The sequence below is a fragment of the Streptomyces cinnamoneus genome (assembly GCF_002939475.1).
Taxonomy (GTDB): domain Bacteria; phylum Actinomycetota; class Actinomycetes; order Streptomycetales; family Streptomycetaceae; genus Streptomyces; species Streptomyces cinnamoneus_A.
In genome coordinates this window covers 4867505-4981686 of sequence record NZ_PKFQ01000001.1, presented here as the reverse complement: position 1 = coordinate 4981686, position 114182 = coordinate 4867505, and the positions used below count along the sequence as shown (strand labels likewise).

Annotated in this window: 100 protein-coding genes and 1 riboswitch (2 of these 101 running past the window's edge); of the genes, 44 read left to right on the top strand and 56 right to left on the bottom strand. The window is 72.3% G+C overall.

All coding sequences use genetic code 11. The features are described from left to right. Both CYQ11_RS22405 and CYQ11_RS22400 read right to left on the bottom strand, forming a co-directional pair. Positions 1 to 610: the 5' portion of a cytochrome P450 gene (locus tag CYQ11_RS22405; RefSeq protein ID WP_099201642.1), read on the bottom strand. The gene continues 599 nt to the left of window position 1, outside the view; 610 of the gene's 1209 nt are visible here — the first part of the coding sequence; it begins with the start codon at positions 608 to 610; the stop codon falls past the left edge of the window. 107 nt (positions 611 to 717) lie between these two features. After that, positions 718 to 1314 carry a TetR/AcrR family transcriptional regulator gene (locus CYQ11_RS22400; RefSeq protein WP_099201049.1) on the bottom strand — a complete coding sequence of 199 codons (597 nt, stop codon included), beginning with the start codon at positions 1312 to 1314 and terminating at the stop codon, positions 718 to 720. Between the two features lie 95 nt (positions 1315 to 1409). On the opposite strand from CYQ11_RS22400, the gene CYQ11_RS22395 reads away from it, so the two are divergent. Next, positions 1410 to 2963 carry an MFS transporter gene (locus tag CYQ11_RS22395; RefSeq protein ID WP_099201050.1) on the top strand — a complete coding sequence of 518 codons (1554 nt, stop codon included), beginning with the start codon at positions 1410 to 1412 and terminating at the stop codon, positions 2961 to 2963. Positions 2964 to 3024: 61 nt separating this feature from the next. Here CYQ11_RS22395 and CYQ11_RS22390 read toward each other — a convergent pair whose 3' ends face one another. From CYQ11_RS22390 to CYQ11_RS22360, 7 genes are all read right to left on the bottom strand, one after another. Beyond that, positions 3025 to 3885: a GntR family transcriptional regulator gene (locus CYQ11_RS22390; protein WP_099201051.1), complete on the bottom strand. Its 861-nt coding sequence runs from the start codon at positions 3883 to 3885 to the stop codon at positions 3025 to 3027. Positions 3886 to 4126: 241 nt separating this feature from the next. After that, the gene (gene serA / locus CYQ11_RS22385) at positions 4127 to 5731 is read right to left on the bottom strand and encodes a phosphoglycerate dehydrogenase (protein WP_099201052.1); all 1605 of its coding nucleotides are present in this window, start codon (positions 5729 to 5731) and stop codon (positions 4127 to 4129) included. Between the two features lie 273 nt (positions 5732 to 6004). After that, positions 6005 to 7006 carry a ketol-acid reductoisomerase gene (gene ilvC, locus CYQ11_RS22380; RefSeq protein WP_099201053.1) on the bottom strand — a complete coding sequence of 334 codons (1002 nt, stop codon included), beginning with the start codon at positions 7004 to 7006 and terminating at the stop codon, positions 6005 to 6007. A gap of 113 nt (positions 7007 to 7119) precedes the next feature. After that, on the bottom strand, positions 7120 to 7644 hold the full coding sequence (ilvN, locus tag CYQ11_RS22375) for an acetolactate synthase small subunit (protein ID WP_099201054.1): 525 nt from the start codon (positions 7642 to 7644) through the stop codon (positions 7120 to 7122). A gap of 67 nt (positions 7645 to 7711) precedes the next feature. Beyond that, on the bottom strand, positions 7712 to 9571 hold the full coding sequence (locus CYQ11_RS22370) for an acetolactate synthase large subunit (RefSeq protein WP_099201055.1): 1860 nt from the start codon (positions 9569 to 9571) through the stop codon (positions 7712 to 7714). 253 nt (positions 9572 to 9824) lie between these two features. Beyond that, positions 9825 to 12713 carry a putative bifunctional diguanylate cyclase/phosphodiesterase gene (locus CYQ11_RS22365; protein ID WP_099201056.1) on the bottom strand — a complete coding sequence of 963 codons (2889 nt, stop codon included), beginning with the start codon at positions 12711 to 12713 and terminating at the stop codon, positions 9825 to 9827. A 360-nt stretch (positions 12714 to 13073) separates the two neighbouring features. Next, positions 13074 to 14036, bottom strand: a complete 963-nt coding sequence (locus CYQ11_RS22360; RefSeq protein ID WP_099201057.1) for a 2-hydroxyacid dehydrogenase — start codon at positions 14034 to 14036, stop codon at positions 13074 to 13076. Between the two features lie 73 nt (positions 14037 to 14109). Here CYQ11_RS22360 and CYQ11_RS22355 point away from each other — a divergent pair, with 73 nt between their 5' ends. The 3 genes from CYQ11_RS22355 (at position 14110) to CYQ11_RS29705 (ending at position 16508) form a co-directional block, all read left to right on the top strand. Further along, on the top strand, positions 14110 to 15120 hold the full coding sequence (locus CYQ11_RS22355) for an aldo/keto reductase (RefSeq protein ID WP_099201058.1): 1011 nt from the start codon (positions 14110 to 14112) through the stop codon (positions 15118 to 15120). 79 nt (positions 15121 to 15199) lie between these two features. Beyond that, positions 15200 to 16342, top strand: coding sequence for a PQQ-dependent sugar dehydrogenase (locus tag CYQ11_RS22350; RefSeq protein WP_099201059.1), 1143 nt, complete (start codon positions 15200 to 15202; stop codon positions 16340 to 16342). A gap of 1 nt (position 16343) precedes the next feature. Beyond that, positions 16344 to 16508 carry a DUF6191 domain-containing protein gene (locus CYQ11_RS29705; RefSeq protein WP_181143750.1) on the top strand — a complete coding sequence of 55 codons (165 nt, stop codon included), beginning with the start codon at positions 16344 to 16346 and terminating at the stop codon, positions 16506 to 16508. Positions 16509 to 16548: 40 nt separating this feature from the next. On the opposite strand, the gene CYQ11_RS22345 is transcribed toward CYQ11_RS29705, so the two are convergent. The 11 genes from CYQ11_RS22345 to CYQ11_RS22290 form a co-directional block, all read right to left on the bottom strand. Continuing rightward, positions 16549 to 18744, bottom strand: coding sequence for an MMPL family transporter (locus CYQ11_RS22345; RefSeq protein WP_099201060.1), 2196 nt, complete (start codon positions 18742 to 18744; stop codon positions 16549 to 16551). A 208-nt stretch (positions 18745 to 18952) separates the two neighbouring features. Beyond that, positions 18953 to 19549, bottom strand: a complete 597-nt coding sequence (locus CYQ11_RS22340; RefSeq protein ID WP_181143749.1) for an AMIN-like domain-containing (lipo)protein — start codon at positions 19547 to 19549, stop codon at positions 18953 to 18955. A 221-nt stretch (positions 19550 to 19770) separates the two neighbouring features. Further along, on the bottom strand, positions 19771 to 21279 hold the full coding sequence (gatB, locus tag CYQ11_RS22330; protein ID WP_099201062.1) for an Asp-tRNA(Asn)/Glu-tRNA(Gln) amidotransferase subunit GatB: 1509 nt from the start codon (positions 21277 to 21279) through the stop codon (positions 19771 to 19773). A 26-nt stretch (positions 21280 to 21305) separates the two neighbouring features. Next, positions 21306 to 21560 carry a hypothetical protein gene (locus CYQ11_RS22325; RefSeq protein ID WP_099201063.1) on the bottom strand — a complete coding sequence of 85 codons (255 nt, stop codon included), beginning with the start codon at positions 21558 to 21560 and terminating at the stop codon, positions 21306 to 21308. Then, the gene (gatA, locus tag CYQ11_RS22320; RefSeq protein WP_099201064.1) at positions 21557 to 23050 is read right to left on the bottom strand and encodes an Asp-tRNA(Asn)/Glu-tRNA(Gln) amidotransferase subunit GatA; all 1494 of its coding nucleotides are present in this window, start codon (positions 23048 to 23050) and stop codon (positions 21557 to 21559) included. Before gatA ends, CYQ11_RS22325 begins: the two co-directional genes overlap by 4 nt. 5 nt (positions 23051 to 23055) lie before the next feature. Continuing rightward, the gene (gene gatC, locus CYQ11_RS22315) at positions 23056 to 23352 is read right to left on the bottom strand and encodes an Asp-tRNA(Asn)/Glu-tRNA(Gln) amidotransferase subunit GatC (protein ID WP_099201065.1); all 297 of its coding nucleotides are present in this window, start codon (positions 23350 to 23352) and stop codon (positions 23056 to 23058) included. 178 nt (positions 23353 to 23530) lie between these two features. Further along, positions 23531 to 25648: a putative bifunctional diguanylate cyclase/phosphodiesterase gene (locus tag CYQ11_RS22310; protein ID WP_099201066.1), complete on the bottom strand. Its 2118-nt coding sequence runs from the start codon at positions 25646 to 25648 to the stop codon at positions 23531 to 23533. Between the two features lie 173 nt (positions 25649 to 25821). Further along, entirely contained in the window at positions 25822 to 28095 is a 2274-nt protein-coding gene (gene ligA, locus CYQ11_RS22305; protein WP_104651083.1) for an NAD-dependent DNA ligase LigA, read from the bottom strand. 8 nt (positions 28096 to 28103) lie between these two features. Continuing rightward, positions 28104 to 29129, bottom strand: coding sequence for a methionine synthase (locus CYQ11_RS22300; RefSeq protein ID WP_240003557.1), 1026 nt, complete (start codon positions 29127 to 29129; stop codon positions 28104 to 28106). Positions 29130 to 29191: 62 nt separating this feature from the next. Further along, positions 29192 to 29890, bottom strand: a complete 699-nt coding sequence (locus tag CYQ11_RS22295; protein WP_099201067.1) for an SDR family oxidoreductase — start codon at positions 29888 to 29890, stop codon at positions 29192 to 29194. Positions 29891 to 29904: 14 nt separating this feature from the next. Beyond that, positions 29905 to 30444, bottom strand: coding sequence for an LOG family protein (locus CYQ11_RS22290; RefSeq protein ID WP_099201068.1), 540 nt, complete (start codon positions 30442 to 30444; stop codon positions 29905 to 29907). A gap of 234 nt (positions 30445 to 30678) precedes the next feature. Here CYQ11_RS22290 and CYQ11_RS22285 point away from each other — a divergent pair, with 234 nt between their 5' ends. Then, positions 30679 to 31128, top strand: a complete 450-nt coding sequence (locus CYQ11_RS22285; RefSeq protein ID WP_099201069.1) for a hypothetical protein — start codon at positions 30679 to 30681, stop codon at positions 31126 to 31128. Positions 31129 to 31398: 270 nt separating this feature from the next. Here the strand turns inward: CYQ11_RS22285 and CYQ11_RS30430 are convergent, their stop codons facing one another. Beyond that, positions 31399 to 31665, bottom strand: a complete 267-nt coding sequence (locus tag CYQ11_RS30430) for a hypothetical protein (RefSeq protein WP_240003558.1) — start codon at positions 31663 to 31665, stop codon at positions 31399 to 31401. Here CYQ11_RS30430 and CYQ11_RS30425 point away from each other — a divergent pair. Beyond that, a complete protein-coding gene (locus tag CYQ11_RS30425; RefSeq protein WP_240003559.1) occupies positions 31655 to 31942 on the top strand; it encodes a hypothetical protein in 288 nt (95 codons plus the stop codon). The two genes, CYQ11_RS30430 and CYQ11_RS30425, sit on opposite strands and share 11 nt — an antisense overlap. A gap of 64 nt (positions 31943 to 32006) precedes the next feature. Here the strand turns inward: CYQ11_RS30425 and mnmA are convergent, their stop codons facing one another. Beyond that, positions 32007 to 33152, bottom strand: a complete 1146-nt coding sequence (gene mnmA / locus CYQ11_RS22275; protein WP_099201071.1) for a tRNA 2-thiouridine(34) synthase MnmA — start codon at positions 33150 to 33152, stop codon at positions 32007 to 32009. A gap of 86 nt (positions 33153 to 33238) precedes the next feature. Beyond that, positions 33239 to 34408, bottom strand: a complete 1170-nt coding sequence (locus CYQ11_RS22270; protein WP_099201072.1) for a cysteine desulfurase family protein — start codon at positions 34406 to 34408, stop codon at positions 33239 to 33241. A gap of 106 nt (positions 34409 to 34514) precedes the next feature. Between CYQ11_RS22270 and CYQ11_RS22265 the strand changes: the two genes are divergently transcribed. Then, positions 34515 to 34973, top strand: coding sequence for a carboxymuconolactone decarboxylase family protein (locus CYQ11_RS22265; protein WP_099201073.1), 459 nt, complete (start codon positions 34515 to 34517; stop codon positions 34971 to 34973). A gap of 21 nt (positions 34974 to 34994) precedes the next feature. On the opposite strand, the gene CYQ11_RS22260 is transcribed toward CYQ11_RS22265, so the two are convergent. Next, positions 34995 to 35969, bottom strand: a complete 975-nt coding sequence (locus CYQ11_RS22260) for a helix-turn-helix transcriptional regulator (RefSeq protein ID WP_099201074.1) — start codon at positions 35967 to 35969, stop codon at positions 34995 to 34997. 113 nt (positions 35970 to 36082) lie between these two features. Between CYQ11_RS22260 and CYQ11_RS22255 the strand changes: the two genes are divergently transcribed. Next, positions 36083 to 36685, top strand: a complete 603-nt coding sequence (locus CYQ11_RS22255; RefSeq protein ID WP_099201075.1) for a TIGR03086 family metal-binding protein — start codon at positions 36083 to 36085, stop codon at positions 36683 to 36685. A 12-nt stretch (positions 36686 to 36697) separates the two neighbouring features. On the opposite strand, the gene CYQ11_RS22250 is transcribed toward CYQ11_RS22255, so the two are convergent. The 10 genes from CYQ11_RS22250 to CYQ11_RS22205 all read right to left on the bottom strand — a co-directional run bounded on the left by CYQ11_RS22250 (position 36698) and on the right by CYQ11_RS22205 (position 48275). Continuing rightward, entirely contained in the window at positions 36698 to 37357 is a 660-nt protein-coding gene (locus CYQ11_RS22250; RefSeq protein WP_099201076.1) for a trimeric intracellular cation channel family protein, read from the bottom strand. Positions 37358 to 37424: 67 nt separating this feature from the next. Next, the gene (locus CYQ11_RS22245) at positions 37425 to 38918 is read right to left on the bottom strand and encodes a M1 family metallopeptidase (RefSeq protein ID WP_099201645.1); all 1494 of its coding nucleotides are present in this window, start codon (positions 38916 to 38918) and stop codon (positions 37425 to 37427) included. Between the two features lie 154 nt (positions 38919 to 39072). Further along, entirely contained in the window at positions 39073 to 40137 is a 1065-nt protein-coding gene (locus tag CYQ11_RS22240; RefSeq protein ID WP_099201647.1) for an ABC transporter ATP-binding protein, read from the bottom strand. Positions 40138 to 40148: 11 nt separating this feature from the next. Then, the gene (locus CYQ11_RS22235; protein WP_240003560.1) at positions 40149 to 41321 is read right to left on the bottom strand and encodes an ABC transporter ATP-binding protein; all 1173 of its coding nucleotides are present in this window, start codon (positions 41319 to 41321) and stop codon (positions 40149 to 40151) included. After that, positions 41318 to 42316 carry an ABC transporter permease gene (locus CYQ11_RS22230; RefSeq protein WP_099201077.1) on the bottom strand — a complete coding sequence of 333 codons (999 nt, stop codon included), beginning with the start codon at positions 42314 to 42316 and terminating at the stop codon, positions 41318 to 41320. Before CYQ11_RS22230 ends, CYQ11_RS22235 begins: the two co-directional genes overlap by 4 nt. 125 nt (positions 42317 to 42441) lie before the next feature. Then, positions 42442 to 44214, bottom strand: coding sequence for an ABC transporter substrate-binding protein (locus CYQ11_RS22225; protein ID WP_099201078.1), 1773 nt, complete (start codon positions 44212 to 44214; stop codon positions 42442 to 42444). Positions 44215 to 44402: 188 nt separating this feature from the next. Next, positions 44403 to 45401 (bottom strand): ABC transporter permease, encoded by a 999-nt coding sequence (locus tag CYQ11_RS22220; RefSeq protein ID WP_099201079.1) that lies wholly within the window; start codon positions 45399 to 45401, stop codon positions 44403 to 44405. A 377-nt stretch (positions 45402 to 45778) separates the two neighbouring features. Then, complete coding sequence (locus tag CYQ11_RS22215; protein ID WP_099201080.1) at positions 45779 to 46570, bottom strand: enhanced serine sensitivity protein SseB C-terminal domain-containing protein; 792 nt, start codon at positions 46568 to 46570, stop codon at positions 45779 to 45781. A 115-nt stretch (positions 46571 to 46685) separates the two neighbouring features. Then, positions 46686 to 47489 carry an enhanced serine sensitivity protein SseB gene (locus tag CYQ11_RS22210; RefSeq protein WP_099201648.1) on the bottom strand — a complete coding sequence of 268 codons (804 nt, stop codon included), beginning with the start codon at positions 47487 to 47489 and terminating at the stop codon, positions 46686 to 46688. 129 nt (positions 47490 to 47618) lie between these two features. Then, a complete protein-coding gene (locus tag CYQ11_RS22205; protein ID WP_240003561.1) occupies positions 47619 to 48275 on the bottom strand; it encodes an AAA family ATPase in 657 nt (218 codons plus the stop codon). A 174-nt stretch (positions 48276 to 48449) separates the two neighbouring features. Continuing rightward, positions 48450 to 48547, top strand: a riboswitch (glycine riboswitch). 160 nt (positions 48548 to 48707) lie between these two features. On the opposite strand from CYQ11_RS22205, the gene gcvT reads away from it, so the two are divergent. From gcvT to CYQ11_RS22185, 4 genes are all read left to right on the top strand, one after another. After that, on the top strand, positions 48708 to 49826 hold the full coding sequence (gene gcvT, locus CYQ11_RS22200; RefSeq protein WP_099201082.1) for a glycine cleavage system aminomethyltransferase GcvT: 1119 nt from the start codon (positions 48708 to 48710) through the stop codon (positions 49824 to 49826). Positions 49827 to 49913: 87 nt separating this feature from the next. Beyond that, on the top strand, positions 49914 to 50291 hold the full coding sequence (gene gcvH / locus CYQ11_RS22195; RefSeq protein ID WP_099201083.1) for a glycine cleavage system protein GcvH: 378 nt from the start codon (positions 49914 to 49916) through the stop codon (positions 50289 to 50291). Between the two features lie 42 nt (positions 50292 to 50333). After that, positions 50334 to 51596, top strand: a complete 1263-nt coding sequence (gene glyA / locus CYQ11_RS22190; RefSeq protein WP_099201084.1) for a serine hydroxymethyltransferase — start codon at positions 50334 to 50336, stop codon at positions 51594 to 51596. A gap of 128 nt (positions 51597 to 51724) precedes the next feature. Then, positions 51725 to 53107, top strand: coding sequence for an L-serine ammonia-lyase (locus CYQ11_RS22185; protein ID WP_099201085.1), 1383 nt, complete (start codon positions 51725 to 51727; stop codon positions 53105 to 53107). A gap of 91 nt (positions 53108 to 53198) precedes the next feature. On the opposite strand, the gene cutA is transcribed toward CYQ11_RS22185, so the two are convergent. Next, a complete protein-coding gene (cutA, locus tag CYQ11_RS22180) occupies positions 53199 to 53525 on the bottom strand; it encodes a divalent-cation tolerance protein CutA (protein ID WP_099197514.1) in 327 nt (108 codons plus the stop codon). A 61-nt stretch (positions 53526 to 53586) separates the two neighbouring features. Here cutA and CYQ11_RS22175 point away from each other — a divergent pair, with 61 nt between their 5' ends. Then, the gene (locus CYQ11_RS22175; protein WP_099197513.1) at positions 53587 to 53895 is read left to right on the top strand and encodes a hypothetical protein; all 309 of its coding nucleotides are present in this window, start codon (positions 53587 to 53589) and stop codon (positions 53893 to 53895) included. Positions 53896 to 53920: 25 nt separating this feature from the next. Here CYQ11_RS22175 and CYQ11_RS22170 read toward each other — a convergent pair whose 3' ends face one another. From CYQ11_RS22170 to CYQ11_RS22145, 6 genes are all read right to left on the bottom strand, one after another. Beyond that, positions 53921 to 54148, bottom strand: a complete 228-nt coding sequence (locus tag CYQ11_RS22170) for an EF-hand domain-containing protein (RefSeq protein WP_275666287.1) — start codon at positions 54146 to 54148, stop codon at positions 53921 to 53923. A 24-nt stretch (positions 54149 to 54172) separates the two neighbouring features. Beyond that, on the bottom strand, positions 54173 to 54667 hold the full coding sequence (locus tag CYQ11_RS22165; RefSeq protein WP_240003106.1) for an N-acetylmuramoyl-L-alanine amidase: 495 nt from the start codon (positions 54665 to 54667) through the stop codon (positions 54173 to 54175). Positions 54668 to 55013: 346 nt separating this feature from the next. Continuing rightward, positions 55014 to 55517, bottom strand: coding sequence for an ATP-binding protein (locus tag CYQ11_RS22160; protein ID WP_099197510.1), 504 nt, complete (start codon positions 55515 to 55517; stop codon positions 55014 to 55016). 278 nt (positions 55518 to 55795) lie between these two features. Next, positions 55796 to 56563, bottom strand: coding sequence for an enoyl-CoA hydratase/isomerase family protein (locus CYQ11_RS22155; protein WP_099201086.1), 768 nt, complete (start codon positions 56561 to 56563; stop codon positions 55796 to 55798). A 99-nt stretch (positions 56564 to 56662) separates the two neighbouring features. Continuing rightward, the gene (locus CYQ11_RS22150) at positions 56663 to 57913 is read right to left on the bottom strand and encodes a L,D-transpeptidase (protein ID WP_181143748.1); all 1251 of its coding nucleotides are present in this window, start codon (positions 57911 to 57913) and stop codon (positions 56663 to 56665) included. Positions 57914 to 58127: 214 nt separating this feature from the next. Continuing rightward, positions 58128 to 59339, bottom strand: coding sequence for a L,D-transpeptidase (locus CYQ11_RS22145; RefSeq protein ID WP_398779790.1), 1212 nt, complete (start codon positions 59337 to 59339; stop codon positions 58128 to 58130). Positions 59340 to 59522: 183 nt separating this feature from the next. Here CYQ11_RS22145 and glgX point away from each other — a divergent pair, with 183 nt between their 5' ends. Beyond that, complete coding sequence (glgX, locus tag CYQ11_RS22140) at positions 59523 to 61865, top strand: glycogen debranching protein GlgX (protein ID WP_181143747.1); 2343 nt, start codon at positions 59523 to 59525, stop codon at positions 61863 to 61865. 404 nt (positions 61866 to 62269) lie between these two features. Then, positions 62270 to 64546, top strand: coding sequence for a M4 family metallopeptidase (locus CYQ11_RS22135; RefSeq protein WP_099201089.1), 2277 nt, complete (start codon positions 62270 to 62272; stop codon positions 64544 to 64546). A gap of 117 nt (positions 64547 to 64663) precedes the next feature. On the opposite strand, the gene glgP is transcribed toward CYQ11_RS22135, so the two are convergent. Then, positions 64664 to 67291 carry an alpha-glucan family phosphorylase gene (glgP, locus tag CYQ11_RS22130; RefSeq protein WP_099201650.1) on the bottom strand — a complete coding sequence of 876 codons (2628 nt, stop codon included), beginning with the start codon at positions 67289 to 67291 and terminating at the stop codon, positions 64664 to 64666. A 168-nt stretch (positions 67292 to 67459) separates the two neighbouring features. Between glgP and CYQ11_RS22125 the strand changes: the two genes are divergently transcribed. From CYQ11_RS22125 to glgB, 5 genes are all read left to right on the top strand, one after another. After that, positions 67460 to 68362, top strand: a complete 903-nt coding sequence (locus CYQ11_RS22125; protein WP_099201090.1) for a helix-turn-helix domain-containing protein — start codon at positions 67460 to 67462, stop codon at positions 68360 to 68362. Between the two features lie 401 nt (positions 68363 to 68763). After that, on the top strand, positions 68764 to 70758 hold the full coding sequence (locus CYQ11_RS22120; protein WP_099201091.1) for an alpha-1,4-glucan--maltose-1-phosphate maltosyltransferase: 1995 nt from the start codon (positions 68764 to 68766) through the stop codon (positions 70756 to 70758). After that, a complete protein-coding gene (gene treS, locus CYQ11_RS22115; RefSeq protein WP_099201092.1) occupies positions 70755 to 72488 on the top strand; it encodes a maltose alpha-D-glucosyltransferase in 1734 nt (577 codons plus the stop codon). The genes CYQ11_RS22120 and treS overlap by 4 nt, the downstream gene beginning before the upstream one ends. A 369-nt stretch (positions 72489 to 72857) precedes the next feature. After that, positions 72858 to 74351, top strand: coding sequence for a maltokinase N-terminal cap-like domain-containing protein (locus tag CYQ11_RS22110; protein WP_104651082.1), 1494 nt, complete (start codon positions 72858 to 72860; stop codon positions 74349 to 74351). A gap of 388 nt (positions 74352 to 74739) precedes the next feature. Then, complete coding sequence (gene glgB / locus CYQ11_RS22105; RefSeq protein WP_240003562.1) at positions 74740 to 77193, top strand: 1,4-alpha-glucan branching enzyme; 2454 nt, start codon at positions 74740 to 74742, stop codon at positions 77191 to 77193. An 80-nt stretch (positions 77194 to 77273) separates the two neighbouring features. On the opposite strand, the gene CYQ11_RS22100 is transcribed toward glgB, so the two are convergent. Beyond that, positions 77274 to 78965 (bottom strand): MFS transporter, encoded by a 1692-nt coding sequence (locus CYQ11_RS22100; RefSeq protein ID WP_099201093.1) that lies wholly within the window; start codon positions 78963 to 78965, stop codon positions 77274 to 77276. A gap of 149 nt (positions 78966 to 79114) precedes the next feature. Between CYQ11_RS22100 and CYQ11_RS22095 the strand changes: the two genes are divergently transcribed. The 3 genes from CYQ11_RS22095 (at position 79115) to CYQ11_RS22085 (ending at position 80977) form a co-directional block, all read left to right on the top strand. Beyond that, entirely contained in the window at positions 79115 to 79729 is a 615-nt protein-coding gene (locus tag CYQ11_RS22095) for a TetR/AcrR family transcriptional regulator (protein WP_099201094.1), read from the top strand. A 106-nt stretch (positions 79730 to 79835) separates the two neighbouring features. Then, positions 79836 to 80414: a hypothetical protein gene (locus CYQ11_RS22090; RefSeq protein ID WP_099201095.1), complete on the top strand. Its 579-nt coding sequence runs from the start codon at positions 79836 to 79838 to the stop codon at positions 80412 to 80414. Positions 80415 to 80554: 140 nt separating this feature from the next. Continuing rightward, the gene (locus CYQ11_RS22085) at positions 80555 to 80977 is read left to right on the top strand and encodes a YjbQ family protein (RefSeq protein WP_099201096.1); all 423 of its coding nucleotides are present in this window, start codon (positions 80555 to 80557) and stop codon (positions 80975 to 80977) included. Positions 80978 to 81001: 24 nt separating this feature from the next. Here CYQ11_RS22085 and CYQ11_RS22080 read toward each other — a convergent pair whose 3' ends face one another. Next, complete coding sequence (locus CYQ11_RS22080; RefSeq protein WP_099201097.1) at positions 81002 to 81478, bottom strand: DUF5994 family protein; 477 nt, start codon at positions 81476 to 81478, stop codon at positions 81002 to 81004. Positions 81479 to 81783: 305 nt separating this feature from the next. Here CYQ11_RS22080 and CYQ11_RS22075 point away from each other — a divergent pair, with 305 nt between their 5' ends. The 4 genes from CYQ11_RS22075 to CYQ11_RS22060 all read left to right on the top strand — a co-directional run bounded on the left by CYQ11_RS22075 (position 81784) and on the right by CYQ11_RS22060 (position 83371). Then, positions 81784 to 82344: a DUF5994 family protein gene (locus CYQ11_RS22075; protein WP_099201098.1), complete on the top strand. Its 561-nt coding sequence runs from the start codon at positions 81784 to 81786 to the stop codon at positions 82342 to 82344. A 5-nt stretch (positions 82345 to 82349) separates the two neighbouring features. After that, the gene (locus tag CYQ11_RS22070) at positions 82350 to 82616 is read left to right on the top strand and encodes a hypothetical protein (RefSeq protein ID WP_099201099.1); all 267 of its coding nucleotides are present in this window, start codon (positions 82350 to 82352) and stop codon (positions 82614 to 82616) included. Beyond that, positions 82613 to 82903 (top strand): hypothetical protein, encoded by a 291-nt coding sequence (locus tag CYQ11_RS22065; RefSeq protein ID WP_099201100.1) that lies wholly within the window; start codon positions 82613 to 82615, stop codon positions 82901 to 82903. Before CYQ11_RS22070 ends, CYQ11_RS22065 begins: the two co-directional genes overlap by 4 nt. Before the next feature lie 219 nt (positions 82904 to 83122). Next, positions 83123 to 83371: a hypothetical protein gene (locus CYQ11_RS22060; RefSeq protein WP_099201101.1), complete on the top strand. Its 249-nt coding sequence runs from the start codon at positions 83123 to 83125 to the stop codon at positions 83369 to 83371. A gap of 338 nt (positions 83372 to 83709) precedes the next feature. Here CYQ11_RS22060 and CYQ11_RS22055 read toward each other — a convergent pair whose 3' ends face one another. Continuing rightward, entirely contained in the window at positions 83710 to 85086 is a 1377-nt protein-coding gene (locus tag CYQ11_RS22055; RefSeq protein ID WP_104651081.1) for a cation:dicarboxylate symporter family transporter, read from the bottom strand. Positions 85087 to 85239: 153 nt separating this feature from the next. Here CYQ11_RS22055 and CYQ11_RS22050 point away from each other — a divergent pair, with 153 nt between their 5' ends. The 4 genes from CYQ11_RS22050 (at position 85240) to CYQ11_RS22035 (ending at position 89937) form a co-directional block, all read left to right on the top strand. Next, positions 85240 to 86916, top strand: a complete 1677-nt coding sequence (locus tag CYQ11_RS22050; RefSeq protein ID WP_181143746.1) for a sensor histidine kinase — start codon at positions 85240 to 85242, stop codon at positions 86914 to 86916. Continuing rightward, complete coding sequence (locus CYQ11_RS22045) at positions 86913 to 87632, top strand: response regulator (protein ID WP_099201102.1); 720 nt, start codon at positions 86913 to 86915, stop codon at positions 87630 to 87632. The genes CYQ11_RS22050 and CYQ11_RS22045 overlap by 4 nt, the downstream gene beginning before the upstream one ends. A gap of 83 nt (positions 87633 to 87715) precedes the next feature. After that, positions 87716 to 89068 carry an extracellular solute-binding protein gene (locus CYQ11_RS22040; RefSeq protein WP_099201103.1) on the top strand — a complete coding sequence of 451 codons (1353 nt, stop codon included), beginning with the start codon at positions 87716 to 87718 and terminating at the stop codon, positions 89066 to 89068. Further along, on the top strand, positions 89065 to 89937 hold the full coding sequence (locus CYQ11_RS22035) for a carbohydrate ABC transporter permease (protein ID WP_099201104.1): 873 nt from the start codon (positions 89065 to 89067) through the stop codon (positions 89935 to 89937). The genes CYQ11_RS22040 and CYQ11_RS22035 overlap by 4 nt, the downstream gene beginning before the upstream one ends. Positions 89938 to 89970: 33 nt before the next feature. Here CYQ11_RS22035 and CYQ11_RS22030 read toward each other — a convergent pair whose 3' ends face one another. Further along, positions 89971 to 91215, bottom strand: a complete 1245-nt coding sequence (locus CYQ11_RS22030; RefSeq protein WP_240003563.1) for an alpha/beta hydrolase family protein — start codon at positions 91213 to 91215, stop codon at positions 89971 to 89973. An 85-nt stretch (positions 91216 to 91300) separates the two neighbouring features. Between CYQ11_RS22030 and CYQ11_RS22025 the strand changes: the two genes are divergently transcribed. Then, a complete protein-coding gene (locus tag CYQ11_RS22025) occupies positions 91301 to 92302 on the top strand; it encodes an ArsR/SmtB family transcription factor (protein WP_099201106.1) in 1002 nt (333 codons plus the stop codon). A 121-nt stretch (positions 92303 to 92423) separates the two neighbouring features. Here CYQ11_RS22025 and CYQ11_RS22020 read toward each other — a convergent pair whose 3' ends face one another. Continuing rightward, positions 92424 to 93902, bottom strand: a complete 1479-nt coding sequence (locus CYQ11_RS22020) for an MFS transporter (protein ID WP_240003564.1) — start codon at positions 93900 to 93902, stop codon at positions 92424 to 92426. Positions 93903 to 94078: 176 nt separating this feature from the next. Here CYQ11_RS22020 and CYQ11_RS30695 point away from each other — a divergent pair, with 176 nt between their 5' ends. Together CYQ11_RS30695 and CYQ11_RS22010 are read left to right on the top strand one after the other, a co-directional pair. Further along, positions 94079 to 94666, top strand: coding sequence for a TetR/AcrR family transcriptional regulator (locus tag CYQ11_RS30695; RefSeq protein WP_099201107.1), 588 nt, complete (start codon positions 94079 to 94081; stop codon positions 94664 to 94666). A gap of 250 nt (positions 94667 to 94916) precedes the next feature. Next, positions 94917 to 95504: a hypothetical protein gene (locus CYQ11_RS22010; RefSeq protein WP_099201109.1), complete on the top strand. Its 588-nt coding sequence runs from the start codon at positions 94917 to 94919 to the stop codon at positions 95502 to 95504. A 132-nt stretch (positions 95505 to 95636) separates the two neighbouring features. Here CYQ11_RS22010 and CYQ11_RS22005 read toward each other — a convergent pair whose 3' ends face one another. Continuing rightward, entirely contained in the window at positions 95637 to 96785 is a 1149-nt protein-coding gene (locus CYQ11_RS22005) for a GDSL-type esterase/lipase family protein (RefSeq protein ID WP_099201654.1), read from the bottom strand. A gap of 250 nt (positions 96786 to 97035) precedes the next feature. Between CYQ11_RS22005 and CYQ11_RS22000 the strand changes: the two genes are divergently transcribed. Further along, positions 97036 to 97431, top strand: coding sequence for a PPOX class F420-dependent oxidoreductase (locus CYQ11_RS22000; protein WP_099201110.1), 396 nt, complete (start codon positions 97036 to 97038; stop codon positions 97429 to 97431). Between the two features lie 83 nt (positions 97432 to 97514). Here the strand turns inward: CYQ11_RS22000 and CYQ11_RS21995 are convergent, their stop codons facing one another. Together CYQ11_RS21995 and CYQ11_RS21990 are read right to left on the bottom strand one after the other, a co-directional pair. Then, positions 97515 to 98579 carry a cobalamin-independent methionine synthase II family protein gene (locus CYQ11_RS21995; protein WP_099201655.1) on the bottom strand — a complete coding sequence of 355 codons (1065 nt, stop codon included), beginning with the start codon at positions 98577 to 98579 and terminating at the stop codon, positions 97515 to 97517. Between the two features lie 11 nt (positions 98580 to 98590). Next, on the bottom strand, positions 98591 to 99130 hold the full coding sequence (locus CYQ11_RS21990) for a hypothetical protein (protein ID WP_099201111.1): 540 nt from the start codon (positions 99128 to 99130) through the stop codon (positions 98591 to 98593). 204 nt (positions 99131 to 99334) lie between these two features. On the opposite strand from CYQ11_RS21990, the gene CYQ11_RS21985 reads away from it, so the two are divergent. Continuing rightward, the gene (locus CYQ11_RS21985) at positions 99335 to 99868 is read left to right on the top strand and encodes an EF-hand domain-containing protein (protein WP_240003567.1); all 534 of its coding nucleotides are present in this window, start codon (positions 99335 to 99337) and stop codon (positions 99866 to 99868) included. A 314-nt stretch (positions 99869 to 100182) separates the two neighbouring features. Beyond that, complete coding sequence (locus CYQ11_RS29700; protein WP_181143745.1) at positions 100183 to 100332, top strand: FDLD family class I lanthipeptide; 150 nt, start codon at positions 100183 to 100185, stop codon at positions 100330 to 100332. A 196-nt stretch (positions 100333 to 100528) separates the two neighbouring features. Here the strand turns inward: CYQ11_RS29700 and CYQ11_RS21980 are convergent, their stop codons facing one another. From CYQ11_RS21980 to CYQ11_RS21970, 3 genes are all read right to left on the bottom strand, one after another. Further along, positions 100529 to 100810, bottom strand: coding sequence for a hypothetical protein (locus CYQ11_RS21980; protein ID WP_099201113.1), 282 nt, complete (start codon positions 100808 to 100810; stop codon positions 100529 to 100531). Between the two features lie 185 nt (positions 100811 to 100995). Further along, positions 100996 to 102204: a serine hydrolase domain-containing protein gene (locus tag CYQ11_RS21975; protein ID WP_099201114.1), complete on the bottom strand. Its 1209-nt coding sequence runs from the start codon at positions 102202 to 102204 to the stop codon at positions 100996 to 100998. A 140-nt stretch (positions 102205 to 102344) separates the two neighbouring features. After that, complete coding sequence (locus CYQ11_RS21970; RefSeq protein ID WP_099201115.1) at positions 102345 to 103136, bottom strand: VOC family protein; 792 nt, start codon at positions 103134 to 103136, stop codon at positions 102345 to 102347. A gap of 254 nt (positions 103137 to 103390) precedes the next feature. Between CYQ11_RS21970 and CYQ11_RS21965 the strand changes: the two genes are divergently transcribed. The 3 genes from CYQ11_RS21965 to CYQ11_RS21955 all read left to right on the top strand — a co-directional run bounded on the left by CYQ11_RS21965 (position 103391) and on the right by CYQ11_RS21955 (position 105233). Next, positions 103391 to 103810, top strand: a complete 420-nt coding sequence (locus CYQ11_RS21965) for a CBS domain-containing protein (RefSeq protein ID WP_099201116.1) — start codon at positions 103391 to 103393, stop codon at positions 103808 to 103810. A gap of 44 nt (positions 103811 to 103854) precedes the next feature. Next, on the top strand, positions 103855 to 104283 hold the full coding sequence (locus CYQ11_RS21960; protein ID WP_099201117.1) for a CBS domain-containing protein: 429 nt from the start codon (positions 103855 to 103857) through the stop codon (positions 104281 to 104283). Between the two features lie 113 nt (positions 104284 to 104396). After that, positions 104397 to 105233: a carbohydrate ABC transporter permease gene (locus CYQ11_RS21955; protein WP_099201118.1), complete on the top strand. Its 837-nt coding sequence runs from the start codon at positions 104397 to 104399 to the stop codon at positions 105231 to 105233. Positions 105234 to 105239: 6 nt separating this feature from the next. Here CYQ11_RS21955 and CYQ11_RS21950 read toward each other — a convergent pair whose 3' ends face one another. Further along, positions 105240 to 105635, bottom strand: a complete 396-nt coding sequence (locus tag CYQ11_RS21950; RefSeq protein ID WP_099201119.1) for a PIN domain-containing protein — start codon at positions 105633 to 105635, stop codon at positions 105240 to 105242. After that, the gene (locus CYQ11_RS21945; protein WP_099201656.1) at positions 105632 to 105919 is read right to left on the bottom strand and encodes a hypothetical protein; all 288 of its coding nucleotides are present in this window, start codon (positions 105917 to 105919) and stop codon (positions 105632 to 105634) included. The genes CYQ11_RS21950 and CYQ11_RS21945 overlap by 4 nt, the downstream gene beginning before the upstream one ends. Positions 105920 to 106219: 300 nt before the next feature. Here CYQ11_RS21945 and CYQ11_RS21940 point away from each other — a divergent pair, with 300 nt between their 5' ends. Further along, positions 106220 to 108754, top strand: a complete 2535-nt coding sequence (locus tag CYQ11_RS21940; RefSeq protein WP_099201120.1) for an ABC transporter permease — start codon at positions 106220 to 106222, stop codon at positions 108752 to 108754. A gap of 180 nt (positions 108755 to 108934) precedes the next feature. Here CYQ11_RS21940 and CYQ11_RS21935 read toward each other — a convergent pair whose 3' ends face one another. Beyond that, complete coding sequence (locus CYQ11_RS21935) at positions 108935 to 109960, bottom strand: ATP-dependent 6-phosphofructokinase (protein ID WP_099201121.1); 1026 nt, start codon at positions 109958 to 109960, stop codon at positions 108935 to 108937. A gap of 200 nt (positions 109961 to 110160) precedes the next feature. Here CYQ11_RS21935 and pta point away from each other — a divergent pair, with 200 nt between their 5' ends. The 3 genes from pta to pyk form a co-directional block, all read left to right on the top strand. Next, positions 110161 to 112257 carry a phosphate acetyltransferase gene (gene pta / locus CYQ11_RS21930; protein ID WP_099201122.1) on the top strand — a complete coding sequence of 699 codons (2097 nt, stop codon included), beginning with the start codon at positions 110161 to 110163 and terminating at the stop codon, positions 112255 to 112257. 89 nt (positions 112258 to 112346) lie between these two features. Further along, positions 112347 to 113558: an acetate kinase gene (locus CYQ11_RS21925; RefSeq protein ID WP_099201123.1), complete on the top strand. Its 1212-nt coding sequence runs from the start codon at positions 112347 to 112349 to the stop codon at positions 113556 to 113558. 72 nt (positions 113559 to 113630) lie between these two features. Then, a protein-coding gene (gene pyk, locus CYQ11_RS21920) for a pyruvate kinase (RefSeq protein WP_099201124.1) crosses the window boundary here: on the top strand, positions 113631 to 114182 show its 5' portion. 876 nt of this gene lie beyond the right edge of the window; the window shows 552 of its 1428 coding nt (coding positions 1-552); its start codon is at positions 113631 to 113633; the stop codon falls past the right edge of the window.

Genomic DNA, 114182 nt, shown 5'->3' with positions numbered 1-114182 from the left:
TGGCGTCCACCAGGCGGTGGAGGTACGCCTTGAGGCTCTCCCTCGCCACGGCCGCCTCGTCCGCGGTCTCGGAGGCCAGCAGGGCGCGGGACTGCGCTTCGAAGAACTCGTGGTCGGCGTAGGGCACGCCCAGGAGCTGGCAGATGACCATCGACGGTACGGGCAGGGCGAAGGCGGAGACGAGTTCCGCTTCGGGGCCCTCGTCCAGCATGGCGTCGATGAGCCCGTCCACGGTCTCCTGGATCCGCGGGCGCATCGCGGCGACGCGCTTGAGGCTGAACCGCGGGATGAGCATCCGGCGCTGGCGGGCGTGCTCGGGGTCGTCGACGCCGAGGAGCGGGATGCCGACGGCGGCCTGGTCCTCCACGCGCGGCACGACGACGGGGAAGGAAGGATTCTGCCGGTCGGAGGACAGGCGGGGGTCGGCCAGCAGCGCACGGGCCTCCGCGTGCCCGGTCACCGCCCACACCTCGCGGCCGTCGTAGAGGGTCATGCGGCCGACCGGCCCGCGGGCCGCCAACTCGGGGTACTGGGCCGGGGGGTGGTAGGGGCAGCCGCGGTCCTGAGGGAAGGCGGGGGCGGACGGTGCGGTGGAGGGGGTATCGGTCATGGTCATGAGCAACCTCCCAGTCGGCGTACTGGTGTCCTCGGGCAACCAGTGCCCAGGATACCTCCGGTTACATCCAGTACGCCCGGTCAACCCCCTTGCCCGCAACGCTATTTGTCCGGTGCCTCCAGCACGTTTCCGGCCACCGCGCGGCGCAGACCCTCGACGACGTCCCGGCCGCTGGGCACCTGCTTCGGGTCGATCAGCCACTGCACCCACAGCCCCGTGAACAGCGCGTAGTACAGGAAGCCCGTGGTCCGTGCCGCTCCGGCCGGCACGGCACTGTCGTCCACCCCCTCGAAAACGGCCACCAGCCCCACGCGTCCCTCGGGCATCACCGCGGCGAACCGCCGGCGGAGTTCGGGGTGATTGTCCAACTGTCCGATCACCTCCAACTGGGCGGCCCAGAACTGGCGGTCGCCCGCGAAGCTGTCGACGATGCCGTCGACGACCGCGGCGAGCCGCTCGTCCCGGGGGACGCCGGCCTCGGCAGCGCGGGCCAGGGCCCCCGTGATCTGCTCCCCCCAGTCCTCGGTCAGCTTCAGGAACGCCTCCATCATCAGCACGTCCTTGGAGCCGTAGTGATAGCCGATCGAGGCGAGGTTGGCGCCCGAGGCCGCCACGATGTCGCGCGCGGTGGTGCGCACCCAGCCCTTGTCCAGCAGGCAGCGCTTGGCGCCGTCGAGCAGATCTTCCCGGTGTCCCATACCCGCACCCTAACCCGCCCTATACACATGTTCTAGACGGACGTCTTATACAAGCGTCCTAGACAACCGTTTAAGACATCCGTATATTCCTCGGCATGACGAACCCCAGCGCACCCCTCGCCGGGCGCAGGGAATGGACGGCCTTCGTCGTCCTCCTGCTGCCCCTCCTCCTGGTCTCCATGGACGTCTCGGTGCTCTTCTACGCCGTGCCCGTGATCAGCGAGGACCTCGGCGTCACCAGCACCCAGCAGTTGTGGATCTTCGATGTCTACGCCTTCGCGCTCGCCGGGCTGCTGATCACGATGGGGTCGCTGGGCGACCGGATAGGCCGCCGCAAGCTGCTGATGGCCGGCGCGGTGGCGTTCGGGGCGGCGTCCGTCGCGGCGGCCTACGCCCGGGACGCCGAGACGCTCATCGCGGCCCGCGCGGTGCTCGGCGTCGGCGGCGCGACGCTGATGCCCTCGACGATGGCGCTGGTGCGCAACATGTTCCGCGACGACAAGCAGCGCAGTAAGGCGGTCGGCATCTGGTCCGGCGCCATGGCCGGCGGCATCGCCCTGGGGTCCGTGGTGGGCGGCGTGCTGCTGGAGCACTTCTGGTGGGGCTCGGTCTTCCTGATCAACGTGCCGGCCATGGTGCTGCTGCTGGTCCTCACGCCCGTCCTCGTGCCCGAGTTCAAGGACCCCCGGCCCGGCCCCTTCGACCTGCTGAGCGTTCCGCTGTCCATGGGCGCGGTCCTGCCGGTGATCTACGGGCTGAAGCAGATCGCCGCCGACGGGTTCAGCCTGCCGATGGCCCTGTGCGTCGCCGCGGGCCTGGCCGTCGGCTGGCTCTTCGTGCGCCGCCAGCGCACCCGGCGCGACGCCATGATCAGCCGCGAGCTCTTCCGGCACCGCGCCTTCGGCCTCGGCGTCACCGTCAACACCCTCGCCTCGGTCGGCATGATGGGCTCGGCCTACTTCACCACGCAGTACCTCCAGAGCGTGCTCGGCAAGAGCCCGCTGGACGCCGCCCTGTGGGGCCTGCTGCCGTCGCTCGCCGTGGCCGCCGTCGCCCCGCTGGCGACCACCGCGGCCCAGAAGGCCGACAAGGCCCTCGTCATCGCCGCCGGCTTCCTCATGGGGGCCGCCGGCTACGGCCTGCTGGCCCTGTCGGACACCGACTCCCTGGCCCTGACCCTCGCCGCCGCGGCCCTCATCTCCTGCGGCATCGTCAGCGTCATGGCCCCCGCCTCGGACATGACCCTGGCCACCGCCCCGCCGGAGAAGGCCGGTTCGGCCGCGGCGGTCCTGGAGACCGGCCAGGAGTTCGGCAACGCCCTCGGCATGGCGGTCTTCGGTTCCGTCGGCACCGCGGTCTACCGCCGCGACGTGACGGACGCGCTGCCGGCGGACCTGCCGCAGGGCACGCTGGAGGCGGTGCGCGAGACGCTCGGCGGAGCGGTCGGCGTCGCGGCGCGACTGCCGGGCCGTACGGGCGGGGCGGTGCTGGGCGCGGCGCGTGAGGCGTTCACCCACGGCATGGTCGTCGCCTCCGTCGGCGGCGCGGTCCTCCTGGTCCTGGCCGCGCTCCTCTCGGTGACCGCCCTGCGGCGGGCCGGGGACACGAGCACGGCGGCCGCCCCGGAGCCCGCTCCGGCCCGCCTCTGAACCCCCGCCACGCGAGCGGCGCCCCGGCCCACCGGCCAGGGGCGCCGCTCGCTTTCCCTGCTCAGCCGCGGTACCAGGCGACCGTCCCCAGCCCGTCGAGCATCCGGGCCAGCCCGAACGCGAACAACGCGTCGAGGGCGAAACCCGCCGCGCGGCCGTCCCGCCCGGCCGGCGCCTCGTCCTCCATGCCCATCGCGAGGCCGCGCACATAGCCGGCCACGGTGACCGCCGCGTACCGCGCACGGCCCGCGTCCACACCCCGGTCGCGGGCCGGCGCCACAGACCACTCCATCAGGGCGGAGACGTTGCCCGGCAGCGGGGACCGGGTGAAGGACAGCGCCTTCACCAGCCACGGGTGCCGGCGGTAGAGCGCCCACTGCGCCCACGCCCACGCCTCCAGCCGGCCCCGCCAGTCCGCCGGCGCCGGTGCGGGGAGCGCGACGTCGCCGAAGACGGCGTCCGCCATCAGCTCCACCAGCTCGTCCTTGGCCGAGACGTGGCGGTACAGCACCGTGGTGGAGACGCCCAGGGCGGTGGCGACGGCACGCATGGACAGCGCCGCCGAGCCGTGGGCGTCGGCGACGGCCACGGCCGTGCGCACCACGCGCTCCCGCGTGAGCGGCGGCCCGGCGGTCCGCCGGCGCCCGCCGCGCCGGGACGCCCGCGTCCGCACGGCACCGGACTCCGTGCCGGGCGCGTCGACGACCGTGCCGACCCCGGGCACGGCCCGCACCAGCCCCTCTTGCCGCAGCACGGCCAGCGCCTTGCTGGCGGTGGCCATGGCGACTCCCCACTCCCGGGTGATGCCGCGGGTGGAGGGGATCCTATCGCCCGGCCGCAGCTCGCCGGAGGCGATGCGGTCGCGCAGCTCGGCGGCGATCCTCAGGTAGGGCGGACGCGCGGCCCGGCCCAGTGCGCCCATGTCAGGCAGCGTAGCCAGCGGGGAACGGCCGAACCAGCCTTCCGTCGCACGGGGCTCAAGGGGCGGCGCCGGTGGCACCGCCCGGACGGGACGTGCGGCGTCGCCGACGGGGCGGACGGACGAAGGGCCCCACCCGGCCGGGGCGGGGCCTGGCACCGGGGACCCCGGACAGGCCGCGGGCCCGGACCGCACCCGTGAGGGCGCGGCCGGGCCCGCGGACGTCCCGGGAGGCCGGAAGGCCTCAGTCCGTGAGGTCCACCGCACGGGCGAAGACCGCACCGATCTCGGCCGCGATCTCCCCCAGCACCGGCGCCGGGATCGACTCGTCGACGGTGAGCGCGACCAGCGCCTCGCCGCCCTCCGTCGCCCTCGACACCTGCATGCCGGCGATGTTGATGCCGGCCTCACCGAGGATGCGACCCACGGTGCCGACGACGCCCGGCCGGTCCTCGTACCGCAGGAAGGCCATGTGCTCGGCGAGGGCGAGGTCCACGTCGTGGTCACCGACTGCGACGATCTTCTGCAGGTTCTTCGGCCCGGCCAGCGTGCCGGAGATGGCGACTTCGTCGCCGCCCGACAGCGTGCCGCGCACGGTCACCACGTTGCGGTGGTCCGGCGACTCGGAGCCCGTCGTCAGCCGCACCTCGACACCGCGCTCCTGGGCGAACAGCGGGGCGTTCACATATGAGACCGTCTCGTCGACGACGTCCTCGAAGACGCCCTTGAGCGCGGAGAGTTCGAGCACCTTCACGTCGTGCTGCGTGATCTCGCCGTACACCTCGACGTCCAGCCGCACCGCGACCTCACCGGCCAGCGCGGTGAAGATGCGGCCGAGCTTCTCGGCCAGCGGCAGACCGGGCTTGACGTCCTCGGCGATGACACCGCCCTGGACGTTGACCGCGTCCGGCACCAGCTCGCCGGCGAGCGCCAGCCGCACCGACTTGGCGACGGCGATGCCCGCCTTCTCCTGGGCCTCGCCGGTGGAGGCGCCGAGGTGCGGGGTGGCGACCACGTTGTCGAACGCGAAGAGCGGGGAGTCGGTGCACGGCTCGGAGGCGTAGACGTCCAGGCCGGCGGCGGCCACCCGGCCCTCCTTGAGGGCGGCGGCCAGCGCCGCCTCGTCGACGATCCCGCCCCGCGCGGCGTTGACGATGCGCACCGACGGCTTGACCTTGTGCAGCGCCTCGTCGCCGATCAGCCCCAGCGTCTCGGGGGTCTTGGGCAGGTGCACGGTGATGAAGTCGGCGACCTCGAGCAGCTCGTCCAGCGTCAGCAGCTTCACGCCCATCTGGGCGGCGCGCGCGGGCTGGACATAGGGGTCGTAGGCGACGACCTTCATGCCGAAGGCGGACATCCGCTGGGCGACGAGGACACCGATGCGGCCCAGTCCCACCACGCCGAGGGTCTTCTCGGACAGCTCGACGCCGGTGTACTTCGACCGCTTCCACTCGCCGTTCTTCAGCGCGGAGTTGGCCTGGGGGATGTTGCGGGCGGTGGCGACGAGCAGGCCGCAGGCGAGCTCGGCGGCGGTGACGATGTTGGACGTCGGCGCGTTGACGACCATGACGCCGGCCTTGGTGGCGGCGGAGACGTCGACGTTGTCGAGGCCGACGCCGGCGCGGGCGATGACGCGCAGCCGCTTGGCGGCCGCGATGGCCTCCGCGTCGACCTTCGTCGCGGAGCGCACGAGGACGGCGTCGACGTCGGCGATGGCGGGCAGCAGCTCGGCCCGGTCCGCGCCGTTGCAGTGCCGGATGTCGAAGTCGGGGCCCAGGGCGTCGACGGTCGCGGGAGAGAGTTCCTCGGCGATGAGTACGACGGGTTTACGAGACGAGGCAGTGCTCACGTGGTCTCAGTCCTCACTAGTCCAGCGGGGGTCCCTCCCGTGCCGTCAAGGCTACGGGGGAGGACGGCCGTCCCGACGGCCGAAGCGGTGAAGGGGGCAGCCGCGTGGAAGACGCACGACGCTGTGAGCCTGACGCGTTGTGCTCCGCAGTGTATCGGGGCTGGAAGACCCGGCTCGCGCCGTTGCGGAAACGTCACCCGTGGGGGGCTGTACACGGCGGACAAGGCGGGCGGCGCCGGCCGGGAGGTCCCGCCCGGCGCCGCCCGGTATGCCCTACTCCTTGTCGTCCACCCAGCTCATGAGCTTGCGCAGCTTCTTGCCGGTGGTCTCCAGGAGGTGGTCCTCGTCGGCCTTCTTGTACTGGTTGTACTGGGGCAGGCCGGCCTGGTACTCCTTCATCCAGTTGTTGGCGAAGGTGCCGTCCTGGATCTCGCCCAGGACCTTCTTCATCTCGGCCTTGGTGGCGTCGGTGACGATGCGGGGGCCGGTGACGTAGTCGCCCCACTCGGCGGTCTCGGAGACCGACCAGCGCATCTTCTCCAGGCCGCCCTCGTACATCAGGTCGACGATGAGCTTCAGCTCGTGGAGGCACTCGAAGTAGGCGATCTCCGGCTGGTAGCCCGCCTCGACCAGCGTCTCGAAGCCGGCCTTCACCAGCGCGGAGGCACCGCCGCAGAGGACCGCCTGCTCGCCGAACAGGTCGGTCTCGGTCTCCTCGGTGAAGGTGGTCTTGATGACGCCGGCGCGGGTGCCGCCGATGGCCTTGGCGTAGGAGAGGGCGAGGGCGAAGGCGTTGCCCGAGGCGTCCTGCTCGACGGCCGCGATGCACGGGACGCCGCGGCCCTCCTCGTACTGACGGCGCACCAGGTGGCCGGGGCCCTTGGGGGCGACCATGCAGACGTCGACGCCGGCCGGCGGCTTGATGAAGCCGAAGCGGATGTTGAAGCCGTGGCCGAAGAACAGCGCGTCGCCGTCCTTGAGGTTGTCCTTGACGGACTCCTCGTAGACCTGGGCCTGGATCGGGTCCGGAACGAGGATCATGATGACGTCGGCCTCGGCCGCGGCCTCCGCCGGGGTGACGACGCGCAGGCCCTGCTCCTCGGCCTTCGCCTTGGACTTCGAGCCCTCGTGCAGGCCCACGCGGACGTCGACACCCGAGTCGCGCAGGGACAGCGCGTGGGCGTGGCCCTGGCTGCCGTAGCCGAGGACCGCGACCTTGCGGCCCTGGATGATGGACAGGTCGGCGTCGTTGTCGTAGAAGAGCTCGGCAGCCACTGTGGATATCTCCTTGTTTCCGGTGTGTCCGGTGGTACGTCCCACCGTATGACGGGCGGGGGCGGAAAGGTCTTCGGGTACCGCTATGCGGAACGGCTTCGGGCCACGGCCCGTCAGGCCGAGCGGTCCAGGGCCCGCAGGCTGCGGTCGGTGATCGAGCGGGCGCCGCGCCCTATGGCGATCGTGCCCGACTGCACCAGTTCCTTGATGCCGAACGGCTCCAGCATCTTCAGCATGGCGCCGAGCTTGTCGCTGCCGCCGGTGGCCTCGATGGTGACGGCCTCCGGGGAGACGTCGACGGTCTTGGCGCGGAACAGCTGGACGATCTCGACGATCTGGGACCGGCTCTCGTTGTCGGCGCGCACCTTCACGAGGACGAGCTCGCGCTGGATGGCCGCGCTGTCCTCCAGCTCGACGATCTTCAGCACGTTGACGAGCTTGTTGAGCTGCTTGGTCACCTGTTCCAGGGGCAGCGACTCGACGTTGACGACGATGGTGATGCGGGAGATGTCGGGGTGCTCGGTCACCCCGACCGCGAGGGAGTCGATGTTGAAGCCGCGGCGGGAGAACAGCGCGGCGACTCTGGCGAGGATGCCGGGGGTGTTCTCCACCAGGACGGAGAGCGTGTGCTTGGTCATGGGAGGGGGCCTCTCAGCCTCTCGTCTCGGAATGCGGTGACGGTCCGGTCGACGGGTCCGCCGGCGGTCAGTCGGCGTCGATGCCGTCGAAGTCCGGCCGCACGCCGCGTGCCGCGAGGATCTCGTCGTTGGAGGTGCCGGCGGCGACCATGGGCCAGACCATGGCGTCCTGGTGCACGATGAAGTCCACGACGACGGGGCGGTCGTTGATGGCGTTGGCCTCGGCGATGACCTTGTCGAGGTCCGCGGGGTCCTCGCAGCGCAGTCCCACGCAGCCCATGGCGTCGGCGAGCTTGACGAAGTCGGGCACGCGGGTGCCGGCGCAGGCCTCCGTGCCGTCGGACCCGGGGCCCGAGTGCAGGACGGTGTTGGAGTAGCGCTGGTTGTAGAAGAGGGTCTGCCACTGCCGGACCATGCCCAGGGCGCCGTTGTTGATGATGGCGACCTTGATGGGGATGCCGTTCAGCGCGCAGGTGACCAGTTCCTGATTGGTCATCTGGAAGCTGCCGTCGCCGTCGACGGCCCAGACCGTGTGGTCCGGCATGCCGGCCTTGGCGCCCATCGCCGCCGGGACCGCGTAGCCCATCGTCCCGGCGCCGCCGGAGTTGAGCCAGGTCCGCGGCTGCTCGTAGTCGATGAAGTGGGCGGCCCACATCTGGTGCTGGCCGACGCCGGCGGTGTAGACCGTGCCCTCCGGGGCGAGCTGTCCGAGCCGCCGGATGACCTGCTGCGGGGAGAGGCTGCCGTCCTCGGGCTGGTCGTAGCCGAGGGGGTAGGTCTCGCGCCAGCGGTTCAGGTCCTCCCACCACTCGGCGTAGTCGCCGGTGTGGCCCTCGGCGTGCTCGGCCCGGACCGCGACGATCAGGTCGGCGAGCACCTCGCGGGCGTCACCGACGATCGGCACGTCCGCGGCGCGGTTCTTGCCGATCTCCGCCGGGTCGATGTCCGCGTGCACGATCTTGGCCAGGGGCGCGAAGCTGTCGAGCTTGCCGGTGACGCGGTCGTCGAAGCGGGCGCCGAGCGCGACGATGAGGTCGGCCTTCTGCAGCGCCGTCACCGCGGCCACCGAGCCGTGCATGCCGGGCATGCCGACGTGCTGGGGGTGGCTGTCGGGGAAGGCGCCCAGCGCCATCAGCGTCGTGGTCACGGGCGCGCCGGTCAGCTCGGCGAACACCTTCAGTTCGGCCGTCGCCTCCGCCTTCAGCACACCGCCGCCGACGTACAGCACCGGCCGCTCGGCCTGGGCGAGCAGCTTGGCGGCCTCGCGGATCTGCTTGGCGTGCGGCTTGGTCACCGGGCGGTAGCCCGGCAGGTCGGTGTGGGGCGGCCACACGAACGTCGTACGGGCCTGGAGGGCGTCCTTGGCGATGTCGACGAGCACCGGGCCGGGGCGCCCGGTGGAGGCCACGTGGAAGGCCTCCGCGATGGTCCGCGGGATCTCGGCGGGGTCGGTGACCAGCCAGTTGTGCTTGGTGATCGGCATGGTGATGCCGCAGATGTCCGCCTCCTGGAAGGCGTCCGTACCGATCGACTTCGAGGAGACCTGGCCGGTGATCGCCACCAGCGGCACCGAGTCCATGTGCGCGTCGGCGATCGGGGTGACCAGGTTGGTCGCCCCCGGGCCCGAAGTCGCCATGCACACGCCCACCTTGCCGGTCGCCTGGGCGTATCCCGTCGCCGCGTGCCCGGCGCCCTGCTCGTGCCGCACGAGGACGTGGCGGACCTTCGAGGAGTCCATCATCGGGTCGTAGGCGGGCAGGATGGCGCCGCCGGGGATCCCGAAGACGATCTCGGCCCCCACCTCTTCCAGCGAGCGGATCAGGGACTGCGCACCCGTGAGGTGCTCGACGTGGGCGGGCTGCTGCTGCGCCCCGCCGCGGGCCCGCGGCTGAGGATGATGGTGGGCCCCGGTGGCCTGCTCTGTCATCGATTTTCTCTTCTCGAAGGATTCGGATTCGACGGTTTCGATGGGGTGGACAGATGACGGTCTGGGAGGGTTTGTGAGCACCGGCGCCGGTGCCGGTGCAACAAAAAACCCCTCGTGCCGTGAGGCAAGCGAGGGGAGCGCGCCGGTGTGGTCAGCAGGCTGTCGTGAGCGGCCTGCTTCAGCCGACGCGCTGTCCAAGTACGAGAATTCGGGTGCGCATGGCATCGACCCTCCCTCTGCTCCGTACGCAGTGTCAAGTGGGTGGGACGGGCGTCTCATTATTTGAGCGCAATGGAGCATGCGCGAGGGCTCCCGGGCCACCCACCGCTCCGGATCGTACGGGCAGCGCACCCCCGACGAGCACCCCGTTTCCCTCGTTCGAGGGATCGGTCGGGAGGGTGTACGGACCGCGGTCCAGGGCGTGCCGCAGGCGGTGCTCGTCGAGCGCGCCCGCGAAGGCCAGGCCCTGGCCGTGGGTGCAGCCCATGGTGCGCAGGACGCGGGCCTGCTCGGGCTCGTCGACACCCTCGGCCACGGAGTCCATGCCCAGGTCGGTGGCGATGCGCAGCAGCCCGGCGGTGATCTTGTGCAGCCTGGCCGACTCGGCGACGCCGTCGACCAGGCCCCGGTCGAGCTTGAGCACGTCGATGGGCAGCCGCCGCAGGGCGCTCATGGCGGCGTAGCCGCTGCCGAAGCCGTCGAGGGCGATGCGGACGCCGAAGCGGCGCAGGGAGGCCAGGCGGCGCTCCAGCTCGTCCAGGGGCAGCCGCGGGTCGCTGCCGGACAGCTCCAGGACGAGCGCGCCGGAGGGCAGGTCGTGGCGCAGCACGAGCGCCTCGATGTTCTTCGGCGGCAGGGACCTGTCCAGCAGCCGGGCGGCGGGCAGGCGTACGTACACGGGCACGCCGTGGCCGGCGCGGGCGCGCTGGGCGGCCTGCTCGACGGCCTTCTCCAGGGTCCAGCGGCCCAGCTCGGCGGTGCGGGCGCTCTCGTCGCCGCGGTCCATCTCGGCCACCCGGAGGAATTCTTCGGGGGTGAAGAGGATGCCCTGGGCCGAGCGCCAGCGGGCCTGGGCCGAGACGGCGGTGATCCGGCCGGTGGCCAGCTCCACGACCGGCTGGTGCAGCAGGGCGAACTCGCCCTCGTGCAGCGCGGTGCGCAGCCGGGTGGCCAGCTCGGTGCGGCGGACGACGTCGGCCTGCATCTGGGGGGCGTAGAGCTCGACGCGCCCCTTTCCGGCCTGCTTGGCGCGGTACATCGCGAGGTCGGCGTTGCGCATCAGGGTGCCGGGCGTGATGTCGGGCTCGGCGAAGGCGACGCCGATGCTGGCGGCGACGCGGACCTCGGTGCCGCCCTCGACCAGATAGGGCTGGGAGAGGGTCAGCCGCAGCCGGTCGGCGACCTCCAGGATGCGGTACTCGCGGGCGGCGGGGTCACGGGTGCCGTCGCCGATGATGAGCGCCGCGAACTCGTCGCCGCCGAAGCGGGCGGTGGAGTCGCCGGCGCGCACCGAGTCCTGGAGCCGCCGGGCGGCCTGGACCAGCAGTTCGTCGCCCGCCTGGTGGCCGACGGAGTCGTTGACGGCCTTGAAGCCGTCGAGGTCGATGAAGAGCACGGCGGTGCCGGCGTCGGTGACTCTGCGGCCGGCCAGCGCCTGCTGGACCCGCTTGGTGAACAGGGCCCGGTTGGGCAGGTCGGTGAGCGGGTCGTGCTCGGCGGTGTGCTGCAACTGCGCCTGGAGGCGGACCCGTTCGGTGACGTCGCGGCTGTTGAAGATCAGGCCGCCGTGGTGGCGGTTGACGGTGGACTCGACGTTGAGCCACTCGCCGCTGCCGGAGCGGAAGCGGCACTCGATGCGGGTGGTGGGCTCCTCGGCGGGCGGCGCGGCGAGGAAGCGGCGCACCTCGTGGACGACCCGGCCGAGGTCCTCGGGGTGGATGAGGGAGGCCAGTTCGGAGCCGACGAGCTCCTCGGCGTCGCGCCCGTAGACCCCCGCGGCGGCGGGGCTGACGTAGCGCAGTATGCCGGTGGGTGCGGCGATCATGATGACGTCGCTGGAGCCCTGGACCAGGGAGCGGAAGTGGTTCTCCTTCTGGGCCAGCTCCTGGGTGAGGGAGATGTTGTCGAGCAGCATGATGCCCTGGCGCACCACGAGCGCCAGGACGACCGTGCAGCCGGTGAAGAGCACGACCCGGTCGACGTGGTGGCCGTCCAGGACGTTGTAGAGGATCCCCAGGGTGCAGACGGCCGCGGCCAGGTACGGGGTGAGGGCCGCGAGCGAGCCCGCGATGGGGCGGCTGGGGTGCTGCAGGACGGGCCGCCCGCGCCGGGCGCCGCTCTCCTCGCCCTGCTCCCGGGCGACCCAGGGGGCGTAGGCCATGAGCATGTAGCCCGCGAACCAGCCGGCGTCGAGGATCTGGCCGGAGCGGTAGTTCGCCCGCAGCAGCGGTGAGGTGAACAGCGCGTCGCACAGCACCGTCAGGGCCAGGGCGGCGATCGCGGTGTTGATGGCGGAGCGGTTGGCGGACGAGCGCTTGAAGTGCAGGGCCAGCACCATGGACACCAGCACGATGTCCAGCAGCGGGTAGGCCAGGGACAGCGCGGCGTGGGCCACGGTCTCGCCGGCGAAGTGCGCGGTGTGGGCGAGGGCCAGGCTCCAGGAGAGCGTCAGCAGCGAGCCGCCGATGAGCCAGGAGTCGAGCCCGAGGCAGACCCAGCCGGCCCGGGTGACGGGGCGGCGGGCGAGCACCAGCAGGCCGATGATGGACGGCGGCGCGAACAGCAGGAAGCAGAAGTCGGCCGGGGACGTGCTCGGCACGGGCCGGCCGAGGACGACCTCGTACCAGCCCCAGACCGCGTTGCCGAAGCCGGCCATCGAGGAGGAGACGGCGAACAGCAGCCAGGCGGGCCGGAAGCGGGTGTTGTGTGCGCGCGCGTACCAGAAGCAGGACGCGGCGGCGAGGCCCGCGGCCCCGCTGAGGCCGAAGTCGCCCATGGTGGTCGCCATCTCGGCCGAACCCCAGCCGAAGACGGCGCCCGTGGCGTAGCCGCCGCAGACGAGGGCGAGGAGGAGCTGGGGCACCACCCCGGGGCCCCCGGCGGGGCCGGGCCGACGGGTCAGGGCCGCTCCGGAGGCGCTCACCGCGCCGCCGTCCGCAGCAGACCGAGCCAGGGGAGCCACAGGGCCAGGGGCGCCAGGCAGCGGGCGCCCGTCCGGCCGTGGAGCCGCAGGTCCCGCGGCCGGTGGAGCCTCGGACGCCGAAGCCGTGGTCGGCACCCCTGCCGCGTCGGGTAGATCGTCCAGTGGCCGTGCATCGCCCGTCGCCCCCCTCGAGTTCCGGTCCTTCGCCGCGCCGCCGTGGTGCGCCGCGCAGCCCCCGGTCGGGACGATACACCAGACTCGTCACTCAGGGACATAGCTCATATACATAGCGTAACTAGCTACGGGATTACGGATACTCAGCGCAGCCAAATGGTGCCTCTACGTGGTACCGCTCCGCTGTCAGTCCACAGTGGCTACGACATTCCGCAGAGGCTCGTCCAGTGCGAATCTGGCCAGTTGATCGCGCAGGAGGGCCTTCGCACGGGGGGTGAAGGCCGAAGAAGGGCCACCCACATGGGGGGTGACGAGTGCGCCGGGGGCGGTCCACAGCGGGTGCCCGGGCGGCAGCGGCTCGGGGTCGGTGACGTCGAGGGCGGCGCGCAGGCGGCCGCTCCCCAGCTCGGCCAGGAGCGCCTCGGTGTCGACGACCGGGCCGCGTGCGACGTTCACCAGCAGGGCCCCGTCCTTCATGCGGGCGAGGAACGCGGCGTCAACCAGGCCCCGGGTCTGCGGGGTGAGCGGGGTCGAGAGGATCACGACGTCGGCGTCGGGCAGCAGTTCGGGCAGGTCGGTCACCGGATGGACCGGGCCGCGTGCTGTGGTACGCGGGGAGCGCGCGACGCGCACCACCCGCGCGCACTCAAAGGGCACAAGCCGGTCCTCGATGGCGGCGCCGATCGAGCCGTAGCCCACGATCAGCACCGACTTGTCGGCCAGGGCGGGCCGGAACTCCTGCCGCCACTCCCCCGCGTCCTGCGCCCGGACGAACCCGGGGATGTCCCGCAGCGCGGCGAGGACCAGGGTCAGGGCCAGTTCCGCGGTGCTCGCGTCGTGCAGCCCGCGCGCGTTGCACAGCCGTGTGCCCGGCGGCAGCGAGGCGAGGGCGGGCAGGAAGTCGTCCACGCCCGCCATGAGGGACTGCACGACCTTGAGGCGCGGCATGAGCGGCAGGGGGCGCACGCTCACCTCGTGGCCCTTGAGGTACGGGACCGCGTAGAAGACGCAGCGGGCGGGATCCGTGGGGAACTCCGCCTCGCCGTTCCAGCAGGCGTACTCCAGTTGGCCGGGGAGCTCCCCGATCTCCTCGGGGGGCATCGGCAACCAGGCCAGGGGTCGGGCGGAACCGCTGTGATCTGCGCTCATGTCTGGAGGCTATGCGAAGACAGCCCAGGACCAGACGTTAGTTTGGGGGGCGAGGAACGGGAGGGTACGGCCGGTGGAGCGCAGGACAATCGGTGCGGCGGCGCTCGAAGTGGGGGCGATCGGTCTCGGGTGCATGCCGATGCACTGGGCGTACACCGCCTCCCAGCAGAGCGGCGAGGGCGCGCTGCGCACGGTCCACGCGGCCCTGGACGCGGGGGCGAGCCTGCTGGACACGGCCGACATGTACGGGCCGTTCACCAACGAACTCCTGGTGGGGCGGGTGTTGCGGGAGCGGCGCGCGGAGGCGTTCGTGTCGACCAAGTGCGGGCTGCTGGTGGGAGAGCAGCACGTCGTGGCCAACGGACGGCCCGGCTACGTCAAGCGCGCGTGCGACGCCTCGCTGCGCCGCTTGCAGACCGACGTGATCGACCTCTACCAGCTGCACCGGCCGGACCCCGAGGTGCCGGTCGAGGAGACGTGGGGGGCGATGGCGGAGCTGGTGTCGGCGGGCAAGGTCCGCGCGCTGGGGTGGTGCGCGATAGGCGCCCGCGCGCAGCGCAGGTTCGGCTCGTCGGCGGGGGCGGCGGCGGGCATGTACGACACGACGATCCGCCAGCTGGAGCGGGTCCAGCAGGTCTTCCCGGTCAGTTGCGTGCAGGCGGAGCTCTCGGTGTGGTCCCGGGAGGCGCTGGACCGGCTGGTGCCCTGGTGCGCCTCGCGGGGCGTGGGACTGCTGGCCGCCATGCCCCTGGGGAATGGTTTCCTCAGTGGCACGCTCACCCCGGGGCAGGGCTTCGAGCCGGAGGACGTCCGGGCCCGGCACCCGCGGTTCACCGCGGAGATGATGGCGGCCAACCAGCCGATAGTCGCCGGGCTGCGGCGGGTCGCCCGGCGCCACGACGCCACGGCGGCCCAGGTCGCGCTGGCGTGGGTGCTGGCGCAGGGGCGGCACGTGGTGCCCGTTCCGGGGACGAAGAAGGCCGCGTGGGCGGTGGAGAACGCCGCCGCCGCCGGACTGCGCCTCGGGGCCGGCGATTTGGCCGAGATCGCGGCGCTGCCCAAGGCCATGGGTTCCTGGGACTGAGGGGGTGTAGAAAGGGCGGGAGGCGACAGTTCGACCGTCCTGCCCCGCTCCGCCCGGCTTCCGGCGAGAGGACCGCACCGTGCGAGGAACCCCGAACGCCACCGTCAGGGCCGCGCTGGCGGCCGCCTCGGCGCTGCTGCTCCTGGCGGGCTGCTCGGACGACGGCTCGCCGTCCACCGGGGCCGGCACCGCGGGCACCGGCGGCCCGTCCGCCTCCGCCGCCCCCGCCAAGGGCTCGGCCGAGGTCGTCCGGACGATCGCCACGAGGCTCAACTCCCCCTGGGGCGTTGCCGTCCTGCCCGGCGGGGACCTGCTGGTCGGCTCGCGGGACACCGGGCGGATCGTCCGGGTCGGGGCCGGGGACGGCCGGCAGAGCGAGCTGGGCACGGTGCCCGGCGTCGCGGCGGCGGGCGAGGGCGGCCTGCTCGGCCTCGCCCTCTCGCCCGGCTACGGCGCCGACCACTGGCTGTACGCCTACTTCACCACCGAGTCCGACAACCGCGTCGTACGGATGCTCGTCGACGACGCGCGGCCCGAGGGGCAGCGGCTGGGCGCGCCGGACACGATCCTGCGCGGCATCCCCAAGGGGCCGGTCCACAACGGCGGCCGGATCGCCTTCGGCCCGGACGGCATGCTGTACGCGGGCACGGGCGAGAGCGGACGGCGCGGCCTGGCCCAGGACCTGGACTCCCTCGGCGGCAAGATCCTCCGCATGACCCCGGACGGCCGGCCCGCGCCCGGCAACCCCCGGGCGGACTCGGTCGTCTACAGCCACGGCCACCGCAACGTCCAGGGCCTGGCGTGGGACGCGGACGGACGGCTGTGGGCCTCGGAGTTCGGCCAGGACACGTGGGACGAGCTCAACCTGGTCCGGCCCGGCGGCGACTACGGCTGGCCGCTGGCCGAGGGCAGAGCCGGCAAGCCGGGGCTCGTGGACCCGGTGGAGCAGTGGAAGCCCGCGGCCGCCTCGCCGAGCGGCCTGGCGTACGCCGGAGGCGCGTTGTGGATGGCCGGCCTGCGGGGCCGGACCCTGTGGCGGATCCCGTTGCGGGGCGAGCGTCCGGCGGCGTCGCCCCAGGCGTTCTTCGAAGGGGAGTACGGGCGTCTGCGTACAGTGGTGGCGACAAGCGGCGACACTTTGGTGTTGACCACCAGCAACACGGACGGGCGGGGCAAGCCGGACGCCCAGGACGACCGGCTACTGCTGTTGAAGGTGAGCTGAGATGTTCAACGTGATCGAGGAACTGTTCGCACCGGGGCGGGAGCACACGGAGGAGGAGCGCAACCGGCTCGAACTCGTCCGTGACGACGTGGGGGACGGCGACCCCGGGGCGGGCCCCATCGACCTGGAGTCGGGACACGTGGTGATCCGGCCGCGGCGGAGCTGACGCCGCCGGGCCCGGCCCCGGGAAGGGACGGGGCGGGGGCTCACACCCGGGCGGGCACCGGCGGGACCGGCGCCGCGACGGGCGGCGGCAGCGGCGCGTGCTCCGCCGGCTCGATGCTGATCCGCGGCAGCCACCGCTCCAGCCAGCCCGGCAGCCACCAGTTCGCGCCGCCCAGCATGTGCATGAGCGCCGGCACCAGCAGCGTGCGCAGGACGAAGGCGTCGAGCGCCACCGCCGCGGCCAGCCCGATGCCGAACATCGCGATCACGCGGTCGCCGCTGAGCACGAACGCGAGGAACACCGAAATCATGATGATCGCAGCGGAGTTGATCACACGGCTGGTCTCGGCCAGGCCGACCCGGACGGCCCGCCGGTTGTCGCGCGTGGCCAGCCACTCCTCGTACATCCTGCTGACCAGGAAGACCTGGTAGTCCATCGACAGGCCGAAGAGCACCGCGACCATCACCACGGGCAGGAACGGCTCGACGGGTCCGGCCGCGCCCAGGCCGAGCGTCTCGCTGCCCCAGCCCCACTGGAAGACCGCGACGATCAGGCCGAAGGAGGAGGCGACGGCCGCGAGGTTCATCGCCGCCGCCTTCAGCGGTATGCCGATGCTCCGGAAGGCCAGGAGCAGCAGGACGCACCCGAGTCCGACGACCGTTCCGACGAACAGCGGCAGCTTGCCGAGGATGACGCCGGCGAAGTCGTCGTAGCCCGCGGTCATGCCGCCGACGTGGACGGTCGGGCCGGTGCCGCCGGTGGCCCTGGGCAGCACGCTGGTGCGGAGCCGTTCGACGAGCTCGCTGGTGGCGGCCGACTGCGGGGAGGTCATGGGGACGACGGTGATGACGCCGGCGTCGCCGCTCGCGTTCAGCGCGGAGGGGGTGACGGCGGCGACGCCCGGGATGTGCCGGAGCGTGTCGGGCAGCCGGTTGAAGGCGAGCCGGTCGGCGGCTCCGTCGAGCGGGGCCACGAGCGTGAGCGGCCCGTTGACGCCGGGGCCGAAGCCCTCGGCGAGCATGTCGTAGGCCTGGCGGGTGGTGCTGGAGGCCGGGCTGTTGCCCTGGTCGGACGTGCCGAGGTGGAGCGAGAGCGTCGGCAGGGCCAGGGTCAGCATGACGGTGGCGGCGGCCGCGCCCAGCAGCTTGGGGTGGCGCTCGACGAACGCGGCCCAGCGCGCGGCGAGGCCGGCCGGGGCCTCGGGGCGGGGACCGAGCGCGAGGCGGCGGCGTTCGCGGCGGCTGAGGGCCCGGTCGCCGATGACGCCGAGCAGCGCGGGCAGCAGGGTGACGGAGGCGGCGACGGTGAGGACGACGGTCAGCGAGGCGGCGATCGCGACCCCGTTGAGGAAGCCGAGCCGCAGGATGAGCATGCCGAGCAGGGCAACGCACACGGTGCCGCCGGCGAAGACCACGGCGCGGCCCGTCGTGGCCACGGCCCGCTCCGCCGCGATCGCCACGGGCAGCCCCTGGCGCAGGCCCTTGCGGTGCCGGGTGACGATGAACAGGGCGTAGTCGATGCCGACGCCGAGGCCGATGAGCGTGCCCAGCATGGGCGCGAACTCGGCGACGTTCATGACGTGGCCGAGCAGGACGGTGCCCATCGAGGCCGTGCCGACGCCGACGAGGGCGGTGGCGATGGGCAGGAGGCTGGCGGCGAGGGAGCCGAAGACGACGAGGAGGACCACGGCGGCCACGGCCACACCGATGATCTCGCTGAGGTGTCCGCCGGGGGCTTCGGCCGCGCCGACGCCGGTGCCGCCGAGGGCGACCGCGAGGTTGTCGTCCGAGGCCGCGCGGGCGGTGTCGACGACCCGCTTCACCTGGGCCTTGTCGGGGTCGCCGGTCGCGCTCGCGAAGGCCACGGAGGCGTAGGCGGTGTGCCGGTCCCGGCTGATCTGGTGGGCGCCCTCGCTGCCGTAGGGGCTGGTCACGGAGTCGACGCCGGGCAGGTGGGCGATCTCGCGCAGGGTGGCGGTCATGCGCTGCTCGACGACCGCGGCGCGCACGGTGCCCCGGTCGGTGTGCCAGACGATCTTGTCGTCGCCGCCCTCGCCGGGGAACGCCTTCTCCAGCAGGGCGGTGGCCCGGGTGGATTCGGTGCCGGGGACGGCGTAGTCGTCGGTGTAGGTCTTGCCGGCGCAGGTGGCGGCCGCTGCGGTGCCCGCGAGCGCGAGGAGCCAGAGAACGATGACGGCGAAACGGCGGCGCAGGCACCACCGGGCAAGTGAGGTCATGGGCCGCAATCCCGGGTATCGCGTCGTTCTCGCCGGGAGGACCCGTGGTTCGACCGCTGAGCAACTGGGCAGAAGAGGGCCCGTGCCGGGCCCCTGCCGACCTACTGTGGCAGCCGGAAAAGATCCTTTGTCCCCTTTGTGGGTTACGCCACAAAGGGGACGGGAAGAGGCGCCTCAGCCGGTCTCACGGTCGGTGCCGGACCGTCGCTCAGCGGAAGCCCCGCCAGCTGTGGGCGACGTCCACCACGAGGTGGTTGCCCCACTGGAACACCCGGAACGGCAGCCGGCCGCGGACGCCGAGAGCGACCTGGCTGACGCCCTCGAAGCTGCCGCCGAAGCGGGTGTCCTGGAAGGTGCGGTAGCCGGAGAGGTCGACGTCCGGCAGCGGCTGCCGGGCCCGGCCGTCGTAGGTGGCCTGGCCGGTGCGGGGGTCGTAGGCGGGCGCGGCCACCCGCACGTCGAGGATCGCGCCGCCGCCGACGGGGACGACGTCGCCTGAGCCGTCCTGGTGCATCGCCTCGACGTAGCCGACGCGGTAGCCGATGGGGCCGTGGGCGTCCGGGCCGAGGACGTCGAGGACCATGCGGTCGTAGCAGGCGTGCCGGCCCGTTCTGATGTCCCTGAGCGGCTTGTAGTCGGTCTCGGTGCTGACCTTGGGCAGGCTTCCCCAGCCCGCCGTGCAGCCCGCCGCGGCCGCGGTGGGGGAGCCGGCCGCCGAGGCCGTCCCCAGCGTCCCCGGCACCGCCAGCGTCAGCCCCGCGCCCGCCAGCAGGAGCGCGGCCACCTTCGTACCCAACCGTCGCATTGCTACCCCCAGCTCGACTGCGGGCGCGTGGACCGGGCCCGCTGCCGGGATCATGCCGGACCGTTTCGGGGCGTGGGGGGCGTACGGGGGAATTCAGGCCGACTCGGGCTAACCGGAACCGCGCGCGGCTGACCGGCCCGGGCCGGTCATACGACAGCCGGTGGTACGACAATGACCGCCCCCGCGAACAGGGGCGGCCACGACTGCCGGACGGCGGGGGATCAGCCCTCGACGCCGAGCTTCTCCAGGATCAGCTCACGCACGCGGGCCGCGTCGGCCTGGCCGCGCGTGGCCTTCATGACCGCGCCGACGAGCGCACCCGCCGCCGCGACCTTGCCGGAGCGGATCTTGTCGGCGATGGCGGCGTTGGCCGCGATGGCCTCGTCCACGGCCGTGCCCAGCGCGCCCTCGTCCGAGACGACCTTCAGGCCGCGCGCCTCGACGACCTGGTCCGGGCCGCCCTCACCCGCGAGCACGCCCTCGATGACCTGGCGGGCCAGCTTGTCGTTGAGGGAGCCCTCGGCGACGAGCGCGCACACCCGGGCGACCTGCTCCGGGGTGATCTCCAGGGCGGCGAGGTCGCTGCCGGCCTCGTTGGCCCGGCGCGCCAGCTCGCCCATCCACCACTTGCGGGCGGAGGCGGCGTCGGCGCCGGCCTCGATCGTGGCGACGATCAGGTCGACCGCGCCCGCGTTGAGGATCGACTGCATGTCGTGCTCGGAGACGCCCCACTGCTCGCGCAGCCGGTTGCGGCGCACGCGCGGCAGCTCGGGCAGGGTGCCCCGCAGCTCCTCGACCCACTCGCGGGAGGGGGCCACCGGCACCAGGTCCGGCTCGGGGAAGTAGCGGTAGTCCTCCGCCTCCTCCTTGATCCGGCCCGAGGTCGTGGAGCCGTCCTCCTCGTGGAAGTGACGGGTCTCCTGGACGATCGTGCCGCCGGAGGACAGCACGGCCGCGTGGCGCTGGATCTCGAAGCGCGCCGCCCGCTCGACCGAACGCAGCGAGTTGACGTTCTTCGTCTCGGAGCGCGTGCCGAACTTCTCGCTGCCCTTGGGCATCAGCGAGAGGTTGACGTCGCAGCGCATCTGGCCCATCTCCATGCGGGCCTCGGAGACGCCGAGCGCCTTGATGAGCTCGCGCAGCTCGGCGACGTACGCCTTGGCGACCTCGGGGGCGCGCTCGCCCGCACCGGTGATCGGCTTGGTGACGATCTCGATGAGGGGGATGCCGGCGCGGTTGTAGTCCAGCAGGGAGTGCCGGGCGCCGTGGATGCGGCCGGTGGCGCCGCCCACGTGCGTGGACTTGCCGGTGTCCTCCTCCATGTGGGCGCGCTCGATCTCCACGCGGAAGACCTCGCCGTCCTCCAGCTGGACGTCCAGGTAGCCGTTGAAGGCGATCGGCTCGTCGTACTGCGAGGTCTGGAAGTTCTTCGGCATGTCCGGATAGAAGTAGTTCTTCCGGGCGAAGCGGCACCACTCGGCGATCTCGCAGTGCAGCGCCAGGCCGATCTTCACGGCCGACTCGACGGCGGTGCCGTTGACGACCGGCAGGGAGCCGGGCAGGCCGAGGCAGGTGGGGCACGTCTGCGAGTTGGGCTCGGCGCCCAGCTCGGTGGCGCACCCGCAGAACATCTTGGTCTTGGTGCCGAGCTCGACGTGCACCTCGAGGCCCATGACGGGCTCGAAGGTGGCAAGCGCCTCCTCGTACGACACCAGTTCAGTGACGGTCACGGAAAACTAACCTCTCAAGTCCCGGCTCAGCCCGCGAGGACGTCGTCGCTGTTCATGCGGCGCAGCTCGCGGACGAGCAGGGCGACGCCGGTGGCGATGGCGGCGGCGGAGACGACGGCGTCGACGAGCTGGAGCGTGTCCTGCTCGCCGCGCGCCTTCTTGGCCTGCTTGACGACGCTGATCGCGCCGAACAGCGTCGTGCCGATGGACAGGTACGTACCGGCCTTGGACTTCTTGAAGCCCTTGGCCTTCTTCAGCGCACTCTGCTTGTCGTTGCTCACAGCGACGGTGCCTCCTCCAGCAGCGGGTGTCCCCACCGGGCGGTGAACGCGGCCTCGACCGCGGCACCGACCCGGTAGAGCCGGTCATCGGCCATGGCGGGGGCGATGATCTGCAGCCCCACCGGCAGCCCGTCCTCCGGGGCGAGGCCGCACGGCAGCGACATGGCCGCGTTGCCCGCCAGGTTGGTCGGGATGGTGCACAGGTCGGCGAGGTACATCGCCATCGGGTCGTCGGCGCGCTCGCCGATCGCGAAGGCGGTGGTCGGGGTGGTCGGCGAGACCAGCACGTCGACCTGCTCGAACGCCTTCTCGAAGTCCCGGGTGATCAGGGTGCGGACCTTCTGCGCCGAGCCGTAGTACGCGTCGTAGTAGCCGGAGCTGAGGGCGTAGGTGCCCAGCATGACGCGGCGCTTGACCTCGGGGCCGAAGCCGGCCTCACGGGTGAGGGCGGTGACGTCCTCGGCCGACCGCGTGCCGTCGTCGCCGACCCGCAGGCCGTAGCGCATGGCGTCGAAGCGGGCCAGGTTGGAGGAGCACTCGGACGGCGCGATCAGGTAGTACGCGGCGAGCGCCAGGTCGAAGGACGGGCAGTCCACCTCGACGACCTCGGCGCCGAGCTCCTTGAGGAGCTCCACGGACTCGTCGAAGCGCTGGAGCACGCCGGGCTGGTAGCCCTCGCCCCGGAACTGCTTGACGACGCCGACGCGCATGCCCTTGACGTCGCCGTTGCGCGCCGCCTCGACGACCGGCGGGACCGGGGCGTCGATGGAGGTCGAGTCGAGCGGGTCGTGACCGGCGATGACCTCGTGCAGCAGGGCGGCGTCCAGGACCGTGCGGGCGCAGGGACCGCCCTGGTCGAGGGAGGACGAGAAGGCGACCATGCCGTAGCGGGAGACCGCGCCGTAGGTCGGCTTGACGCCGACGGTGCCGGTGACGGCGGCGGGCTGGCGGATGGAGCCGCCGGTGTCCGTGCCGATGGCCAGCGGGGCCTCGTAGGAGGCGAGGGCGGCCGAGGAGCCGCCGCCGGAGCCGCCGGGGATCTTGGTGAGGTCCCAGGGGTTGCCGGTCGGGCCGAAGGCGCTGTTCTCGGTGGAGGACCCCATGGCGAACTCGTCCATGTTGGTCTTGCCGAGGATGACGACGTCCGCGTCCTTCAGGCGCTTGGTGAGCGTCGCGTCGTACGGCGGGATCCAGCCCTCGAGGATCTTGGAGCCGACGGTGGTCGGGATCCCCTTGGTGGTGAAGATGTCCTTCAGCGCGAGCGGGACGCCGGCCAGCGGGCCGAGCTTCTCGCCGCGCTCCCGCTTGGCGTCGACCTCGCGGGCCTGCGCGAGCGCGCCCTCGCGGTCGACGTGCAGGAAGGCGTGCACCTTCTCGTCGACGGCCTCGATGCGGGCCAGGTGGGCCTCGGTGACCTCGACGGCCGTGAGCTCGCCGGAGGCGACCTTCTCGGCGATCTCGGCGGCGGTGAGCTTGATGATCTCAGTCATCGGGATCAGTCCTCCCCCAGGATCTGCGGCACCTTGAAACGCTGCTGCTCCTGTGCGGGGGCGCCGGAGAGCGCCTGCTGGGGGGTCAGCGACGGGCGGATCTCGTCCGCCCGCATGACGTTGGTCAGGGGCAGCGGGTGGGAGGTCGGCGGTACGTCCTCGTCGGCCACATCGGAAACGCGGGCGACCGCGCCGATGATCACGTCGAGCTGTTCGGCGAAGTGGTCGAGCTCTTCCGCCTTCAGCTCCAGACGTGACAGCCGGGCGAGGTGAGCGACCTCCTCGCGCGTGATGCCAGGCATGCAGCGATCCTCAAGGGTGGGTGTATAGGTTCGCCCCAATCCTATGGCTCAGGGCCGTGTGCCCGCGCAACGGTTTCCGCAGGGCCGCCGCGCGGGCCCTTTCCGGGGGCGCGGCGGCCCGGCCGGCGCCGCCCCGCCGGGCCCCGGAGCGGGACACGGCCCGGGCCGGGCACCCCGGCTACGTCACCGGCTGGTCCGCTTCCTCCGTCGCCGGGGCGGGGGCCGCCGCGGGGGCCGGGGCCACCGGGACGGGCGGGCCCTCCCGGTGCCAGCCGGACTCGCGCAGGCGCAGCCAGGCCGTGGTCTCGTCGGGCGGCATCGCCGCGGCGACGAGCCAGCCCTGGACCGCGTCGCAGCCCAGGTCGCGCAGGCGCTCCCAGGTCTCGTCGTCCTCGACGCCCTCCGCGACGACGACCAGGCCCAGGGAATGGGCGAGGTCGAGCGTGCAGCGGACGATCTCCGCGTCCTCGTTGTCGATGGCCAGCCGGGCGACGAAGGAGCGGTCGATCTTGAGTTCGCTGACCGGGAGGCGGCGCAGGTGGACCAGGGAGGAGTAGCCGGTGCCGAAGTCGTCGAGGGACATCTTCACGCCGTGGCCGGTGAGGCCGGCGAGGGTGTCGGCCGCCCGCTGGGGGTCCTCCAGCAGGACGTGCTCGGTTATCTCCAGCTGGAGCGCCCCGGCGGGGACGCCGTGCCGGGCGAGCCGCGCGGCGACCGAGCCGGCGAAGCCGGGGGTGTGGACGTCGCGGGGCGAGACGTTGACCGCCACCGGCACCTCCAGGCCCATGGCGCGCCACTTGGCCACCTGGCACAGGGCGGTCTCCAGGACGTACTCGGTCAGCCGGGGCATCAGGCCGGAGGACTCGGCGATGGCGATGAACTCGTCCGGCGAGACCCGGCCCCGCTCCGGGTGGACCCAGCGGACCAGGGCCTCCAGGCCCTCGACGTGGCCGTCGAAGGCGACCTTGGGCTGGTAGTGCAGCTCGACCTCGCCGGCGTCCAGCGCCCGGCGCAGATCGCCCAACAGGCCGAGCCGGTCGGGGGTGTTGCCGTCGCGGCGGGCCTCGTAGACCTCGACGCCGCTGCGGTCCCGCTTGGCCTGGTACATCGCCACGTCCGCGCGGCGCAGCAGGCCCTCGGCGTCGAGCGCGTGGTCGGGGTAGACGGCGACGCCAGCGCTGGCCTCCAGGACGAGGGTGAGCCCGTCGAGGTCGAGCGGCGAGCCGAGGTCGGCGACGAGTGCGCGGGCCACGCGCTGGGCGCTGGTGAGGGAGTCCGCGACGGGCAGCAGCACGGCGAACTCGTCCCCGCCGAGCCGGGCGGCCTCCGCGTCGCGCGGGAGGGCGAGCCGCAGCCGTTCCGCTATTTGCAGGAGCAGCCGGTCGCCGGCGAGGTGCCCGAGGGTGTCGTTGACGGACCGGAAGCGGTCGAGGTCGATCAGGACGAGCGCGGCCCGCACGCCGGCCTGCTCGGCCTCGTCCAGGGCGGTCCAGGTGCGCTCCAGCAGCCACTGACGGTTGGGCAGCCCGGTGAGGGGGTCGCGCAGCTGTTCCTCGGCGCGGGCGCGCGCTATCCAGAGGGTGGAGTCCAGGGCGACGAGGGGGACCGCGAAGAGGGGCAGGAGCAGCGGCGCGTGGTCCGCGACGACGGCGATGAGCGGGGCGATGCCCAGCAGGGCCCCGCCGACGAGGGCCTGCCGCATGAGGGCGGTGCGGGCGATGCTGGTGAGGGCGGCGCGCGGGGCCACGGAGTACCAGAGCAGGGCGCGGGTGACGGCGAGGTAGAGGAAGGCGGCGAGGGCGATCTTCGGGGCGGCCGACAGCCGCCACGTGTCGGGCAGCCAGGGGTTCTCGACGCTGGCGTGGATCCCCCAGCCGGCCAGGGCGAGGCCGGCGGCGGCGATGCCGAGGATGTCGACCGCGCCGTGGAGTAACGCCTGCCGCCAGCGGTGCCGGCGGGCGGTGGCCACGAGGGCCACCACCGCGATGCTGATCAGCACGGACGGGAGCCAGCCGTAGAGCAGCAGGACGGCCAGGGTGAGGGCGGCGCCGGAGCCGGTGCCGCCCCACCAGCGGTCGCGTCCGAGGGCGACGAGATGGGCGACGATGAGCGCGGTGAGCGTCGCGAGGGCCCAGCCGGCGGCCTGGCCGGGGAAGAGCGCCCGGCCCGTGCCGACGGCGCGGAAGGTCCCGGCGGCGAGTGCCAGTACGGCCAGGGCCACGCAGACCGTCGGCAGCGCGGGCGGGGATAGCCGGCGCAACCGCGATGCCGGTTCGGCGCTGTCGGTGGGTTTCATGCCCGTCCCTCTCACAGCCGGCGGTGCCCGCGCCACGGCAGGCGCACATCTCAACAGTAGGCCGCAGAAGGCTACGGCGGGCAGCGATCGGCAGCGGTTGCCCGAATGCGATCCGGCCTTCTGCAGCCATCTGGTACGCGCTGTAGGGGTAATGCCCACTGACTATGCGGGCATTACTCCGCTGGGGTGGCCTCCTGGGGCACGGCCTTCTCGCGCGCCGCCTCCGGGCCTTCGTTCAGGAGTGCGGTGAAGCCCTCCTCCTCCAGCACCGGGACCTTCAGCTGCATCGCCTTGTCGTACTTCGAACCGGGGTTGTCACCCACCACCACGAAGTCCGTCTTCTTCGACACCGAACCGGTCACCTTCGCTCCCCGGCTCTGCAGCGCGTCCTTGGCGGCGTCACGGGTGTAGCCGGTGAGCGTACCGGTGACGACGACGGTGAGTCCGGCCAGCGGTCGCGGGCCTTCGTCCTCGCCGGCCTCCTCCTCCATCCGGACGCCGGCGGCCTTCCACTTCGCCACGATCTCACGGTGCCAGTCCTCCGCGAACCACTCCTTGACGGAGGCGGCGATGGTCGCGGCGACGCCCTCGACGGCGGCCAGCTCCTCCTCGCCCGCCTCGGCGATCCGCTCGATCGAGCGGAACTCACGGGCCAGCGCGACCGCGGCGACGGGACCGACGTGACGGATGGAAAGGCCGGTCAGGACGCGGGAGAGCGGCTTCTCCTTGGCCTTCTCCAGCTCGGCGATCAGCTTGTTGGTGTTCTCCTTGGGCTGCGCCTCCAGGGTCCGCTTCTCCTCGCCCCGGCCCACCGTCTTGGGCTGGCCGTAGAAGTAGGGCGCGAGGACGCGGTCGTCCTCGGAGGCACCCTTTCGGGTGTCACGGCGCCACATCTTGACGTCGCGCAGGTCCTCGACCTTGATGTCGAACAGGTCGGCCTCGCTCGTCAGCACCCGGGGCCCCTCGTCCGGCGCGGTCAGCGCCCGGACCGTCTCCTCGCCGAGGGCCTCGATGTCCAGCGCCTTGCGGCCGGCCAGGTAGAAGATTCGCTCACGCAACTGTGCCGGACAGGACCGGGCGTTGGGGCACCGGAGGTCGATGTCCCCCTCCTTCATCGGGCGCAGCCCGGCCCCGCACTCGGGGCACTCCGCGGGCATGACGAACTCCCGTTCGGTGCCGTCGCGGAGGTCCACGACCGGCCCGAGGATCTCGGGGATGACGTCACCGGCCTTGCGCAGCACGACCGTGTCACCGATGAGGACGCCCTTGGCCTTGACGACCTCCTGGTTGTGCAGGGTGGCGAACTCCACCTCCGAGCCCGCGACCGTGACCGGCTCGACCACGGCGTAGGGCGTCACCCGGCCCGTGCGGCCGACGCCGACGCGGATGTCCACCAGCTTGGTGTTGACCTCCTCGGGGGGGTACTTCCAGGCGATGGCCCAGCGGGGGGCGCGCGAGGTGGAGCCGAGGCGGCCCTGGAGGGGGATCTCGTCGAGCTTGACGACGACGCCGTCGATCTCGTGCTCCATCGAGTGGCGGACGTCCGGGTCGCCGTGGTGGGCGATGAAGGCGCGGACGTCGTCCAGGCTGTCGACGACCCGGGCGTGCGCGGCGGTCGGCAGACCCCATTCGCGCAGCAGTTCGTACGCCTGCGACTGGCGGTCGATGTCGAAGCCCTCGCGGGCGCCGACGCCGTGCACCACCATGCACAGCGGGCGGGAGCGGGTGACCTTGGGGTCCTTCTGGCGCAGCGAACCGGCCGCCGCGTTGCGCGGGTTGGCGAAGGGCGGCTTGCCGGCCTCGACCAGACGGGCGTTCAGCTCCTCGAACTTCTCCGTGGGGAAGTAGACCTCGCCGCGGACCTCGACGAACGCGGGGACGCGCTCGCCCTTGAGCCGCTCGGGCACCCCGGAGATGGTGCGCACGTTGGGCGTGATGTCCTCGCCGGTGCGCCCGTCGCCGCGGGTGGCGGCGCGGACGAGGCGGCCGTTCTCATAGGTGAGGTTGACGGCGAGGCCGTCGACCTTCAGCTCGCACAGGTAGTGGTACGGCGTGCCGCCGACCTCCTTGACCAGCCGGTCGGCCCAGGCGGCCAGCTCCTCGTCGTCGAAGGCGTTGTCGAGGGAGAGCATGCGCTCGCGGTGCTCGACGGCCGTGAACTCCGTCTCGTAGGCCCCCGCGACCTTCTGGGTGGGCGAGTCCGGGGTGCGCAGCGGCGGATACGTCTCCTCCAGGGCCTCCAGCGAGCGCAGCAGCTTGTCGAACTCCGCGTCGCTGATGACGGGACGGTCCTTGACGTAGTACCGGAAGCGGTGCTCCTCGACCTGCTCGGCCAGCAGAGCGTGCTTCTCCCGCGCCTCGGCGGGCACCGCCGCCTGGGCCGCGAGCCCTTCGAGCTCGTCGCCTCGCTGTTCGACAGCCACCGTCTCGTCCTCCCGTTGATCCATGAGCGCCGTCACTCAGGGTTGTCTGCGAGTGATTTCGCCGCCCGGACGCAGTGCGCGAGGGCCGCACGGGCATAGGCGGGCGAAGCGCCCGCGAGCCCGCACGAAGGAGTGATCACCACGGACTCCGCGAGGGTCCCCGGCGACAGCCCCAGCCTGCGCCACAGCGTCCTGACACCCATGACGCTACCGGCAGGGTCTGACAACGGGCCGTCCGTGCCGGGCACCACGCCAGCGAACAGCTTGGTGCCCGCCTCGACGGTCTCACCGATCGCGTCGTCCTCACGCTCGGTGAGCAGCGAGAAATCGAACGACACCCCGGCGACCCCCGCGTGCCGCAGCAGCGCGAACGGCACTCCGGGGGCGCACGAGTGAACGACCAGCGCCCCGCCCGGGGTCTCCCCCGCCACCGCGGCCAGGTCCCTGAGCGCGCCCTCGACCACGGCCCGGTCCACCGCCCGGTGGGTGCGGTAACCGCTGGCCGTACGGACCTGGCCGCGCAGCACCGCGGGCAGCGACGGCTCGTCCAGCTGGAGCACGATCCGCGCGCCCGGCACCCGGCGCCGCACCTCGGCGAGGTGGGCGCGGAGCCCCTCGGCCAGCGAGGCGGTCAGGTCCCGGCACGCCCCGGCGTCGCTCAGCGCGGCCTCACCGCCGCGCAGTTCCAGCGCGGCCGCGAGCGTCCACGGCCCGACGGCCGAGACCTTCAGCGGGCCCCCGTACCCCTGCGTGAACTCCTCGAGCGCGTCGAGGTCCTCGCCGAGCCAGGACCGGGCGCGACGCGTGTCGCGCCCCGGCCGGTCGCTGATGCGCCAGCCGCTGGGCTCCACGTGCGCGAAGACCTCCACCAGCAGCCCGGCGGTCCGGCCGATCATGTCCGCGCCGGGACCGCGGGCGGGCAGCTCCGGTAGGTACGGCAGTGACTCCAGTGACCCGGTGACGGTCTTCGCGGCCTCCCGGGCGTCTCCCCCGGGCATCGACCCGATGCCCGTGGCGACCCCGGCGTCCCAGTCCTTGAACGTGTTCGTCTCGCTCACTCAGGAAGGGTACGAGACCGCGGGCGCCGCGGGCCCCGGGGCGTGCGCCGCAGGTGGTGCCCTCAGCCGCCCGAATGCCCCGGGCGCACCGACAGGTCGTGGATCTCGGCGTCGCGCGGCAGGTCCACCGCCAGCAGCACGGTCGCCGCGACGGACTGCGGGTCGATCCACTTGCCCGGCTCGTAGTCCTTGCGCTCGTGCTGGTGCACCTTCGCCTGCATGGGCGTGGCCACCCGGCCCGGGTAGACGCTGGTGACCCGGACGCCGTTGGTGTGCTCCTCGGCGCGCAGGGAGTCGGCGAGCGCCTTGAGCCCGTGCTTGCTGGCCGCGTACGCCCCCCACTCGGCGTTGGCGCGCAGCCCGGCACCGGAGTTGACGAAGACCACGTGGCCGTTCGACACCCGGAGCTGGGGCAGGAGCAGGCGGGTCAGCTCGGCGGGCGCGACCAGGTTGACGGCGAGCGTGCGGTTCCAGGTCTTCGGGGTCAGCTCGCCGACCGGGCCGAGGTCCGCGACGCCCGCGACGTGCAGCAGCGAGTCGACGCGGTCCGGCAGCGTCTGGTGGCCCAGCGCCCAGGAGAGCCGGTCGGGGTTCTCCAGGTCGGCGACGAGCGTGCGGGCGCCGGGGAACCGCCCGGCCAGCTCCTTGGCCCGGCCGGCGTCGCGCGCGACGAGCCACAGCTCGTCGCCCCGTGCGTGCAGTCGCTCGGCGACGGCCTCGCCGATGCCGGATCCGGAGCCGGTGATCACATGTGTTGCCATGCCCCCAGCTTGCCCTAGGAGGTGCCCGCGGACTCCTCGAGGTAGGCCATGGCCCCGACGGCGTCCTCGGCGAAGAACACCAGTGCGGTCAGGGGCAGCGGAAGGAAGCCCTCGTCCTCCATGCGCTGGAACTGCTGCTTGAGCCCGTCGTAGAAGCCGGCGGCGTTCAGCAGCACCACGGGTTTGTCGTGCAGACCGTGCTTCTTGAGCTCCAGGATCTCGGTCGCCTCGTCCAGCGTCCCCGTCCCGCCGACCATCACGACGACGGCGTCACCGCGCGCCAGCAGCTGCGCCTTGCGCTCGGCGAGGTCCTTGGCCACCACCATCTCGTCGGCGTTCTTGCGGGCCTTGGCGGCGAGGAACTCCACGGAGACGCCCACCAGCCGTCCCCCGTTCTCCTGCACGCCGTCGGCCATCACCTTCATCAGCCCCGACTCCGAGCCGCCCCACACCAGGGTGTGCCCGCCCTTGCCGATGAGCGCGGCGAACTCGCGGGCGGGTCCGGTGTAGCGCTCGTCGAGGTCGGCGGCGGAGCAGAAGACGGTGACGTTCATGGGCGCCACGGTACGCCGCGGCGGCGCGACCCGGACACTATGCGCTGGTTTAGACCAGTCCTGATCAGGGTTCGGGATCTGTTGGGTCGCGACTACGTCACGGTGTTACCGGCGGTATGGCCACGGCCGCGAGCACTGTCTAGCGTGGCCGGGCCGCCCCCCAGCGGACCCGTCGGCTAGACACCGAAAGTCCAAAACGGTCCGATTCCCAGCCATTTCACCGAGAGTGCCACAGTGAAGCTTCGCCACATCCGCACCGCCGCCATATCCGGAATCGCCCTCGTCGCCCTCGCCGGAACAAGCGGTTGCGGCGGGCAGTCGGCCGAACAGGACTCCGGCTCCGCCGCCACGCCCGCCGCCGACACCGCGACCAGCGCGGACGCCGCCCGCGAGGCGCTGCGGGAGGTCAAGGTCTCCGACTGCGCCTACGCCGGCAAGCAGGGCGTCACGGCCCAGCTGAGCGCCACCAACAGCAGCGCGACGGCGACCTACAGCTACAAGGTCACCGTGAAGTTCACGGCGCCGGACGGCACCGCCCTGGCCACCCAGACGCCGTCCATGCCGTTCGTCCGCCCCGGCCGCACCGACACGCTCGACATCGCGACCCCGTACGCCCCCAAGGCGGGCGCCTCCACGGGCGGCGTCAAGTGCGAGGTCGCCGGCGTGGAGCGCACGACGGGCTGAGGTCACGGGGCCCGCTCCTCGCGGAGTCGGGCTCTATGCCCTGTTTTCGGCCAGCACGGGTCCCGGTTCGGAACCCGTTCCGTCGCGACCGCGTTACAGAAAGCTCCTCGATTTGGCGCCGTGTAAGGGCGTTGTTAGCGTGACGTGCGCTCGTCAATCCACGGCGAAAACAAGCCACTTCATCGGGGGAGTCATCAGCGTGAAGCTTCGTCATGTCCGCGCGGCCGCCATCTTCGGTATCTGCGTCGTCGCCCTGACCGGAGCCCGCGGTCACCACGGCGGCAGCTGCGGCGGGTCCAGCCACAGCAGCAGCCACTCCTCCTCGGGCGGCTCCACCTCGGGCGGCAGCACCACTGGAGGGGACTCCTCCAGCGGCACGTTCGGCGGTACGACGAGCGGTGGCTCGACCACCGGCGGCACCACCGGCAGCGGCACGTCGTCCGGCACCACGTCCGGCACGACGGGCGACTCCTCGTCGGGGAGCTCCTCCGTGCTGGGTTCGAGCGGCGGCGGCAGCGGCAGCGCCATGAGCGACATCAAGATCCTCAGCTGCTCGTACAGCGACCGCCTCGGCATCACGGCCAAGGTGCAGGCGACCAACAGCAGCGCCACGCGGTACGACTACCGTCTGACGGTGAAGTTCTACGGTCCCGACCGCGCGCTGCTGGCCACCCGCAACCCGTCGATCCCGTCGGTGGGTCCGGGCAAGACCGACACCCTCGACGTCTCCACTCCGTACGTCCCCAAGCCGGGCACGTCGGGCACGGTGCGCTGCGAGATCCCGACCGTGACGCGGACGGCCGCCTCGTTCTGAGGCGGAGGGTCCGGCATGGGAGAGCGGGGGCGCGCGACGCGCCCCCGCTCTCCCATGTTCGGTCCTAGCGGACGGCCGCGGCCCGCTCCGTCGCCGCGATCGTCGCCGAGCCGACCACACGCGTGTCGTCGTAGAGGACGATCGCCTGGCCCGGGGCCACGCCGCGCACCGGCTCGGTGAAGCGGACGTGGAGTTCGTCGCCGACGAGCTCGGCCGTCACCTCGGTCTCGCCGCCGTGGGCGCGCAGCTGGGCCGTGTACGTGCCGGGGCCCTCGGGGGCCACGCCGCACCAGCGGGGCTTGATCGCCGTCAGGGCCGTCACGTCCAGCGCCTCCACCGGGCCCACCGTCACCGTGTTGTTCACCGGGGAGATGTCCAGGACGTAGCGCGGCTTGCCGTCCGCGGCCGGGTGACCGATGCGCAGGCCCTTGCGCTGGCCGATGGTGAAGCCGTAGGCCCCCTCGTGGGTGCCGAGCTTGGTGCCGGACTCGTCGACGATGTCGCCCTCCGCCTTGCCGAGGCGCTTGGCCAGGAAGCCCTGGGTGTCGCCGTCGGCGATGAAGCAGATGTCGTGGCTGTCGGGCTTCTTCGCCACGGCCAGGCCGCGTCGCTCCGCCTCCGCGCGGATCTGGTCCTTGGTGGTGATCGTGTCGCCCAGCGGGAACATCGCGTGGGCCAGCTGCCGCTCGTCCAGCACGCCCAGCACGTAGGACTGGTCCTTGGCCATGTCCGAGGCGCGGTGCAGCTCGCGCGTGCCGTCGTCGTTCACCACGACCGTGGCGTAGTGACCGGTGCAGACCGCGTCGAAGCCGAGCGCGAGGGCCTTGTCCAGCAGCGCCGCGAACTTGATCTTCTCGTTGCAGCGCAGGCAGGGGTTGGGGGTGCGGCCGGCCTCGTACTCCGCGACGAAGTCCTCGACGACGTCCTCACGGAAGCGCTCGGCGAGGTCCCAGCAGTAGAAGGGGATGCCGATGACGTCCGCGGCGCGGCGGGCGTCCCGGGAGTCCTCGATGGTGCAGCAGCCGCGGGCGCCGGTGCGGAAGGACTGGGGGTTCGCGGACAGCGCGAGGTGCACGCCGGTCACGTCGTGGCCGGCTTCGACGGCGCGGGCCGCGGCGACGGCGGAGTCGACGCCGCCGGACATGGCGGCGAGCACGCGGAGGCGACGGCCGTCGCGGGGACCGGAAGGTGCACCAGGGAAGTCAGTCATAGCCCTACCAGGGTACGGGTCCGCTGCGGCGGGGCCTTTCCTTCCCCTGCCACCGCCGGGAGGCGCCCCCGTCCGGGGCGGTGCCCCTAGCTCAGGCCCGCCGTCCGCGCCCGTTCCACCACCGGGCCGATCGCCTCGACGACCGCGGCGACGTCGTCGCGCGTCGACGTGTGCCCCAGGGAGAAGCGCAGCGTCCCCCGGGCCAGCTCCGGGTCCGTGCCCGTCGCCAGCACCACGTGGCTGGGCTGGGCGACGCCGGCCGTGCAGGCCGAGCCCGTGGAGCACTCGATGCCCCGGGCGTCCAGCAGCAGCAGCAGGGAGTCGCCCTCGCAGCCAGGGAAGGAGAAGTGGGCGTTGGCGGGCAGCCGGCCCGCGGGGTCGGGGTCGCCGCCGAGCACCGCGTCCGGCACGGCCGCGCGGACGCCCGCGATCAGCTCGTCGCGCAGGGCGCCCACCTCGCGCGCGAACGCCTCGCGCCGCTCGGCGGCCAGCGTCCCCGCGACCGCGAAGGCGGCTATGGCGGGCACGTCCAGCGTCCCGGAGCGCACGTGCCGCTCCTGGCCGCCGCCGTGCAGCAGCGGCACGGGCGCGTACTGGCGGCCCAGCAGCAGGGCGCCCACGCCGTACGGGCCGCCGATCTTGTGGCTGCTGACGGTCATCGCGGCGAGCCCGGACGCGGCGAAGCCGACGTCCAGCTGACCGACGGCCTGCACCGCGTCGGAGTGCAGCGGCACCCCGGACTCGGCGGCGACGTCGGCCAGTTCGCGCACCGGCATGACCGTGCCGATCTCGTTGTTCGCCCACATCACGGTGGCCAGGGCGACGTCGTCGGGGTTGCGGGCGATGGCCTCGCGCAGCGCGTCGGCGTGCACCCGCCCGTAGGAGTCGACCGGCAGGTACTCGACGGTCGCCCCCTCATGGGTGGCGAGCCAATCGACGGCGTCGAGCACGGCGTGGTGCTCCACGGGGCTGGCCAGCACGCGCGTGCGGGCCGGGTCGGCGGCCCGGCGGGCCCAGAAGAGGCCCTTGACGGCGAGGTTGTCGGCTTCGGTGCCGCCCGCGGTGAAGACCACCTCGCTGGGGCGCGCGCCGAGCGACGCGGCGAGCGACTCGCGCGCCTCCTCGACGGTGCGGCGCGCGCGCCGCCCGGCGGCGTGCAGCGAGGAGGCGTTTCCGGCGAGGGGCAGCTGGGCGGTCATCGCCTGCACCGCCTCCGGAAGCATCGGGGTGGTGGCGGCGTGGTCGAGGTAGGCCATGGTGGGCACGATTCTACGAGGCCGGGTGCGGGACCGTACGGGGCGTTCCCAGCCGTGGACGCGCGGTCCTTGCCTTGGAGCGCACTCCAGCTCGTACGGTCGGGTCATGAGCGACACGAACGACGAGAACACGACGGCCGGCCCGTCCGGCCGGACCTCCTTCGACCGGGGCATGGAGATGCTCCGGCAGGTCGTCGGCGAGGGCGGCCAGAAGGCGGTGGACTCCCTGGCCGACGTCTCCCCCGAGCTGGGCCGGCAGGTGGTGTCCTGGGGCTTCGGCGAGATCTACGCCCGGCCCCAGCTGGCGCCGCGCGACCGCCAGCTGGTCACCCTCGGCATGCTGACCGCGCTGGGCGGCTGCGAGCCGCAGCTGGAGGTGCACGTCAACGCCGCGCTCAACGTCGGGCTGAGCCCGGAGCAGGTGGTGGAGGCCCTGCTGCACTCCGCCGCCTACTGCGGCTTCCCGAAGGCGCTCAACGCGACGTACGTCGCGAAGAAGGTCTTCGCCGAGCGCGGCCTGCTGCCGCTGCCGGACGGGAGCGCGCCGCGGGCGGACGCCGGCTGACCCGGGCGTGACCGCCGCCGCTCAGGCCGGCGGCCCGCCCGCCCCCTCCGTCGCGTACCGCTCGACGATCGCCGCCGCCACCTGCGCCAGGTCCTCGCGGACCTCCTGGGGACAGACCACCTCCACGTCCGCCCCGAAGGCCAGCAGCGGCCGGGCCGAGCGGATCTCGGGCACCGCGAGCTCCACGACGGCCGGATCTCCGGCGGAGGGCGGTCCGGTGAGCTGGGAGCCGTGGAGGCGGACGAACAGGTCGAGGCGCGAGCGCCGCACCCGGGCGGTGACCCGCACGTCCGCCGGCCGCTCCTCGACCTCCCGGCGCAGCTCGTCCCACACGTCCGCGAGTTCCACGCCCGGCCGGCGGCGCACCGGCTCGTCGGTGAGCTCCGCGGCGGCCACCCGGTCGGCGCGGAAGAGCCGCGGCCGGCCGCTGCGGTCGGCGACCAGGTACCAGACGCCCGCCTTGGCCACGAGGCCGTAGGGGTCGACGGTGTACGCGCGGGGTTCCGTCGTCCCGCCGTGGCGGTAGCGCAGCCGCAGCCGGCGGTCGGTGAAGACGGCGGTGTGCAACTCGCCGAGGCCGGCCGCGGGGGCGGGGCCGCCCATCCAGCGGACCGGGTCGACGAGGATGCGGCGGCTGGTCGCCTCGGCGGCGGGCCGGTGGGCGGCGGGCAGGGCGGCCATCACCTTGCGCAGCGCGGAGCCGAAGGCGCCGTCCAGGCCGAGGGCGGAGTGCGTGCCCTGGGCGGCGAGCACGAAGAGGGCACGGGCCTCGTCCGCGGTGAGCCCGGTGACGTCCGTACGGAAGCCGGGCAGCAGCCGGATGCCGCCGTGGCGGCCGCGCTCGGCGTAGACGGGCACGCCGGCGGCGGAGAGCGCTTCGACGTCGCGGTAGACGGTGCGCACGGACACTTCGAGGCGCTTGGCCAGGTCGGCGGCGGGCACCCGGTCCCGGGTCTGGAGCAGCAGCAGTATCGACAGCAGGCGGTCGGACTTCACGGCCGTGGACCCTCCGATGGACGTGCCGGGGAAAACCTGACGGCAGGTGTCAGGTTATCCACGCATGATCAGCCGCGTCGGACCACGGAGACCACTGACCGGAGGACCTTTCCATGGACGCGAAGACGACCCGCCCGCTGGACGCCGCGAGCGACCCGCGCCCCCTGTACGCCCGCGCCGCCGACCAGGTGGCCGCGCTCGTCGCGGCCGTTCCCGCCGGCGGCCTGGACGCCCCGACCCCGTGCGAGGGCTTCGACGTGCGCGCCCTGCTCGCGCACCTCGTCAGCGGTGTCCGGGCCGGTGCCGCGCTCGGCGAGACGGGGCGGGACACGGATCTGGCCCCGGTCACGGGCGTGCCGGACGACGGCTGGGCGAAGGCCTACGACGAGGCCCGCGCCCGGCTGGTGGCCGCCTGGGCGGACGACGCGAAGCTGGACGTGCCGGTGGTCGTGCCGTGGGGCACGATGCCGGGCCGGGCCTTCCTCGCGTCGGGGGGCGTGCTGGAGACGGTCGCGCACACCTGGGACCTGTCCCGGGCCCTCGGCGACCCGCTCCCGCTGGACCAGGACCTGGCGGAGTACGCGCTGGAGTGGGCGCACCGGGCGCTGCCCGCGGAGCGGCGTGGCGAGGGGGTGCCGTTCGAGCCGGTCCGGCAGGCGCCCGAGGGTGCGGACGCGTACACGCGGCTGGCCGCGTGGCTGGGCCGCGAGGTCTGAGGCCGGGAGGGCTCAGGCCTCTTCGCTGGCCGCGCTGCGCCGGTGCCAGGCGCGCGGGGCGCGCCAGTTGTAGCGCATGGCCAGCAGCCGCAGGACGAACGCGGTCGCCGCGGACAGCATGCTGGTGGTGATGTTGAGCGAGTCGTAGCGGATGAGCAGCGCGGCCATGGTGGCGCCGACCATGGCCGGGACCGCGTAGAGGTCCCGGTCCCAGCGCAGCAGCGAGGGCACCTCGTGGGCGAGTATGTCGCGCAGCACGCCGCCGCCGACCGCCGTGGCGAGGCCGAGGGTGGCGGCGAAGGTGAGGCCGAGCCCGTGTCCGTAGGCCTTGACGGTGCCGGCGACGCAGAAGAGGCCGAGGCCGGCGGCGTCGAAGACGCCGACGGCCTTGGTGATGCGCTCGACCTCGGGGTGGAGGAAGAAGACGATCGCGGTCGCGACCAGCGGCGTGACGAAGTAGCCGAGGTCGGTGAAGGCCGCGGGCGGCACGGCCCCGATGATCAGGTCCCGGAACAGGCCGCCGCCCAGTGCCGTGACCTCCGCGAGCACCGCCATGCCGAAGACGTCGAAGTTCTTGCGGACGGCGAGCAGGGCACCGGAGATCGCGAAGACGAAGATCCCTGCGATGTCCAGCGAGTGCTGGACGGTGGGGCTGAACAGATCGGTGAGCACGCGACATTCTTACTCGTCGCGGGCGGTGTCCCTGACAATCCGTCTCGCTCCCCGGACAGGGTCCCGCTCAGCGCCCGGGCAGCGCGGGCTTGCCGGGGGTGTGGAGCCAGGTCGTGAAGAGGTCCCCGAGGTCCTTGTGGGACACGGCCTCGGCGAGGGCGGTGAACTGGGCGGTGCGGGCGTTGCCGTGCCGGTGGAGCTTCGTCCACCGGGGCAGCAGCCGGAAGAACGCCCGGTCGCCGATCCGCTCGCGCAGCATCTGGAGGGTCATGGCGCCCCGGTAGTAGACGGCCCGGGAGAGCATGGTCTCCCGCTGCGGGTCGGCGACGACGACCTTCCAGAAGGGGTCGTCGGCGTGATGCAGGTCGTAGGCCTCCAGGAAGGACTGGTGGGCGCTCTTGCGGCCCTTGTGCTCGTCCCACAGCCATTCGGCGTAGGTGGCGAAGCCCTCGTTGAGCCAGATGTCCTTCCACCGCTCGACCGACACGGAGTCGCCGAACCACTGGTGGGCCAGCTCGTGGACGACGGTCGACTCGTCCCGCACGGCCGAGAAGAGGGGCTTGGTCTGGGCCTCCAGCGAGAAGTCCGCCTGGGGCACGTCGTCGATGATCGCGCCGGTCTCCTCGAAGGGGTACGGGCCGAAGACCCGCGACCAGTGGTCGGTGGCCTCGGCGGTCAGCGCGTACATGTCGAGCTTGCCGGCGGCCAGCGTGGGGTCGGTGGCCACGTAGAGGGGGGTGCCGCCGGGGGTGGTGCCCCTTTTGACGTCGAACTTCCCGATGGTCGCGGTGGCCAGGTAGGGGGCCATGGGCTTGTTCTCCCGCCAGTGGGTGACGGTGGTGGCGCCGTGGGCGGAGGTGGCGAGCAGCCGGCCGTTGGAGATGGCGGTGAGGCCCTTGGGAGCCCTGATGCGGATGTCGAAGGTGGCCTTGTCGGAGGGGTGGTCGCTGGAGGGGAACCAGGTGGAGGCCGCGTTCGGCTCGCACGCCACGAAGGCGCCGTCCTTGGTCTTCATCCAGCCGTACCGGGAGCCGAAGACGACGGGGCCGCCGAGCGGCTCGGGCACGCCGCCGTAGGTCACGGTCGTGGTGAAGGTGCGGCCCTTCGGCAGCGGGATGACGGGGTGCACGCGCAGTTCGTCGCCGTCGCGGCGGAAGCCCGCCGGTATGCCGTTCACCTCGACCGAGGCGACGTCCAGGCGCTGGAGGTCGAGGTCGAAGGAGGAGAGCGGGCGGGTGGCCCGCGCGGTGATGGTGGTGCGTCCGTCGAGCCGGCCGCTGTCGGGGGCGTAGCGGACGTCGAGGTCGTAGTGGCGGACGTCGAAGCCGCCGTTGCCGAGGCCGGGGAAGTAGGAGTCGCCGACGCCCGGCAGGCCGGCCTCGGGGAGGGCGGCGAGGGAGGGGGCGGGCGCGGGGGACATCACCCAGGTGGAGGCGGCCGCCGTGAGGAGGGCGAGGAGCCGGACGGATATCCGCCGCGGGAGCGGGGTGCGTATCGCCCCGCTCCGTCGCGCCCGGCCGTCGCGGGTCCCGTGCTTCCGTATCGAACGGGGGAATGCCATGAGCCGTCCCTTCGAACGCGCGAGCGCCGTGCGGCGGCAGACGCGCCGGCTCTGCACCCTCCCCCTTCTTCCGTGCTCACGTCCCTACGAGGTGGTCGTCGTTCCGGCCGGCCGTCGGTGGCCGCGAACGACGGCATCCAGCCTGGCACGACTCTCAGGTGGCCGCACCTCGCGCCGCGGGTGCGGGGGCGTTCTCCGGGTGGTGGCAGGCCACCTGATGGCCGGTCCGCAGCGCCAGCAGCGGCGGCTCCTGCTGCTTGCACACATCGGTGGCCTTCCAGCACCGCGTGTGGAAGCGGCATCCGGCCGGCGGGGAGATCGGTGAGGGCACGTCGCCCTTGAGCAGGATCCTCCCTCCGCCGCCGGGAGCGGCCCCCGGCCTCGCGCGCCGCCTGGGGTCGGGCACGGGCACGGCCGAGAGCAGCGCCTTGGTGTAGGGGTGCATGGGCGTGGTGTAGAGGGACGTGCGGTCCGTCAGCTCCACCAGCTTGCCGAGGTACATGACCGCGATCCGGTCCGAGACGTGCCGGATGACGGACAGGTCGTGGGCGATGATGACGTAGGTCAGGCCCATCTCCTGCTGGAGGTCGTCCAGCAGGTTGACCACCTGGGCCTGGATCGACACGTCCAGCGCGGACACCGGCTCGTCGGCGACCACCAGCTTCGGCTTGAGGGCGAGGGCCCGGGCGATGCCGATGCGCTGGCGCTGACCGCCGGAGAATTCGTGCGGATAGCGGTTGAAGTGCTCGGGGCTCAGGCCCACCAGCCCCAGCAGCCGCTGGACCTCCTTCTTCACCCCGCCCTCGGGGGTGATGCCCTGGAGCCGGAAGGGCGCGCCGACGATCGTGCCGACGGTGTGCCGGGGGTTCAGCGAGGAGTACGGGTCCTGGAAGATCATCTGTACGTCGCGGCGCAGGGGCCGCATGCCGGCCACGCCGAGGTGGGTGATGTCCTTGCCCTCGAACTCCACCTTCCCGGCGGTGGGTTCGAGCAGCCGGGTGATCAGCCGGCCCATGGTGGACTTGCCGCAGCCGGACTCCCCCACCACGCCCAGGGTCTCCCCGGCGCGCACGTCGAAGGTGAGGCCGTCGACGGCCTGGACGGCGCCCACCTGGCGGCGCAGCAGCCCCTTGGTGATCGGGAAGTGCTTGACCAGGCCCTCGACCGTGAGGAGGGGCGCCGCCCCCTCGGGTGCCGCCTGCTGCTCGGGGATCGTCATCTCGTGGTCCTTCACAGCTTCGGTGCGATCTCTTCGGTCCAGATCCGGGTGCGCTCCTGTGGCGCCATGTGGCACGCGGACAGGTGCCGTTCCCGGCCGGGCACCAGGCGCAGCTCGGGCCGCTCGGTGCGGGTGACGCCGCCCGGGGGTACGTCGGCGTAGGGGCAGCGCGGGTTGAAGGCGCAGCCGGCCGGCAGGTTGATCAGGCTGGGCGGGGAGCCCTTCACCGGGATCAGCCGCTCGGTCTGCTCGCGGTCGATGCGCGGCATGGAGCCCAGCAGGCCCCAGGTGTAGGGGTGCTGGGGCTCGTGGAAGACCTGCTCGGCCGGCCCCTGCTCGACGCAGCGCCCCCCGTACATCACCAGGATGTCGTCGGCCAGCTCGGCGACGACGCCGAGGTCGTGGGTGATGATGATGACCGCGGAGCCGAACTCCGTCTGGAGGTCGCGGATCAGGTCGAGGATCTGTGCCTGGACGGTGACGTCCAGCGCGGTGGTCGGCTCGTCGGCGATGAGCAGGTCGGGGTTGTTGACCAGCGCCATGGCGATCATCGCGCGCTGGCGCATGCCGCCGGAGAACTGGTGGGGGTAGTCGTCCACCCGCCGGTCGGGCTGGGGGATGCCGACGCGGTCCAGCAGCTCGACGGCCCGTCTGCGGGCGGTCTTCTTGTCCACGTCGTGGTGGACGCGGTAGGCCTCGACGATCTGGGCGCCGACGGTGAAGTACGGGTGCATGGCCGACAGCGGGTCCTGGAAGATCATCGCCATCTCGCGGCCGCGCAGCCGCCGCACCCGCTCGGGGTCGGCACCCATCAGCTCGGTGCCGTCCAGCCAGATCTCGCCGCTGATCCTGGCCTTGCGGCGGCCGTACTGGCCGACGGTGTGGAGGCCCATGATGCCCAGCGAGGTCACCGACTTGCCGGAGCCGGACTCCCCCACGATGCCGAGGGTCCGGCCCTTCTCCAGCTGGAAGGAGAGGCCGTCGACGGACTTGACCAGGCCGTCGTCGGTGGGGAAGTGGACGCGCAGGTCGCGCACGTCGAGGAACGCGGTGGGCGCCCCGCCGCCGCTCACGGGCTCGCCCACGGCGCCCCCCTGGGCCGGGACGTCGCGGGACTTCGCGAGGCGCGGCGTCTTCTTCGCCGGGGGGCCGGAGGTGCCGGCCGGGTCGGGAACGGTCGTCATGAGAGCCTCACTCGGGGGTCGATCACGGCGTACAGGAGGTCCACGACGAGGTTGGCGACGACCACCGCGGTCGCCGTGATGAGCGTGACGCCGAGGATCAGCGGCAGGTCGCGGTCGCCGATGGCCCGTACCGCGGCCTGGCCGAGGCCGGGGAGGTTGAACGCGGTCTCGGTGAGGATCGCACCGCCGACGAGGGCCCCGAGGTCCATGCCCAGGATGGTGATGATGGGCGTCATCGTGGAGCGCATGGCGTGCTTGCCGATGACGACCCGCTCGCTCAGGCCCTTGGCGCGGGCGGTGCGGATGTAGTCCTCGCCCAGGATCTCCAGCATGGTGGCCCGGGTGAGCCGGGCGTACATGGCCGCGTAGAGGAACGCCAGGGTGACCCATGGCAGGATCAGGTTGGCGAACCACTCCCCCGGGTCGTCGGAGAAGTCGACGTAGTCGGCGCTCAGCCAGCCGAGCCCGTAGTGGAAGGCCGCCAGCGACAGCAGCGCCGTGAAGTAGATCGGCAGCGAGACACCGGCCAGGGCCGTCGTCATCGCGGTGCGGTCGAGGGCGGTGCCCCGCTTGAGGGCGGAGACGACGCCGGTGGTGACGCCCGCCAGCAGCCACACCACGCACGCTCCGCCGGCGAGCGAGAGCGTGACGGGCAGCCGGTCCTGGAGCACCGGCCAGATGGCCTGCTCGGTGCGGAAGGAGTAGCCGAAGCAGGGGACGTCACAGTGGAAGCTGGTGCCGCCTCCCGTGTAGTCGCGGCCGGCGAAGATGCCGGAGACGAAGTGCCAGAACTGCACGAGGATCGGGTCGGAGAGGCCGAGTTTCTGCCGGATGCCCTCGATGGCGGCGGGATCCGCCTGCTTCCCGACGTAGAGCGCGGCGGGGTCGGACCCCGTGAGCTTGGGGATCGCGAAGAAGATGCAGAAGGTCACCAGGGTGACCACGAGCATCATCAGGATGACGGCGAACAGCCGCCTGACGAGATAAGCGAACACTGCGGTCGGCCCGGCGGCGGCCCGGGGCCCCTTCCTTCGCGGAGGGGGCTCCCGGGCCGTCACCCGCGGCCCTCACCTGCCCTTCGGGCCTAGCGGCGGGTCGCCGGCGAAAGCGGACGGACGTGTCACTTGACGACGCCGAGCGAGGCGTAGTCGTAGCGGCCGTTGTACGCGTCGGACGTGTAGACGTTGGTCAGCCGGGAGCTGCGCCAGATGATGTTCTTCTCGTAGGTGAAGGGCAGGTACCAGGCGCCCTCGGTGACCTTCTTGTTGGCCTCCTGGTAGATCTTGGCGGCCTTGTCGGGGTCGATCTCGGCGATGGCGTCGTCGAAGAGCTTGTTGATCGCCGGCTCGTCGACCTCGGCGAAGTTCTGGTTGCCGCTCTCGGTGATGAAGCGGCCGTCCGCGATGGGCTGGAGGTAGCCCTGGCCGCTGGGGAAGTCCGCGCCCCAGCCCATGATGATGATGCCGTAGTTCTTGGCCTTCACGTTCTTCGGTGCGCCGATGATGCTGGAGTACTGGGCGCCGTCGTACTGGTCGATCTGGGCGTTGATGCCGATCTTCTTCAGGGACGCCTGGAGCGATTCGGCGGTGGCGACCTCGATCGGCTTGTTGTTGCGGACGGCGATGGTGGTGCTGAAGCCCTCCGGCTTGCCGCAGGCCTTCAGCTCCTCCTTCGCCTTGGCCTCGTCGGGCTTGCCCTGCTTCATCTGGAACGGGTCGTAGTTGCCGTCGTGGCCCTTCACGGCCGGCGGCAGCATGTTGACGCCGATGTCACCGCCCGCCTGGGGGCCGCCGCGCGCGGTCTGCAGCGAGGTGTGGTCGGCGCCGTACATGACCGCCTTGCGGCAGTGCTCGTTGTTGAACGGCTCCACGGACTTGGGCATCGCGGCGTAGCGGATGAATCCCGTCAGCGGGTTGTCGACGTTGGCCTTGTGGGAGCCGAGGGCGTTCTGCCGGCCGGCGGAGCCCATGCCCGTGGCGTTGAGGTCGATGTCGTACTCGCCGGCGATGAGCTTGTTGTCCATGTCGTCGGCGTTGGTGGTGATCTTGACCGTGATCTTGTCCGGCAGGGCCTTGCGGACCGGGTCGGAGTCCTTCTTCCACTTGTCGTTGCGGGTCAGCTCAAGGCCCTTGTTCGGGCTATAGGACACCCACTTGTAGGGGCCGTTGGAGAACACCCGCAGGCCGTACTTCTCGCCGGTGTCCTTGTCCGCCCGCACCGGCGCCGCCGCGGGGATCGCCAGCATCTGCAGGAAGTCGCCGTTGGGCTTGGGGAGGTGGAAGACGACGGTCTTGTCGTCCGGCGTCTCGATCGCCTTCAGGCCCAGCTTGTCCGGGCTCTCGTCCCGGTAGGGGCCCTTGTAGGTCTGGTCGGGGTCGAGCGTCTTCATCAGCCACAGCGGGCCGCCGGAGATCTTGTCCTGGGCCCAGGTGCGCTCGATGCCGTACTTGACGTCCCGGCTGGTGACCGGCTTTCCGTCCTCCCAGGTCACACCGTCGCGCAGGGTGAAGGTGTAGGTCTTCTTGTCGGCGGACACCTGGCCGGTGTCCGTGGCCAGGTCCGGTACGACCGCGACGCTCTCCTCGCCGGGAGCCGGCTTGGGGGTGACGAGCGTCCGGGTGAAGTAGCGCGCGAAGTCCCAGCCGAAGCCGTAGTAGCCGCGCTGCGGGTCCCAGCTGTCGGCGTCCTGGGTGGCGATGAACTTCAGCTCGCCGCCCTTCTTGTCGGAGGCGTTGGCCACCTTGTTGACGGCGGCGTTGAAGCCGGGGGCCTTGCCGTCGCCCTTGCCGTCCTTGCTCCCTCCGCCGCCGCAGGCGGTGGTGGAGACCAGGGCCGCGACCACGAGGGCCGCCCCCGCGGCCAGTCTGCGCCTCGAAGTTCGTTGGGTAGTCAAGATGTCGCGACCTCCGTGATGAGCCGCCGCCCCGGCCGGGCCGGCGGGCTTTCGGAACGGGCCTCCTGACGGATCGACAGGGGCGGGGTGAACAAAGTGCAGCAAAAGGTGCGTTCGACCGGTAGGAGCGTCCAGGGTGTGACGGATGCGATGTGGCGGATGGGGTCGGTGGGGGCGCGCCGGGAGCGTCAGCGGGCGCCCTTGGGGTCCAGCGCGTCCCGTACGCCGTCGCCGAAGAGGTTGAAGGCCAGCACGGTGACGAAGATGGCGAGACCTGGGATGATCATGAAGAGCGGGTCGTTCTCGTAGGTCGCCACGGCCTTGGAGAGCATCTGCCCCCAGGACGAGGTCGGCGGCTTCACGCCGGCGCCCAGGAAGCTCAGCGCCGCCTCGGTGAGCACGTTGGTCGGGATCATCAGCGTGGCGTAGACGGTGATCGGCGCGACCAGGTTCGGCAGCAGCTCCCGGAAGAGGATGTAGAACCGGCCCGCGCCCAGGCTGCGCGCCGCCTCCACGTACTCGCGCTCTCTGAGCGAGAGCGTCTGGCCCCGCACGATGCGCCCCACGTACGGCCAGCCGAAGAAGCCGATGACCGCGATCAGCACGGCCATGCGTACGCCCGAACCGCTGAGGCCCCACAGCGAGTTGGGCACCACCGAGATCAGCGCGAGGATGAACAGCAGCTGGGGGAAGGCGAGCAGCAGGTCCATCACCCGGCTGACGACCGCGTCGATCCAGCCGCCGAAGTAGCCGGCGACGATGCCGACCGCCGTGCCGATCACCACGGCGACGACGGCCGAGAGGAAGGCCACGAGCAGCGAGACCCGGGCCCCGTAGACGACGCGGCTGAAGACGTCACGCCCGTTGACCGGCTCGACTCCGAAGAGGAAGTCCGAGTTGATGCCGCCCCAGGAGCCCTTCGGGGTGCCGAAGAGGGCGTCGATCTGGTCCTCGTGGTAATCGTTCGGCGGATGACCCAGCAGTCCCACGATCACCGGTGCGAACACCGCGACCAGGACCAGCAGCAGGACGACGACCCCGCCGCCGAGGGCCACCTTGTCGCGCCTCAGCCGGACCCAGGCGATGCGCCAGGGGGAGCGGCCCTCGATGGCCTTCGCCGGGACGCCGGCGGCGACGTCGACCGCCGCGGTCTCGGCCGCGCCCGTATCGTGCAGTGGTGCCGTCATCGTCTGGTGGACCCCTCTCGGCCGGCGGGGACCGGCCCAACGCCCGCCGCCACGAGAAGGCGGCCGGTTCACATCACTGGTGCGCTTGGTGCGTGGAGTGGTGCGTCGTGCGTGGTGCGGGAAGTGCACACGGAGCGGGTGTTGCGGATTGTGCAGGCGGGGCATTCGTACACGTGGAGCAGGGATGTCGTACACGTGGAGCTGGCCGTACACAGGACCGAGAGTCCTTGTGGGCGGGAGTCTTCATCGCCTCCGCGATCACCCGCCAGACCCCACCGGCAATGTATGCGCAACCGTGATGTACGGAGAGGGATTCCGTTATACGGACAGTCGCGATCCGTGAACGGACCGGTGGCCGGTGGGAAGGTATGCCCGGCTCAGTACGCCCCGGCCTGCCAGCCCTGCTGGGGCGGATAGCCGTAGCCCCCGGTCGGCGCGGGCGCGGAGCCGCCGTAGGCGTCGCGGTCGAAGAACGGACGCGCGTTGGCCCGCATCCACATCGCCACGGGGTCGTACTCGTCGGCCATCGAGACCGTGGACACCGGCAGCCCCTCCGGCACCACACCGACCGACTGCTGCATCATCAGCCGCACGGCTTCCACGGCCGCCGGGGAGGTGTCGTACAGGTCGAGCCCGACCGCCAGGTAGGGGCTGCCCAGCGTGGGCTGCACCCAGGCCCGGCGCAACGACCGGACCACGGACGTGCGGTGGGCGTTCTGCCCGAGGAGGGCGTAGAACTGCGGAATGTCCACGGCCGGTTCGCTCAGGCGCAGCGGCCCGGCGGGCAGCCGGTCCAGGCCGGCGGTGATGCGGCGCAGGTCGAGCCAGGGGATGCCGACGCCGCCGCCGGGCGCGTGCGGGTTGAGCCACAGGCCCCAGCGGTCCGGGTAGAGCGAGGCGGCGACGGAACGACCGGAAACCACCTCGTGGGCGCGGTTCCAGCCGCTGGCGGCCAGCTCCTGGGCGGAGGTCACACAGGGGGCGTAGCCCAGCCCGTCGACCTCCATGTTCCCGTACTGGGCATCGGGGGAGCCCGCCTGACCGTGCCACAGCAGCATCCAGACCCGGCCCTCGGCCAGGGCGCGCAGCAGCGCCTCGTAGCTGTCGTACCGGCCGGGCGCCACTTGGCGCAGCACTTGCTCCAGGCCGCTCTCCGCGCCCGCGCTCACCTGGGTCCGCCTTTTCTCTCGGCCGTCTCGACGTCGTCCGCACCGGGGCGGGCCCGCTCACCCCGTACGGTCATCCAACCAGCTTACGAGCCCGCGGCGGCGGGCACCGGGGCAGTCACAGGTCACGGTCGTAGAACGGCCGCACCCGGTCGCGGATCCAGTCACCGACGGGGTCCTGCGCGACGTCGAGGAAGACCAGTTGGACGGGCCAGGGCACGGGCACCGCGCCCAGCGCCCGGCCGACGGCCTCCACGGCGGCGGTCCGGGCGGCCGGATCGGGCAGGTCCAGCTCCACGCCGACGAACAGCGCCGGATCGGCGCCCTCCACGCTGGCGAGCGCGCGGCGCCCGGTGCGGACGCCGGGCAGGGCCGCGAACTCCAGGCCGGCGGCGGCCAGGAAGGCGGTCGGCTCCTGCTGCCAGTCCGGCTCGAAGAGCCGCACCCGGCCGCCCGTCGCGTCCCCGTCCAGGGCCGTGCGGCCGGCGCGGCACAGCTCGGCCACAGCGGGCGGCGGCAGCGGCACGGCGACCGTTCCGTCCGGGTTGACCGCGATGCCCACCTGCGGGGGCAGGCCGCGGGCGAACTCGACGGCGGGGGCGACGGCGAAGGGCATCCGGTCGCCCACGACGCGCAGGAACTCCGCCTCGGAGCTGAACACCGGTACGTACGCGGCGCCGTCCAGCTCGACGGTGGGCAGGTCGAGGTCAGGGCTGTCGGGGCCGCCGCCGGCCGGCAGCGGGATCCACAGGCTGCTGCGGCCGAGGACCTCGACGATGCGGGCTCCGGCGCCGGGGACGCCCAGGGAGGCCGCGAGCACGCCTTCGAGTTCGTTGGCGGGCCACGTGGACGGAAGGGTGGGGGCCGCCACGTCCGTGGCCTGGGGTGCGCCGTAGTGCCCTGGGTGCTCGGGGATGCTCATCTCGTCCAACCGCCGTCTCGTCAAAGCCGCACCCGCACCTTAACGGCTGCGCACGCGCGTTGTCGGGGGTGGGCCCCGTCGGATCCCTCCCGCGGACCCGCCGCCCGGCGGCGGACCGGGGAGCCGGGCCTACCCGAAGGCGATCACCCGCACCGCCCGCGCCGAGGCGCGGTCGAGCAGGGCGGCCGAGCTGACCCCCGGCGGGACACGCCCGGCCGTCACCCGTCCGACGAGCGCGCCCATCGCCCGGCGGTGGCGCGCGAAGACCCGCGGCGGGACGGTCCGGCCGCGCGCCGCCTGCCCGGCGAGCGCCGTGCCCGCGTCCACCGCGAGGAGCAGGACGTGCACCGCGGCGCCCCGGCGCCGCGCGTCGCGCACGAGCCAGCGGCGGACCCAGCCGCGCTGCCCGCAGTCGTGGACGACGACGCTGGCGCCCGAGCGCAGCGCCCGGCGCAGGGCCGCGAAGTGGACGAGGCGGACCAGCGGGCGGTAGAGGCCGTACGGCAGCCACGGGGGCGTGCGGCGCTCGAAGCGGTCGCGGGAGTCCTGGGAGTCGACGCACACGATCGGGGTGCCCCGGCCGTCCAGGGCGGCCACCGCCCGGCGGATCAGCGTGGACTTGCCGCTGCCGGGCAGGCCCGAGACGACCAGCAGGTCGCCGAGGGCGTACCGCAGCTCCACCGGCGCCGCCCGCTCGCCCCGGAGGTCGATCACGCGCCCGGGTGCCGCGGGCCCGGCCGGGCCCCGCCATGGGTCCGCCGCCTGCCCCTCCACGTCTGTAGGCACCGTACCCACCTGATCGCCTCACTCCCCCGTCCGTCCACTGCCCCTTACCCACGAGACGTAAAGGAAAGGTAATCCAATTGATGGGGCGGTGGGCGGTCCGTCGCACGCCCGTACGTGCAATGATGTCCGCGCCAACGGCATTGGCACCGCACGACCAACTGCATACCGGCCGCTCGAATCCGCGCGGGAGAGTCCCGGCGCCGTCGTGCGCAGGGCGCCGAAGGAGCAAGTTCCTCCCTTGAATCTCTCAGGCCCCGTACCGCGCGGGTGAGGCAGATCTGAAAAGCGGACCGCCGTGCGGTCCCACCCAAGGTGCAAGCCGGGCCCTCGTCACCGTCGAGGACTCCCGGTGAACCTCTCAGGTTCCGATGACAGATGGGGAGGCCGCCTGTCCAGGTAGTCCTCCGCGACTCATTGCCCGGGAGCCTGACCATGACCGAAGCCCCCCGCCGTACCGCCCTCGACGCCACGCACCGCGCGCTGGGCGCCACCATGACCGACTTCGCGGGCTGGGACATGCCCCTGCGCTACGGCAGCGAGCGCGACGAACACCTCGCGGTGCGCACCCGCGCGGGCCTGTTCGACCTGTCCCACATGGGCGAGATCACCCTGACGGGCCCCGGGGCCGGCCGGGCGCTCGACCACGCCCTCGTGGGCGACCTGTCCGCGCTGGCCGTCGGCCGCGCCCGCTACACCATGATCTGCGAGGCCGGCGGCGGCATCCTGGACGACCTGATCGTCTACCGCCTCGGCGAGCAGGAGTACATGGTCGTGGCCAACGCCTCCAACGCCCAGGTGGTGCTGGACGCGCTCACCGAGCGCGCGGCGGGCTTCGACGCGGTGGTCCGGGACGACCGCGAGAACTACGCGCTGATCGCCGTGCAGGGCCCGGCCTCCCCCGGCATCCTGAAGTCCGTCACGGACGCCGACCTGGACGGCCTGAAGTACTACGCGGGCCTGCCGGGCACCGTCGCCGGCGTGTCCGCGCTGATCGCCCGCACCGGCTACACCGGCGAGGACGGCTTCGAGCTCTTTGTCGCGCCCTCGGACGCGGAGAAGCTGTGGCAGGCGCTGACCGAGGCGGGCGCCGACGCCGGTCTCGTCCCCTGCGGGCTCTCCTGCCGCGACACGCTGCGCCTGGAGGCGGGCATGCCGCTGTACGGGCACGAGCTGACCACGGCCACCACGCCGTTCGACGCGGGTCTGGGCCGGGTCGTGAAGTTCGACAAGGCGGGCGACTTCGTCGGCCGCGAGGCACTGACGGCCGCGGCCGAGCGGGCCGCGAGCGCCCCGCCGCGCAAGCTCGTCGGGCTGATCGCGGCCGGCCGCCGGGTGCCGCGCGCCGGCTACCCCGTGGTGACCGCCGACGGAACGGTCGTGGGCGAGGTCACCTCCGGCGCCCCCTCCCCCACACTCGGTAAGCCGATCGCGATCGCCTACGTCGACGCGGCGCACGCCACGGCGGGGACGGAAGGGGTATGCGTGGACATCCGCGGCACCCACGAGCCGTACGAGGTCGTCGCGCTGCCCTTCTACAAGCGGGAACGCTGATCCACCGACAGGATCACTGAGTCCCCCTCATCCCACCTGTCAAGACCCGTTGCACAAGCACCCTCGCGCGTACAGGAGAATCTAGCCATGAGCAACCCCCAGCAGCTGCGCTACACCAAGGAGCACGAGTGGCTGTCGGCCACCGACGAGAACGGTGTGGCGACGGTCGGCATCACCGAGTTCGCGGCGAACGCGCTCGGTGACGTCGTCTACGCCCAGCTCCCGGCCGTCGGTGACACGGTCACCGCGGGCGAGACCTGTGGCGAGCTGGAGTCCACCAAGTCGGTCAGCGACCTGTACGCCCCGGTGACCGGCGAGGTCGTCGAGGCCAACCAGGACGTCGTGGACGACCCGGCGCTGGTGAACACCGCCCCCTTCGAGGGCGGCTGGCTGTTCAAGGTGAAGATCACGGACGAGCCGGCGGAGCTGCTGACCGCCGACGAGTACACCGCCTTCGCCGGCTGACCCCGCCCGCTTCCCTCCCGTCAGGAAGTCCAGGAAGAACTCATGTCGCTTCTGAACAGCTCCCTCCATGAGCTCGACCCCGACGTCGCCGCCGCCGTCGACGCCGAACTCCACCGCCAGCAGTCCACCCTCGAGATGATCGCGTCGGAGAACTTCGCTCCGGTCGCCGTCATGGAGGCCCAGGGCTCGGTCCTCACCAACAAGTACGCCGAGGGCTACCCGGGCCGCCGCTACTACGGCGGCTGCGAGCACGTCGACGTCGTCGAGCAGATCGCGATCGACCGCATCAAGGCGCTCTTCGGCGCCGAGGCCGCGAACGTCCAGCCGCACTCCGGCGCGCAGGCCAACGCCGCCGCCATGTTCGCCCTGCTCAACCCGGGCGACACCATCCTGGGCCTGAACCTCGCGCACGGCGGGCACCTGACCCACGGCATGAAGATCAACTTCTCGGGCAAGCTCTACAACGTGGTCGCCTACCACGTCGACGAGCAGACCAACCGGGTGGACATGGAGGAGGTCGAGCGCCTCGCCAAGGAGCACCGCCCGAAGCTGATCGTGGCCGGCTGGTCCGCCTACCCGCGCCAGCTGGACTTCGCGGCCTTCCGCCGGATCGCCGACGAGGTCGGCGCGTACCTGATGGTCGACATGGCCCACTTCGCGGGCCTGGTCGCCGCCGGGCTGCACCCCTCCCCGGTGCCGCACGCGCACGTCGTCACCACCACCACGCACAAGACCCTGGGCGGTCCGCGCGGCGGTGTGATCCTCTCCACCGCCGACCTGGCCAAGAAGATCAACTCCGCCGTCTTCCCCGGTCAGCAGGGTGGCCCGCTGGAGCACGTGATCGCCGCCAAGGCCGTCAGCTTCAAGGTCGCGGCGAGCGAGGAGTTCAAGGAGCGCCAGCAGCGTACGCTGGAGGGCGCGAAGATCCTGGCCGAGCGCCTGGTGCAGCCGGACGTGGCCGAGGCGGGCGTCTCCGTCCTCTCCGGCGGCACGGACGTGCACCTGGTCCTCGTGGACCTGCGCAACTCCGAGCTGGACGGCCAGCAGGCCGAGGACCGCCTCCACGAGGTCGGGATCACGGTCAACCGCAACGCCATCCCCAACGACCCGCGGCCCCCGATGATCACCTCGGGTCTGCGGATCGGCACGCCGGCGCTGGCGACGCGGGGCTTCCAGACGGAGGACTTCCGCGAGGTCGCCGACATCATCGCCGAGGCCCTCAAGCCGGGCTTCGACGCCGAGGCGCTGCGCGGCCGCGTCACCGCCCTGGCGGCGAAGCACCCGCTGTACCCCGGTCTGAAGTAGCACCGCAGCACCGGATTCATCCCGCGGTACGGGGCGCCCTGCACACTGGAAGGTGAGCCGGGCGCCCCGTACCGCGTCAGAGCACCCCCCGTAAGACCCGTAATACCGACAAGTAGGGAGCAGCCACCGTGGCCATCTCCGTTTTCGATCTCTTCTCGATCGGCATAGGCCCGTCCAGCTCCCACACGGTCGGCCCGATGCGCGCCGCCCGCATGTTCGTGGGCCGGCTCAAGAACGAGGGCCTGCTGGCCCACACCGCCTCCGTGCGCGCCGAGCTCTTCGGCTCGCTGGGCGCCACCGGCCACGGCCACGGCACGCCGAAGGCCGTGCTGCTGGGCCTGGAGGGCCACTCGCCCCGCACCGTCGACGTCGAGGTCGCCGACGACGAGGTGGAGCGCATCCGCACCACCAAGCGGCTGCGGCTGCTCGGCGCCGAGATCGGCTCCGCCCACGAGATCGACTTCGACGACTCGACCCAGCTGATCCTGCACCGACGCCGTTCCCTGCCGTACCACGCCAACGGCATGACCCTCTTCGCCTACGACGAGGCCGGCGCCCCGCTCCTGGAGAAGACCTACTACTCGGTCGGCGGCGGCTTCGTCGTCGACGAGGACGCCGTCGGCGCGGACCGGATCGTCCTGGACGACACCGTTCTGAAGTACCCCTTCCGCACGGGCGACGAGCTGCTGCGCATGGCCCGCGAGTCCGGCCTGTCGATCTCCGCGATGATGATGGAGAACGAGAAGGCCTGGCGCACGGAGACGGAGATCCGCGAGGGCCTGCTGGAGATCTGGCGCGTCATGCAGGCGTGCGTCACGCGCGGCATGTCCCGCGAGGGCATCCTCCCCGGCGGCCTGAAGGTCCGCCGTCGCGCCGCGAACTCCGCCCGCCAGCTCCGCGCCGAGGGCGACGCGCAGGCCCGCGCGATGGAGTGGATCACGATCTACGCCATGGCCGTCAACGAGGAGAACGCGGCCGGCGGCCGGGTCGTCACCGCCCCCACCAACGGCGCCGCGGGCATCATCCCCGCCGTCCTGCACTACTACATGAACTTCGTCCCGGGCGCGGACGAGGAGGGCATCGTCCGCTTCCTCCTCGCCGCGGGCGCGATCGGCATGCTCTTCAAGGAGAACGCCTCGATCTCCGGCGCCGAGGTCGGCTGCCAGGGCGAGGTCGGCTCGGCCTGCTCGATGGCCTCCGGCGGCCTGGCCGAGGTGCTCGGCGGCACCCCGGAGCAGGTCGAGAACGCCGCCGAGATCGGCATGGAGCACAACCTGGGCCTGACCTGCGACCCGGTCGGCGGCCTGGTCCAGATCCCCTGCATCGAGCGCAACGGCATGGCGGCCGCCAAGGCCGTCACCGCGGCCCGCATGGCCCTGCGGGGCGACGGGCGGCACCACGTGTCCCTGGACAAGGTCATCAAGACCATGAAGGAGACGGGCGCCGACATGAAGGTCAAGTACAAGGAGACGGCGCGGGGCGGACTCGCGGTCAACGTCATCGAGTGCTGACCGGCGTCCCCCGCGGCGACGACGGCCTCTCCACCTCGCGGTGGGGAGGCCGTTCCGCGTCCGCCAGGGGGGCGCCGGCGCCCCGGTGGTGCTACTGCGCCGTCTCCTGGCGCAGCCACGCGAGGTAGGCGTCGCTGCCCGCCACCACCGGCAGGGCGATGATCTCGGGGACGTCGTAGGGGTGCTCGCGCGTGACGTGCGCTTCCAGGACGGCGTAGCACGCCGCGGTGGCCTTGAAGAGCACCCGCCACTCCGCCGCCGTCTCGATCCGGCCCTCCCAGCGGTAGACGCTGGTCACGGGCCCGTCGATCTGCGCGCACGCGGCGACGCGGCGCTCGACGGCGCTCTGCGCGAGGTGCCGTGCGGCGGCCTCGCTGTCCGTGGTGGTCATCACGGTCACGTACTCGGGCTCCGGCATGGGCCGACCGTATCCCAGGCCACCACCCGCGATGTCAGTGGTGCCGCGTACGCTCGCGAGCATGAGTTACGCAGACCTGCGCGAGCTGCAGAGCGCGCTCAGCACCGCCTCGGACATCGCCTTCTCGCTGGGCGCCGAGCCCGCGCCCCATGAGGCCGACCAGCTCGTGGACGCCCTGCGCCGGGCCCTGAGCGCGGCCAGCGCCCTGGGTGCCGGGGGCGGGGCCACGGGGTGTGCCGAGCACCCGAAGGGGCCGGTGGACCCGCTCTTCGGGGACAAGGCCGACCCGCTGCCGCCCGGGTGGGGGCGGTGCCTGTTGTGCAACGACCGGCGGCGGCGGGCCAGCGCCCAGCGGCGTGGCTGGCGCTGACCCGGACGCCGGCCGGTGACCGGGGTCAGCGGTTCATGGAAGCCCAGAACTCCTCGAAGGAGAGCACGCCGTCGCCGTTGCCGTCCTTCTTGTTGATGATGGCCTGGGCCACGGTCTCGGTGACCTGGTGGTCGCCGAGCTGAGCCATCACGCTCTTGTACTCGGCCGCCGTGATGAACCCGTCGCCGTCGATGTCGAAACGGTCGAAAGCGGTACGGGCTTCTTCGATGCTCGCCATGTTCTGCCTCCCCAGGAGTGCTTGGTGGACCGGCACAGATTAGCCGCCGGTCACCAGCCTGATGTAACGGTCCCAGTCCCAGTGCGGACCGGGGTCGGTGTGGGTGGCTCCCGGCACCTCGTTGTGGCCGATGATGTGGGCGCGGGTCGGGGGGATGCCGTAGCGGTCGCAGACCGCGCGGGCGAGCCTCGCGGAGGAGCGGTAGAGGGCGTCGGTGAAGTACTCGGGGCGGTCGGTCCAGCCCTCGTGCTCGATGCCGACGCTCCGGGTGTTGTAGTCCCAGTTCCCCGCGTGCCAGGCGATGTCCTTCTCGCGCACGAACTGACCGATGTAGCCGTCCTTCGACGCGACCATGTAGTGCGCCGAGACCTTCGAGGTGGGGTCCTGGAAGATCCGCCGGGCGTCCTGGAACGTCTCCTCGGTCACGTGGATCACGAGGAAGCCGACCGGATGGGCCTCCGGCCGCGCCGAGGGCGTGTAGTTGGCGCTGTTCGCCGGTATCCAGTGTGTGGGCGGGTAGGCGGGCTGACTCATGGGCGGCCTCCGGGTCGGGCTTGCCCGGTCCATGAGACCGGTGCAGGGCACACTCCGCAAGGACCGCGACAGCTCCGCATAGAAATAAGACGTACGCCGAGTTAATTCATGGAATGCAAGGCGAGTGTCGCAGGTCACCTTTGATTGCAGCATTCTCACTTTGGTTTTCGGCCATCCCCCATGCCATAGTCATGGCCAGCGACCCCCATTGACCCGGGCCAGGTTGCGACTCCCGCCGCGGAACACACCCCATTTCTCCGCGGCGCACACGAAGAGGCCCCCTCGCCGGTACGGCGGACGGGGGCCTCTTCGTCTTCGTCGCCGTCGCGTCCGACGGGGGCCCGCGTCAGCGGTCCACGACGCGCATCTCGAACCACGTGGTCTTGCCCCGCGCCAGCAGGTCCACACCCCAGCGGTCCGCCAGCTTGTCGACCAGGAAGAGCCCCCGCCCGCTGGTGTCCAGCTCGCGCACCGGCAGCAGACAGGGCAGCCCCCGCGAGGGGTCGCGCACCTCTATGCGCAGCCAGCCCCGCCGCCGCAGCATCCGCAGGCCGAAGCAGCGGGCGCCCGTGTGCCGGACGGCGTTGCCCACCAGCTCGGAGACCAGCAGCACGGCGTGCTCCGTGACTTGGGTCGACAGGCCCCAGTGGCGCAGGACGACCGACTGGGTGAGCCGGCGGGCGGCGACGGCGGACTCGGGGCGGGAGGGCAGCCGGACCTCCCCTTGTGTGGGGTCGCCGAACAGATCGAGCGCCTTGAGCGCCAACTCATCCTCAACGGACGGGCTCCACCGCACAGGGGCCGTGCCGACCCGTTGCCGCGGCTGCTCCGTCCCCTCCAGGCCCGCCATGTCCCCCATCATGGCCGTCGCAAAGGCGCCACGGAGTGGAACGACGGGATTCGATTCAGCGGAGCGTGACGTTCCGGTGTGGCCGCATGACATATGCCAGTGGCCCCGGACGCCCTGGCGGAGGCCGACTGACCTGCGGCTACCTCATGCGAAGAAAAGATCACCAACGCCGAGGAACAAGGTCGGTCAGAGGGTGTCACACCGCTGACAGAATTCCCCCACAAGAGGCAACGCCCGGAGGGCTTCCCTCCGGGCTGAACCCCTCAACCTCCGGCAGTTCAGACGAACTTGGCCTTGCCCGGACCGTCCTCGACAAAGCTGCGCATACCGATCTCCCGGTCCTGGGTGGCGAACAGCCCCGCGAACCAGTTGCGCTCGATGGCCAGCCCGGTGTCGATGTCGGTCTCCAGGCCGGTGTCCACGGCCTCCTTCGCCGCCCGCAGCGCGATGGCCGGGCCGGCGGCGAGCCGGGCGGCCCAGGCGTGCGCCCGCTCGTAGACCTCCGCGGCCGGCACGACCCGGTCCACGAGGCCGATGGCCAGCGCCTCGTCCGCCTTGACCTGACGGCCGGTGAAGATGAGGTCCTTGGCCTTGGACGGGCCGACGAGCCGCGCGAGGCGCTGGGTGCCGCCCGCGCCCGGGATGAGGCCCAGGAGGATCTCGGGCTGGCCGAGCTTGGCGGTGTCGGCGGCGATGCGGAAGTCGGCGCAGAGCGCCAGCTCGCAGCCGCCGCCGAGGGCGTAGCCGGTGACGGCGGCGACCACGGGCTTGGGGATGCGGGCCACGGCCGTGAAGGAGTCCTGCAGGCCCCGGGACCGCGCCACCATGGCGGCGTGGTCCATGTGCTGCATCTCCTTGATGTCCGCGCCGGCGGCGAACACCTTCTCCCCGCCCCAGATGACCACGGACCGGATGTCCGCGCGGTGGGTGATCTCGTCGGCCAGCTCGCGGAGCCGGTCCTGGGTGGCGATGTCCAGGGCGTTCATGGGGGGACGGTCCAGCCGGACGGTTCCGACGCCCTCGGCGACCTCAAGATGCACAGTCATGACAGCAGGTTAGCGTTCGCTAACGCACCGCGGCCCGGTGCACTTGGTCACAGTGCGCCGGGCCGCGGGGTGTTCGTCACGCGGGGTGCCGCGGGAGCGTCAGCTGTCCTTGCCGCCGCTGTCCTTGGTCCACTCCGCCCAGGAGAGGTTCCAGCCGTTGAGGCCGTTGTCCGGCTTAATCGTTTTGTCATCGGAGTTCTTCACGATGACGACGTCGCCGACGAGCGAGTTGTCGTAGAACCAGGCGGCCGGGGTGGACGGGTCGCCGCCGCCCCGCTGGTCGTACAGGCCGACGCAGCCGTGGCTGACGTTCTCGGAGCCGAAGGTGGACTCGCCCGACCAGTAGTTGCCGTGCAGGAAGGTGCCCGAGGTGGACAGGCGCATCGCGTGCGGCACGTCCGAGATGTCGTACTCGCCGCCGAAGCCGACCGTGCGGCCGTCCATGCGCGTGACTTCGTACTTCTCGCTGATGACCATCTGACCGTTGTAGGTCGAGTGGCCGGGGGCGCCGGCGGAGATCGGGACGGTCTTGAGGACCTTGCCGTCCCGCTCGACGGTCATCGTGTGGGAGGCGGCGTCGACCGTGCTCACCTGGCTGCGGCCGACGGTGAACTTCACGGTCTTCGTCTGGGTGCCGTAGACGCCCTCACGGCCCTGGACGCCGTTGAGGTTCATCGCCATCGTCACCTTGGTGCCGGGCGCCCAGTACTTCTCGGGCCGGAAGTCCAGGCGGTCGTTGCCGAACCAGTGGGGCTTGACGTCCACGGCGGGCTCGGCGGTCACCTTGATGGCCCGCTCGACGGCCTTGGGGTCGGTGATACCGCGGCTGAAATTGATCGAAACGGGCATCCCCACGCCGACGGTGCTGCCGTCCTCCGGCGTGAAGTAGCCGACGAAGGTGTTCGTCGGGGTGAGGGTCGTGAACGCCGCGTGCTTGGCGGAGGTGCGGCCCTCCTCGTCCTTGGCGATCGCGTCCACCGAGTACTTGGTGGAGGCGCCGAGGTGGCTCGCGGGCTCCCAGGCGGCACCGTCGTTGACGATCTTGCCTTCGACCGCATGGCCCTTGTCGTCGACGACCTTGACGGACGTGAGGCTGCCCTTCTGGGCCGTGATCTTGAGAGCGCCGCTGGTGGCGACGTCGGTGGCACCGTCCTTGGGGGCGATGTCCACGACGGCCTGCGAGGGGCCGTCGGCGACCTTGCCGCTGCCCTTGGCGCCGCCCTTGCCGCCGCCGTCGTCACCGCCGCACGCGCTCACCAGGGTCAGCACCGACCCGAGGAGGAGGGCCGGAAGCACCCTGTGGCGCCGCCGCCTCGGACTCCCGGATATGGATATCGGCTGCACGTTCACAACGGTTTGACTCCCCTCGCACGGCCCGCGGCCACGCGGCGCCCCCTGAGCGCGGCAGACGCGCTTGTCGTTAGAAAACCACACGCCACCGGCGGCGCCGGCTCCTGGATGTCACCGTTCGGTTCCAATGGGGAACGGTGGTGCGAACCATGCGCCTGAGGTGAAGGCGGTGACCGAAGTGAAGCGGCAGATTTCAGCCAGGTCAAACTGGCGTTCAATCAAGCGCCGAACCGGCCCGCCAGTCCCGCCACGACATGTTCCAGCCGCTCAGCCCGTTGTCCGGCGCGACCTGCCGGTCTCCGGAGTGGACGACCTCCACGACGTCGCCGACGAGCGAGCCGGAGAAGAACCAGCCGGCCGGGCTCGAGAGGCTGCCGCCCTGGGTGTCGCGCAGGCCGATGCAGCCGTGACTGGTGTTCGTCGCGCCGAAGGCGTCGGCCGGCGCCCAGTAGTTGCCGTGCAGGAACGTCCCGGTGGCGGTCAGTCGCATCGCATGCGGCACGTCCGAGATGTCGTACTCGCCGCCGAAGCCGACTGTGTCACCGTTCATCCGGGTCATATCGAACTTCTCGCTGATGACCATCTTGCCGTTGTACGTCTCGTTGCCCGGCCCGCCGGCCGTGACCGGCAGCGTCACCGGCGCCTTGCCGTCCCGCACGACCCGCATGGTGTGCGTGGCGGCGTCGACGGTGCTGAACTGGCGGCGGCCCACCACGAACCGCACGGTCTTCTGCTGGAGGCCGTAGACGCCCTCGGCGCCCCGGACGTCCCGCAGCTTCAGGTCGAGCGTGACGACGGTGCCCGGCTTCCAGTACGTGCGCGGCCGGAAGTCCAGGCGCGCGGGGCCGAACCAGTGGGCGGCGACCTCGGTGGGCGGCTGGGCGGTGACCCGGATGGCGCGCTCGACGGCGGCACGGTCGGTGATCGGGCGGCTGAAGCCGAAAGAAACGATCATGCCCGTGCCGACGACGCTCTGCGGCTCGGGGGTGAAGTATCCGATGAAACGATGCTGCGGGACATACGTGGTGAAACCGCTGTGCCGGGCCGTGCGCCGGCCCGAGGAGTCCACGGCGACGACGTCCACCGCGTAGCGGGCCCCGAGCCTCAGGTGCCCCCGGTCGGCGGGAAGCCAGCGGTGCCGGTCGGCGGAGATGCGTCCCGGGACCGTCAGCTGGATACCATCGCGGAAGGCGGAGACCCGCACCCGCTCCAGCCGGCCCCGCGGGGCCCGCACCTCGAACCGCTCGGCCGCCGAGACGTTCCGGGCGCCGTCGTGCGGAACCACGTGGACCAGCTGGGCCGGCGGGCGGGCGTCGTCCGTCAGGGCGGTCTTCGGCGGGCCGACGGTGGCACACCCGGCGAGCATGGCCAGGGACGCCAGCAGGGCCAGTCCCCGTGCCGCGCGTTGGAGGGCAGGTGTCGTCACACCGGGCCCAACGACGCGCGCGGCTCGGGGAAACGTGACTGCACTCGCTTGCTGCACCCGATCACACGTGTGAGCGCATGCGTGGATCTGGGAAGAAAGGGAGGAAGGACGAAATCGCCAGACACCCGGTCCCGGGAAGCCGGGTGCCCGGCGCGCTACCCGAGAGCCGCCGGAGGCGAAGACGTGTCGAGCACAGCCGACCAAGGGTCCGAGCAGGGTGCCCAGTTCACGACCGGCCCGGCGCCGCGGCCGCCGTCCCCGGCGGCCGGCGCCGGCGCCCTGACGTCCGGTGTCAACGGCACGTCCCGGACCACCGGGCCGCCGGGGCCCGTGGCGGGCGTGTGGCCCGGCAGCCCCGACCCGCTCGGGGCGCGGTTCCGCCCGCGGGGCCCGGAGGGGGTGGAGGGGACGAACTTCGCCCTGTGGGCGGGCGGCGCGGAGGCCGTGGAGCTGTGCCTCTTCGACGAGCACGGCGGCGAAAGCCGTCACCTGCTGACCGAGTTGACGCACGAGACATGGCACGGCTTCGTCCCCGGCGTGCTGCCCGGCCGCCGCTACGGCTACCGCGTCCACGGCCGCTGGGACCCCTGGACGGGCGCCCGCTGGAACCCCGCCAAACTCCTGCTGGACCCCTACGCCCGGGCGGTCGACGGGGACTTCACGGGCCCCGGGGGCGGCGGCGCGCTGCCGGCCCCGGTGTACGGACACGTGCGCGACTGGCCGCAGCAACACGTCGCCGACACGGTGCGCGACGAGCGGGACTCGGCTCCCCACGTGCCCAAGGGCGTGGTGGTCGCCGACGACGACGACTGGTCGGACGACCGCCGCCCGGCCACGCCCTGGCCCGACTCGGTCATCTACGAGCTGCACGTGCGCGGCTTCACCATGCGCCACCCCGGCGTACCCGCCCCCCTGCGCGGCACCTACGCCGGGCTCGGCCACCCCGCCGCCGTCGAACACCTGGTCCGGCTGGGGGTGAGCGCCGTGGAGCTGCTGCCGGTGCATCAGTTCGCCCACGAGGACCACCTGCTGCGCCGCGGCCTGCGCAACTACTGGGGCTACAACTCCATCGGCTACTTCGCCCCGCACGCCACCTACGCCTCCGGCGGGACGCGCGGCGAGCAGGTCGGGGAGTTCAAGCGGATGGTGCGGGCCCTGCACGCGGCCGGCATCGAGGTCATCCTCGACGTGGTCTACAACCACACCGCCGAGAGCGGCGAGCTGGGTCCGACCCTCTCCCTGCGCGGCATCGACAACCGCCGCTACTACCGCCTCCAGGCCGACCCCCGCCGCTACGCCGACTACACCGGATGCGGCAACACCCTGCACGTCGTCCAGCCGAACGTCCTCCGGCTGATAACCGACTCGCTGCGCTACTGGGTGACGGAGATGGGTGTCGACGGCTTCCGCTTCGACCTGGCGGCCGCGCTGGCGCGCTCCATGCACGACGTCGACATGCTCTCCCCCTTCCTCGCCGTCATCGCCCAGGACCCGGTGCTGCGGCAGGTGAAGCTGATAGCCGAGCCCTGGGACGTGGGCTCGGGCGGCTACCAGGTCGGCGCCTTCCCTCCCCTGTGGACGGAGTGGAACGACCGCTACCGCGACGCCGTGCGCGACTTCTGGCGCGGCGCGCTGCCGGACGTACGGGACCTCGGCTACCGCCTGTCGGGCTCCAGCGATCTCTACGCCTGGGGCGGCCGCCGCCCCTACGCCTCCGTCAACTTCGTCACCGCGCACGACGGCTTCACCCTCCGCGACCTGGTGAGCTACGAGCGCAAGCACAACGAGGCCAACGGCGAGGGCAACCGCGACGGCACCGGCGACAACCGCTCGTGGAACTGCGGCGTCGAGGGCGAGACCCCCGACCCGCGGGTGACGGCGCTGCGCCGGCGGCAGATCCGCAACCTGCTGACCACGCTGCTGCTGTCGACGGGCGTGCCCATGCTGGTGGCGGGCGACGAGATGGGCCGCACCCAGGGTGGCAACAACAACGCCTACTGCCAGGACAACGAGACCGGCTGGGTCGACTGGTCCCTCCTGGAGGACCCCGGCTGGCGGGCGCTGGCCGACCTGTGCGCGCGGCTGCTCGCCCTGCGCCGCGCCCACCCCGTGCTGCGCAGCCGCTCGTTCTTCTCCGGCCGGCCGCGCGGCGCGGACGGCCTGCGGGACCTGGCCTGGTTCACGCCGGGCGGCACGGAGATGACCGAGGCCGACTGGTACGCGCCCACCACGGCCCTGGGCATGTACCTCTCCGGCCGGGACATCCCCCAGCGCGGGCCGCAGGGCGCGCCGGTGACCGACGACAGCTTCCTCGCCGTCCTGCACGCGGGCCCGCGGCCCCTGCGCTTCACCCTGCCGGGTCCGCCGTGGGCCCGGTCCTACGACCTCCTCGTGAACACCGCGCTGGAGGAACAGCACGTCGCGCCGAGGCTGCGCCGGGAGGCGGGCAGCCGGATCTCGGTGCGGGCGCGGTCGGTCCTGCTGTGGCGGGTGGTGCGGTACGACGAGGAGCCGGGCCCGGTCTGACGCCGCACCCGGGCGCCGGCGCCGGATTGGCCGAGGGCCGTGCGGTGGCGCGCGCCACGGGGTCGAACCGGCCACGGCGGGGGGCACGTTGGCTGACCTGCGGGGGGCCGGGCGCGGCGGCCCGGACCGCGCGCCCGTTATACGGACAGCGATCTTTGGGCAACGGACAGTTTCCGGCCAACTTGTTGACGCGCCCCTGACACCTGCTGGGCGGCGGTGGCACTCTTCACCTCAACTGGCGCGCGGGGCACCCCCACATCCCCACCTCCCCGCGGAGCTCCACCGAGGTATCCCCCCTTTCTCCACTGTGTTCTGCCGCGTTCCGCCCGGACGGCCCACCTCGGCCCGTCCGGTCGCCCATCGGCCGCGCCCACCTGATCGCGGCCACCGCAGAAGGAGTCAGCGTGAGACCCACCCCCCATCACCGCGCCGTCGCCGGCGGCGCGCTCGTCGCCGTCACCGCCCTGATAGCCGTCGGAATGCAGTCCGGCGCGGCCTCCGCCCGCACGGACGACGCGAAGGCGGCCCCCGGCACGCTCGTCGCCAAGGCCGACCCCGGCGCGATGCCCGCCAAGCTCTCCCCGTCCCAGCGCGCGGAGCTGATCCGCGAGGCCAACGCCACCAAGGCGGAGACCGCGAAGACCCTCGGCCTCGGCACGAGCGAGCAGCTCGTCGTCAAGGACGTCGTCAAGGACGTCAACGGCACCGTGCACACCCGCTACGAGCGCACCTACGAGGGCCTGCCGGTGCTCGGCGGCGACCTCGTGGTCGACGCCACCAAGGGCGGCCAGGTCAAGACGGTGGCCAAGGCGAACAAGGCCCGGCTGGCCGTCGCCACGAGCGCCCCGTCCTTCGCCGCGGCCACCGCCGAGCGGGACGCGGTCAAGGCCGCTCAGGCCAAGGGCTCCCAGGCCACCAAGGCCGAGCGGGCACCCCGCAAGGTCGTCTGGGCCGCCCAGGGCACGCCGGTCCTGGCCTACGAGACCGTGGTCGGCGGCCTCCAGGAGGACGGCACCCCGAACGAGCTGCACGTCATCACGGACGCGAAGACCGGTCAGAAGCTCTTCGAGTTCCAGGGCGTCAAGCAGGGCACCGGCAACAGCCAGTACTCCGGCACGGTCACGATCGGTACGACCCCGTCGTACACGATGACCGACGGGACGCGCGGCGGCCACAAGACGTACAACCTCAACCACGGCTCCTCCGGGACCGGCACGCTCTTCACCGACTCCGACGACGTCTGGGGCAACGGGACCAACAGCGACCCGGCCACGGCCGGCGTGGACGCCCACTACGGTGCCCAGCTGACCTGGGACTACTACAAGAACGTGCACGGGCGCACGGGCATCAAGGGCGACGGCAAGGGCGCCTACAGCCGGGTCCACTACGGCAACAGCTACGTCAACGCCTTCTGGTCCGACGACTGCTTCTGCATGACCTACGGCGACGGATCGAACAACGCCAAGCCGCTGACGTCCATCGACGTGGCCGCGCACGAGATGACGCACGGCGTCACCTCGGCCACCGCGAACCTCACCTACAGCGGCGAGTCCGGCGGCCTGAACGAGGCGACGTCCGACATCTTCGCGGCCGCGGTGGAGTTCTGGGCCAACAACCCCACCGACCTGGGCGACTACCTGGTGGGCGAGAAGATCGACATCAACGGCAACGGCACCCCGCTGCGCTACATGGACAAGCCGAGCAAGGACGGCCGGTCCAAGGACGCCTGGTACTCCGGCCTCGGCGGCATCGACGTGCACTACTCCTCGGGCCCGGCGAACCACTGGTTCTACCTGGCCTCCGAGGGCAGCGGACAGAAGGAGATCAACGGGGTCAAGTACGACTCCCCGACCTCCGACGGGCTCCCGGTCACCGGCATCGGCCGGGACAACGCCGCGAAGGTCTGGTTCAAGGCCCTGTCCCAGCGCATGCAGTCCAACACCAACTACGCGGGCGCCCGTGACGCGACGCTGTGGGCCGCCGGCGAGCTGTTCGGCGTGGGCAGCGAGACGTACAACAACGTGGCCAACGCGTGGGCGGGCATCGGCGTCGGCAGCCGTGCCTCCACCGGCGTCTCGGTCACCAGCCCCGGCGACCAGACCTCGATCGTGAACACCGCGGTCTCGCTCCAGATCAAGGCGAGCAGCTCCACCACCGGCTCCCTGACGTACTCGGCCACCGGCCTGCCCGCGGGCCTGTCGATCAACTCCTCGACCGGCCTGATCTCCGGCACCCCGACCGCCACCGGCACCAGCACCGTGACCGTGACGGTCAAGGACTCCTCGGGCAAGACCGGCACCGCCACCTTCAAGTGGACCGTGAACACCACGGGCGGCGGCAGCGTCTTCGAGAACACCACCCCCGTGGCGATCCCGGACGCCGGCGCGGCCGTCACCTCGCCCGTCGTCGTGACCCGCAGCGGAAACGGTTCCTCGGCCCTCAAGGTGGACGTGAACATCACCCACACCTACCGCGGTGACCTCCAGATCGACCTCGTCGCCCCGAGCGGCAAGACGTGGCGGCTGAAGGACTCCGACTCCTGGGACTCCGCCGAGGACGTCAAGGAGTCGTACACGGTCGACGCCTCCGCCGAGTCCGCGACCGGCACCTGGAAGCTCAAGGTCCAGGACCTCTACTCCGCCGACAGCGGCACGATCAACAGCTGGAAGCTCTCCTTCTGAGCCGCTCCCGTGAGCCGGTCTCCGGCTGACGACCCGTGGACCGGGCGCCGTCCGGGGTGAGTCCTCCTCCCCCGGACGGCGCCCTTCACGTGCGCGGCGGGCGCCGGCGGCGGCCCGTCAGCGCATCAGCACCCCGGCGGCCTCGCCCGTCGCCTCCGGCGGCGTCGCGACCAGACCCAGTTCCGTGCCGCCGGCCAGCAGCCGGTGGGAGGGCAGGATGCGCACGGTGTAGCCGAAGGGGCCCGTGCGGTCGAGGGTCAGCGGGCCCTCGTAGAGCCGCCGTCCGTCGAGGCCGGGCGCGCCGGTGGGCTTGAGCGGGAAGGCCACCGTGCGGGTCAGCCGGTCGGAGTGGTCCACCCGGCCCGCGACGGCCTGCACCTCCACGTCGGAGGGGTCCAGCTCGCCGAGCCGCACGCTCACCCGCAGCGAGACCGTCGAGCCCAGCTCGGCCGTGCCGTTCAGCGGCCCGTCCGAGACGGCCTCCACGTGGTCGACGGCCACCTGGTGCCAGGCCCCGCGCACCCGGGCCTTCCACGCGGCCAGCTCCCGCGCGGCCAGCGGCTCCAGGGCCCGCTGGGCCTCGGCGGCGGGGCCGTACAGCCGCTCGACGTACTCACGGACCATGCGGCCCGCGAGCACCTTGGGCCCCAGGGTGGTCAGGGTCCGCCGCACCATCTCGATCCAGCGGCCGGGCAGGCCGCCCGTGCCCCGGTCGTAGAAGCGCGGCGCAACGCGCTGCGCCAGCAGGTCGTAGAGCGCCGCCGCCTCCAGGTCGTCGCGGCGGTCCTCGTCCATGGCCGCGCCGTCGGCCGTGGGGATGGCCCAGCCGAAGTCGGGCTCGTACCATTCGTCCCACCAGCCGTCCAGGACGGAGAGGTTGAGGCAGCCGTTGAGGGCGGCCTTCATCCCCGAGGTGCCACAGGCCTCCAGGGGCCGCAGGGGGTTGTTGAGCCACACGTCACAGCCGGGGTAGAGCTTCTGGGCCATCGCCATGCCGTAGTCCGGGAGGAAGACGATGCGGTGGCGCACCCGGGGGTCGTCGGTGAAGCGCACGAGCTCCTGCACGAGCCGCTTGCCGCTGTCGTCCGCCGGGTGGGCCTTGCCCGCCACCACGATCTGGACGGGGCCCTCGGGGTGCAGCAGCAGCTCGGTGAGGCGCTCGCGGTCGCGCAGCATCAGGGTGAGGCGCTTGTACGAGGGGACGCGCCGGGCGAAGCCGATGGTGAGGACCTCGGGGTCGAGCACCCCGTCGATCCAGCCGAGCTCGGCGGTGCCGGCCCCGCGCTCGCGCCAGGAGGCGCGCAGCCGCTCCCGCACCTCCTCCACCAGCTGCTCGCGCAGGGTGCGGCGCAGCTCCCAGATGTCGGCGTCGGGGATGTCGGCGACGGTGTCCCAGCGCTGCTTGCCGCCGACGGCCAGGGCGTCCTCGGTGCGCCCGGCGCCGATCTGCCGGGCGCCGAGCCGGAAGACCTCGGGGGCCACCCAGGTGGGGGCGTGGACGCCGTTGGTGACGGAGGTGATGGGCACCTCCTCGGCGTCGAAGCCCGGCCAGAGCCCGGCGAACATCTCCCGGCTGACCTGCCCGTGGAGGGTGGAGACGCCGTTGGCGCGCTGGGCCAGCCGCAGCCCCATGACGGCCATGTTGAACAGGCCGGGCTCGCCGCCGGGGTAGTCCTCGCGGCCGAGGGCCAGGACGCGGTCGACGTCGATGCCGGGCAGCTCGCCGCCCTCGCCGAAGTGCCGGGCGACCAGCGCCCCGTCGAAGCGGTCGATGCCGGCGGGCACGGGGGTGTGGGTGGTGAAGACGGCGCCGGCCCGGACGCACTCCAGGGCCGCGTCGAAGTCGGCCCCCTGTTCGACGAGTTCGCGGATGCGTTCAAGGCCGAGGAAACCCGCGTGGCCCTCGTTGGTGTGGAAGACCTCGGGCTCGGGATGGCCGGTGAGCCGGCAGTAGGCGCGGACGGCCCGGACGCCGCCGATGCCCAGCAGCATCTCCTGGAGCAGCCGGTGCTCGCTGCCCCCGCCGTAGAGCCGGTCGGTGACGTCGCGCTCGCCGGCGCCGTTGTCCTCGACGTCGGAGTCGAGCAGCAGCAGGGGCACCCGGCCCACCTGGGCCTTCCAGACGTACGCCCGCAGGGAGCGGCCGCCGGGCAGGGCGAGGGTGACGCCGACGGGTGTGCCGTCGCTCTCGCGGAGCAGGGTCAGGGGCAGCTCGTTGGGATCGAGCAGGGGGTAGTGCTCCTGCTGCCAGCCCTCGCGGGAGAGGGACTGCCGGAAGTATCCGTGCCGGTAGAGCAGCCCGACGCCGACGAGGGGCACGCCGAGGTCGCTGGCGGACTTGAGGTGGTCGCCGGCGAGGATGCCCAGGCCCCCGCTGTACTGCGGAAGGGCCGCGGTGATGCCGAACTCGGGGGAGAAGTAGGCGACGGCGGCGGGCAGCCCCTCGGGCTGTTCCTGGTACCACCGGCGGCCGGTCAGGTAGTCCTGCAGGTCGTCGGCGGCCGCCGCGAGCCGCCGCCGGAAGCGGCGGTCCTCGGCCAGGGCGGCCAGCCGGCCGGCGGAGACGGACCCCAGCAGCCGCAGCGGGTCGCCGCCGGCGGCCCGCCACTCCTCGGGGTCCACGCACTGGAACAACTCACGGGTCTCGGGATGCCAGGACCAGCGCAGATTGCGCGCCAGCTCCTGAAGAGGTCGTAGGGGCTCCGGAAGGACGGGACGCACGCTGAATCGACGAATGGCCTTCACGGTCACGACGGTAGCGGTGCACCCACCGCCGACGCGGCGCAAGCGGACAAGTGCGCCCGTCTGCCGGACGGGACGGGCCCCGAAGGGGTCCCGGCGCGGGGGCCGCCGGTTTCGGCGGGGGGCCCGGCGGGGGAAGAATCCTCGCCTCCGCCGTGGTTGACCGTACACATGAACACCCCTGCCGATCTGGGCCACTTCCTCCGCACCCGGCGCGCCGCCCTCCGCCCCGAGGACGTCGGGCTCGTCGCCTACGGCCGCACCCGCCGCGTCCCCGGCCTGCGCCGCGAGGAGCTGGCCCAGCTGGCCGGCGTCAGCGTCGCGTACTACACCCGCCTCGAACAGGGTCAGTCGCACAACGCCTCGGACGAGGTGCTGGACGCCCTCGCGCGGGCGCTGCGCCTGACCCGCGACGAGCACGCGCACCTGCGCAACCTGGCCCGCCCGGCGCGGGCCGGGCGGCTGCCGGCGGTGCGGCCGGCGACGGCGGCACCGGGCGTGCGGCAGCTCGTCGCCGCCCTGGCGGTGCCCGCCGTGATCGTCGACCACCGCTTCGACGTCCTCGGCTGGAACCCCCTGGGGCACGCGCTGCTGGCGGGCCATCTGGACGCCGGGAGCCCGGAGCGGCCCGGGGAGCGGCCCAACCTCCAGCGGCTGTTCTTCCTGGACCCGCACGCCCGCGAGCTGTACCCCCGGTGGGAGGCGGAGGCCCGGCGCGCGGCGTCGTCGCTGCGGCTGGCGGCCGGGGAGCATCCGGACGACCGGCGCCTCGCCGAGCTGGTCGGCGAGCTGACCATGAAGAGTCCCGAGTTCGCGGCGCTGTGGTCGCGGCATCCGGTGCGCGGCTGCGCCTCGGGCAGCAAGTGCTTCCACCATCCGGTGGTGGGCGCGATGGAGCTCTCGTTCGAGATGCTGCGGCTGCCGGACACCGGCGGTCAGGGCGTCCTGGCCTTCAGCGCCGAGGCGGGCTCCGCCGACGAGGCGGCGCTGCGGCTGCTGGCGACGGCCGCGGCGACGGACGGCGACCGCGCGGGCAGAGCGTCTGATGCCATCGCTATAGGCGGAAAGTACTAGGCAGAATTACGCCGCGCGTACAACAGCACTGTCAAAGGCCAGAAGCCGCTACGACCTTCGAAGGCGGTGCCCAGCACCCCGTCACCCGTCCGGCCGTTGACGGCACCCATTCGCCACATTGCACGAGATCCGCCCGGCGAGGAGACTCCGTACGGGTGACGGAGGAACAGCCGCCCTCCCCGGGCGGGGCCACCGGTCCTACGCACGAGTAGTTCATTCGTTCCGGGCATGCCCGGGCGGACCCGGTGGGAAGGCTCCCCCGGTGTGCCGACTCCCACCCACCCGAGTGAACGCGGACAGGAGCAGTCATGCCCGCACCCTCCCGACCGCCGGCGGAGCAGATAGAAAGTACGGAAGCCTCCAGAACCGTCCACGGTACCGTCGCATCTCCAGGTGATCCCATGATCGGTCGCATTCCCGTCCTGGACCTCGGCCCGCTCGTCGACTGTGGCCGAAGGCCCGTCAAGGCCGTGGTGGGCGAGGCCTTCGAGGTCACCGCCACGGTGTTCCGCGAGGGCCACGACGCGGTCGGCGCGAACGTGGTGCTGCGCGGCCCGTCCGGCCAGGCCGGCCCCTGGATCCCGATGCGGGAGCTGGCCCCCGGCACCGACCGCTGGGGCGCGGAGGTCGTGCCCGACGCCGAGGGGCGCTGGTCCTTCACGGTGGAGGCCTGGGGCGACCCCGTCGCCACCTGGCGCGCGCACGCGCGGATCAAGATCCCGGCGGGCATCGACACCGAGCTGGTCCTGGAGGAGGGCGCCCGGCTGTTCGAGCGGGCGGCCGCCGGGGTGCCCAAGAGCGACGGCCGCGAGGCCGTGCTCGACGCGGCCGACGCGCTGCGCGACACCGCCCGGCACCCCGACGACCGGCTGGAGGCGGCGCTCGTCCCGGAGGTCACCGCCGCCCTGACCGACCATCCGCTGCGCGAGCTCGTCAGCAGCTCCCGGCCGGTGCCGGTGCTCGTCGAACGCGAGCGGGCGCTCTACGGCTCCTGGTACGAGCTGTTCCCGCGCTCGGAGGGGGCGCGGCTGCGCGAGGGGCGGCGGCCCGTCAGCGGGACGTTCCGCACGGCGGCCCAGCGGTTGCCGGGCGTCGCGGCCATGGGCTTCGACGTGGTCTACCTCCCGCCCGTCCATCCCATCGGCACCGCCTACCGCAAGGGGCCCAACAACGCGCTGACCGCGGGATCCTTCGACGTCGGCAGCCCCTGGGCGATCGGCTCCGCCGACGGCGGGCACGACGCCGTCCACCCCGACCTCGGCACGCTCGACGACTTCGACCACTTCGTGGCCCGCGCCCGCGAGCTGCGCATGGAGGTCGCACTGGACTTCGCCCTGCAGTGCTCCCCCGACCACCCGTGGGTGGCCGAGCACCCCGAGTGGTTCCACCACCGCGCCGACGGCTCGATCGCCCACGCCGAGAACCCGCCGAAGAAGTACCAGGACATCTACCCCCTGGCCTTCGACGCGGACTTCGACGGGCTCGTGGCGGAGACGCTGCGGGTGCTGCGCTTCTGGATGGACCACGGTGTGCGGATCTTCCGGGTCGACAATCCGCACACCAAGCCCGTGATGTTCTGGGAGCGGGTCATCGCCGAGATCGGCCGCACGGATCCGGACGTGGTGTTCCTCGCCGAGGCGTTCACCCGGCCCGCGATGATGCGGACGCTGGGCGCGATCGGGTTCCAGCAGTCCTACACCTACTTCACCTGGCGCAACTCCAAGCAGGAGATCACCGAGTATCTGACGGAGCTCTCGCGCGAGACGGCCGCCTGCATGCGTCCCAATCTCTTCGTGAACACCCCCGACATCCTGCACGCCTATCTCCAGGACGGCGGCCGGGCGGCCTTCGAGGTACGGGCCGTGCTCGCCGCGACGTTGTCTCCGTCCTGGGGGGTATACGCGGGTTATGAACTGTGCGAGAACACCCCGGTGCGTCCCGGCAGCGAGGAGTACCTGGACTCGGAGAAGTATCAACTCCGGCCCCGGGACTGGGAGTCCGCGGAACGCGAGGGCCGGAGCCTGGCACCTCTGATCACCGTGCTCAACAGGCTGAGGCGGCGTCAGCCGGCCCTTCGCCGGCTGCGGAATCTGCGTTTCCATGACGCCGACAACGACTCCGTCATCGCCTATTCGAAACGCTCGGGATCCTCGTGCGTCCTCACGGTCGTGAACCTCGACCCCCACCACACCCAGGAGGCGACGGTCTCGTTGAACATGCCGGCACTCGGCCTCGGCTGGCACGAGTCCGTCCCGGTGCGCGACGAGCTCACCGGAGAGACCTATCACTGGGGCAGGGACAACTATGTGCGCCTTGAGCCGGGCCGTTCCCTCGCGCCCGCGCACGTGTTCTCGCTGCGACCGTCCTCACAGATCGGAGGGTCACCCACACCATGATCGTCAATGAGCCCGTCCAGGACACCTTCGAGGACACGCCCGCCAAGGACCTGGATCCCGACTGGTTCAAGCGCGCCGTCTTCTACGAGGTCCTCGTACGGTCCTTCCAGGACAGCGACGGCGACGGCATCGGCGACCTCAAGGGACTGACGGCCAAGCTGGACTATCTGCAGTGGCTGGGCGTCGACTGCCTGTGGCTGCCGCCGTTCTTCCAGTCCCCGCTGCGGGACGGCGGCTATGACGTCTCCGACTACACCTCGGTGCTGCCGGAGTTCGGTGACCTCGCGGATTTCGTGGAGTTCGTGGACGCTGCGCACACGCGCGGGATGCGCGTCATCATCGACTTTGTCATGAACCATACGAGCGACCAGCACGAGTGGTTCCAGCAGTCCCGCACCGACCCCGACGGGCCCTACGGCGACTACTACGTCTGGGCCGACGACGACAAGCAGTACCAGGACGCGCGCATCATCTTCGTCGACACGGAGACCTCGAACTGGACCTTCGACCCGGTGCGCAAGCAGTACTACTGGCACCGCTTCTTCTCCCACCAGCCGGACCTCAACTACGAGAACCCGGCCGTACAGGAGGAGATCCTCGCGGCCCTGCGGTTCTGGCTGGACCTGGGCATCGACGGATTCCGGCTGGACGCCGTGCCGTACCTGTTCGCCGAAGAGGGCACCAACTGCGAGAACCTGCCGCGCAGCCACGAGTTCCTCAAGCGGGTCCGGGCGGAGATCGACTCCCACTACCCGGACAAGGTGCTGCTCGCCGAGGCCAACCAGTGGCCCGAGGACGTCGTCGACTACTTCGGCGACTACGAAAAGGGCGGCGACGAATGCCACATGGCGTTCCACTTCCCCGTCATGCCCCGGATCTTCATGGCCGTGCGCCGGGAGTCGCGCTACCCGGTCTCGGAGATCCTCGCCAAGACCCCGGCCATTCCCTCCCGCTGCCAGTGGGGCGTCTTCCTGCGCAACCACGACGAGCTCACGCTCGAGATGGTGACGGACGAAGAGCGGGACTACATGTGGGCCGAATACGCCAAGGACCCCCGGATGCGGGCCAACATCGGCATCCGGCGGCGACTCGCGCCCCTGCTCGACAACGACCGCAACCAGATCGAGCTCTTCACCGCGCTGCTGCTCTCCCTGCCCGGCTCGCCGATCCTCTACTACGGCGACGAGATCGGCATGGGCGACAACATCTGGCTCGGCGACCGCGACGCGGTGCGCACCCCCATGCAGTGGACACCCGACCGGAACGCGGGCTTCTCCTCCTGCGACCCCGGGCGGCTGTACCTGCCGACCATCATGGACCCGGTCTACGGCTACCAGGTCACCAACGTGGAGGCGGCCATGAGCAGCCCCTCCTCGCTGCTGCACTGGACCCGCCGGATGATCGAGATCCGCAAGCAGAACCCCGCCTTCGGCCTCGGCTCGTACACCGAACTGCCGTCGAGCAACCCCGCCGTGCTGGCGTTCCTGCGGGAGGCTCCGGCGCGGGACGGAGGCGACGACCTCGTCCTGTGCGTGAACAACTTCTCGCGCTTCGCACAGCCGACCGAGCTGGACCTGCGGGCGTTCAACGGCCGTCATCCGGTCGAGCTGATCGGCGGCGTCCGCTTCCCCGCCATCGGCGAGCTGCCCTATCTGCTGACCCTGGCCGGCCACGGCTTCTACTGGTTCCGGCTGCGCCGCAACGTCCCCGCTCCCGTTCCCGTCCAGTGAGCGGCGCCCGTGCGCCGCGGGCCGCCCGGGCCTGCCGCGCACGGGGCGGTTTTCCGGCCCGTCCCCTGGGCACCGGTACTACTACGCACGGCCACAAGCGAAGACCGGCACCGGCCCGCTCGCCTCGCGGGCCCGGGCCCGCGGGGCCTCCCCGGCCCCGCTCCCCCGCACGGATTGCACGTACTGCGCAACGAAGCACGGGCCGCAGGACCGTCTGCGGCAGTCGCACGACATCGCACACCGGGGCCGCAGGCGCTGACCGTACGGACGATCCTCGCCCGACACGTCCCGCACCGCGCACCGCCGAAAGCCGCAATCCGGGACACTTTTCCCAAACTGTCGTGTGCCCCGGGGAAAGGACGCGACGCCATGCCGGACGCTGCACCGTCCCGTCGTCAGGCCACGACCCACCGGGGGGCCGACCCCGGCCCCCTGCTGTCCTCGGCCGCCCCCGCGCGGCCGCCGGACGCGGGCGGCGCCGGCGCCGGCTCCGCTCTGCTCACCTCGCTCGCGCCCCTGCTCCTGGAGTGGCTCCCACGGCAGCGCTGGTTCGCCGGCAAGGGCCGGCCCGTCACCGGCTTCACCCTCGTCGCCGCCACCGAACTGCTGCCGCCGCCCGACGGCGGCACGGCGCCGGGCCTGCTCCACCTCCTGCTGCGCGCCCAGCAGGCGGGCGACCCCGGTGACTGCTACCAGTTGCTCCTCGGCGTCCAGGACGTGCTCCCGCCCCAACTGGCCCCCGCGCTCGTGGGCCGGCCGGCCGACGGTCCGCTGCGCGGCCGCACCGTCTACGAGGGCCTCGCGGACCCCCGGCTGGCCGCGCTGCTGCTGGAACGGCTGCGGATGCCGGGACGGCTCGGCCCGCTGCGTTTCAGCCGCGAACCGGACATCGACATTCCGGCGAACGCGGCCCCCCGGCTGCTGGGTGCCGAACAGTCCAACTCCTCGGTCGTCTACGGCGAAACGTATATCCTCAAGCTCTTCCGCCGGGTCGGCCCCGGCGTCAATCCCGATCTCGAACTGCCGCGCGCACTCGCGAAGTCCGGCTGCTCACGGGTCCCCGCGCCGGCCGCCTGGTTCGAGGCGCAGCCGGCCCGCCCGGGCGGCGAGCCCATGACGCTCGGCGTCCTCCAGCCCTTCCTGCCCGGCTCCGCCGACGGCTGGCAGCTGGCGCTCGGCGCCCTCGCCGTGCAGGCCGACTTCACCGCTTCCGCGCGCGCCCTCGGGCACGCCACCGCCGAGGTCCACCTGGCGCTGGCCGAGGTCCTGCCCACGGCCGTGCTCGACCGCGCCCGGCTGGAGCGCCTCGCCACCGCCATGACCCTGCGCCTGGAGGCCGCGGCCGAGGCCGTCCCCGCGCTGCGCCCGTACCAGGCCGCCCTGCGCCGCGCGTACGACGACCTCTGCGTCCCCGGCACGGCCCGCACCTGGCGCGCCCAGCGCGTCCACGGCGACCTGCACCTGGGCCAGACGCTGCGCACCGCCGCCGACGGCCGGTGGTCCCTGATCGACTTCGAGGGCGAGCCCGCCCGGCCGCTGGCCGAGCGGCGCCGCCCGCAGCCGGTGGCCCGGGACGTCGCGGGCATGCTGCGCTCGTTCGACTACGCGGCGGCGGTCGGCCACGCGACCGGCACGGGCTGGGCCGACGCCGCCCGCGCCGCCTTCTGCGAGGGCTACGCCGAGGCGCACCACGACCCCCGCGAGGACCCGCGGCTGCTGCGGGCCCACGAGACGGACAAGGCCGTCTACGAAGTGCTCTACGAGGCCCGCAACCGGCCGGACTGGCTCCACGTCCCGATGGCCGCGATCCACCGGCTCGCGACGGAGGAGGGGCGACGGCCCGTGGACGGGGACCTCGTATGACCCGCATCGCCGACCGCTCACCGCACGTTCTCTGGAGGACCACCCCGTGACCGCACGACCGCCCACCAGTCCCCCGCCGCCGCCCCGCGACCCCCACGGCGTCCCGGCCACGTTCCTGCCCGGCCGGCGCGGCGCGAAGCCCAAGCCGAAGCCCGGCCCCGCGCGGGCGGCGACAGTACCGGAGCCCGTGCGACGCGACGCGCCGGACCCAGCGCGGGAGTCGGCGCCGGGTCCGGGGGGTGCGCTTCCCCCGGCCGCGGGGACACCGGAGGCCGGGGGTACGCCAGAGGTCGCCGGGACGGCGGAAGCAGACGAGAGGGCGGAGGCCGGCAGTACGGCGGAAGCCGGCGACAGGGCGAAGGCCCGCATCACGACAGAGGTTGCCGGTATGACGGAGGCCAGCGGTACGGCGGAGCATGTCGAGGCGGCAGAGGCCACCGGCGCGGTGTCGCCCGGCAGCCCTGGCCCCCACGAGCCACCCGAGCCACCCGTACGGCCCGAGCGACCAGCGGCCGAGAGGGCCGAGGGGGCCGTGGCGGCCCAGGGGGCCGGCGGGCCCGGAGCCGGGCCCGGGGCGGCCACGGACGGGGCCGCCCCGGAGGAGCCCCTCACGCCCCTCGCGCCCCTCGCGCCCGTGCGCCGCGAGGCCCGCCGGGCCGAGCCGCTCGACGACGACGCGCGGGCGCGGCTGCTGGCCGGGGCGCACCACGACCCGCACGCGCTGCTGGGGGCACACGAGGCGGCCGGCGGCGTGCTGTTCCGGGCGCTGCGCCCGTTCGCCCGGTCCGTCGCGGTCGTCGCCAAGGGGCTGCGGGCGGAGCTGAACGACGAGGGCGACGGGCTGTTCGCCCGGGTGCTGCCGCTGGCGGAGATCCCCGCCGACTACCGGCTGGTGGTCACCTACGACGACGCCGAGCTGGAGATCCACGACCCCTACCGCTTCCTGCCCGCGCTGGGCGACCTGGACCTGCACCTCATCGGCGAGGGCCGCCACGAGGAGCTGTGGCGGGCGTTGGGCGCGCGGCCGATGACGCACGAGGGCGTGCCGGGCACCCGGTTCACGGTGTGGGCGCCGAACGCCCGCGGCGTGCAGGTGGTGGGCGACTTCAACTACTGGGACGGCACCGCCCATCCGATGCGCTCGCTGGGCGGCACGGGCGTGTGGGAGGTGTTCCTCCCGGGGGTGGGCGAGGGGGCGCTGTACAAGTACCGGATCACCCGTCCCGACGGCTCGCACACGCTGCGGGCGGACCCGATGGCGCGGCGCACGGAGGTGCCGCCCGCCAACGCCTCGATCGTCGAGGCCTCGCACCACGTGTGGCGGGACGACGCGTGGATGGCGCGGCGCGGGGAGCCGCCCGTGCACGAGGCACCGTTCTCGGTCTACGAGGTCCACCTGCCGTCCTGGCGCCCGGGGCTGAGCTACCGGCGGCTGGCCGAGCAGCTCCCCGCGTACGTCAAGGACCTGGGCTTCACACATGTGGAGCTGATGCCGGTCGCCGAGCACCCCTTCGGCGGCTCGTGGGGCTACCAGGTCACCGGCTTCTACGCCCCGACGGCCCGGCTCGGTACGCCCGACGACTTCCGGTACCTGGTGGACGCGCTGCACCGGGCGGGCATCGGGGTGCTGATGGACTGGGTGCCGGCGCACTTCCCGCGGGACGACTGGGCGCTGGCGGAGTTCGACGGGCGTCCGCTGTACGAGCACCAGGACCCGCTGCGGGCGGCGCACCCGGACTGGGGGACGCTGGAGTTCGACTTCGGGCGCACGGAGGTGCGCAACTTCCTGGTGGCCAACGCGGTGTACTGGTGCGAGGAGTTCCACATCGACGGACTGCGGGTGGACGCGGTCGCCTCGATGCTCTATCTGGACTATTCGCGGGAGCCGGGCCAGTGGTCGCCGAACGAGCACGGCGGCCGGGAGAACCTGGACGCGGTGGCCTTCCTCCAGGAGATGAACGCCACCGTCTACCGGCGCTGCCCGGGCGTGGTGACGATCGCCGAGGAGTCCACGGCCTGGGACGGCGTCACGCGGGCGACCCACCACGTGGGGCCGGGGGGCTTCGGCGGGCTGGGCTTCGGGCTCAAGTGGAACATGGGCTGGATGCACGACTCGCTGGATTACATGGCCAAGGAGCCGGTGCACCGCAAGTACCACCACGGTGAGATGACCTTCGCCATGGTCTACGCCTACAGCGAGAACTACGTGCTGCCGATCTCGCACGACGAGGTCGTGCACGGCAAGCGTTCGCTGGTCTCCAAGATGCCGGGCGACTGGTGGCAGCAGCGGGCGGGCCACCGGGCGTTCCTGGGCTTCATGTGGGCCCACCCCGGCAAGCAGCTGCTGTTCATGGGGCAGGAGTTCGCCCAGGGCGCGGAGTGGTCGGAGGCGCACGGCCCCGACTGGTGGCTGCTGGACCCCTCGTACTCCGCGGAGCCGGACCACCGGGGCGTGCGCGACCTGGTGCGCGATCTGAACGCCCGCTACCGCGCCACGCCCGCGCTGTGGCAGAGGGACACGGTGCCGGAGGGCTTCGAGTGGGTCGTGGGGGACGCGGCGGAGGACAACGTGCTGGCGTTCGTGCGGTGCGACGCGCAGCGCTCGCCCCTGCTGGCGGTCTGCAACTTCTCCCCCGTCGTCCGGCACGGCTACCGGATCGGCGTCCCGTGCGGGGTGCCGGTCTGGCAGGAGGTGCTGAACACCGACGCCGCGGGCTACGGCGGCGGTGGCATCGGCAACCCGGATCCCCTCAAGGCCGAGCCGGCCGCGTGGCACGGCCGCCGGTCGAGCATCGTGCCGGTGCTGCCGCCGCTGGCCACGATCTGGCTGCGGCCGGCGTAGGCGGGGAGCGTCGGGGGGGGGGACGACGCGCCCCCTGACGGTCGGGGGTGTCAGGGGGCGCGTCGGGCTGGGGGAGCGGGTCAGGAGCGGCTCGCGGGCTCCGACTCGGTGGCCTCGGCGGGCGTGGCGGACCTGCCGGCCGCGGGGGTCTCGGCGGCCTCCGTCTTGGCGCGTCCCGGCAGCAGGAACGCCACCAGGACCGTGCCCACGCCGAGGACGACCGCGCCGACGACGCTCGTGTGCGCGACCGCGTCCGCGAACGCCTTGTGGACCGCCTCCGCGATCGTCTGCGCCTGCTGGGCGCCGAGGGCCGCGGCCTTCTCCGCGCCGACCTTGGGGGCGGCGCCGGCCGCGACCTGCTTGCCGGCCTCCTTGGCGACGTACAGACCGGCGCCGACCGAGTCCTGCGCGGCCGTCAGCGCCTTCTCCGGCAGCTTCGGGCCGCCGGCGGCGGCCGCCTTCGCGGCGAGGTCGCCGAGGTTGGAGGAGTAGGTCTTGGCGAGCACCGTGCCGAGGATGGCGATGCCCAGGGAGCCGCCCATCTCGATGGAGGTGCTGTTGACCGCGCCGCCGACGCCCAGCTGGTCCTCGGGGAAGGAGCCCATGATGGCGTTGGTGCAGGGCGACAGGGACAGGCCGATGGCCAGGCCCAGGACCACCAGCGGCAGCACGAAGTCGCCGTAGCCCGAGTGCTCGTCGACGCGGGCGAGCAGCGCGATGGCGACCGTACCGACCGTCATGCCGAGCGTGACGGTGACCTTCATGCCGAGCTTCGGCGTGAGCAGGGCGGTCAGCGCGCCGCCCACGAACACCGCGCCGGCCAGCGGCAGCATCCGCACGCCCGTGTCCAGCGGCGAGTAGCCGAGGACGAACTGGAGGTGCTGGGTGAGGTAGTAGAAGGCGCCGAAGACGGCGAGGAAGAACAGCGCGACGGCCATGGTCGAACCGGCGAAGGCGCGCCGGGTGAAGCGGCGCACGTCCAGGACCGGGCTCGGGTGGCGCAGCTCCCACAGGACGAAGCAGACCAGGCCGACGCCGGCGACCACGGCGGCGCCGATGGCCTTGGCGCCCCAGCCGAAGTGCGGACCCTCGATGATCATGTAGATCAGCGAGCCGACCCAGATGACGGACAGCAGGCCGCCGATGTAGTCGATCTTGTCGACGCGGCCGGCCTTGGACGGCGGTACGAGCGTCAGGGCGCCGACGATGCCGAGGACGGCGATCGGGACGTTGATGAGGAAGGTGGCGGCCCAGCCGTGGTCCTCCAGCAGCGCGCCGGCCACGAGCGGGCCGACGGCGATGGCGAGACCGGCGGTGGCGGTCCAGATGGTGATGGCCTTGGCCCGCTCGGCGCGCGGGAAGGTCGCGGCGAGCAGCGACAGGGTCGCCGGCATGATCATGGCGGCGCCGACGCCCATGACGGCGCGCGAGGCGATGACCCCGGCCGGGCTGTCGACCAGCGAGCCCGCGATGGAGGCGGCGCCGAAGACGAAGAGGCCGAGGACGAGCGCGCCGCGGCGGCTGTACTTGTCGCCGACCGCGCCGAGGATCAGCATCAGTGCGGCGTAGGGAACGGTGTAGCCGTCGATGACCCACTGGAGGTCCGAGCTGCCGAGCCCGAGGTCCTGGACCATGTCCGGGGCCGCGACGGTCAGGGACGTGTTCGCCATGACGATGATCAGCAGGCTGAGGCAGAGCACACCGAGTGCCGCCCAGCGCCTCTTGTAGGGACCGTCCATCTCGTCGACCGGGGTCGACATCGCGAGGCCCATCGGCCACCCCTTTCAGAACTTGCACATGACTGTGCAATTACACACTGGTGTGCAAATTACGGGAGTGCACGGCCATGTGCAAAATGAAGGGCCCGTTACCGTCCGTCGCACCCGCGACGCACCGTCCGACCCGACCGAGAAGAGAACCGATGACCGGTAGAGCGGACGCCAATCGCCGCCGCATCATGGACATCGCGCTCGCCGAGCTGCTGCGCGACGCGGATGCGAGCATGGACCAGATCGCACGGGCGGCCGGCGTGGTGCGGCGCACCGTCTACGGGCACTTCCCCAGCCGCGACGCGCTGATCGGCGCGCTCGTCGACGACGCGGCCCAGGCGGTGGCCGACGCCCAGGCCCGGGCCCTGCGCGACGTGGCCGACCCGGCGGAGGCCCTGGCCCGCGCCATGCTGGCCGCCTGGGAGATCGCCGACGGTTACCGTCTGCTCATCTCGCTGGCGCAGCGCAGCGTCACGGTGGAGGGCATCCACCGCCGGCTGGAGCCGGTGCGGCGCGAGTGCGCGGCGATGCTGCAACGGGGTCTCGACGAGGGCCGGTTCGTCTCACCGCTGCCCGCGGTGGCGCTGGCGTACGTGCGGGAGCAGGTGCTGTTCGGCCTGATGCAGGCCGTCAACGACGGGGTCCTGGCCCCGGCGGAGGCGGGCCGCTCGGCGGCGGTGACGGCGCTGACGGCGTCGGGGGTGCCGGCCGGGGAGGCGGCGGAGCTGGTGACGCGGATCGGCGGCCAGCGGTCCGGCGCACGGTAGCGGGGCGGGTCACCCGGATGGAGCACGCCGCGTTGTTGCGGTCACCGCAACGGCCCACGGTGGAGTGGTTCGTCCACGACGACGGGGGGAAGGGAGCGTCCCGCCCATGCCGAACCGCTTCCCCTACGCCAGGGACCCGTCCGAACCCCTGAACATGGCCCGCGACTGGCCCCTGTGGGCGGCCGCGGTGTCGGCGGTCCTCTCCTTCGTCATGCTGTTCCCACCCTGGCTGACGTCCCCCGGCGTGAGTCTGAACGCCTTCGGCCACGACATGCTGACCGCCGGCCCGGCGCTCGTCGTCGTCATGGTGGTGATCATGCTGATCCTGGTGTACGGCGCCCTGGCGACCCGCCGGACCGCGTACGTGGCGGCTCTCCTGGTCCCCGCCTCCAACCTGCTGACGCTGTACATCGTGCAGGTGGCGGACGTGTCCGACCTGGCGGACCTCAGCGCGGGCTCGGGCGTGCCGGGGGCCGCCACGGGCGCCGGCGTCTGGCTGGGCTTCGTCTTCGCCGTGGTGGCGGCGCTGTGCACGGCGGTGGCGTTCGTCCGCTGGCGCGGCACCGCCGCCCGCCCGGCGGCCCCTGCGGACGCCGTGCCGCCGGACGCGCCGGAGCCGCCCGAGCGGCCGGGTCCGGGCCCTTCGGGCGGCCCCCAGGTGCCTCCCGGCGCTCCCCACGACTAGGGCGTGTACGTCGCGAACAGGGCCGAACCGGACGGCCCTTGACGTGGGTCGGGCGGCTGGGCCTCTCCGGCGACCGGAGCCCGGCGGAACAACCCGTCCAGCCGTCAGCGCTGCTCCTGTACAGCGGGTACTGGTGAACCATGACTGGCACCTTCACCACCCGCACCGTCGACGTGACAACCGGCTCCGCCGAAACCATGCACGACCTGACGAACGCGTGCTCCGCGTTCCTCCGGGAGGTCGCTCACGGGAGAGACGGGCTGCTGAACGTCTTCACCCCGCACGCGACGTCCGGCCTGGCCGTCATCGAGACCGGGGCCGGCAGTGACGACGACCTGCTGGCGGCCCTCCGAGAGGTTCTCCGCGCGGACGACCGCTGGCAGGACCGCCACGGCGGTGCGGGCCCCGGCCGCGATCACATGCTCCCGGCCCTGGTCCCGCCCCACGCCACGCTGCCCGTGGTCGGCGGTGAGCTGGAGCTGGGGACCTCGCAGTCCGTCGTTCTGGTGACCACCGGCCGGGACACCCCCGACCGAAAGGTCCGACTGTCCTTCCTCGGCTGACCGTACGCCGCGCTGCCCGGGCGTTCAGGTCCGCGGAGTGCCGCCGGTGTCGATGAGGATCTGTTCGGCCTGGGTGACGTTGTCGGCCCGAACGGCTCTGGCCATCGCGGCCCGTGCCGCGTCGGGTGCCGTGTCGGGCGGGACCACCAGCAGGGCGAAGTGATCGTTGTCGCCCCGGGTGATGAGGACCGTGTCGTCACCGACGGGGAAGGAGTCGATGTGCACGACCCGGTCGTCGACGACCAGCCGCGCCGGGAGCTCCTCCCAGGCACTCCCGTCCAGGCCCACGCGCATGATGGGCCCGAGGTGCTCGGTCAGGGCGGTGATCAGGCCGGGAAGCTCGGCATGGATGTCCCGGGAGCGCGGCCACCACGCGCCGTCCAGGACTCCCCCGCGCTCTTGCGTCGTCTCCAGCCGCAGGAGCGCCGTTCCGGGTCTCACGGCATGGTGAATCGCGTCCGGCAGAAGCCCGGGAAGGCGTGGGGTGTCGGAATCGGCCATGATGTGCTCGCCTGTCTCCGAGAGTTCCGCGCATTCGCTCGTCGTCCGAGATATGCCGGCAGCGCCGGGCGAAGCGCTCGCAGTAACCCCACCGTACTCCGCAGGCCGGCGGCGGGGTCGCCCACAGGGCCGTCCCACGCCCGCGTTCCGCAAGTTTGCCTGGTCGCGCTAGGCATGCGGACCCGCCTGCCGGAGTAGGCTGAAGAAACCGGGAACACGTCGTACACCGGCCTCCATGCGGGTGTCGCTCCCGGCGAGTCACCATGCCGGGCCGCCGACGAGAGCCCGGAGGCAGGGTTCGCATCATGGCTGTCACCATCGACCGTACGGTCACCGAGGAACACGCCCCTTCGCCGCCCGCCCGCCTGTCCCTGACGCCAGGATCGGCGCCGGGGCTTCTGGACGGCGCCTGGTGGCCCCGCTCGCGCGACCTCTCCCGCGAGCTCCCGGCGCTGGCGGCGAGGCTGGACCACTCCTGGGGGCGGGTCACCCGCGTCACGGTGAATCCGGTCTTCTGGCCCGTGATCCCGCGGAAGGTTCCCGTCACCGGACACACGGTGCACGTGGGGTGGTTCACGAACGAGCAGGACCCGCACAAGCTCCTCGTGTTCTCCTACACCGCGGACCGCCTGGACCTGCTGATCGTCCCACCGGAGACCGACCCGGCCGCGGCCGCCAGGCTGATGTCCGCCGCGACCACCCCCGGAAGTCTCCTCACCGCGAGCAGGCTGATGGAGGACGAGCGAGCGGCCGACGACGCGACGGAGTCACGGGACCGCCAAGAGGAATGGGAGACCGAGGGCGGGACCGCGCCGCCACCGGCCGGGAACCCGCCCGGACCTCCGCCCTCCGCCCGAGGGATGTGAGGGCAGTGGAGATCGCCGTCACCCTGGCCTTGATCCTGGGCCTGATCGCTGCGGGAGCCCTCCTGATCCACCGGCTCAACGCCCAGCACGACGAAAGGATCGCAAACTTCCGCTACAGCGGCGTCCTGCCGTGGCGCGACAGCAGAAGCCGGAAGCGCCCCCGGTCGGCCATCGACCCCGCCGGCCCTCTCCTCGCCCGCAACCGCCGCGAACAACCACACGGGGACCGCGGACGCCGCCGCGTCTTCTCCGGCCGGAGGCGGTGGACATGACGTCCGCGCACACCCCGCCCACCCCCGCACCCGCGGATCCGGTGCCCCCGGCGGGGTGCGCCGACGTTCGCGTCGTCGCCTCGTCCCCCGAGACCGCCCGCCGCGTCGCGGAAGTCCTCCGGCACTGCTTCGATTCCACCGAACAACGCAGCTACCCGGCCGGCCGCGAAGGCGGTACCCGGCTCCATCTCACCGTGGACACCGCGCATCCCGCCGAACCCGCGCGGTCCTGGCTGGCGACCAGCCGGGCTTCGGCTGCCGACCGCCCACCGCACGGCGACGTCTGAAACGGCCCGTGCCCGTGCATGCCTTGTGCAAGCCCTCAGGTCAGCGGGCCGAGGGGGCTGGGTGAATCGCCACCTCGACTTGATCGGCTTCACCCGCGCAAAGGATGCTCCGCCCCCTGCCACGCTGCCGCGAACAGGAGCAGGGCCTCAGCCGGCGGACGCCTCGGCCTCCCCTCGTCCCGGAGGGCGAAGCTCACGAAAGGACCGTACCGTTGGCCCATGAGCGTCTTCATCAAGCTGGTGGAGAACCGGCCACCGAAGGAATACGCGAACGAGCGCAGGGCGGACATCTCCTACGACGACACCGTCGAGGAGAATTCCGAGATCACTTACCAATACGACGTACTTGCCAGCGGGGCCCTGAGAATCCTCCGGGTCACGAGAGGAGAAGAAGCCGTCATCCATGCGGTCTACGCCCCGGGCCTGTGGTTCCGCGTGGAGGGCCTCTGCCGCGGCACTACGGAATAGCGGACAGAAAGCGCGAGGCGACAGCGCGGAAGCCCTTGAGGGCGTAGATCGTTCGCTCCCTTCGTCACGGCTCTTGTACACCGTCTGGTCGAAACCGGCGGCCGGCAGGCGCTGACCGGCGTCGATGCCGGTCATCAACCGTCTTCCACTTCCCGAACCGTGGTGGCGGTCCCGCCACGGGACACCGGTCCGCCGGCGGAAGAGAATGCCGTTGATCACCCTGTGGTCCGGGCGCCCGGGAAGAAAGGACCCCCACGGCGCGGCCCGGCGGTGCCGTACCGGGTCCGGGCCGCCGTGGGGGGCGGCCCTGCCGTGGGGGTGGTCGGTGGGCGGTGCCTTCAGGCCCCCGCCGGTTCCTTGGCCGCGTCGCGCGGGCCCGGGACGTGACCGTGGTCGTCGGGTGTCAGCGAGGCCTCGTCGAAAGGCAGCCGTCCCGCCAGGACCTCGTCCACCCGCGCCCGGTCGATCTCCTTCGTCCACGTGCCGATCAGCACCGTGGCCACCGCGTTGCCCGCGAAGTTCGTCAGGGCCCGCGCCTCGCTCATGAAGCGGTCGATGCCGACGATCAGGCCGACGCCGTCGACCAGTTCCGGCCGGTGGGACTGGAGGCCGCCCGCGAGCGTCGCCAGACCCGCGCCCGTCACGCCCGCCGCGCCCTTCGAAGCGACGATCATGAAGAGGAGCAGCGACACCTGCTGCCCCAGCGACAGGGGCTGCCCCATCGCCTCGGCCACGAACAGCGACGACATCGTCAGGTAGATGGCCGTGCCGTCCAGGTTGAAGGAGTAGCCGGTGGGCACGGTGATGCCCACCACCGGCTTGCTGACGCCCAGGTGCTCCATCTTCGCGATCAGGCGCGGCAGGGCCGACTCCGACGACGAGGTGGACAGGATCAGCAGGAACTCGCGGCCCAGGTACTTCAGCAGCGCGAAGATGTTCACCCCCGCCACCAGCCGCAGCAGGGTGCCCAGCACCAGGACCACGAAGATCAGGCAGGTGGTGTAGAAGCCGAGCATGATGACGGCCAGGGACTTCAGCGCGTCCACGCCCGTCGCCCCGACCAGCGCGGCGATCGCGCCGAACGCGCCCACCGGCGCCACCCACATGATCATGGCGAGGATGCGGAAGACCAGCTTCTGCACATGTCCGACACCCCGCATGACCGGGTCGCCCGCCGGGCCCATCGCCTGGAGCGCGAAGCCGGTGAGGAGCGCGACGAGCAGGGCCTGGAGGACCTGGCCGCCGGTGAGGGCGGAGACGATCGTGGTGGGGATGACGCCCAGCAGGAAGTCCTGCGTCGAGGTGTGCGCCCCCTTGGCCTGCGACTCCCCCGCGTGCCGCAGCGCGTCCGTCAGGTGCAGCCCGCTGCCGGGTTCCAGGAGGTTGCCGACGACCAGCCCGATGGCCAGCGCCACCGTGGACATCAGGAGGAAGTAGCCGAGCGCCAGGCCGCCGACGGCGCCGACCTTCGCCGCCTTCCGCACGGAGCCGATGCCCAGCACGATCGTGCAGAAGATGACCGGCGAGATCATCATCTTGATCAGGTTCACGAAGCCCGTGCCCAGCGGCTTGAGCTCCACGGCGAAGCCCGGCGCCGCGAAGCCGACCGCGATGCCGGCGAGCACCGCCGCGATCACCGCGAGGTAGAGGTAGTGGGTCCGGTCCGGCCTGCCGCTCGCCCGCGCGGGCTCCTGCGGCGGCGGTGACTGCTGCACTGCCACGGTTCTCTCCTCGTCGTCGCGGCTCGGGGGTGCGACCGCGCTTCTCCCGGCGAGAAGGGGTCGCGGTGACTATGCCCTCCCCCTGTGACGGCGGTCACCCTTACGTGCATTACGTTCACGAACAAGCCAAAGGGCACACTGTCGGCCATGCGCACACCCCGCATCCGTCGCCCCCGCAGCCTCGCCGGCCGGCTCTTCGCCATGCAGATCGTGCTGGTCGCCGCCGTGGTGGCCGGATGCGCGGTCTTCGCCTACGTCACCGACCGCCGCCAGGCCGAGGAGGCGGCCGGCCGCCAGGTGACCGCCGCCGCCACCGCCGTGGCCGCCTCGCCTGCCGTCCGGGCCGCGGTCCGGGGCCCGGACCCGACGGCGGCGCTCCAGCCGTACGCCGAGCGGGTCCGCCGCGACACCGGCGTCGACTTCGTGACGATCATGAGCCCGGGCGGGCTGCGCTGGACGCACCCCGACCCCGCCCGCATCGGCGAACGCTTCCTCGGCCACACCGGCCCCGCCCTGCGCGGGCGGACGTTCTCCGAGACGTACACCGGCACCCTGGGCCCCTCCGTGCGGGCCGTCGCGCCCGTGACCGCCGACGACGGCACGGTGGCCGCGCTCGTCAGCGCCGGCATCACCGTCGACGCCATCAGCGCCGAGGCGCGCCACCAGCTCGCCGCCCTGTCCGGCATGGCGCTGGCCGCCCTCGCCCTGGGCGGCGCCGGGACGTACCTCCTGGGCTCCCGGCTGCGCCGCCACACCCACGGCATGAACGCCGGGGAGCTGGCCCGGATGCGCGACTACCACGAGGCCGCGCTGCACGCCGTGCGCGAGGGCCTGCTGATGCTCGACGGGCAGCGCCGGATCGCGCTCGTCAACGACGGCGGCCGGGTGCTGCTCGGCCTGGCCGGCGAGGACGTCGTCGGCCGCCCCGTCGCGGACCTGGGCCTGCCGCCGGCGCTGACGGAGGCGCTGCTCGCGCCGGGGCCGCGCGTCGACGAGGTGCACCTGACCGCCGAGCGGATCCTCGTCGTCAACACCTCGCCGGTCGCCGGCGGTGAGCGGCACGGCACCGTCGTCACCCTGCGCGACCACACCGAACTCCAGGCACTGTCAGGGGAGTTGGACTCCGTGCGCGGCCTCGCCGAGGCACTGCGCTCGCAGGCGCACGAGGCCGCGAACAGGCTGCACGCCGTCGTCTCGCTCATCGAGCTCGGCCGGGCCGACGAGGCCGCCGACTTCGCCACCGCCGAGCTGGAGCTCGCCCAGGCCCTGACCGACCAGGTCGTCGCCGCCGTCGCCGAACCGGTCCTCGCCGCGCTGCTCCTGGGCAAGGCGGCCCAGGCCAACGAGCACGGGGTGGAGCTGGCGCTGACCGACGACAGCCGCGTGGACGACGGCCTGCTGCCGCCGGACCTGCCCGCCCGCGACCTGGTCACGATCCTCGGCAACCTCATCGACAACGCCGTCGAGGCGGCCACGGACGCCCACGGCCCCGGCCGGGTCACCGTCACCGTCCGCACGGACACCGAGGGGGCGGCCGGCGCCGAGCTGCTGCTGCGCGTCGGCGACACCGGAGCCGGCGTGGCCCCCGAGGTGATGGACGAGGTGTTCCAGCGGGGCTGGTCCACCAAGGACGCCACCGGGCCGCACGGCCGGGGCCTCGGCCTGGCGCTCGTGCGCCGGGCCGCCCGGCGCCACGGCGGCACGGTCACGCTCGGCCACTCCCCGGGGGGCGGCGCCGAGTTCACCGTGCGGCTGCCGCTGCCCGGCGCCGGGGCCGCCGCGGCGCCCGGCCCGTCCCCCGTCCCGCAAGGAGCGTCCGCATGAGCACGAGCCCGGGGCAGGCCCCCGCCATCCGCGTGCTGGTCGTGGAGGACGATCCCGTCGCCGCCGCCGCGCACGCGCTGTACGTGGGACGGGTGCCCGGGTTCACGGTGGCCGGCGTGGTGCACTCGCGCGGCGACGCCTCGCAGTTCCTCAAGCGGTCGGCGGCCGACGGGCGTCCGGCCGTCGACCTGCTCCTGCTCGACCTCTACCTCCCCGACGGACACGGCCTGGCGCTCGTCCGCTCCCTGCGCACCGCCGGGCACGGCGCGGACGTCATCGCGGTGACCTCGGCGCGCGACCTGGCCGTGGTCCGCGAGGGCGTCTCACTCGGCGTCGTCCAGTACGTGCTCAAGCCCTTCACCTTCGCGACGCTGCGCGACCGCCTCGTGCGCTACGCCGAGTTCCGGGCGGCGGCCGGGGAGGCGAGCGGCCAGGAGGAGGTCGACCGTGCCCTCGCCGTGCTGCGCGCGCCGCAGCCCGTCGCGCTGCCCAAGGGGCTCGCCCTGGACACCCTCCAGGCGATCACGGAGACGCTGCGCGCCGCCGGCGACGAGGGCATCTCCTCGGGCGCGGCCGCCACGGCCATGGGCATCTCCCGCATCACCGCGCGCCGTTACCTCGAGCACCTCGTCGGCACCGGGCGCGCCGTGCGGGCGCCGCGCTACGGGCAGGTCGGCCGGCCGGAGCTGCGCTACCGCTGGCTCAGCCGGCCCTGAGGGCGTCGCCCCGCGCAGTGGCGTGCCGCGGGCCGACGGGGGGAACGTACGACTCGACACCACAAGGTGCAGGAGGTCGAGCCGTGCGCCCCACCCGCCCCGTACTTCTCGTGGCCCTCTCCGCTCTCGCTCTCACGTCCTGCGGCAGCGGTTCGGGCGACGACCCCGACACCGTGAAGGTCGCGTACCAGCGCAGCACGGACAACAAGGTCCGGATCATGGACGCGTATCTGGCCGGCATCAAGAAGCAGTTCGAGCGGACGTACCAGGGGAAGAAGCTCCGGCTCCTCCCCGTCCAGGCGTCCCAGGACGACTACTACACCAAGATCCAGCAGATGATGCGGTCGCCGAAGACCGCGCCGGACCTGGTGCGCGAGGACACGTTCCTGATCAACGCCGACATCAAGAGCGGCTACTTGAGACCGCTCGACGACAAGCTGGCCGCCTGGAAGCACTGGGACCGCTTCGCCGCGAGCGCGAAGGCCTCGGCGAGGGCCGAGGACGGCAGGACCTACGGGGTCCCGGACGGCACCGACACCCGGGGGCTGTGGTTCAACAAGGAGCTCTTCGCACGGGCGGGCCTGCCGGCCGACTGGCGGCCGCGCACCTGGAACGACGTGCTCGACGCCGCCCGCGCGGTCAAGCGCGCGGTCCCCGGCGTCATTCCGCTCAACGTCTACACGGGCAAGGGCGCGGGAGAGGGCGCCGCGATGCAGGGCTTCGAGATGCTGCTGTACGGGACGGGCGCGGACCCCCTCTACGACCCGGCGGCGAAGAAGTGGCGGGCCGGCACCACGGGGTTCCGGGACTCCCTGGAATTCGTCCGCACCGTCTTCGCCGAGAAGCTCGGCCCCCAGCCGTCCGACGCCCTCGACCCCAACGTCTCGACGCGCGTGGCCGGCGAGTGGATCCCCGAGGGCAAGCTGGCCATCGCCCTGGACGGCTCCTGGCTCGGCAAGTACTGGCAGCCCGACGGCTCCCGGCCGTGGCCGCAGTGGTCGCGGGTGATGGGCCGGGCGGCCTTCCCCACCCAGGACGGCCGGGATCCCGGCCGCGTCAGCCTCTCCGGCGGCTGGACCTGGTCGATCAGCGCCAGGTCCACCAAGGCGGACCTCGCCTGGCAGCTCGTCGAGCTGCTCCAGTCCCCGGAGAACGCCACCGACTGGACCGTGCGCGACGGGCAGATCGCGGTGCGGGACGACGTCGCGGCGAACGACCGCTACCGCTCCTCCATGCCGGGCGTCGAGTTCTTCACCGGCCTGGTGAAGAACACCCACTACCGCCCCGCGCTGCCGGTCTACCCGCAGGTGTCCAGCGCCATCCAGGAGGCGATGGAGTCGGTGACGACCGGTGACGCGAGCACGGAGCGGGCGGCCCGGCGGTACGACGAGAGGCTGCGTTCGATCGCGGGCGCGGACGGCGTGAAGGCCTCATGACGCGGGCCCGCGCGCACCGCACGGCCCTGCGCTGGCTCCCCCTCGCCCCGGCGACCACCCTGCTCCTGCTCTTCCTCGCCGGTCCCATCGCCTACTGCGTCTGGCTCGCCTTCACCGACACCCAGCTCACCGGCCAGGCCTCGGCCTCCTTCGTCGGCCTCGCCAACTTCCGCAGGGCGTTCGCCGACGACGGCTTCCGCAACGCGGTCCTGCTCACGCTCGTCTTCACCGTCCTGTCGTCCCTCGTCGGCCAGAACACGCTGGGCTTCGCCCTCGCCGCCCTGATGCGGCGCGCGTCGAAGCCGGTCCGCACGCTGACGGGCGCGGTGGTGATCGCCGCGTGGGTGCTGCCGGAGATCGTGGCCGCCTTCCTCCTCTACACCTTCTTCAACCGCCGCGGCACGCTCAACGCCGTGCTGGAGTGGCTCCATCTGCCGCAGCAGAACTGGCTGTTCACCCTGCCCATCCTCGCCGTCTCCTTCGCCAACGTCTGGCGCGGCACGGCGTTCTCCATGCTGGTGTACTCCGCCGCGCTCGCCGAGATCCCCCAGGACGTCACGGAGGCGGCGGAGGTCGACGGCGCGAGCGGGCTCCGCCGCCTCTGGCACATCACCCTCCCGATGATCCGCCGCTCCATCGGCACCAATCTGATGCTGAACACCCTCCAGACCCTGTCGGTCTTCGGCCTCATCTGGGCCATGACCCGGGGCGGCCCCGGCGACCGCAGCCAGACGCTGCCGGTGTTCATGTACGACCAGGCGTTCCTGAAGTCGCTGATCGGGTACGGCACGGCGATCGCCCTGCTGCTCCTGCTGGTGGGGGCGGTGTTCTCGGCGGTGTACGTGCGGCTGCTGCGGGAGGAGGTGTGACGCCCGTCGTCACGCTCGGCGTCACGCCCGTCGTCACGCCCGGCGCGCGGGCAGGTGCCGGTCGAAGAACGAGCGCACCTGCCCGCGCACCGCGGGCACCGACCGCGCCGGGTCGATCGGGCCGACCAGCTTGTTCCGGCCCTCGGCCGTCATCAGGGCGGCAGTCTGCAACTGGGGCGCGAAGGCGGCGTAGTCGGTGAACACCCAGTGCGAGGAGTCGTCGAGCTGCCGCCGGCGGACGCGTCCCCCGGAGCGGGCGAGCACGGCCGACCAGGAGCGGTCGAGCTCCTCGCTGCGGAAGCCGTCGGTGCCCAGCAGGAGCAGCGGCCGGTCCACCCCGTGCCGGGCCACGGGGAACAGCTCTCCCGGCCGGCCGGGCCCCTCGGGCGCGTAGTCGAGGTAGCCCTCCATGGTGACGGCGGCGCCGACGCGACGGTCCTCGTACAGCGCCTCGGCCACGGCCGTGCCGCCCGCCGAGTGGCCGTAGACGCCCACCCGCCGCAGGTCCAGCGCACGTCCGAGGTGCTCGGGCAGGGCGCGCCCCAGCGCGTCGGGATTCCGGCCGGCCGCCAGCACCTCCAACTGGTCCAGCACGAACCGGATGTCCGCGATCCGGGTGTCGATCGCGGTGCGGAACATCGCGGGATGCGCGCGGGGGTCGTCCCGGAAGACGGTGGCCCGGACCGTGTCGCGTCCGCTCGTCCCGCACGGGAACTCCACCGCGAGGCCGTCGCCGGGGTGGTCGACGACCACCACGACGTAGCCGTGGCTGGCCAGGTCCTCGGCGAGGCCGGTGCCGAGCGCCCCCGGGTCGCCGCCGCCGGGGCTGTACAGCAGCACCGGCCGCCGTCCGCCCGTGGCGGGCGCGAGCTTGCGCGAGTGGGTGGCGGTGGCCGCCCAGTCCACCCCGGCCGCCGGCAGCTCGCGGTGTCCCGCCTGGGGGGCGAGCTGTCCGAAGAGCTCCGCGGCGCCCTGCGTCCACTGCGGGGCGGCCGGCCGGCCGCGCACGGTGCGGGCCGGATGGAAGACGGTGACCAGCACCTCCCGTACGGGGATCTTGGGCTCCCACGGGTCGGGGCGGGAGCGGTCGACGAGGTAGAGCGCCGTCACGCCGGTCGCGTACGGGCCCGTCGGCGCCGGCAACCGCGGGACGACGGCGCCGCCCTCGGTGGCGGCCCGGGCCGGTGCGAGGCCCGTGCCGCCGGTGAGCAGCAGGGCGGTGGCCAGGACGGCGGACTTGGTGAGGGTGCGCCGGTTCATCGAGGAGGAAGAAGACATGGCCTGATGGTGGCGCCGGGCGGGGGGCGCGGGCGAAGGTTGAGGCCCTGACCGAAACGCTGGCGCCGTGCCGCCGGAGAGAGTAGTGATGCGGATCCACTTCACCGCGGCCGACTTCGCCCTGACCCGGTTCGCGCCCGGGCCGGCGCCGTTGCAGGAGCTGAACGCGGCCCTCATGCAGATGTGCGTGCCGGGCGACGAGCTGCTCTTCGGCCGGTGGAGACGACGCCTGCTGCGCTCCTTGCCGGCCGCCGCCGGGCCGTTGGCGGACCTGGTCCCCGCGGGGGTGGCGCCGCGCTTTCTCGACGTGTTCGACGGTTCCCTGGGGGAGGGTCTTGAGACCGTACGGGCGTCACGGCCGGACCTGGTCCGCTCGGAGATCGAGCGGGTCTACGCCGGGCACCCGTCCCCCGCTCCCCTGTGGGTTTGCGACCTGCACCGGGGCGACGCCGACGCCTGGCGGCTGCTCGGCCGCGCCCAGCGGGCGGCCTTCGAGACGGTGCTGGGCGCGGTGTGGCCGGTGGTGCAGGACCTGCACCGGGCGGAGTTCACACGCCGGGCGGTGGCCGTGGCCGAGCAGGGCGTCGGCGCGCAGCTGACGGCGCTGGTCCCGGGCGCCCGGCTGGAGGAGGGGGTGTGGGAGTTCGCGGGGCCGGACGAGGACGTGGCGCTGCGCGGCCGGGGCCTGGTCCTCGTTCCCACCTTCCACTGGACCGGCCATCCGGTTGTCGCCGATCTGCCGGGGCGGCCCCTGCACCTGACCTACCCGGCGGGCCCGGGACTGCCGCTCTCACCGGCGGGGGCGGACGACCCGGCCGGCGCGCTGGCGGGGGTGCTGGGGCGCACGCGCGTGGAGATGCTGCTGCTTCTCGCGGAGGAGCACACCACCAGCGGGCTCGCGAAGCGGCTGGGCGTCAGCAACGCCACCGCCTCGGCGCACACCGCCGCGCTGCGGGGCGCGGGCCTGATCACGACGGTCCGCGCGGGGCGGGCGGTGGCGCACCGGCGGACGGCGCTGGGGGGCTTGCTGGTGGGGCGGGGGCAGCCGGGTGGTGGCGCTTACGAGTTGGTGCGTGATAGCGGGTGAGATGTATTTAGCCTGGGGTGCAGCCCGACGTGCATGCGGCAGATCGTGCCGCACGGAGCACTGCCCGGCGCGGGTGCTGTGTCCGGTGGGGCGCGGCTGCTCGGGGCGGTTTCAATTCGGGTCAGGGCGCGCTCTTGCGCGGGTCTGCGGTGATGGATAGGGCGGCCAGGACCGCGGTGCCGAGCATGATGCCCAGTGCCCAGGTCGCGGCGGTGGCGTAGCCGTGGACGGTGGCGTCCCGGAGGACGTCTGCGCCGTGGTGGTCGGCCAGGTAGGTGCTGGTGGCGCTGGCCGCGATGGTGTTGAGCAGTGCGGTGCCGATGGAGGCGCCTGTCTGCTGGGCGGTGTTGACGGTCGCGGAGGCGATGCCGGCGTCGTGGGGAGCGACTCCGCTGGTGGCCGTCGCGACGGCGGGGCCGAACAGTGTGCCGATGCCGAGTCCGAGGAGCAGTTCGGCGGGCAGGATGACGGCGGTGTAGGAGCTGTGCGGGGTGAGTTGGGTGAGGAGGGCGAGCGAGCCTGCCGCGCAGAGCAGTCCGGGCACGATCAGCAGCCGGGGCGGCAGCTTGGGGAGCAGGCGGCCGGACATCTGGGTTGCCGCCGTCACGTTCATCGCGACCAGCGGGAGCATGGCGAGGCCGGTCTTGACCGCGGAGTAGCCCATCACGGACTGCAGTTGGTAGGTGAGGAAGAGGAAGACCCCGAACAGTCCGAGCGTGGCCAGCGCGACGGTGGCGAGGGCCGCGCTCCGGTTGCGGTCGGTCAGGATCCGCAGCGGAAGGAGAGGAGCACGTAAGCGGGCCTGCGCGATCCCGAACGTCAGGAGTAGGGCGACGGCCAGGGCCAGGCAGAGGACGACCCGGAGTGTGTGCCATCCGTGCTCGCCGGCCTCGGAGAACCCGTAGACCAGAGCGGCGATGCCGCCGCAGCCGGTGAGCGCTCCCAGGACGTCGATCCGTGCATCGGTGCGTCCAGGCAGATCAGGCAGCGTGGCGACGGCGCCGAGCGCGGCCAGCAGGGCGATGGGAATGTTGACGTACATGCACCATCGCCAGTCGAGGTAGCTGGTGATCAGCCCGCCGCCGACCAGGCCGATTCCGCCGCCTGCGGTCAGCACCCCGCTGTAGATCCCGATGGCCCGGGCCCGTTCGGCCGGTCCGGGGAACACCGCCATCAGCAGCGCGAGGGTGGAGGGGGCCAGCAGTGCTGCGAAGACGCCCTGTCCGGCGCGGGCGGCGACCAGCATCCAGCCGGAGTCCGCCATCCCGCCGAGACCGGAGGCGACGGCGAAGCCGAGGATGCCGGCGATCAGGGTGCGCCTGCGGCCCAGCCGGTCGGCGATGCGGCCGCCGAGCAGGAGCAGCCCGCCGAAGGCCAGGGTGTAGGCCGTAATGACCCACTGCCGACTCGCGTCGGACACGCCCAAATCCTGCTGGGCGGCGGGCAGCGCGATGGTCACGATGGTGGTGTCCAGCACAATCATCAGCTGGGCGAGTGCGATGACCGTCAGCCCCCACCAGCGGTGCGCATGCAGCCGAGCCGGATCGGCACTCCACGTACTCTTCGCGCTCTTCGTCTTCTTGCCTGTTTTGTTCAGCACGGCGAACCCCCCTTGTGAAGTCGTGTGTCGGCACTCGCATTCATTACCTGCCGACAGGTAAAGTTGACGGCGAGACGAAGCTAGCCCATTGCTTGCCGATCGGCAAGCAATGGAGGGAAGGGTCCTGGCAGGACCGTCCGCAGGCTGGCCGAGACGATGGCGACGAAGGGACTTCCATGGCAGGCCGCCGCACCGACACCCGTAAGCGCGCCCAGCGCGTGGCCCTTCAGCTCTTCAGCGAGCACGGGTACGACGGCACCTCGCTGCGCATGATCGCGGAGCAGCTGAACATCACCAAGGCGGCCCTCTACTACCACTACAAGTCGAAGGAGGAGATCCTCGCCGCCGTACTAGCCGACTTCTCCGCCGCGGTCGCCGAACTCACCGACTGGGGCAAGCAGCAGCCCGCAGGACCCGAGACCCGGCGCGAACTCCTGCGCCGCTACGCCGAGCTGACAGCCGGTGGTATCACGGCCGCGGCCCGCTTCGTGCAGGACAACGAGCCGGCGCTGCGCAACCAGCCGCTCGCGGCCGAGGTGCAGCAGCACGTCATGACGCTCTTCGAGCTTCTGGCCGGGCCCGGCGCGCTGTCCGGTGACGGCGACCCGGCCGCATCGCTGCGTGTCCGCCTAGCCATCACCGCACTGCACCTGGCCGGCGACGAGGCCGATCGAGCGGAAAACGGAGGCCCGGAGCTGATCGATGCGGCGCTCGGCATCGCCTGCGACCTGATCGATCCGCCGTCTCCCCGGCCAACCGCCTAAGTGCACGCCCCCTCCGGCACCCCGCTGGCCGACATCGTCCATGCGGCCGGAGCCCGCTGGGCGATTGAGGAGACCTTCCAGGCCGCGAAGAACGAGGCTGGCCTCGACCCACTACCAGACCCGCCACTACCGCCGCCGCGGTCACCGACCCCCGTAACTGCCAGGTTGACAACGCTAGTCCTGACGGGTTGCCAGTGATGCGCCCGCCCGGTCGTTTCGCGGCCGAGGCCGGAAGCGTAGGGTGCCGGATGTGATCGAACTGAAGTTCCGGGCGATGGACCGGAATCGTCCGGCAAAGTCGTACGTGGTGCACCTGGTGCTGGCACTTGTCGTCCTGGTCGTCGAGGGGTTCGCTGCGTTCGTCAAGCTCGGCGCGGTGGGGTTCTCCTGGCTGACGGGCGGAAGCATCGCCCTCCTCGCCCCGCTTCTCCTCCTGTCGTCCCGGAGCTGGAGCAGGGTCGGGGCCGACGGAATAACCATCTGCTGGGGCCTTGGGCATGGCCGCACCTACCCCTGGCACGAGATCCGGTGGATCGACGTGCGCGAGACCAAGGGGCAGGGCTCGTCGTCGTACGCGGTCCGGATATTCCTGGAGGGCGGGCGGCGTCGTTCGCTGCCCGGGCTCTACCGCAGCGACATGCATCCCGCCCCCGACTTCGACGAGCAGTTCCAGCGGGTCGTCAACTGGTGGGAGCTGAGCACGGACCAGACCGCACGGGTCCGGCCCCCGAAGCAGTTCCGGGACCGGCTGACTCCCACCGTGATCGGCCTCGTCGTCGTACCCGTAGCCTTTGTCGTCGTGGCGGTCGTCGCTCTCGTGATCCTCGCGCCGCACTAGGGTCTTCTCCTGACCGGCTCGGCGCTGATCCGAGCGTGCAGACCATCCAGGCCCGCAGTCCAGCCGTGCACCTCGTCAACCGTGACATCCCCGCCCATGACTGGCGCAACGAGCGGCTCGCGGGCAGTCACGTCAACTGGCGAACGGGCCGCCGTCGCCGAAGGCCAGCTCAGCGAAGTTCTCGCCGATGCGGCGGTGACCGGCGGAGTCCGGGTGGAGACCGTCGGGCAGCGGCAGCTCGGCGAAGTCCTTCTCGCCGTAGAGCGAAAGGCCGTCGAGATAGTGCAGGTTCGGGTCTTCGGCGGCCCGTTGCGCGGTGATGCGGGAGAGCTGGTCCCGGATGACGGTGAGCGTCAGCCGGGAGGGGTCCGACGGGTCGCCCGTGGCCCGGAAACGCAGCCGGGGGCCGTCGAAGTCGGGTGCCAGGGGGCCGGGGGTGTCCTCCTGGACGGGGCAGAGGACGGGCGAGACGACCAGCAGCGGCGTGGTGGGGTGCCCGTCGCGGATGGTGTCGAGGAAGCCGTGGACGGCCGGGGCGAAGGCCCGCAGACGCATCAGGTCGGTGTTGACCAGGTTGATGCCGATCTTCACGCTGATCAGGTCCGCGGGGGTGTCCCGCATGGCGCGCGCGGTGAACGGGTCGAGCAGCGCGTTGCCGCCGAACCCGAGGTTGACCAGCTCCACGCCGCCCCGGGCCGCGGCCACCGCCGGCCAGATCGCGGTCGGGTTGGCGGCGGCGGAGCCGTGGCTGATCGAACTGCCGTGGTGCAGCCACACCCTGCGGCCGCCGTCCGGCACGGCCTCGACGGGGGCGTCGGTGCGCAGGGCCACCAGCTCGGTGATCTCCCCGTGCGGCAGCCAGATCTCGACGTCCTTCACACCGCCGGGCATCCCGGCGAACCGGGCGGTGCCCACGGGGCCGGGGGTGGTGACGGCGGCCTGGGTGACCATGTCGACGGTCACCACGTTGCCGCCGGTCGCACTGGTCTGGCCGGCCAGCCGCCCGTCGACGAGCAGGTCGTACACACCGTCCTGGGCGGGGGCGCCCTTGTAGACCGTCTTCGTGGGGAGCACGTCCAGCTCGACGACGGTGGCACGGGTCCGGAAGACCAGCCGCACTCCGGAGGGCTTGGCCTCGGCCAGGGCCAGGCTCTCGTCGGGACACTGCTTCCGGGCGCGTGCGGGCAGCCGGTGCGGCAGCACGCCGTGCGGGGTGCGCTCCAGTTCGAGGGCGCCGCGCACGATGCGGGCGTCGACGGGGGTGGTGATCCAGTCGGTCACGTCGGCCTTTCTCACGGGGTGCGGGATGCGGGGGTGCGCGGAGCGCACCTGCCCCGTTTCCTCACGAAAACACGCTTGGTGCGATCATTGCCAACCCTTTCCCCCGCCGCGCGCCCGGGCCCCCACCGGGGATGAGCCGAATCGGGCCGGAAGCGCGCGCCATCTGATCCCCCGTCGGGAAGAACCCAGCCCTCGCGTCCGTTCCATGCAGGCAGTGACCACACGGAATGCCGGACAGAAGGGGGAGGCCATGTCAGTGGCGTTCAACGAGGAGACGCGCAAGCTTCTGGACGGGAGGAACTTCGCCACCGTCGCGACGCTGAACCGGGACGGCGGGCCGCAGACCTCGGTGGTCTGGATAGCGAGGGACGGGGACACGGTGCTGTTCTCCACCACGGCAGGGCGGCAGAAGGCCAGAAACCTCACCCGGGACCCACGGGTCAGCCTCAGCGTCTACGACACCGAGAACCCGTACCACTCCGTGGACATCCGCGGCACCGTCGAACTGATCGAGGACCGGGAGAAGTCGCTTCCGCGCGAGCTCTCGCAGAAGTACCTCGGCGAGGACCCGCCCGCCGAGTCTGACGACGTCCTCCGGCTCATCGTCCGGGTGACGCCGCAGAGGATCTCCGGCTTCTCCGTCTGAGGCCGGCGGCTTCCCGTGCCGGGGCAGGGCCCGGCAGCCGGACGTACCGCCCCGGGTGCCGGGCCGCCGTCTTCCCCGGACGTTCAGACGCCCAGGTGCCCGGAGGCCAGGGCCGTGCCCTCGATCCGGGCGCGGATCTTGGCGAAGGCCGTGTCCCGGGAGGTGGACGTGTCGTCGGCGAACGGCGAGAAGCCGCAGTCGTCGCACGTTCCCAGACGGTCGGGCGGCAGGTGGCGCGCGGCGGCGAGGACGCGGTCGCGGACCTGCTCGGGCGTCTCGACGCGCGGGTCGACGGGGTCGGTGACGCCGACGAACACGCGCGCGTGGGCCGGAAGATGCTTGGCGAGAACGCTGAGGACGGCATCCGGGTCCGGCTCGCTCGCCAACTGGATGGCGAACCTTCCTGCCTTGAGCCGCAGCAGCCTCGGCAGCAGCTCGGCGTAGTCCACATTGAGGCTGTGGGTGGAGTCCTGGTCGCCGCCCGGGCAGCTGTGCACGCCGATCCTGGCCTGTTCGGCGGCGGAGAAGCGTTCCAGAACGCGGTTGTTGAGCGCGACGAACTGCTCCAGCAGGCCCCCGCTCGGGTCCAGTTTCAGCGCGAGGCGGCCCTCGGTGAAGTCGAGCTGGACACTGTCCGCGCCGGCGCCCAGGCAGCCGCGGATGTCGGCCTCGGCCTCGGCGGTGAGGTCGTCGAGGAACGCCTCGCGGGAATAGCCGTCGATGCCGTCCGGCGGGTAGAGCAGGCTGAGCGCCGACGGGGCGATCACGGCCTGCTTGACCGGCACGGTCGCATGGCGGAGCGCGGCCCGCACATAGCGGTCGGCGTGCACCGCGTACCGCAGGGGGCCGGCGGTCAGGCGGGGCAGTTGCCGTTGGTGTCCGTCGGCGAAGGGGATGACGACGCCGTCCGGCGCCAGCCCGTCCAGGCCGGCGAGGGGGTAGGTGGCGAAGCTCGGCTTGGACTGCTCGCCGTCGGTGACGACCGGCGAGCCGGTCTCCTCAAGGCGGCGGACGGTGTCGCGGACCGCCCGGTCCTGGGCGGCGGCGAGTTCGTCGTCGCCGATCCGGCCGGCGGCGTGGTCCGCCATGGCGGTGAGCAGCTCGGCGGGCCGGGGAATGCTGCCGACGGGTTCGGTGGGGATGCCCACGCGGGCCGGGGTCACGGCTGGATCTCCAGCTGCGCCCCGCCGGTGCTTCCCCGCAGGCCGGAGGAGAGGCACTCCGTGGGCAGCTGCCCGGGGCGCGCGGCCACGCTCCGCCGCGCCGACAGCCCTTGGCCCCGCCCCTGGGTGACGCGGCCCGAGAGGATGACGTTGAGGGCGCCGACGACGCGGGTGGTGGTGCCCTGGTCGTAGAGGATCACTGACCGGTGGCCGTCGCCGTAGCGGACGGTTTCGGTGGCGTGCGTGCTGGTCAGCGTGATGCACGAGGCGTCCGCCGTCACCGCGTCGAGGACGCCGGTGGCCGGCACGGTCCGGCCGGGGGCGACGGTGCACGCGTACCGGGCTTCGGTGTGGACGCTGGTCTCGCGCGCGCTGAGGGTCAGGGGCGGGTCGTAGACGCTGTCGCTTTCGCCCGTACAGACGAGCCCCCGCTGTCTGCCCCCGTCGGCGTGGCCGGCAGGGGTCCATGCCGCCGTCGACACGGCCAGGGCCAGGGAGGTCAACGCCACCGCCGCACCACGCCCACCGAACACCATGCATCCTCCAGAGAGCCCACTGATGACCGCTGTCCCACCCTCACTACCCCCGGGTGTCATCGCCGCCCCCGGCTCTCGAAGCGGGTCATCCGCGCACGTCCCGCCCCGGGCGCGGGGTCCGCACCCCCCGGTGCACCACACCGCCGCGGCGGGAGTCGCCGTACCGGGCCTGGCGCCGCGCCTGCCGGGTAGGGACAGCCGAACATGCCCGACAAGAAGGGGACTTCAGTGGACGACACCACCGCGAAGCGACTCGTCTTCGCCATGCTGGACGCGGACGGGGACGGGGTCATCTCCCGGGAGGAGTACGCCGCGCGGGCCGAGCGTGTGGCGCTGGCGGCGGGACGCGCGGAGGACGATCCCCTCGTCGTCACCGCGCGCACGGCGGGCCGGCGGGCGTGGGAGCTGATGGACGCGAACGGTGACGGCGGGGTGACCTTCGACGAGTACGCGGCGTGGGCCGGCGCCGAGGCGTTCGACACCGTCTGCGAGCCCGTGCTCGGCGCGCTGTTCGACGTCATCGACACGGACGGGGACGGCACCCTGGACCTGCCGGAATTCACGAAACTGCGGGCGGCGCTGGGAAATCCGGTCGGCAACATCGAGACGGCCTTCGACGCGCTGGACTCCGACGGGGACGGACGTGTCCGCCGTGCCGACTACATCGCGTCCATCCGCGCGCACATCACGGGAGAGGGCTCGCCCATGGGGAAGGCCCTGTACGCGGAGCACGTGTGACGGGACCGCGGGCGCGGGGCACGGTGGTCCCCACGGGGCGTCCCGCCGAGCCCGCGCCGGGCTCCATCTCGGCCACGCCAAAACCGGCCATGTTGGCGGCTGGATCACTTCGCCCCACGGCGAGTTGATCAGCAACGTCCCCCACCTCGTTGCCCGGGGCAACGCTCCTGGTGGCCGGAACCATGCGTTACATCCAGCCATCCCGTTCGAATCGCGTGCTAGAACTCTCCTACAGCCGCCCTCCCTTGACGGAATCCCGTGGGGCCCGGCCGGGGGGAGCGGGAACGCGTGCATTCATCGTGGGGGTAACCAATATGGAGAAGGACTTCGATCTCGACGTCCGTGTGGCCGTCGCACCGACTCAGGACACGACGCAGGGTTTCGCCAGCATCGGCAGCACCTGCTGGTCCTGCCAGAACTCCTGCGACTGCCACTGGACGCAGACCTGCTTCACCGTCTGCTGATCGCCTGACTCGGCACTGGATCCGAGAGCATGAGGCTCCCGGTGCCGCGCGGCGCCGGGAGCCGAGGTGACCGGTTCGCATGCACGGCGGCTGTGCGCGGGGAACGATTCGCGCCAGCCCGCCAGCCCGCCAGCCCGTGCACCGCCGACCGCGCATCGTCGGCGGCCGCACCGAGCGGGGCGCTCGCCGCTACGCCCTACGGGATCAGGGAGTTCGCGACGTCGACGACCGTCGACTCGAAGGGCGGTGCCTGGATCCCCTGCACCACTCGGGCCACGTCCGTCTCCATGAACGCACGGAGCGCGTCCTCTGACTCCCACACGTCGATGACCTGCCAGCCGCCCGACGCCATCGGCCCCGCGAAGTGCGCGATGAGCCCCGCCGGGGGTTTCGACGTGTCCGGTATCGCCCCGTTGAACGTCGCCGTGTAGAGCTCCTGGTTCCACACCGCGCTGCGGTGGTGCACCAATATCGCCATGCCCGCTGCTCCCCCTCCGGGTCCGAGGACGATTCCGCCCTCAACGCTACGTTCCGGCCGTGGACGGCAGGCAGTTGTATCCGGGCCGGGCGGCGGCTCGCCCCCGCGCCGGAGCGCGGAAGCGGCGCTGCTCACGCGCGCAGCCCGGCCGGGACCCGGACGCCGGGGTCAGGGCTTGCCCGCGGTCAGGACTTCGCCGGAGCGCACAGCGCGTGGTCCACCAGAGTGCGCGTCGCCTTGTTGAGCGCGACGGGGTCCGGGCGGTCGCCCTGGCTGGTCACCGACACGGCCACCGCGCGCCGCCCGTCGGGGGTGACGCCGGTGCGGGTGTACGAGCCCCAGCCGTCGCCCTCGTGGTGCCAGTAGCCGCCGCCGCACGAGAGCGGCGTCCAGCGCAGGCCCAGCCCGTAGCCGCCCTCCGGCCACTGCGCCAGGTCGTCGGTCGCCCCCGTCCGGTCCACGGTCCGCCGCATCTCCGCGAGTTGGGCCTTCGGGAGCAGCCCGCCGGTGACCAGCGCGCGGAAGAACGTGTTCAGGTCGGCGGTCGTGCTGACCACGCCGGAGTCGGCGGTGTGCTGGAGGCTGTGCTCGGTCACGTCCAGCCGCCCCCCGTCCGGCGTGCGCAGGAACGCCTGCGCGTGCGGGCCGGGCAGGAAGGGGTTGGCGCCCGGCACCGAGGTGTGGCGCAGGCCCAGCGGCGCGATGATCCGGCTCTCCACCTGCTCCCGCCAGGGCACGCCGGCGGCCTTCTCGGCGATCATCCCGGCGAGCAGGTAGTTGGTGTTGGAGTAGGCCCAGCGCGGGTGGTTCCGGTCCGGTGTGAACAGCGGCTGGTGCCGCATGGCGACCGCGACCCACTGTTCGGGCGGCGTCGTGTCGTAGCGGTGCCCGTCGAAGTCCTCGGTGACGGCGCGGACGACGTCGGGGTCGTTCACGTAGTCGAACAGGCCGCTGGTCTGCTGGAGCAGGTCGCGCACGGTGATCTTCGAACCGTCGTTGCCGTTGCCGGAGACGACGCCGGGCAGCCACTTCTCCACGGTGTCGTCGAGCGACACCTTGCCGTCGGCCACCAGCCGCAGCACCACCACCGCCGTGAACGTCTTGGTCGTGCTGGCCGCGCGGAACTGCGCGTCCCAGGGCACCTGCGGCCCCGTCCGGGCGCGGGCGCCCTCCCGGCCGGCGCTCACCTCGGCGAGCACGGCCACGTCCCCGCCCGCGGCCCGTACGGCGCGGACGTCCTTGTCCAGCACCGCGCTTCCCCGGCCGCCGCTCCCGGCCGCCCCCGCCTGCCGCGCCTCCGCGACGCCGGTCGCCATCACGGCGACGGCCAGCGCCACCGCACCGGTCCGGCCCGCCCGGGCCCAACGGCCCGTACGCCGCACGTGCACCCGCATGTCCCACTCCCCTGTTCTCCACGGCGGGGAGGTTCTCCCACCGTGGGAACAGCCAAGCAGGGGCCTTGATCACGCACCAGGGGTGCAGGGCGCCACCCGGTGGTGGGGCCAGCCCCACCCTGACGGGCGGGGGACGTCCCTCAGCCCGCCGTCGCCGGCGGGTTCGGCTTGATGACGGCGAACGGCGCGCCGAACGGGTCCGCCAGCCAGGCCATGCGCCCGACGTCCGGGACGTCGGCGGCCGGGATGAGGACGGAGCCGCCGCTGCCCTGGGTGTCGGTCACGACCGCGTCGACGTCCTCCACGCCGAAGTAGGGGATCCAGCGCGGGGTCTCGTCGTCACCGCGGAAGGGGACCACCCCGCCGAACGCCGCCTCCTGCTGGTCCTCGCCGTCGGCCGTGGCGAGCACGGTGTAGACCATGCCGGGGGTCTTCATGTCCGCCGAACGCCAGTCGAACAGGCCGCGGTAGAAGGCCTTAGCGGCCGTCGGGTCGGCGGTGTGCAGCTCGGCCCAGCACAGGGAGCCGGGGTCCATGACCTTCTCCAGGCCCTTGACCGTGCCCGGCTGCCAGACGGCGAACTCCGCGCCGCCGGGGTCGGTGAAGCAGGCCATCCGTCCGGCCTCCATCACGTCGAACGGCTCGACGCGCACCGTGCCGCCGCCCTTCTCGACCTCCCGGGCCGTGGCGTCGGCGTCGGTCGTGCCGAAGTACACGGTCCAGGCCGACGACGCGCCCTCGTCCGTGAGCGGGCCGAGGCCGGCGATCGTCCGGCCGTCCTTCTTGAAGAAGCCGTAGCCCCCGGCGTCGGGCCCGGCGGAATCGGTCTGCCAGCCGAAGACCGCGCCATAGAAGGCCGACGCGCCCTGGGTGTCGGGGCTGCCGAGGTCGAGCCAGGTGGGGGCGCCGGTGACAAAGTCAGTAGTGAGCATGGTGGTGTGCTCCTTCGACGGATTCCGCCGGGTTCCCCCGGCTCGGACTCAGTCTGGCACCGCCCACTGACACCCGCCCGGCACAGGCGTTCGCACGCCCCCGGCGCGCGGTGGCGCGGGCGCCGGGACCGGCCGCGCCCGGTGGCCGCCCGGGCCGTCACCCGAACGGAGCAGCTCTCCGATCGCAGGGAGCGGCCGGACGGGGGACGATGGGTGCGTCAAGAGCGGCCACCTACCCACCCAGGAGGCAGATCATGACCGTGGCCAAGGAGATCATGCACCCCGGCGCCCAGTGGATATCCCGTGACGTGACGCTCGACGAGGCGGCCCGGCTGATGCGGGAGCTGAACGTCGGGGCGCTGCCGGTCGCCGACGAGAACGAGCGGCTGTGCGGCATCGTCACGGACCGCGACATCGTCGTGAAGTGCGTGGCAGACCGCCGCGACCCCGCGACGTGCACCGCCGCCGAGCTGTGCGAGGGCACGCCGCGCTGGATCGACGCCAACGCCGACGTCGAAGAGGTGCTCCACGAGATGGAGAACCACCGCATCAAGCGGCTGCCGGTGATCGAGAACAAGCGGCTCGTCGGCATCATCACCGAGGCGGACCTGGCCCAGCACCTCACGGACGACCAGATCGCCGAGTTCGCGGAGATGGTCTACGCCCGCAAGTGAGCGGCCGCGGGAGCACCGGGCCGCCGGCTCAGGAGGCACACATCGTGACCAAGGCCAAGGACATCATGCACCCGGGCGCACAGTGGATCACCCGTGACGAGACCCTGTCCCGTGCCGCCCAGGTGATGGAGATGCTGGACGTGGGGGCCCTGCCGGTCAGCGACGAGAACAGCAGGCTGTGCGGCATCGTCACGGACCGCGACATCGTCGTGAAGTGCCTCGCCCGGGGGCGCGACCCGGCCAAGGTGACGGCGGGCGAGCTGTGCGAGGGCACGCCGCGCTGGATCGACGCCGACGCCGACGTCCAGGAGGTGCTGAACGAGATGGAGCGCCACCGCATCAGACGGCTGCCGGTCGTCGAGAACAAACGCCTCGTCGGCATGATCAGCGAGGCGGACGTGGTCCGGCAGCTTCCGGACGACCAGGTCGCGGAGTTCACGAGCGCGATCTACTCCTCCCCCACGAGCACGTAGCACCCCCACCCACCACGTCCGGCGGACCCGCGGCCTGTCGGCCGCCGGTCCCGCGCGCTAACCTCCCCTCGGCCGGTCACCCGCCGGCCTCCGGCCCCGCGCAGGGAGGTGCCGTGCGCCCGTTCCCCGCCCGCCGCACCCGTCACCGTCTGGCCGCCGACGCGGCGCTGCTCACCGTGGTCCTGGCCTTCGCCGTCCCGCTGGTGTGGCTGGTCCTGGCCTCCGTCGACGACGAGGCCGGGCTGACGGTGCGGGTGCCCTCCGATCCGTCGCTGGACAACTTCTCCGCCGTCATGACCGACGAGATCACGTTCACCCCGATGCTGAACAGCCTGCTGCTGTGCGGCGGGGCCACGCTCCTGACGATCGTCTGCGCCGCGCTCGCCGCGTATCCGCTGTCGCGCTACCGCTCCCGCTTCGCCCGCCCGTACCTGCTCGGCGTGCTGTTCACCACCTGCCTGCCGATCACGGCGGTGATGGTGCCGGTGTACGGGCTGTTCGTACGCGTCGACCTCATCGACACCCTGCACGGCACGGCGCTCTTCCTCGCGACCGCGCAACTGCCCTTCGCGATCTGGCTGATGAAGAACTTCATGGACGGCGTGCCGGTCATCCTGGAGGAGGCCGCCTGGACGGACGGGGCGAGCCGGACGCAGGCACTGGTGCGGGTGATCCTGCCGCTGATGGGGCCGGGGCTCGCGGTGGTCACGACGTACAGCTTCCTGATGCTGTGGGGCAATTTCTTCGTGCCGTTCATGCTGCTGCTCTCCCCCGACCAACTGCCGGCGTCCGTCAGCATCTTCACGTTCTTCGGTAACTACGGTCAGGTGGCCTACGGCCAGCTGGCGGCGTTCTCGGTCCTCTACTCCACGCCCGTGATCCTTCTCTACGCGCTCATCGCACGGCGCCTGGGGGGCGGCTTCGCGCTCGGAGGCGCGGTGAAGGGATAGGCCGGGTCAGGAGAAGCCCAGCATGCCGGGTGAGTCGATGTCCACGGTGACCACGCCGGGCGGGTAGGCGTCCTCGTGACCGGTCAGCAGGATGGACATGCCGGTGAATTCGGCTCGCGGCAGGGCGCAGTACAGGGCATGGCAGGTGTCCGGACCGCCGTAGCCGTCGCGGATCATCTTGCCGACGCTGACAGCGGCGGTCATGGCGAGGTTGTCGACAGTGACACAAGGGAGGCCGAGCGCCCGACGTGAGGCCCCGACGTCTTCGGCTTCGGCCTGCATGAGGCACAGCGCGGGAATGACCAGTTGGTCGCCTGTGCGCGTCATGTTGACCGCGAGGAGATTGAGGGTTTTGTGCCCCTGCACGAGGGCGAGCGTGGCAGAGGTGTCCAGGATGATCACGCAGCGTCGCTCCGCGCGACCCTGGCCTTGTCTGCGGCGATCTTGTAGATGTTGCCGAGGATGTCCGGCGCCTGATCGAACTCCTCGTCGCTGATGTCGAGGCCGATCACTTCGCGTACGTGCTCACGAGCAGCGGCGAGCCGCTCCGCGCGTTCCGCGGCAGTCGGCTGCTCCGCGGCCAGGGCCTCGACCAGCTGGCCGATGTTCATGCCTCGCTCCTTGGCGAGTTCGGCGAGGTGATCACGGGTCTTCCGGGAGACCTGAATCGTCGTCGTTGCCGTCATAGTCGCACCATAGGCCGACCACGGCATCGGGAGCCACCTCCTTCACCCCCACGGGTCACCATGCGTCCCGGGGATGACGGGGTCCGTCTGAAGTAGCACGGCCCCATGGCACCCCAGGACCAACGTCCGGCGTCGCATTCCGCCCGTCCAGCTGACGTTTCGCGGACCGCCCGCACCAAGAATGGGAAGGACGGCCGACGCGGTGCTGGACCGTATGAAGGCGTTCGACGCCAAGGGCCGTACGAGCTGATCAGCGCCCTGATCCCCGCCGGACCCGAACCCCAGGACTGACCGACCTCCATGTTCCGTACCGCTCTGCGCAACCTCCTCGCGCACAAGACCCGGCTGATGATGACCGCGCTCGCGGTCCTCCTCGGCACGGCCTTCGTCTCCGGCACGCTCGTCTTCAGCGACTCCGTCGACAGCGCCTACCGCAACAAGATGGCCCAGAACCTCGCCGACGTGGCCGTCTCCGTGACCTCCGGCAGCGCCGGCCCCGACACCCGGGACCAGGACCGGCTCGACTCCCGCGCCGTCGACAAAATCGTTTCGCTGCCCGGTGTGGCCTCCGTCCGCCCCTCCGTCACCGGCACCGCGATGGTCGCGGACAAGCACAACGAACCCGTCGGCAACGACTGGGGCAGCACCGGCGCCAACTACGCGCCCGGCAAGGACGGCAAGGACAGCCGCTACCCGCTGGTGCGGGGCCGGGGCCCGGCCGCCGAGGGCGAGATCGCCCTGGACGCGAAGTCGGCCCGCAAGGCCGGCGTCGAGGTCGGCGGCACCGTACGGCTGGCCGTCGACGGCCCGGTCATGACCAAGAAGCTCGTCGGCGTCGTCAGGACCGGCGACCCGCGCGTGAGCGCCGGCGGAAGCCTCGCGCTGTTCGACACGGCGACGGCGCAGAAACTCTTCGGCAAGCCCGGCGAGTTCAGCGAGCTCGTCGTCTCCGCCACCCCCGGCACCGACCAGGCTCGGCTGACGGCCCAGGTGCGCGAGGCGCTGCCGAAGACGTTCGAGGCCCGGAGCGGCAAGCAGCTGGCCGCCACCGAGGCCAAGATGATCGACGCGGACACCAGCGCGATCCGCAAGACCTTCCTGGTGTTCGCGGGCATCTCGCTCTTCGTCGGCGTCTTCATCATCGCCAACACCTTCACCATGCTCATCGCCCAGCGCACCCGTGAGATCGCGCTGCTGCGGGCCGTGGGCGCCTCCCGCCGCCAGGTGGTGCGCTCGGTGCTGATCGAGGCCGGTGTGCTGGGCCTCGTCGCCTCCGCCGCCGGGTTCCTCCTCGGCCTCGGCATCGCCGTCGGCCTGCGCCCGGTGCTGAACACGACCGGCGCGAGCCTGCCGGACGGCCCGCTGGTCCTCAAGCCGGAGGCCGCGCTGTCCGCCCTGGGCGTCGGCGTCGTGGTGACCGTGCTCGCGGCGTGGCTGCCGTCCCGCAAGGCGGCGAAGATCGCACCCGTCGAGGCGCTGGCCGCCGTGGAGCAGCCGCCGGCCGTCCGCAGCCTGGTGGTGCGCAACGCCCTCGGCGCCGTGCTCACGGGCGCGGGGATCGCGCTCATGCTGTACGTCACCACGTTCAAGAACAGCAGCGGTCTGCAGTTCGCGATGGCGGGCTCGGCGCTCACCCTCGCGGGTGTCATCGTCCTCGCGCCGCTGCTCTCCCGCCCGTTCGTGAACCTCTGCGGCCGGCTCGCCGTGCGGCTGGCGGGCGTCAGCGGCAAGCTGGCCCGGGAGAACGCGCTGCGCAACCCGCGCCGCACGGCCGCCACCGCCTCCGCCCTGATGATCGGCCTCACGCTGATCACCGGCCTGACCGTCGCCGCGGTCTCGGCGGACCGGGGCGTGGCGCGGATGGGCCAGCAGGACCTGACCGCCGACTACAAGGTCACCTCCGCGGGCCTCTCCGGCCTCTCCCCCGAGATCGCCAGGACCCTGTCCGGGCAGCCCGGCGTCGCCACGGCGGTCGCCCTGCGCACGACCGGCTTCCAGTCGCAGGAGCGGCCCGCGCTGGCCACCGCCGCCGACCCGCGGGCCCTGCCCTCGGTCACCGACGTGCGCGCGGTCGACGGCTCGCTCACCGACGTGCGCGGCACCACCGCCGTCGCCGTCTCCGACACCTACGCCCGTGAGCACGGCCTGAAGGTCGGCGCCACGCTGCCGATGGCGTTCTACGACGGCAAGCAGGCCGGCCCCCGCGTCGTGGCCGTCTACGCGGAGAACGACGTCCTCAGCGACGTCCTCACCTCCACGGCCCTCCTCGACCCGCACCTGGACAAGGTGCGTGACGAGGCGGTCCTGCTGAAGGCCGCCCCCGGCCGGGCGGACAGCCTGCCGGAGAAGATCAAGGAGACGCTCGGCGGCAACCCGCTCATCAAGGTGCAGAGCCAGGACGACCTGCGCCGCTCCGAGGCCGGCGACATCGACGACGTCCTCTATCTGATGTACGGCCTGTTGGGCATGGCCGTGGTCATCGCGGTCATCGGCGTCGTCAACACCCTGGCCATGTCGGTCTTCGAGCGGACCCGCGAGATCGGGATGCTGCGCGCTATCGGGCTGGCGCGGCGCGAGGTCAAGCGGATGGTCCGGCTGGAGTCCGTGATGATCGCGATGTTCGGCGCGGTGCTCGGCGTCGGGGTCGGCGTCTTCCTCGCCTGGTCCGGCGGCCATCTGCTGCGCTCGTCCTTCCCCCAGTACACGATGGTCGTGCCGTGGGCGCGCATCGGGCTGTTCCTGCTGCTGGCCCTCGCCGTGGGCGTCCTCGCCGCGGTCTGGCCGGCCCGCAGGGCGGCGAAGCTCGACGTGCTGGAGTCGATCGGGGCGCAGTAAGGACGCAGAACGGTGGTGGCCGCCTCCCCCCAGGGGGTGCTCCCCCAGGGGGTGGCCCGCACCACCGTCGCGTCCCCGCCCTGACCGAACCGTACGTATGGCACAGCGCAGCGCCCCGACCGGTTTCCCGGTCGGGGCGCTGCGCTGTGCCGTGTGTACGGCGACGGTGTACGGGCCGGGCTAGAAGACCGACTCGGCCTCGTCCATCCGGTTCTCGGGGACGCGCTTGAGCTCGGTGGTCGCCTCCGCCAGCGGCACCATGCGGATGTCGGTGCCCTTGAGCGCGGTCATCTTGCCGAAGTCGCCCCGGTGCGCGGCCTCGACGGCGTGCCAGCCGAAGCGGGTGGCGAGGACGCGGTCGTACGCGGTGGGCGTGCCGCCGCGCTGGACGTGGCCGAGGATGACCGGGCGGGCCTCCTTGCCCAGGCGGCGCTCCAGCTCGCCGGCGAGCTTGGTGCCGATGCCGGCGAAGCGCTCGTGACCGAACTGGTCTATGGCGCCCTTCTTGTAGTCCATCGTCCCCTCGGCGGGGTGCGCGCCCTCGGCGACACAGATGACGGCGAACTTCTTGCCCCGGGCGAAGCGCTCCTCGACCATGGAGGCGAGATCGGCCGGGTCGAAGGCGCGCTCGGGGAGGCAGATGCCGTGGGCGCCGCCGGCCATGCCGGACTCCAGGGCGATCCAGCCGGCGTGGCGGCCCATGACCTCGACGACCATCACCCGCTGGTGGGACTCGGCGGTGGTCTTGAGACGGTCGATGGCCTCGGTGGCGACCCCGACGGCGGTGTCGAAACCGAAGGTGCGGTCCGTGGAGGAGATGTCGTTGTCGATGGTCTTGGGCACACCGACGACGGGCAGGCCGGCGTCCGAGAGCATCCGGGCGGCGGTCAGCGTGCCCTCGCCGCCGATGGGGATGAGGACGTCGATGCCGTATTCACGGGCGAGTTCCTTGGAGCTCTCGCAGGCCTCGCGCAACCGGGCGCGTTCCAGGCGGGAGGAGCCGAGGATGGTGCCGCCACGGGCCAGGATGCCGCTGACGGCGTCCAGGTCGAGCTTGCGGTGGCGGCCGTCGAGCAGGCCCTTGAAGCCGTCCTCGAAGCCGATGACCTCGTCACCGTGGCCGACGACGGCCCGGTGCACCACCGAGCGGATGACGGCGTTCAGACCAGGGCAGTCGCCGCCCGCGGTGAGGACTCCGATGCGCATCGTGCTGTGTCTCCTGCTCGCTACTGGTACCTGTGAGCCGGATCGATTGTTTCACGGCCCGGTAGGTAGTGCCGCACACTCCACCGCCACCCTCCTGACGAGCGCCTTATCCACGACCGCAGGTATTGTCAAGAGGTAAAGCCCACCCTAACGGGTATTTTTCAGAGACAGATCACGGCAAAGGATCAAGGAGAGCACGCGTGACGCGCAGCGTGTACGTGACCGGGACCGACCGGGGCGACGGGCGCCAGGTCATCGAGCTGGGAGTCATGGAGCTCCTCACCCGCCATGTGGACCGGGTGGGCGTCTTCCGCCCCCTCTTCCACGGTGACGGGCCCGACCGCCTCTTCGACCTGCTGCGGTCGCGCTACCGGCTGACCCAGTCCGCGGAGAGCGTCGTCGGCATGACCTACGGCGAGGCGGCCGACCTCCAGGCCGAGCGCGGCACGGACGAGCTGGTCTCCCGCCTCGTCGAGCGCTTCCACGCCGTCGCCCGCGACTACGAGTACGTCGTCGTGCTCGGCACCGACTTCGCCGGCACCACCCTCCCCGACGAGCTCGCCCTGAACGCGCGCCTGGCGAACGAGTTCGCCGCCTCCGTCATCACGGTCGTCGGCGGCCAGGAGCAGTCGGCCGAGTCCGTGCGCGCCGAGGCCCGCAACGCCTACCGCGCCTACGAGACGCTGGGCTGCGACGTCGTCGCCCTGGTCGTCAACCGCATCGCCCCGGCCGACCGCGAGGCCGTCGCCGAGCGGCTCTCGGCGAGCCTGCCGGTGCCCTGCTACGCGCTGCCGGAGGACCCCTCGCTCTCGGCGCCCACCGTGCGCCAGATCGTGCAGAAGCTGGGCGCCGAGGTGCTGCTGGGCGACGACGCCGGGCTCTCGCGCGACGCCAAGGACTTCGTCTTCGGCGGCGCCATGCTGCCGGTCTTCCTGCCCGCCCTGACCGAGGGCTGCCTGGTGGTCACCCCCGGCGACCGCGTGGACCTGATCGTCGGCGCGCTCGCCGCGCACAGCGCCGGCGCCCCGCCCATCGCGGGCGTGCTGCTGACCCTGGACGAGCGGCCGGGCCCGGACATCCTGGCGCTCGCGGGCCGGCTGGCCCCGGGCACCCCGGTCGTCTCGGTGCCGGGCGGCTCCTTCCCGACCGCGGCCGAGCTGTTCGCGGTCGAGGGCAAGCTGGAGACGTCCTCGCCGCGCAAGGCCGAGACCGCGCTGGGCCTCTTCGAGCGGCACGTCGACGTGGCCGAGCTGACCGACCGGATCTCCGTGGCCCGCTCCGGCCGCGTCACGCCGATGATGTTCGAGCACGAGCTGATCGAGCGGTCCCGCTCCGCCCGCCGCCGCGTCGTCCTGCCCGAGGGCACCGAGGAGCGCGTGCTGCGCGCCGCCGACGTGCTGCTGCGCCGCGACGTGTGCGACCTGATCCTGCTGGGCGAGGAGGAGGCCATCCGCAAGCGCGCCGCCGAGCTGGGCATCGACCTGGCCGACGCGCAGCTCATCGACCCGCAGACCTCGCCGCTGCGCGACCGCTTCGCCGAGATCTACGCCAAGGTGCGCGCCCACAAGGGCATGACCGTCGAGCTGGCCCACGACGTGGTCGCCGACGTCTCCTACTTCGGCACCCTGATGGTCCAGGAGGGCCTGGCCGACGGCATGGTCTCGGGCGCGGTCCACTCCACCGCCGCGACCATCCGCCCCGCCTTCGAGATCATCAAGACCGCGCCCGGCGCGCAGATCGTCTCCTCGGTCTTCTTCATGTGCCTGGCCGACCGGGTCCTCGTCTACGGCGACTGCGCGGTCAACCCAGACCCGAACGCCGAGCAGCTCGCGGACATCGCCATCCAGTCCGCCGCGACCGCCACCCAGTTCGGCGTGGAGCCGCGGATCGCGATGCTGTCGTACTCCACCGGCACCTCCGGCTCCGGCGCGGACGTCGACAAGGTCCGCAAGGCCACCGAGCTGGTGCGCGAGCGCCGCCCGGACCTCCTCGTCGAGGGCCCCATCCAGTACGACGCCGCCGTGGACCCGGCCGTCGCGCAGACCAAGCTCCCCGGCTCCGAGGTGGCCGGCAAGGCCACGGTGCTGGTCTTCCCGGACCTCAACACCGGCAACAACACCTACAAGGCCGTGCAGCGCTCGGCCGGCGCCGTCGCCGTCGGCCCGGTCCTCCAGGGCCTGCGCAAACCCGTCAACGACCTCTCCCGCGGCGCGCTGGTGCAGGACATCGTCAACACCGTCGCCATCACCGCCATCCAGGCCCAGGGCGAGCAGCGCGGCGAGCGCACGGAACCCTGACGCGGACGCCGGGCCGGGGCACGCCGCCCCGGCCCCGCCGGCCACCGACCCTCAACGCTCCCCCACCACCCCCGCAACCGGAAAGCCCTATGTCTGCCAACGCCACCCGCGTCCTCGTCCTCAACTCCGGCTCCTCGTCCGTCAAGTACCAGCTGCTCGACATGGCCGACGGCGCCCGGCTGGCCGTCGGCCTGGTCGAGCGCATCGGCGAGGAGACCTCACGGCTGGCGCACACCCCGCTCGCCACGGGCGGCGAGAAGCGCGAGCGCCTGGAGCCCATCGCCGACCACGCCGCCGCCCTGGGCGCCGTCGCCGAGGAGCTGGCCGCCGACGGCCTGGGCCTGGACTCGCCGGAGCTGGCCGCCATCGGGCACCGCGTGGTGCACGGCGGCAAGAAGTTCACCGAGCCGACCGTCGTCACGGACGAGGTCATGGCGGAGATCGAGCGGCTGATCCCGGTCGCGCCGCTGCACAACCCCGCCAACATCACCGGCATCCGCACCGCCCAGGCGCTGCGCCCCGACCTCCCGCAGGTCGCCGTCTTCGACACCGCCTTCCACACGACGATGCCGGAGGCCGCCGCCCGGTACGCCATCGACGTCGAGACGGCCGACGCGCACCGGGTGCGCCGCTACGGCTTCCACGGCACCTCCCACGCGTACGTCTCCCGCGCCACGGCCGAGCTGCTGGGCAAGGACCCCTCCGAGGTCAACGTCATCGTGCTGCACCTGGGCAACGGCGCGTCCGCCTCGGCGGTCGAGGGCGGCCGCTGCGTCGACACCTCGATGGGCCTGACCCCGCTGGAGGGCCTGGTCATGGGCACCCGCTCGGGTGACGTCGACCCCGCGGTGATCTTCCACCTGGCGCGCAACGCCGGCATGTCCGTCGACGAGATCGACTCGCTCCTGAACAAGAAGAGCGGTCTCATCGGACTGTGCGGCGACAACGACATGCGCGAGATCCGCCGGCGCATCGACGAGGGCGACGAGCGGGCGGCACTCGCCTTCGACATCTACGTGCACCGGCTGAAGAAGTACATCGGCGCCTACTACGCGGTCCTCGGCAAGGTCGACGCCGTGGCCTTCACCGCCGGCGTGGGCGAGAACGCGGCGCCCGTGCGGGAGGCCGCCGTAGCCGGTCTGGAGGAGCTGGGGCTGGTCGTGGACGCCGGTCTCAACGAGATCCGCTCCGGCGAGGCGCGGCTGATCTCCCCCGAGTACGCCCGGGTCGCGGTCGCCGTGGTCCCGACGGACGAGGAGCTGGAGATCGCCACCCAGACGTACGCGCTGGTCAGCTCTTGATCGCCGGCCTTTCCTTGGTCGTTCCCACAGCTCGAATATTCCGCTCCGAAACAAACCGATAGGATCTGCCCCATGCGCCGTTCCAAAATCGTCTGCACCCTGGGCCCTGCCGTCGACTCCTTCGACCAGCTGAAGACGCTGATCGAGGCCGGTATGAACGTGGCCCGCTTCAACATGAGCCACGGGACCCACTCGGAGCACGAGGAGCGGTACCACCGCCTCCGCAAGGCCTCGGAGGAGACCGGCCGGGCGGTCGGCGTGCTGGCCGACCTCCAGGGCCCGAAGATCCGCCTGGAGACCTTCGCGGACGGCCCGGTGGAGCTGGTGCGCGGTGACGAGTTCGTCATCACCACCGAGGACGTCCCCGGCGACAAGACGATCTGCGGCACGACCTACAAGGGCCTGCCCGGCGACGTCGTCAAGGGCGACCAGGTCCTGATCAACGACGGCAACGTCGAGCTGCGCGTCACCGAGGTCGACGGCGCCCGGGTCAAGACGATCGTCATCGAGGGCGGCGTCATCTCCGACCACAAGGGCATCAACCTGCCCGGTGCGGCGGTGAACGTCCCGGCGCTGTCCGAGAAGGACATCGAGGACCTCAAGTTCGCGCTCGCGATGGGCTGC

Bases quoted from the DNA above. Each gene is read 5' to 3' on its own strand.
- CYQ11_RS22065 (WP_099201100.1), top strand. From the start codon at position 82,613: ATGACGTCCGCGCACACCCCGCCCACCCCCGCACCCGCGGATCCGGTG.
- CYQ11_RS22000 (WP_099201110.1), top strand. From the start codon at position 97,036: ATGTCAGTGGCGTTCAACGAGGAGACGCGCAAGCTTCTGGACGGGAGG.
- CYQ11_RS21990 (WP_099201111.1), bottom strand. From the start codon at position 99,130: ATGGTGTTCGGTGGGCGTGGTGCGGCGGTGGCGTTGACCTCCCTGGCC.
- mnmA (WP_099201071.1), bottom strand. From the start codon at position 33,152: ATGACTGACTTCCCTGGTGCACCTTCCGGTCCCCGCGACGGCCGTCGC.
- ligA (WP_104651083.1), bottom strand. From the start codon at position 28,095: ATGGATCAACGGGAGGACGAGACGGTGGCTGTCGAACAGCGAGGCGAC.
- gcvT (WP_099201082.1), top strand. From the start codon at position 48,708: ATGACCGAAGCCCCCCGCCGTACCGCCCTCGACGCCACGCACCGCGCG.
- CYQ11_RS22290 (WP_099201068.1), bottom strand. From the start codon at position 30,444: ATGAACGTCACCGTCTTCTGCTCCGCCGCCGACCTCGACGAGCGCTAC.
- CYQ11_RS22210 (WP_099201648.1), bottom strand. From the start codon at position 47,489: ATGAGCATCCCCGAGCACCCAGGGCACTACGGCGCACCCCAGGCCACG.
- CYQ11_RS22345 (WP_099201060.1), bottom strand. From the start codon at position 18,744: ATGACCTCACTTGCCCGGTGGTGCCTGCGCCGCCGTTTCGCCGTCATC.
- CYQ11_RS29705 (WP_181143750.1), top strand. From the start codon at position 16,344: ATGTTCAACGTGATCGAGGAACTGTTCGCACCGGGGCGGGAGCACACG.
- CYQ11_RS22120 (WP_099201091.1), top strand. From the start codon at position 68,764: ATGATCGGTCGCATTCCCGTCCTGGACCTCGGCCCGCTCGTCGACTGT.
- CYQ11_RS22095 (WP_099201094.1), top strand. From the start codon at position 79,115: ATGACCGGTAGAGCGGACGCCAATCGCCGCCGCATCATGGACATCGCG.
- CYQ11_RS22050 (WP_181143746.1), top strand. From the start codon at position 85,240: ATGCGCACACCCCGCATCCGTCGCCCCCGCAGCCTCGCCGGCCGGCTC.
- CYQ11_RS21965 (WP_099201116.1), top strand. From the start codon at position 103,391: ATGACCGTGGCCAAGGAGATCATGCACCCCGGCGCCCAGTGGATATCC.
- CYQ11_RS22245 (WP_099201645.1), bottom strand. From the start codon at position 38,918: ATGGCATTCCCCCGTTCGATACGGAAGCACGGGACCCGCGACGGCCGG.
- CYQ11_RS21935 (WP_099201121.1), bottom strand. From the start codon at position 109,960: ATGCGCATCGGAGTCCTCACCGCGGGCGGCGACTGCCCTGGTCTGAAC.
- CYQ11_RS22155 (WP_099201086.1), bottom strand. From the start codon at position 56,563: ATGACTGTGCATCTTGAGGTCGCCGAGGGCGTCGGAACCGTCCGGCTG.
- CYQ11_RS22060 (WP_099201101.1), top strand. From the start codon at position 83,123: ATGAGCGTCTTCATCAAGCTGGTGGAGAACCGGCCACCGAAGGAATAC.
- CYQ11_RS22370 (WP_099201055.1), bottom strand. From the start codon at position 9,571: ATGACAGAGCAGGCCACCGGGGCCCACCATCATCCTCAGCCGCGGGCC.
- cutA (WP_099197514.1), bottom strand. From the start codon at position 53,525: ATGCCGGAGCCCGAGTACGTGACCGTGATGACCACCACGGACAGCGAG.
- CYQ11_RS22255 (WP_099201075.1), top strand. From the start codon at position 36,083: ATGGACGCGAAGACGACCCGCCCGCTGGACGCCGCGAGCGACCCGCGC.
- CYQ11_RS22400 (WP_099201049.1), bottom strand. From the start codon at position 1,314: ATGGGACACCGGGAAGATCTGCTCGACGGCGCCAAGCGCTGCCTGCTG.
- CYQ11_RS22310 (WP_099201066.1), bottom strand. From the start codon at position 25,648: ATGAAACCCACCGACAGCGCCGAACCGGCATCGCGGTTGCGCCGGCTA.
- CYQ11_RS21940 (WP_099201120.1), top strand. From the start codon at position 106,220: ATGTTCCGTACCGCTCTGCGCAACCTCCTCGCGCACAAGACCCGGCTG.
- gcvH (WP_099201083.1), top strand. From the start codon at position 49,914: ATGAGCAACCCCCAGCAGCTGCGCTACACCAAGGAGCACGAGTGGCTG.
- CYQ11_RS22395 (WP_099201050.1), top strand. From the start codon at position 1,410: ATGACGAACCCCAGCGCACCCCTCGCCGGGCGCAGGGAATGGACGGCC.
- CYQ11_RS22165 (WP_240003106.1), bottom strand. From the start codon at position 54,667: ATGAGTCAGCCCGCCTACCCGCCCACACACTGGATACCGGCGAACAGC.
- CYQ11_RS22080 (WP_099201097.1), bottom strand. From the start codon at position 81,478: ATGGCCGATTCCGACACCCCACGCCTTCCCGGGCTTCTGCCGGACGCG.
- CYQ11_RS22390 (WP_099201051.1), bottom strand. From the start codon at position 3,885: ATGGGCGCACTGGGCCGGGCCGCGCGTCCGCCCTACCTGAGGATCGCC.
- CYQ11_RS22090 (WP_099201095.1), top strand. From the start codon at position 79,836: ATGCCGAACCGCTTCCCCTACGCCAGGGACCCGTCCGAACCCCTGAAC.
- CYQ11_RS30425 (WP_240003559.1), top strand. From the start codon at position 31,655: ATGAGCGACATCAAGATCCTCAGCTGCTCGTACAGCGACCGCCTCGGC.
- CYQ11_RS30695 (WP_099201107.1), top strand. From the start codon at position 94,079: ATGGCAGGCCGCCGCACCGACACCCGTAAGCGCGCCCAGCGCGTGGCC.
- gatC (WP_099201065.1), bottom strand. From the start codon at position 23,352: ATGCCTGGCATCACGCGCGAGGAGGTCGCTCACCTCGCCCGGCTGTCA.
- CYQ11_RS21925 (WP_099201123.1), top strand. From the start codon at position 112,347: ATGTCTGCCAACGCCACCCGCGTCCTCGTCCTCAACTCCGGCTCCTCG.
- gatA (WP_099201064.1), bottom strand. From the start codon at position 23,050: ATGACTGAGATCATCAAGCTCACCGCCGCCGAGATCGCCGAGAAGGTC.
- CYQ11_RS22175 (WP_099197513.1), top strand. From the start codon at position 53,587: ATGAGTTACGCAGACCTGCGCGAGCTGCAGAGCGCGCTCAGCACCGCC.
- CYQ11_RS22100 (WP_099201093.1), bottom strand. From the start codon at position 78,965: ATGGGCCTCGCGATGTCGACCCCGGTCGACGAGATGGACGGTCCCTAC.
- CYQ11_RS22265 (WP_099201073.1), top strand. From the start codon at position 34,515: ATGAGCGACACGAACGACGAGAACACGACGGCCGGCCCGTCCGGCCGG.
- CYQ11_RS22220 (WP_099201079.1), bottom strand. From the start codon at position 45,401: ATGACGGCACCACTGCACGATACGGGCGCGGCCGAGACCGCGGCGGTC.
- CYQ11_RS22045 (WP_099201102.1), top strand. From the start codon at position 86,913: ATGAGCACGAGCCCGGGGCAGGCCCCCGCCATCCGCGTGCTGGTCGTG.
- CYQ11_RS21985 (WP_240003567.1), top strand. From the start codon at position 99,335: ATGCCCGACAAGAAGGGGACTTCAGTGGACGACACCACCGCGAAGCGA.
- CYQ11_RS22110 (WP_104651082.1), top strand. From the start codon at position 72,858: ATGCCGGACGCTGCACCGTCCCGTCGTCAGGCCACGACCCACCGGGGG.
- CYQ11_RS22235 (WP_240003560.1), bottom strand. From the start codon at position 41,321: ATGACGACCGTTCCCGACCCGGCCGGCACCTCCGGCCCCCCGGCGAAG.
- glyA (WP_099201084.1), top strand. From the start codon at position 50,334: ATGTCGCTTCTGAACAGCTCCCTCCATGAGCTCGACCCCGACGTCGCC.
- CYQ11_RS22075 (WP_099201098.1), top strand. From the start codon at position 81,784: ATGGCTGTCACCATCGACCGTACGGTCACCGAGGAACACGCCCCTTCG.
- treS (WP_099201092.1), top strand. From the start codon at position 70,755: ATGATCGTCAATGAGCCCGTCCAGGACACCTTCGAGGACACGCCCGCC.
- CYQ11_RS22160 (WP_099197510.1), bottom strand. From the start codon at position 55,517: ATGGCGGGCCTGGAGGGGACGGAGCAGCCGCGGCAACGGGTCGGCACG.
- CYQ11_RS21970 (WP_099201115.1), bottom strand. From the start codon at position 103,136: ATGCTCACTACTGACTTTGTCACCGGCGCCCCCACCTGGCTCGACCTC.
- ilvN (WP_099201054.1), bottom strand. From the start codon at position 7,644: ATGACCAAGCACACGCTCTCCGTCCTGGTGGAGAACACCCCCGGCATC.
- CYQ11_RS22360 (WP_099201057.1), bottom strand. From the start codon at position 14,036: ATGAGCGCAGATCACAGCGGTTCCGCCCGACCCCTGGCCTGGTTGCCG.
- CYQ11_RS22125 (WP_099201090.1), top strand. From the start codon at position 67,460: ATGAACACCCCTGCCGATCTGGGCCACTTCCTCCGCACCCGGCGCGCC.
- CYQ11_RS21975 (WP_099201114.1), bottom strand. From the start codon at position 102,204: ATGCGGGTGCACGTGCGGCGTACGGGCCGTTGGGCCCGGGCGGGCCGG.
- glgB (WP_240003562.1), top strand. From the start codon at position 74,740: ATGACGGAGGCCAGCGGTACGGCGGAGCATGTCGAGGCGGCAGAGGCC.
- CYQ11_RS29700 (WP_181143745.1), top strand. From the start codon at position 100,183: ATGGAGAAGGACTTCGATCTCGACGTCCGTGTGGCCGTCGCACCGACT.
- CYQ11_RS22085 (WP_099201096.1), top strand. From the start codon at position 80,555: ATGACTGGCACCTTCACCACCCGCACCGTCGACGTGACAACCGGCTCC.
- CYQ11_RS22240 (WP_099201647.1), bottom strand. From the start codon at position 40,137: ATGACGATCCCCGAGCAGCAGGCGGCACCCGAGGGGGCGGCGCCCCTC.
- CYQ11_RS22295 (WP_099201067.1), bottom strand. From the start codon at position 29,890: ATGGCAACACATGTGATCACCGGCTCCGGATCCGGCATCGGCGAGGCC.
- CYQ11_RS21945 (WP_099201656.1), bottom strand. From the start codon at position 105,919: ATGACGGCAACGACGACGATTCAGGTCTCCCGGAAGACCCGTGATCAC.
- CYQ11_RS30430 (WP_240003558.1), bottom strand. From the start codon at position 31,665: ATGTCGCTCATGGCGCTGCCGCTGCCGCCGCCGCTCGAACCCAGCACG.
- CYQ11_RS22035 (WP_099201104.1), top strand. From the start codon at position 89,065: ATGACGCGGGCCCGCGCGCACCGCACGGCCCTGCGCTGGCTCCCCCTC.
- CYQ11_RS21980 (WP_099201113.1), bottom strand. From the start codon at position 100,810: ATGGCGATATTGGTGCACCACCGCAGCGCGGTGTGGAACCAGGAGCTC.
- CYQ11_RS22030 (WP_240003563.1), bottom strand. From the start codon at position 91,215: ATGTCTTCTTCCTCCTCGATGAACCGGCGCACCCTCACCAAGTCCGCC.
- CYQ11_RS22270 (WP_099201072.1), bottom strand. From the start codon at position 34,408: ATGGCCTACCTCGACCACGCCGCCACCACCCCGATGCTTCCGGAGGCG.
- CYQ11_RS22340 (WP_181143749.1), bottom strand. From the start codon at position 19,549: ATGCGACGGTTGGGTACGAAGGTGGCCGCGCTCCTGCTGGCGGGCGCG.